This is a genomic window from Microbacterium sp. NPDC060117, assembly GCF_042729315.1.
Taxonomy (GTDB): Bacteria; Actinomycetota; Actinomycetes; order Actinomycetales; family Microbacteriaceae; genus Microbacterium.
On record NZ_JBHWXR010000004.1, the window covers coordinates 625,201 to 737,943 of the forward strand.

Genomic DNA, 112,743 nt, shown 5'->3' on the forward strand with positions numbered 1-112,743 from the left:
GCCCTGCTCGCCGAGGCCGAGCGCCTGCACGGCCTGGTCGACGTCGGCGAAGGTCGTGTAGAGCGCCTCGTTCGAGCCCTCGTGCGCGACGCCGTCCTCCTCGCCGCCGACGACGCCGATCTCGACCTCGAGGATCGCGTTGATCGCCTTCATGCGGGGGAGGAGATCCTTCGCGATCTCGATGTTCTCCGCGAGCGGCACGGCCGAGCCGTCCCACATGTGCGACTGGAAGATCGGGTTGCGCCCGGCGCGCACCTCTTCCTCGGAGGCGGCGATGAGCGGCTCCACGAAGCCGGCGAGCGCGTCCTTCGGGCAGTGGTCGGTGTGCAGCGCGACGGTGACCGGGTAGGACTTGGCGACCTCGGTGGCGAACTTCGCGAAGGCGAGGGCGCCGGTGGCGCGGGCCTTGACGGTCTGGCCGGCGAAGTAGTCGGCGCCGCCGGTGGTGACCTGGATGATGCCGTCGGATCCGGCTTCGGTCAGACCCTGCAGCACGGCGTGGATGGTCTGCGAGCTGGAGACGTTGAACGCCGGGTAGGCGAAGCCGCCCGCCTTCGCGCGGTCGAGCATCTCGGCGTACTGATCCGGGGTGGCAACGGGCATGGCATCTCCTGTGCTGGATGACGGGGGTCGGTGCCACTCTAGCGCCGCAGGATCGGCGATTCAGAGCGCGTGACGGCGGGCTCGGGAGGGCGGATCTTCACCCTGGTAAAGAAGGGCGTATCTTTCGCTTTCCCTGCGCAGAAATCTGCGGATCCGTAACCCGCCCGCCCCTACGCTGGGGGCATGGTGAGCCTCACAGCCGATCTCAGCCCCCTCAGCCCCGACCGCAACCTCGCACTGGAGCTCGTCCGTGCGACGGAGGCCGCGGCGATCCGCGCCGTCCCGTTCATCGGACGCGGTGCGAAGGAGGCGGCTGACGGCGCTGCCGTCGATGCGATGCGCGCCTTCCTCGGAACGGTCGACTTCGATGGTCTTGTGGTGATCGGCGAGGGTGAGAAGGACAACGCCCCGATGCTCTTCAACGGGGAGCACGTCGGCAGCGGCGTCGAATGGGCGCAGCAGTACGACATCGCCGTGGACCCGATCGACGGCACCACGCTCACCGCCGACGGCCGGCAGAACGCGGTCTCCGTCATCGCCGTGTCCGACCGCGGCACGATGCTCGACGCCTCGAGCGTCTTCTACATGGACAAGCTCGTCACGGGGCCGGCCGGTGTCGGCGTCGTCGACATCCGCCTCCCCGTCGCGGAGAACATCAAGCGCCTCGCCGGATCCCTCGGCAAGCCGGTCGAGGAGATCGTGGTCTCGGTGCTGAACCGTCCGCGTCACGCGAAGCTCATCCAGGAGATCCGGGATGCCGGAGCGGGCACCCGCCTGATGAGCGACGGCGACGTCGCCGGCGGCATCAACGCGGCCCGGCACGGCGCGCGCACCGACATGTGCATCGGTGTGGGCGGCAGCCCGGAGGGCATCGTGACGGCGTGCGCGATCAAGGCGCTCGGCGGGCACATCCAGGGCCGGCTGTGGCCGCGCGACGACGACGAGCGCCAGCGCGGCGTCGACGCCGGGCTCGACATGGACAAGGTCTACGAGGCCGACGACCTGGTGAGCGGCAACAACACGATCTTCGTGGCGACCGGTGTGACCGATGGTCAGCTCGTCGCCGGCGTCCGGCGCGAGGGCGACTATCTCTACACGGAGAGCGTCGTGCTGCGCAGCGCCTCCGGCACCCTGCGCCGGATCGCCTCGGAGCACCTCGTCTCCAAGTGGCTCTGAGCGGGATTCGCCGTCGCACCGGGGTCCTGAGCGAGCCCGGTGCGATAACGACCTGATCGCATTCCGCGTCTTCCCGGCCGCACCTGTCACAATGGAGGGGCGCCGACCGGCGTGCACGGCGCATTCAGCGCGGTTCGGAATGCGGAGCAGGGGAGCGTGGACGATGGCTGCGGAGAACATCTACCGCCAGGAGACGGTCACCGACACCGGATCGGTCAAGATCGTCGAGATGGACGCCGCTCGCCGCACCGATGTGCTGTTCCGCGTCCGCCGCGAGGAGGGCCACGAGATCAGCGCCTGGTGGATGGTCGGGGCCTTCGTGCTCTTCTCCGCCACCGTGGTCTTCCTGCTCAGCGCTGTTCCCGGGAGCGCCTGACCTCATCCTCAGCCTCGCGCCGATCGTCGTGCCCGGGGCGACCTCCGTCCTGATCGATCAGCGCGGCGTCGGCGTCTTCGCTCAGACGGCCCCGCAGCTCGCCGAGGTCCGCGCGGATCCCCTCGACCTGATCCTCGTCGGCGGATGACACCAGCTCATCGGCGGTGAACCGTCGCGTGGCGCTGGTCAGCGTCGGAGGCGCCGTGAGCGCGTCAGCATCGACGCCGGGGAAGCGGCGGGCCGTCACGAGCACCCGGCTCTCCAGGGATCCGGCGAAGCGGTTGTAGCTGTCCACGGTGCGCTCGAGTGCACGACGCAGGTCGTCGGCATGGCCGGCGAGCACGCCGAGCCGGTCGTACAGCTGCGTGCCGAGATCGAGGAGCACGGCCGCCTCGGCCGACAGCTCCTGCTGCTTCCAGGTGTACGCGACCGTCTTCAGCACGGCCCACAGGTTCACCGGGGTGGCCAGCGCCACTCGCTTGCCGAATGCGTAGTCGAGCAGGGCCGGGTCCTCGTCGAGCGCGGCCGACAGCAGCGACTCGCTGGGCAGGAAGCAGATGACGAACTCGGGGCTCACGTCGAGCCCCGACCAGTAGGCCTTCTTCGCGAGCGCGTCGACGTGCGCGCGCACGGCCTTGACGTGCTGCTGCATGAGCGAGCGCCGCTGCGGGTCCTCGGAGGAGAGAGCGCCCGCCGCCAGGAATGCGTCGAGCGGCGCCTTGGCGTCCACGGCGATCGACGCGCCGCCGGCGAGACGGATCACCATGTCGGGGCGGCCATGGCCCGCATCGGAGTGGATCGTGGCCTGCAGGTCGAAGTCGACGTGCCGGGTGAGGCCGGCGGCCTCCACCACGCGGCGCAGCTGCGTCTCGCCCCACACGCCGCGTGCGGAGGTCGAGCGCAGCGCGCCGGCCAGGGACTCGGTCGTGGAGCGCAGCGCCTCGCCGTTCTCCTCGGAGCGGCGGAGCTGCTCGCTCAGCTGTCCGAACTGCGTCTGGCGCTCGCGCTCCAGCACGGTTACGGTCTGCTGCATCCGGTGCAGGCTCTCCCGCACCGGGGCGAGCGCGGTGAGCACGGCGTTCTCCTGCCGTACGCGCTCCGCGGCGTCGTGCTGCTCGCGGCGGGCGTGCTCGACGGCATCGCGGTACAGGTCGTGCTGACGGTCGCGGTCCTCGCGCACGACCGAGAGCTCGGCATCGGAGCGCGCGAGGTCGGCCGCGCCGCGGTTGCGGCCGAGGAACCAGCCGACCGCAAGGCCCGCCACGGCGGTGAGTGCGGCGATGAGCAGTGCGAGCGCGTCCATGCGTCCATCATGGGCGGGGCCGCCGACATCGCCGGGGAGCGCGGCCGTAGTGGGCCGGAAGGCAGCCCGGAACGGCGTCAGGCCGCGGCGCGCACCTTGGAGGGCGCCGCCGGAGCGAGGGGGTCGCCGAGACGCACGCCGATCGCCTCGGCGAGCTGCTGCACGGTGCCCGATGCCGTGCGCCGGGCGGCGTCGATCACGATCTGCGCGCACGCCCGTGCATCGGCCAGGGCGTCGTGGTGCGGGAACGCCCCGAAGCCGGCGGCGGCCGCGGCGACCGGGAGCTTGTAGGAGTCGAGGTCGTACACCTTGCGCGCCACGCTCAGACTGCACAGCGACCGGTACGGCGGGCACTCGTCGCCGGTGGCCTCGCAGGCACGACGGATCACGTTCAGGTCGAAGCCCGCGTTGTGCGCGACGAGCACGTCGGCACCGGCGAATGCGCAGAGCCGGTCGAGCTGTTCGCTCCAGCCGTCCGCGTCCACGACCTCGTGCGGCTGGATGCCATGGATCCGAACGTTCCATTCCTGGAAGTCGTCGTGCCCGGCCGGCGGGCGGATCAGCCAGCCGCTCTGTGCGACGACGATGCCGTCGCGCACGCGCACCAGGCCGACTGCGCAAGCGGAAGCAGGGGAGGAGTTCGCCGTCTCGAAGTCGATCGCGGTGAAGTCCAGGGCCACGCATCCACCATCCGCCGCCGAGGAGCCGGGACCGCTCAGGCGCGCCGAGGCGGTGCAGATCGGCGGGCGTAGTCTCGAAGCATGGTGGAACGTGCGACGAGCTTCGGATCCGAGACGGGCAGCTACGAGAAGGGGCGTCCGGAGTACCGGTCGGACGCGGTCGCCTGGCTCTTGGAACCGCTGTCGGGCACCGAGAAGGCGGTTGTCGACATCGGTGCGGGCACCGGCAAGCTCACCCGTGCCGTGCTCGCCCTCGGCGGCACGAGCGTCGTCGCCGTGGATCCGGATCCGCAGATGCTGGAGGCGCTGCGCGAGAAGACGCCCGGCGTCGAGACGGTGGGCGGCACCGCGGAGTCGCTGCCTCTGGCCGACGCGAGCGTCGACGCCGCCACGCTCGGCCAGGCCTGGCACTGGGTGGATCCGGTCGCGGCGTCCGCCGAGATCGGCCGTGTGATGCGCCCGGGTGGTGCGCTCGGGCTGATCTGGAACGTCCGGGACGACCGGACCGAATGGGTGCGCCGGTTGACCGCGATCATGGGCGGCAGCGCGGCGGAGGAGATGATCGGCGAGAACGCCGTGCGCGTTGCCGCGCCGTTCGGCCCCCTCGAGGAGCGGCGCTGGGAGTGGACCCGGGACATGACGCGCGCCGAGCTGCATGCGATGGCCAGCTCGCGCAGCCTCATCATCACGTCGTCCGATGCGGAGAAGGCGCGGATCGCCGCCGCCATGGACGAGCTGTTCGACGAGCTCGGGCTCGTCGAGGGCACGACGCTGTCGATGCCGTACGTCACCGCCGCCTATCGCGCGATCCGCGGATCCTGAGCCGGCGCGAGCCCCGGTAGACTCGTACCCCGTGGCTCTCACCATCGGAATCGTAGGACTGCCCAACGTCGGCAAGTCCACCCTCTTCAACGCCCTCACCAAGAACGACGTGCTCGCGGCGAACTACCCGTTCGCGACGATCGAGCCGAACGTCGGTGTGGTGAACCTGCCCGACGTGCGGCTGAACACGCTCGCCGAGATCTTCGGCAGCGAGCGGATCCTGCCCGCGACGGTGTCGTTCGTCGACATCGCGGGCATCGTGCGCGGCGCGAGCGAGGGGGAGGGGCTGGGTAACCAGTTCCTCGCGAACATCCGCGAGGCCGACGCGATCGCGCAGGTCGTGCGCGGCTTCGCCGACGACGATGTGGTGCACGTCGAGGGCGCGATCGACCCGAAGAACGACCTCGAGACGATCAACGCCGAGCTCATGCTCGCCGACCTGCAGACGCTCGAGAAGGCGATCGTGCGGATCGAGAAGGAGGTGCGCGGCCGCAAGACCGATGCCTCGGTGCTCGAGGCCGCGAACGCCGCCAAGGACGCGCTCGAGCGCGGGCAGCTGCTCTCCACGAGCGGCATCGACCTCGCCCCGATCAAGGAGCTCGGCCTGCTGACCTCCAAGCCCGTGATCTTCGTCTTCAACGTCGACGAGGCCGTGCTGACCGACGACGCCCGCAAGGCTGAGCTCGCCGCCCTCGTCGCCCCGGCGCAGGCGATCTTCCTGGACGCGAAGATCGAGTCGGAGCTCATCGACCTGGATCCGGAGGATGCCGCGGAGCTCCTCGCCTCCACCGGTCAGGACGAGTCGGGTCTCGACCAGCTCGCCCGCATCGGCTTCGACACCCTCGGCCTGCAGACCTACCTCACGGCCGGTCCGAAGGAAGCCCGCGCCTGGACGATCCACAAGGGCGACAAGGCCCCGCAGGCCGCCGGCGTGATCCACACCGACTTCGAGAAGGGCTTCATCAAGGCCGAGGTCATCTCGTTCGAGGACCTCGTCGCGACCGGATCCGTCGTCGAGGCCCGTTCGAAGGGCAAGGCGCGCCTGGAAGGCAAGGACTACGTCATGCAGGACGGCGACGTCGTGGAGTTCCGCTTCAACGTCTGACGCTTCGTCCGGACGGACCCGAGCGGACGCGTCCGGAAGCCGGGGTCGATCGGGGCTCGGGCAGGTCTTGAAGCGAAGCCGTCGAGGACCTCGCTCTGGCGGGAGCGTGTCGTACACGTCCACGAGCGGTGTCATGCGCTGCCAGAGCCGCCGCTTCTGCGCGTCGTCGACGCATCGAACTCGCGGCGCAGGTAATTCGGTGCCTGCACCCGCCATGCCTCGGTCACGAGCTCGGTGAAGTGCTCGGGGTCGATCGCCGCCATGCGGAACGCGATCTTGGGCTCGCCCCAGCGGGTCGTCGCCGGAAGGAAGACGCTGGGCTCCATCTCGCGGAGGGCGAGCGCGTCGTCTGCGTCGGCGATCTTCACTCCGACCACCAGTTCCGATGCGATGATCGCGCGGACCTGGTCAGGGATGCTCGGCCACGGGTGGCACTCCCACGCGTACAGCTTGTTCCGCACGAACCACGCCGCACCGCCCGTCGTCGCCCGCTCCTCACTGCCGGGGAGCCGCGCGGCCACGGCACGCAGATCGTCGAGGGTGGCCATGCATCCGAGGATACGAGGCGCCCCTGACATCGACCGGCCGGTTCACGGGCACGGCCGGCACGCGGCATCCCATCGACCTCTTACACCTGGATCCGCCGCGGATTCAGCGATGCGGATGCGCTCGAAGTGGTCAATACCGTCAGCAACACCGTCCGTGTCGCCGGTACCGGGTCCGGATCAGCGGCCCTGGCGCTTCTTGTAGGGCTTGGGCTGCCCCTTCACCACCGGGGCGCGACCCTTCCCCTTGGACGCCTTGGCCTTGCCGCCAGTGGGCTTGTCCGACGTGCGCTGAACCGGTGGAGCTGCGGCGATCCTGTCGCGCGCCTCCGGCAGCAGGAGAAGCCCGGCACTGGTCAGACGGGTGGCTCCGCCGCGGGTGACGAGCGGGTGCCCGACCTCTTCCTCGAGCTTCTCGATCGATGAGTACAGGGCGGCGAGGGAGATCCCGAGTCCGGCTGCCGCACGTGGGAAATGCAGTTCCTCCGCGACGGCGACGAACCGCCGAAGCTGGGTGATGTTCATGGAATGCCGTTCCTTTCGCGCACGGGTCGCGGCGCTACCCAGCGTACGGGCCCGCGTCGACCTGTCGCATCCGCGCGCGCGCTCGTAGGCTGGCGATGTCGTCGAGAGGAGACGCCGCCATGGCTGACAACGAGGAGCGCTCCACGAGTCCGCATGTCCCGGAGCCCGGTGAGCCGTCGATCCCCGAGCTCGAGGCGGACGAGAACATCGCGCCTCGTCCTGAGGAGGAGATCGCCGATCTGCTCCGCGCCGAGCCCGATGAGGGGGACCAGGTCAGCTGACCTGTCGGACCTCTTGCGGCCAGCCGCAGGCCAAGGCGATCCTGCCGGCCCAGAGCTTCGCAGCATCGTCATCGGCCACGTCGATGATCGTGAGGCCGCCGATGTACTGCTCCTTCGGCGCGAACTGCCCCTGAGCGATCACTGGCGTGCCGCTGGAGGCATCGGCGGTGAAGGCGGCATCCATGTCCTCGTGCACTCCTCCCGCGAACACGAGGACTCCGCTGTCACGCATGTCCGACACGACGGCGTTGCAGAGTGCGCCGCGCTCGGCGAACCATTCGTCGCTGTGCTCGCCGACCCACTGCTGGTTGAAGTAGATGATGTACTGGCTCATCGTCGCTCCTCGTCGGTCCCCGCGCCTTCCGCGATGCTACGCCGCAGGAGGAGCCTCGGGGAGACTCGATACGATGGCTCGGTGACTACCGAGAACAACAGCATCTTCGAACCCGATGGCCGCGCGATCCCCTACGTCGACGAGATGTCGGAGGGCGACGGACCCGTTCTGGTGCTGATCCCGGGGCGTGGCCTGGAGGGCGGCGCGCTCGGTTCGGTGGCGCACATCCTCGCCGGTGAAGGGATCCGGGTGCTCCGGATCGGCAGTCGTGCCGACGACGCCGCGACGCTGGAAGAGCGCGTTCAGGACGCGAGCGACGTGATGGACCACGTCGGCATCGGCGCCACCTGGATCGGCGGCCACGGCGTGGGTGGCACGGTCGCCCGCGCACTCTCCGCGAAGCGCACGGACCGCGCCCTCGGCGTGCTGCTGCTGGGCGTCGAAGACGTCGACGTGCCGATCGCACCGTCCGTGCCGATCCTCATCATCCAGGGATCCGCGGACGACGTCATGCCCCCGGCGAACGGCGAGAAGCTGCGCGCATCCGCGGTCGAGCGCGCTAGCGTCGTGACGATCGAGGGCGGCGGGCATCTGTTCCCCGTGAGCGACCCGGTCGACACCGCGTTCGCGATCGAGGACTACCTGGCCTGGGACTGATGCCCGGCACCGTTGCGCGGACGGAAGCCCGCACCGTCCTGCTCGTGATCGACATGCAGGCCGGTGTCATGCCCGGCTGCTTCGATGAGCGCGGTGTGCTCTCGCGGACGGAGGCGCTCGTGCGCCGGGCTCGCGACGAAGGGATTCCCGTCGTGTGGGTGCACCATGACCCCGTCGGCGTGGGCACGCCGGACTGGGAGCTGGCCGCACCGCTGGTCCGCGCCGACGATGAGCCCGTCGTGCGCAAGAGCTACCGCGATGCGTTCGCGGAGACCGATCTGCGGGCGGTGCTCGACGGTTACGGCGCGACCCGGCTGGTCGTCGCGGGCGCTCAGTCCGACTTCTGCGTGCGCACCACGACGCAGCGTGCGGCCGCGGACGGCTACGACGTCACGCTCGTGCGCGACGCGCACACCACGGTCGACGCGACCGTCGACGGGGTCCCGATCTCCGGCGAGCAGATCATCGCCCACACGAACATGTACTTCGCCGGTCTCCGCTACCCGGGGCAGGAATTCGCGGCGGTGCGGCACGACGAGGTCACGTTCGCCTGACCGCCGCGTCGCGCGGATGTCCGACCCCGGTGCGAGGATGGGCGCATGCCCGAGTCTCCGGAGGTGCAGGCGCTGGTCGAGTTCCTCGACGAGCGGATCCGCGGTCGTGCGATCACCGACCTGGATGTCGGCGAGTTCCGCATCGTCAAGACCCGCAACCGCCCGCCCGGCGCGCTGGTCGGTGCACGGATCCGGCGCCTGGAGCGCTTCGGCAAGCACGTCGGCTTCGACACCGACGCGGGCTGGCTGATGATCGGCTTCGGGCGCAACGGCTGGATCCGCTGGTCGGTGCCCGACGCACCGCGCAACGATGAGCCCGTCCCCGAGGTCGCGCGGATCGCACTCGATGACGGTGCCGTGATGCAGATCGTGGATCTGGGTGACTTCCTGGCGGTGACCGCCAACGTCGTCGACGCACCTGACGACGTCGCAGGCATCGCGGCGCTCGGATCGGACCCGCTCGCCGCGGACTTCGACCGCGTTGCGTTCGAACGCGCCCTCGGCACGCGACGCAAGCAGATCAAGGCGCTGCTGCAGGAGCAGACATCGCTCGCGGGCATCGGCAACGCCTACTCCGACGAGATCCTGCACCGCGCGAAGATCTCACCCGCGGTGCATGCCGCGGTGCTCGACGACGCGGAGCGGGAACGGCTCTTCCACGCCACGGTCGACGTGCTGCGGGGCGCGCTCGCCGATCGGCGGGGACTGCCGCCCGACCGGCTCAAGCAGGCCAAGGTCGCCGCGATGGCCGTGCACGGGCGCGGCGGCGAAGCCTGCCCGGTCTGCGGCACGACCATCGTCGACCACGTCTTCTCCGGCGCGTCCGCACAGCTCTGCCCGCACTGCCAGCCCGAGCGCTCCACGGCGTGAGCTCGCCTGCGGGTTAGCATTCCGAGGTGAGCCCGCTTCCCCTGCGCCATCGCTGGCGCGTGCGCACCTCGGTCGCGATCCTGGTCGGAATCGCGGTCGGGTTCATCGTCACGCCCTTCCTGGGCCTGGCCGCCGGCCTGCTCGCGGCCTGGGGTGCGCTGGCGCTCGTCAGCACCGTGTGGATCCTGCTCGTCGTATGGCCGATGAACGCCGAACAGACGCGCTCGCATGCCACCGAGGAGGACCCCGGTCGACGCATCGCCCGGGTGGTCGCGGTGATCGGGAGCTTCGTCAGCATCGCGGCCGTGCTGGTCGTCGTGCTGCAGGCCCGCCACGCGGAGGGCTGGACCCAGTTCGCCCTTGCGGGGAGCGCCGTCCTCAGCGTCGCCGCCTCGTGGGGGCTGATCCAGACCGATTACATGCTGCGGTACGCGAAGCTCTATTACGACGGATCCGCCGGCATCATCTTCAACCAGAACGAGGATCCCGAATACACCGACTTCGCGTACTTCTCGGTCGGCCTCGGGATGACGTATCAGGTGGCGGACACCAACGTCACCCGCAACGCCATCCGGCGCATCGTCATCGCGCAGACCACGATCGCCTACGTGTTCGGCGCGCTGATCCTCGGCACGATCATCAACCTCGTCACGGGACTGGGGTGACCGCGGAGAGCTCCTCGCGCAGGCGCGGTTCGGTGCGGCGCTCGGGGCGCACACCCGCCTTGTCGGCGTAGAACGCGCGGATCCGGTCCATGTCGGCCGCGACATCGCCGGTGAGCTCGAATGTGGGTCCGAGCCCGGTCGTCATGGTGGTGCGATCGACGAACCCGAGCGTCACCGGCATGCCGGTCTCACGGGCGATGCGATAGAAGCCGCTCTTCCAGTAGGCATTGCCGCCGCGGGTGCCGTCGGGTGTGACGACCAATCCGAACACGGCACCGCCGTTCACCTGCGCCACGACCTCATCGACGACGCGGGAGGGATCCGATCGATCCACTGGAATGCCGCCGAGACGGCGCATGAGCGGGCCGCGCCAGCCATGGAACAGGCTCTTCTTACCGAGCCAGTGCACGTCGATGCCGAGCCGCCAGGCGATGCCGAGCATCAGCACGAAGTCCCAGTTCGAGGTGTGCGGGGCGCCGATCAGCACGGTGGGGCGGGTCGGGGCCGGCTCGGATGCGAGCGTCCATCGGCTGAACATCCAGAACAGGCGGGCGGCGAGGCGTCGGAGCATCCGTCCACCGTAGAGGGGTGCGCATGCCGTGCTCTGCATGAACGCGGCGAGAACGGAATGGGCGCATGGCCGGACGGAGGGTCCGAGCGATGCGCCCATTCGGTTGTCGCGGGTCAGGCGGCCTGCCGGTCAGGCGACCTTCGGCATCAGGGAGAACGACACGGCGCCCTCCTCATTCACGTTCGCGTCGAGGACCTTGTCGTCCAGGACGATGGCGGCCTCCCCTTCCAGGAAGACCGGGGCGCCCGGCAGATCGAGGATCTGATCGTCGGGCTCGGGCGAGACGACCACGTCGGCAGCGAGGCGGGGTTCGCCCGCCTGTCCCGGGGTGTCGGCCGTGTGGATGCGCAGTCCCGCACCCTCCGTGTCGGTGCGACGACGGACGAGTGTGGTGACCAGCGCGGTGGCGTTGTCGGTCAAGGTGAGCACGAGGCACTCCTTCCGGTTGCGGACATGCCGAGGTCACGGCATGTGTCCGGGCCACGATTCCCCTTCGGGCTCGAGCTCTCAACCGCTCTGCGGCGATTCGACCCGATTCGGAGGTTCTTCCCACCTGGGCGCGCATCGCGTGCGACCGGCCTCAGCCTGCCGCGGCGCGCAGAGCTGCGGTCGTCTCGGAATCCAGTCCCGGAACCTCCTCCGTCGGCACGGCGAGGGCGAGCAGCGCGCGGCTGAAGTAGTTGCGCGCCGCCGCGGCCAACGTGATGTCCACGATCTGACGGTCGTCGTAACCGGCGTCTCGCAGAGCGCGCGTGTCGGCATCGGTCATGCCGCGCGGATCGACGGAGAGCCTTGCCGCGTACTGCACCACGGCCTGTTCGGCAACGGAGAAGCCGCTGTCGTCCTGGCGGGCGAACGCCTCGAGGCCGTCGCTCGTGAGGACGTCCGCGCGGAGCGCCTTGCGTCCGTGCGCGAGCAGACAGTGCGGGGATCCGATCGCGCGGGCGGCGCCGAGCGTCGCCGCCTCGTACACGCTCACCCCGATGGACGGCACGATCGCGCGGATGAGCGCCATGAAGGCCTCATGCGCCTCGGGGTTCACCGCCATGACCCGGGTGTGAGCGAAGACGAAGCCCACATCGGCGACGTCTTCCGCGTACATGTCAGCGGCATGGCCTTCGGCGGTTTCGGCCGGGGGAGTGCTGATGATCATGGGAGACTCCTTCGCATCCGCGTCAGGGCGTTCTCGCAGGCGGCGAACCCGGCGCACGTGCGAAGACTACGCCGGGCGCCGGGCCCGGGACATGGGGCGAACGCCTCAACGGCGCCCACCGCCGTGCACGGGCGTAGCATCGAGGGATGACCACCGCAGCCGATTCCGAGCAGCAGACCCCCACGGACGCCGCGCTTCCGGCGCTGAGCGCCGTTCCGGGCGGCCTGTCCCTGCTCCCCGGTCTCAACGCGGACGACACCGGACTGTGCATCGGCGGAGTCTGCCGCCTGCCCGGCGCGAAGGACTGACCCCTCACGTCGTCGTCCCCCCTTGAGCGCGATCTCTCGATCGTGCTCAAGGGGGGACGACTCGGATGCGAGCGTGCGCCGGGTCAGTGCATCGCCGGGGCGGCGCCCTCCGGAGCTCCCGCCTCGTGCGGCTGGTCCTCGGGCTTGCGGATGATGAAGGCGCCCAGGATCGTCACCGTCGCGATGACCGCGCCGATCACGAACGTGCTGCGCGAGCCCGCCGCGACCGCGTCGGGCACCTCGGTACCGCCGTTCGCGTTCACGATGAGTGTGAACACCGCGATCATCACGGCGATGCCGGTGGCGCCGGCGACCTGCTGCACGGTGCCGATGACCGCGCTGCCGTAGGAGTAGAACTTCGGCGTCAGCGAGGCCAACGACGCGGTGAACAGCGGCGTGAACGAGAGCGCGAGCCCGATCGACAGCAGGGTCTGCGCGACCAGCACGATCCACACCGAGGTGTTCGTGGCGAGCGTCGTGTAGAACCACAGCGTGGCCGCGGTGAGGATCGAGCCGGGGATCAGGAGGATCTTCGTGCCGCGGGCGTCGTAGATGCGTCCGATCACCGGTCCGAGCAGTCCCATCGCGAGGGCGCCGGGAAGCAGCACCAGTCCCGCCTCGGTGGTCTCCAGGCCGAGCGCCTTCTGCAGGAACAGCGGGATCACCGTGAGCGTGCCGAAGAACGCCAGCGACAGCAGGAACATCTGCACCATCGACAGGGTGAAGTCGCGCGAGGCGAACACCCGCAGGTCGAGCAGGGCGTCGTCCTTGCGCTGCAGGATGACCTGCCGCCAGAGGAACGCCACCAGGCCCACCACGCCCACCACCAGTGCGATCACCAGCGGAACGGGGGATCCGCCGCCTCCCGCGAGGGCGCCGATCTGGCTGAGACCGAAGACGAGCCCGCCGAAGCCGAAGGCGCTCAGCACGATCGACAGCACGTCGAGCGGCGCGTCGGTGCGTTCGCCGACATTCGTCAGCCACCGCCAGCCGATGAACATCGCGGCCAGGGCGATCGGCAGCACGACCACGAAGATCGCTCGCCAGCTGAAGTGGTCCAGCAGGAAGCCCGACAGCGTGGGGCCGATCGCCGGCGCGAGCGAGATGACGATGCTGACCCGGCCCATCATCCGGCCGCGGCTCTCCGAGGGGACCAGGTTCATGAGCGTGGTCATGAGCAGCGGCATCATGATCGCGGTGCCGGAGGCCTGCACGACACGCGCGATGAGCAGCACGGTGAAGCCGGGCGCGAGTGCGGCGATCAGCGTTCCCGCCGAGAACAGCGCGAGCGCGCCGAGGAACATCTGCCGCGTCGTGAAGCGCTGCAGGAGGAAGCCGGTCGTCGGGATCACCACGGCCATGGTCAGCATGAACGCGCTGGTCACCCACTGCGCGGCGAGCGGGGTGATGCTCAGATCGTCGATGAGGTGCGGGATGGCCATGCTCATCGTCGTCTCGTTGAGGATCGCGACGAAGGCGGCGGCCAGGAGCACCCAGATGACCGCCATGTCTCGGCGGGGGATGAGGGAGGATCCGGTGCTGGTCGGCACGGATCCGGTTTCGATGGCGGACATGTGTTTTCCTCCGGCTCGGCGGGGGCGAAAAAAGGGGGATGAGCTGCGCGGAGCTGCGAGCGACTTTCAGCGTAACCACAGGGTCGGACATTCCATTCCCGTCGGCCGCCCGATACTGCTCTCGGCAGCGTTGCGCCCTGAGCGGACGCGCTCGGCAGCGGCGCCTCGGCGTCGGCGCGGGGATCTACGCTTGCGAGGTGCCGAAGGTGCAGGTGACCGACGGCGGGCAGGGGTGAGCGGATGAGCATGATGGCCAGGATGGGCGGCGCGCGCGGCGGGCGGCCCGTGGACGAGGCGGCTCAGCGCAGGCAGAACGCGGACGCGCCCCGCATCCCGAACCTCGGGCGCCGCGTGGTGGCGCTGTTCCGGCCGTACCGGAACCGGATCCTGATGACGGTTCTGCTGGTCGTCCTCGGAGCCGCGCTCGGGGTCATCCCGCCGCTGCTGGTGCAGAAGGTCTTCGACGACGCGCTGTTCCCGCGCGGCGGCGGCGGGCCGCAGCTCGGACTGCTGGTGGTGCTCGTCGTCTCGATGATCGGGCTGTACCTGCTCTCCTCCGGGCTCGGCGTCGTGCAGACCTGGCTCACCTCGACGGTCGGCAACAGCGTCACGGGCGATCTGCGCGTGCGCCTCTTCGAGCATCTGCAGGCGATGGAGCTGGGCTTCTTCACCCGCACCAAGACGGGTGTCATCCAGTCCCGTCTGCAGAACGACGTCGGCGGGGTGTCCGGAGTGCTCACGAGCACGGTCACGAGCATCCTCGGGAACACCGTCACGGTGATCGCCTCGCTCGTGGCGATGATCCTGCTGGACTGGCGGCTGACCATCATCGCCGTGTGCGTCATGCCGATCCTGGTGCTCGTGCAGCGGCGCGTCGGACAGGTGCGCGCACGGATCGCCGGGGAGACGCAGGAGTCGCTCTCGGAGCTCACCGCCATCACGCAGGAGACGCTGAGCGTGTCGGGGATCCTGCTGTCCAAGTCGTTCAACCGGCAGCGCTCCGAGTCGGCCCGGTATCAGGCGCAGAACCGCACGCAGATCCGCCTGCAGGTGCGCACGGCGATGAGCGGCCAGGGCTTCTTCGCGGTGGTGTCCGTGCTGATGTCCAGCGTGCCGGCGATCATCTACCTGGTCGCCGGATTCCTCGTCGCCGGCGGGACGGGATCCATCACCGCCGGCGCCATCGTGGCCTTCACGACGGTGCAGGCGCGTCTGCTCATGCCGCTGATCGGGCTCATGCGCGTCGCGCTCGACGTGCAGACCTCGCAGGCTCTGTTCGCGCGCATCTTCGAGTACCTCGACCTGGTGCCGCAGATCCAGGACGCGCCGGATGCGACGACGGCATCCGCAGCGCCCGGCCCCCGCGGGCGTCTCGAGTTCCGTGATGTGCGGTTCCGCTATCCGGACGCGTCGCCCGCCGCGCGGGACACCCTGCAGGGGATCTCGTTCACCGCCGACCCGGGGCAGCATGTCGCCTTCGTCGGCCCCTCGGGGGCGGGCAAGACGACGATCCTCTATCTCGCGCCCCGGCTCTACGAGGCCTCGGAGGGAGCGATCCTCTTCGACGGCGCCGACGTGCGCGACCTCACGCAGGAGTCGATCATCGACGAGATCGGGATCGTGTCGCAGGAGACGTATCTGTTCCATGCGACGATCCGCGAGAACCTGATCTACGCCAAGCCCGATGCGACCGACGAGGAGCTCGTGGCCGCCTGCACCGCCGCCAATATCCACCATGTGATCGCCGGCTTCGAGGACGGCTACGACACCGTGGTGGGAGAGCGCGGCTATCGGCTCTCGGGCGGCGAGAAGCAGCGCATCGCGATCGCGCGGGTGCTGCTCAAGGATCCGCCGGTGCTGCTGCTGGACGAGGCCACCTCCGCCCTCGACACCGTGTCGGAGCGCGTCGTGCAGGAGGCGCTGGACGAGGCTGCCAAGGGCCGCACGACCCTCACTATCGCGCACCGGTTGTCCACGGTGATCGGCGCGGACGTCATCCACGTCGTGCAGGAGGGGCGGATCGTCGAATCGGGCACCCACTCCGAGCTGCTCGCGCAGGGCGGGCTGTACGCCGACCTCGCCGCGCAGCAGGTGGCCGCGGCGAGGATCGACGACGACGTCCGCTCGGCCTGACCGCCGCTGGGCGGGTCCGGCCGGCGGTCGCGCGCGCGGCGGTCGCGCTCAGTGCGCGCTCAGCCCGCCGTCCACGAAGAGCGAGTGGCCCGTGACGTACGAGGATCCGGCTCCGGCGAGGAACACGGCCGCGCCGGCGAAGTCGGAGGGCAGCCCGTTGCGGCCGATCATGGTGCGCGCGGCGAGCGCGGCGATCTGCACCGGATCCTCCTGAAGGCGGGCGTTGAGCGGCGTCAGCACGAACCCCGGCACGAGGGTGTTGCTGGTGACGCCGGTCCCGCCCCAGGCCTCCGCCTCCGACCGCATCAGCGACTCGACCGCACCCTTCGAGACGCCGTAGACGCCGCTGCCGACGAACGCACGGTGCGCCTGCTGCGAGCTGATGTGGATGAGGCGGCCGTAGCCGCGCTCGGCCATGCCCACCGCATAGCGCTGACCGAGCAGGAACGGGGCGAGCGCGTTCACGGTCATCGTGGCGTCCCAGTCCGCCTCGGTGATGTCGGCGAAGGCGGGCCGGATGTTGATGCCGGCCGAGTTCACCAGGATGTCCGGCTCGCCGAACGGGCGCGCCGCCGCGTCCGCCGTCGCCAGGATGCCCTCGCGGGTGCCGAGGTCGCCGACGACGCCAGCGACGCGGCAGCCGGCCGCGGCGAGCTCGCGCACCGTCTCGTCGATCCGATCGGCTCCGCGGGCGACGACCACGGTGGCGGCGCCCGCACGGGCGAGCGCGGTCGCGATGCCGCGGCCGATGCCCGAGCTGCCTCCGGTGACGACCGCGGTGCGGCCGTCGAGCGAGAAGAGGTCGGAGAGGTAGGCGTTCATGATGGTCCTGATTCTGGACGGAGCGATGCGCACGGGGGCGCCGGCCGTCCGGGCAGTGCGGGCTGCTACCAGCGCAGCGCGGCGACGAGAGTGGGGTCCACGCGGGCGTCGGCGAACTCGGGGAGTGCCTCGAGGTCTTGCACGAACGCTCGCACCGCCGCGGGATACGCGGAGTCGGCGTGGGTGCCGGCGATCTCCTGGAGCGGCGGCAGATCCATCGCGAGGATGAGGTCGAGCCTAGCGACGACGGCGGCATGCGCGCCCGCCCGTTGCAGCTCATCGATGCCTCCGCGGAGCGCTGCGAGGTAGTCGCGCAGAACGCGGAGCCGGTGCTTGCCCTGCGTGATGGAGGATCCGTTCTCCCGCAGTCGCCAGCGCACCACCACGTCGGGGATGACGTCGAAGGCGCGCGCCGATGTGTACATGCGCTGCGCCACCACCTGATCCTCGTAGGCGACGCCTTCCGGGAAGCGGAGGTCGTGCCAGAACGCGGTGCGGCTCAGTTTCGACCACGCCACGATGTTCGCCGACGCCGCAGGGTGCGCGAAGATCGTGGTGCGCAGACGCTGCGGGTCCGTCGCTGCAGCGACCCAGGGCTGCACACGGCCCGGCGCGTAGGTCTTGCCGTCCCAGCGGGAGCGCACGTAGGCGCCCGCCACGAAGTCGCTCCCGGTCGCGGCGAGCGTGCGGGTCATCCGCTCCAGCGCGGTCGGCGTCAGCTCGTCGTCGCCGTCGAGGAAGCCGAGGTACTCGGTGTCGACGAGCTCGAGCGCGGCATTGCGAGCGCCGCCGAGTCCGCGGGCCTCCGCGTGACGCAGGACCGTGAAGCGCGGATCCGCATCCGCGGCGGCGTCGAAGATCCGGCCGGTGTCATCGCGGGACCCGTCATCGACGAGGATCGCCCGCCAGGACGTCTCCGTCTGCGCGCGCAGCGAGTCGAGGGCGGCAGGAGCGAATTCGGCGATGTCGCGACCGGGCACGATCACGGTCACGAGCGGAGCGGGCACCTCGCCAGTCTAGGAGCGCACGGCGGCCACGGCGTCGGCGACCAGTGCCGCGAGCCGTTCGGGGCCTTCGTCCGGCAACCCCGCGCGGCCGAGCGTGAAGCGCACCGCGGTCTGTGCGATCACGGGGGCGATGCCGCAGGCCAGCAGTACGTGCGAGGGCTCGTCACTGCCCGCGGCGCACGCCGAACCGCTGGACGACACCACGCCGCGCCGCTCCAGCTCGAGCAGCACCGCCTCGCCGGAGACGTCCGCGAAGGCGAAGCTCGCCGTGCCGGGCAGCCGGTGCACCGGATCCCCGGTGAGACGCGCCGACCGCAGCGCCGCGAGGACTCCGGCGATGAACCGGGCGCACTGCGCCCCGACGCGGGCGGCGGCCTCGGCGCGCTCGCCCTCGGCCCGCTCCAGCGCGGCCGCGAGTCCGACGGCGCCCGCGACGTTCTCGGTGCCGGAGCGGCGGCCGCGCTCCTGCCCGCCCCCGTGCAGGAGGGGCTCGAGCGGCACACGTCCGCGCACTGCGAGCGCGCCGATGCCCTTGGGCGCGCCGAGCTTGTGCCCGGCGAGCGCGATCGCATCCGCGCCGAGGTCCGACAGCGCCAGCCATCCCGCGGACTGCACCGCGTCCAGGTGCAGCGGGATGCCGTGGGCGGAGGCGACCGCGGCGATGCCCGCGACGTCCTGGATCGTGCCGATCTCGTTGTTCGCGTGCCCCACCGCGATCAGAGCGGTGTCATCCCGGATCGCAACGGCCACGGCTGCCGGATCCACCCGTCCGGCGTCGTCGACCGGGACCCGGGTCGACGTCACACCGTGGAACCGCTCGAGATACCCGACCGACTCCAGGATCGACTCGTGCTCGATCGGCGTCGTGACCACGTGCCGCCCGCCCCGGGCAAGCGCGGCCAGCGCGATGCCCTTGACCGCGAGGTTGTTGGCCTCGGTGCCCCCTGCGGTGAAGACGACATCGCCGGCGCGCATCCCCAGCACGCGGGCCACTCGCGCGCGGGCGTCCTCGAGCGCAGCGCTCGCCGCCTCGCCCACGGTGTGATGACTGGACGGGTTGCCGAACGTGCGGGTGAGGAACGGCGCCATCGCCTCGAGCACCTCGGGCCGGATCGGCGAGGTCGCCGCATGGTCGAGGTAGAGCGGGACGGACATGCTCAGTCGATCCGCACGTCGAGCCCGAGATCCAGCGCCCGCGCGGAGTGGGTGAGCGCGCCCACCGAGATGACGTCGACCCCGGTGCCTGCGATCGCCCGCACGGTGTCGAGGCTCACGCCGCCCGAGGCCTCCGCCGTCGCGCGTCCGCCGATCAGGGCGACGCCCGTGCGCAGGTCCTCCAGGGAGAAGTTGTCCAGCAGCACCGTGTGGGCGCCGCCGTCGAGCACCGCGGGGATCTGGTCGAGCCGATCCACCTCCACCACGACGTGCGTGGTGTGCGGCAGGGTCGCGATTGCCTCACGCAGGGCCGTCGCGACGTCGCGTCCGCCGCGGGTCAGCACGGCGAGGTGGTTGTCCTTGGCCATCACCGCGTCGGACAGCGAGAACCGGTGGTTGCGTCCGCCGCCCGCGAGGACGGCGTGCCGCTCGAAGGCGCGCAGGCCGGGCGTCGTCTTGCGGGTGTCGGCGATGCGCACCTGCTTGCCGTCGGGACCGGCGCCGTCGACGGCGCCGACGTAGGCGGCGGTGAGGGTCGCGATGCCGCTCAGTCGCTGCGCGAAGTTCAGCGCCACGCGCTCGGCCGTGAGCAGGCTGCGCGCGGAGCCGGTCACTGTCGCCAACACGTCTCCGGCCTCGAAGGCGTCGCCGTCCGCGACATGGAGGTCGACGACCGTGGCCGGATCCGTGAGGGTGAAGGCGGCGGCGAACACCTCGCCGCCGGCGAGCACTCCGGACTCGCGCGCGACGAGGTCGGCGGTCGCCGTCGCGTCGGCGGGCAGCAGGGCGGTGCTCGTGAGGTCGCCCCAGGGGGCGTCCTCTTCGAGAGCTGCTCCGACGACGCGGGTGAGGAGGGCGGGGGTGAGCATCAGACTCCGATCAGGGCGGGCGACGGTTCGAGGTGGTGGGCGCCGATCGAGACCGGGCGGGCGAGCGCGGCGGCGATCATGGCCTCCGCGACCTGGAGCAGGTTGCGATCTTCGACGGCGGTGCGGGTGAGGGCCTCCGGCGCGCTCCAGGAACGGACCGTCGTCAGCGCCTCCTCGAGGCCGTCGAGGGTGCGCAGCGGGCCCACCAGGTCCCACATGAGCTCCTGCAGGGCGGGCCGGGAGAACGGATCCGATGCCACGTCCCGATCGCGGACGTCGACCTGGCCGGCCCATCCGCGGGCGTCGGTGACGGGGCCGGACCACGGGGTGTCCAGCGCCGCCGCAGCCCGCGCGCCGAACACCGCCCCCTCGAGCAGGGAGTTCGAGGCGAGGCGATTCGCACCGTGCACGCCCGTGCGCGCGGTCTCGCCGACGGCGTAGAGGCCGGGCAGGGTGGTGCGGCCGTCGGCGTCGGTGACCACGCCGCCCATCAGATAGTGCGCGGCCGGGGTGACCGGGAGGGGTTCGCTGGTCCAGTCGAAGCCGCGCTCCCGCGTCACCCGATCGATCGTGGGGAAGCGCCGGGCGAGGCGCTCCGCGCTCCAGCCCTCTCGGTCGCAGAGCCCCGTGGCGTCGAGCCGCACGGGGCCGCCCTGTTCCTGCGCGCGGCGGACGACGGCGCGTGTCACGACGTCGCGCGGCGCGAGCTCACCGTCGGGGTGCGCGTCGAAGGCGAAGCGCCGGCCCTCGTCGTCGATGAGCGTCGCGCCTTCTCCGCGCACCGCCTCGGAGATCAGGAACGCGGGCCCGGGGGCGGCCAGGATCGTGGGGTGGAACTGCACGAACTCCAGATCCTCGACCGCGGCGCCGGCCCGCAGCGCCGCGGCGATCCCGTCGCCCGTGCAGACGGCCGGCGCGGTGGTGTGCCGGAACAGCCGCCCGGCGCCACCCGTCGCGAGGACCACGGCGTCCGCGCCGACCTCCGCGATCCGCCCCGCCGTGAGCAGTCGGGCTCCGTGCACCACCCCGTCCGAGACGACCAGATCGATCAGCATCGCATGCTCGCGCACGGCGATCCCCGCCTCCTGCACGGCGCGGACGAGGGCGGCGGAGATGGCCGCTCCCGTGGCGTCGCCGCCGGCGTGTGCGATCCGCGCGGCGGAGTGGGCCGCTTCGAGGCCGCGCAGCAGCCGCCCCTGGGGGTCCCGATCGAAGGGCACCCCGCGGGCGATCAGCTCGGCGATCCGTGCGGGCGCTTCTCCGACGAGCACGTCCACGACCGCGGGGTCCGAGAGTCCGGCCCCGGCGGTGAGCGTGTCCGCGGCGTGCGCGGCGGGGGAGTCGGCCACGCCGTCGGCGTCCGTGCCGTAGACCCCGGCGATCCCGCCCTGGGCCAGCGCGGTCGCACCGTCGCCGAGAGCGTCCTTGACCACGACCTCGACACGATGGCCGGCCTCGTGCGCGTGCAGCGCTGCGGTGAGCCCCGCGATCCCGCCGCCGATCACGAGGATGCGCAGAGCGCCGGGGGCGCGGTGCTCGCCGGGGGTGCGCATCAGGCCACCGCCACCGGAGGGCGTGCGGCCAGCATGCGCTCGAGCGCGACGCGCGCCGGGTCGGCCACGTCCGCCGGCACGGTGATGCGGTTCGGCGTGCGCCCGGCAACGAGCTCCTCGAGCACCCAGGCCAGATAGCCGGGGTGGATCCGGTACATCGTGGAACAGGGGCAGACGACCGGATCCAGGCAGAAGATCTCGTGCTGCGGATACTGCGCCGCGAGCCGGCGGACGAGATTGATCTCGGTGCCGATCGCGAAGGTGGTGGGCTCGGTCGCCGCGTCGATGGCCTTGCGGATGTAGTCGGTGGACCCGGCCTCGTCGGCGGCGTCCACGACCTCCATCGGGCACTCCGGGTGCACGATCACGCGCACGCCCGGATGCTCGGCGCGGGCCTGGTCGATCTGGGCGACGGTGAAACGACGGTGCACTGAGCAGAAGCCGTGCCAGAGGATGACGCGGGAGTCCTGCAGCTCCTCCGCGGAGGATCCGCCGAGCGGGCGGCGCGGATTCCACATCGGCATCTGCTCCAGCGGCACGCCCATCGCCTTCGCCGTGTTGCGGCCCAGGTGCTGGTCCGGGAAGAACAGCACCCGCCGCCCGCGCGCGAACGCCCACTCGAGCACGGTGCGGGCGTTCGACGAGGTGCACACGATGCCGCCGTGGCGCCCTACGAAACCCTTGATCGCCGCGGAGGAGTTCATGTAGGTGACGGGGATCACCGGCACGAGGCCGTCGGCGTCGGGCTGGTCCAGCGGGCCGAGAACATCCGCGAGCTGCTCCCAGCAGTCCTCGACCTGGTCGATGTCGGCCATGTCCGCCATCGAGCACCCGGCGGCGAGGTTCGGCAGGATCACGGCCTGGTCGGGTCCGGAGAGCAGATCGGCGGTCTCGGCCATGAAGTGCACGCCGCAGAAGACGATCGCCTCCGCGTCGGGGTGCTGCTTCGCGAAGCCCGCGAGCTGGAACGAGTCCCCGACGTGGTCGGCGTGCTGCACGACCTCCTCGCGCTGATAGAAGTGCCCGAGCACCACGACGCGCTCGCCGAGGGTCGCCTTGGCGGCTCGGATCCGCTCGTGCAGCTCGTCCTCGCCGGCTTCGCGATACGCGGCGGGCAGTTCGCCCTGTCGCGGCGCGCCGGTTGGGATCACGTCGCCCATCGACGAGCCAGGCCCGTACCCGGGGATCGTGTCGAAGTTCCACGGACCCGCAGCGAGATCGGTGGTGCAGGTCTCCTCAGTGGATGCGCCGGTCACGATCAGCCGGAGCGCGTGATCGACGGAGGGATCGAGGAGGGGGGAGGAGGACATGGCGCGCCGCCTTCTGGTCGAATCGACATTTAGTGTCACTGAGTGCACATTAAGTCGAACTGACCAGAAGTGCAAGCGGGGCGGGGGGAGTGTCGCGGGAGTCCATCGCGCGGGAGGGCTCAGCTCTCGGAGCAGTAGCGGTACAGGCGCGCGGGCCGGTGGTTCCCGGTGCGGAACGACTCGGTCGGGACCAGCTCGCCGGAGCCCTCGAGCAGGCGGCGGAAGTTCGAGGGGTCCAGGCGCCGCCCGAGCACGGTCTCGTAGACCTCGCGCAGCTCCGCGAGGGTGAACTCATCCGGCAGGAGCCCCGCCGCGATCCGGCTGTAGCCGACCTTGTTGCGCAGCCGGTCCAGTGCGTACGCGGCGATGCGGTTGTGATCGAAGGCGAGCGGGGGGATCGCGTCCACGTCCAGCCACTCGACGTTCTCCGGCGCCCCGGCCGCCGAGCGCTGGGCGTCGACGAGATCCGAGCGGAGCAGAGCCCAGTAGACCACTGAGATCGTCCGGTTCGGCGAGCGATCGACGTCGCCGAACGTGTACAGCTGCTCGAGGTAGCTCGGTGTGAGTCCGGTCGTGTCGGCCAGGGTGTGCGCCGCCGCCGCATCCAGGTCTTCGTCGACGCCCAGCCAGCCGCCCGGCAGCGCCCACAGGCCGCGGTACGGCTCCCGGGTGCGCCGGACGAGCGGCAGCATGAGCCGGTCGCCGTCGTCCGAGGCGCGCAGGGAGAAGATGACGGCCGACACGGCGACGCGGATCGCGTCGTCCTCTGTCCTCGCCTCGGTCACACCAAGAGCCTAGGGTGAGGACTCCGGTTCGAGCGACGACAGCCCGTGCCGGCCCCTGCGCCCGCGCAGACCGTGCCGCTATGCTGGGGGCATCAACTGAACACGTGGCCGCATGGTCCGCGCGGGAGAGTCCGGTGATCGCAGCCGGACACCGAAGGAGCAAGCCTCCCCGCCAATCTCTCAGGTAACCGCACCGCGCAGACCCGGCCGCTCTGAAAAGCGATTTCAAGCGAAGCGAGAAATCGGGTTGAGCGAGGACGCCGAAGGCGCCCGAGCCGAAACCCTGGTGAGAGGATCCTCGCGGATCCCCACCACTCGCGTGAGAGATCCGCCGACGGTGAAAGCCCTTGCGCACGCGCGCGGGCGAAGCTCTCAGGCTCATGACAGAGGGGGAGTTCTCGGATCCGCGCGCCGTGCGGATCCTCACCGATCCGCACGGGAGAGCTCCATGACACAATCTCCACCTTCACAGGCCCGCTACACCCCGCTCCGAGAGCGTCACGAGGCGCTCGGAGCCTCCTTCACCGACTTCGGCGGCTGGCAGATGCCGGTCCGCTACACGTCCGACCTCGCTGAGCACCACGCGGTGCGCGAGAGCGCGGGCATCTTCGACATCTCGCACATGGCGGAGTTCACGATCATCGGCACCGGTGCGGCGGCGTATCTCGACTACGCGCTCGCCGGCCGGCTCTCCGCCCTCGCTGTCGGCAAGGCGAAGTACTCGCTGCTGCTGGCCGAGGACGGCGGGATCATCGACGACGTGATCGTCTACCGACTGGGCGACGACGACTTCCTCATCATCAGCAACGCGGGCAACCGCGACGCCGTGCGCGAGGCGCTGCTGGCCCGCACCACGGGTCGCGAGGTCGTCGTGGAGGACGTCTCCGACTCCTACGCGCTCATCGCCGTGCAGGGCCCGAACGCCGAGGCGATCGTCGCCGCGGTCGACGGCATCGCGGACGTCTCGATCCCGTGGTCGGAGCAGAAGTACTACGCCTGGGCCTCCGCCACCTACAACGGCAAGCCGCTGCTGCTGGCGCGCACCGGCTACACCGGCGAGGACGGCTTCGAACTGCTCGTCGCCGCCGAGGACGCCGCCGTGCTGTGGGACGCCGCGCTCGCCGCGGGCGCCGACCACGGCCTCGTCCCCGCCGGTCTCGCCGCGCGCGACACGCTGCGCCTCGAGGCGGGCATGCCGCTGTACGGCCACGAGCTCAACCGCGAGACCAAGCCCGCGCAGTCGGGCCTGGGCCGCGTGGTCGTCGAGGACAAGGACGACTTCGTCGGCAAGGGCGAGGTCACGCCGGCCGAGGGCGCACGCGTGCTGATCGGCCTCGCCGCCGAGGGCCGCCGGGCCGGCCGTGCCGAGTACGCGGTGGTGACGGAGAACGGCGCGGTGATCGGCGAGATCACCAGCGGCGCGCTGAGCCCCACACTCGGCCACCCGATCGCCATGGCCTTCGTCGATCCCGCCGTCGCCGACGGCTCCGTCCCCCTGTTCCTCGACGTCCGCGGGACGAAGATCCCCGCGACCGTCACCGCCCTGCCTTTCTACCGGAGGAAGAAATGACCGATCTCAACACCCTGAGCTACAGCGAAGAGCACGAGTGGGTCGCCGTCGACGGCGATTCCGCGACCATCGGCATCACGGACTTCGCCGCGGACGCCCTCGGTGACATCGTCTTCGTCGAGCTGCCCGCCGTCGGCACCTCCTTCAGCCGCGGCGACGTCTTCGGCGAGGCCGAGTCGACCAAGTCGGTCTCCGAGCTGTACGCGCCGGTCGACGGCACCGTCGTCGAGATCAACGACGCCGTGATCGACGACCCGTCGCTGGTCAACTCCGCACCGTTCGACGGTGGCTGGCTGATCAAGGTCTCCATCGCCGCGGGCGCCGTCGACGGTCTCCTCGACCGCGACGCCTACGTCGCTCACACGGAGGGCTGAGAGTGACCGCGTTCCTCGACCGCCATATCGGCACCACCGCCGACGCCCAGCGGGCGATGCTCGACGCGATCGGCATCTCCTACGGCGCCGACGAGCGCCCCGTCGATGCGCTCATGCGCGAGGCCGTCCCGGCCTCGATCCGCTCGGCCGCCGACCGCGTCAGCGTGCTGCCGGCCGCGGCGAGCGAGGCGGAAGCCCTCGCCGAGCTGCGCGCGTTCGCGAATCGCAACGCCGTGAACCGCCCCATGATCGGTCTGGGCTACTACGGCACCCTCACGCCCAGCGTGATCCAGCGCAACGTCCTGGAGAACCCGTCCTGGTACACGGCGTACACGCCCTATCAGCCGGAGATCTCGCAGGGTCGCCTGGAGGCGCTGATCAACTTCCAGACCATGGTCTCCGACCTCACGGGTCTCGACACGGCGAACGCGTCGATGCTCGACGAGTCCTCCGCGGTCGCCGAGGGCATGCTGCTCGCGCGGCGCGGATCCAAGTCCCCGTCGTCCGTGTTCGTGGTCGACGCCGACGCTCTGCCGCAGACCAAGGCGCTGCTGGCCACGCGTGCGGCGGCGCTCGGGATCGAGCTCGTCGAGCGCGACCTCGGCGGCGGGGAGACCCTGCCCGAGGAGCTGTTCGGGGTGTTCGTGCAGTATCCGGGCGCCTCGGGGCGGATCTGGGATCCGTCCGCGGTGATCGATGCGGCGCACCTCGCCGGCGGCCTCGCCGTCGTCGGGGCCGACCTGCTCGCGCTCACCCTGATCGCCTCGCCGGGCTCGCTCGGCGCGGACGTCGCCGTGGGCACCACGCAGCGCTTCGGCGTGCCGATGGGCTTCGGCGGCCCGCACGCCGGCTACATGGCCGTGCGGTCCGGCCTGGAGCGCCAGCTCCCGGGGCGCCTGGTCGGCGTCTCTCAGGACGCGGACGGCCACCCGGCCTACCGCCTGGCGCTGCAGACCCGCGAGCAGCACATCCGCCGCGAGAAGGCCACCTCGAACATCTGCACCGCCCAGGTGCTGCTGGCCGTCATGGCCGCGATGTACGCGGTGTACCACGGTCCGGAGGGACTGAAGGAGATCGCCTCCGGCGTCGCCTCCAAGGCCCGCTTCCTCGCCACGCAGCTGGAGAAGGCCGGCGCCGAGATCGTGCATGCCGACTACTTCGACACGATCACGGTGAGGGTTCCCGGAAGGGCCGAGGCGATCGTCTCTGCCGCCCACGACGCGGGGATCCTGCTGAACCCCGTCGACGCGGACACGGTGAGCATCGCCACCGACGAGACCACGACCTACGAGGACATCCTCGCCGTGGCCACGGTCTTCGGTGCGGGAGAGGGCTCGTTCGCCTACATCCCCGTCACCAGCGTGCCGGCGGCCCTGGCCCGCCAGGACGAGTACCTCACGCACCCAGTGTTCCACGCGCACCGATCCGAGACCGCCATGATGCGGTATCTGAAGAGCCTCGCCGACCGCGACTACGCGCTCGACCGGGGCATGATCCCGCTCGGATCCTGCACGATGAAGCTCAACGCGGCGACCGAGATGGCGGCCATCACGTGGCCCGAGTTCGCGCAGCTGCACCCGTTCGCCCCCGAGGCGGATGTGCAGGGCTCGCTCGAGCTCATCGACCAGCTCGAGGCATGGCTCGCGGACGTCACCGGTTACGACGCGGTGTCCCTGCAGCCGAACGCCGGCTCCCAGGGCGAGCTCGCGGGCCTGCTCGCGATCCGCGGCTACCACCTCGCCAACGGCGACGACCACCGCACCGTGTGCCTGATCCCGTCCTCCGCGCACGGCACCAACGCTGCGTCCGCGGTGCTCGCAGGCATGAAGGTGGTCGTCGTCGCGACCGATGAGCTGGGCAACGTGGACCTCGACGACCTGCGCGCGAAGATCGCACAGCACGCCGACGAGATCGCGGCGCTCATGATCACCTACCCGTCCACGCACGGCGTGTACGAGCATGACGTGCTCGACATCACGGCTGCGGTGCACGCGGCCGGCGGTCAGGTCTACATCGACGGCGCGAACCTCAACGCGCTGCTCGGCTACTCCCGGTTCGGCGACCTGGGCGGCGACGTCTCGCACCTCAACCTGCACAAGACGTTCGCGATCCCGCACGGCGGCGGCGGCCCCGGCGTGGGCCCCGTGGCGGCGAAGGCGCACCTCGCGCCGTACCTGCCCGGTCACCCGCAGGCGCAGCGTGCCGAGCACGCGGGCGGCTACGTGTTCGAGGGCGGCCCGGTCTCCGCGGCGCCCTACGGATCCGCCGGCGTGCTGCCGATCTCGTGGGCGTACGTGCGGATGATGGGCGCCGACGGCCTGCGCGACGCGACCGCGGCCGCCGTGCTCGCGGCGAACTACGTCGCCGCGCGCCTGGCCGATCACTACCCGGTGCTGTACTCGGGCGAACAGGGCCGGGTGGCGCACGAGTGCATCCTCGACCTGCGTCCGCTCAAGGAGGCGACCGGGATCACGGTCGACGACGTGGCCAAGCGCCTCATCGACTACGGCTTCCACGCCCCGACCATGTCGTTCCCCGTCGCGGGCACGCTCATGGTGGAGCCGACGGAGTCGGAGGATCTCGGCGAGCTCGAGCGCTTCGTGGAGGCGATGATCCAGATCAAGGCGGAGGCCGACGAGGTCGCCGCAGGCGTCTGGCCGCGAGACGACAACCCGCTCGTGCACGCGCCGCACACGGCGGCGGCCCTGCTGATGGGGGAGTGGGATCACGCCTACACCCGTGAGCAGGCCGCGTACCCGACGCACGCGCTCATCGCGGGCAAGTACTGGCCGCCCGTGCGCCGCATCGACAACGCCTACGGAGACCGCAACTTGGTGTGCGCCTGCCCGCCGGTGGAGGCGTTCGCGCTGTAGGGATCCGCGCGATCCGAAGAACGACGAGGCGTCCTGGGAACCGCTCCCAGGACGCCTCGTCGTTCAGGTCACCAGTAAGTAACGGTTAACGGTACGCATTCGTGCGATCGGCGGACGGGCGGTTAGGCTCAGGTATCCCTGAGCGCTCGACGACGAGTGCGCAGATTGCTGTCAACTGTCCACAGGAGGACACAACGTGAAGCGCAACAAGATCGCCCTCGCGGGCATCGGACTGCTTGCGGTGGGCGCACTCGCCCTCGCCGGCTGCTCCAGCAACAGCGGCAGTGGCAACGCCACCGCCTCGGCCGGCGGTGACTCGAAGGCCGTCATCCGGGCCCTCGGCAGTGAGCCCGAGAACCCGCTGATCCCGACGAACACCAACGAGGTGGGCGGCGGCAAGATCCTCGACTCCCTGTTCGCGGGCCTCGCGTACTACGACGCCAAGGGCAAGCTCGTCAACGACATGGCCGAGTCGATCAAGGTCGACGACGACTCCGACCTGACGATCAAGGTGAAGCAGGGCAACACCTTCTCCAACGGCGAGAAGGTCACGGCCGACAGCTTCATCAACGCCTGGCAGTACGGTGCCAAGTTCTCGAACAAGCAGCTGAACAGCTCCTGGTTCTCCGACATCGAGGGCTTCAGCGCCGACGCCGACGCCGACCTGACCGGCCTGAAGAAGGTCGACGACTACACGTTCACCGTGAAGCTGTCCAACCCGGTGGCCGCGGACTGGTCGCAGCGCCTCGGCTACTCGGCCTACTACCCGCTGCCCGCCGCGTCCCTCAAGGACATGGCCACGGCCGGCGAGAACCCGATCGGCAACGGCCCGTACAAGCTGGCCAAGGACGGCGCCTGGCAGCACAATGTCGAGATCGACCTCGTCAAGAGCGACTCCTACAAGGGTGGCCGTCAGGCGAAGAACGGCGGCGTGACGTTCGTCTTCGAGGCGACCCCCGACGCGGCGTACGCCGACCTGCTCAGCAACAAGATCGACGTGATCGACCAGATCCCGTCCTCCGCTCAGCAGACGTTCGAGTCCGACCTCGGTGACCGTGCGGTCAACCAGCCGGCTGCGATCTTCCAGTCGTTCACGATCCCGGGCAACGCCGAGCACTTCACCGGCGACGAGGGTGCGCTGCGCAAGCAGGCCATCTCGATGGCCATCGACCGCGCCGCGATCACCAAGACGATCTTCAACAACACCCGCACCCCGGCCAGCGACTTCACCTCGCCGGTCATCGCGGGCTGGTCCGACTCCATCAAGGGTGCGGACGTGCTGAAGTTCGACGCGAAGAAGGCGAAGGAGCTGTGGGCCGAGGCCGACAAGATCTCGCCGTGGAGCGGCACCTTCCAGATCGCGTACAACTCCGACGGTGGTCACCAGGCCTGGGTCGACGCCGTGTCGAACCAGCTGAAGAACAACCTCGGCATCGACGCCTCCGGCAACCCGTACGTCGACTTCGCCTCGCTCCGCAAGGACGTGAACGCGCGCACCATCAAGACCGCGTTCCGCACCGGCTGGCAGGCCGACTACCCGGCGCAGTACAACTTCCTGCAGCCGATCTACGGCACCAAGGCCTCGTCGAACGACAGCGACTACTCGAACCCCGACTTCGACAAGCTGATCGCCAAGGGCGCCTCGGCCACCGACCAGGCCGCGGCCACGAAGGACTACGCGCAGGCTCAGGAGATCCTCTTCAAGGACCTGCCCGCCGTCCCGCTGTGGTACTCGAACGTCAACGGCGGCTTCGCCAAGGGCGTGAACAACGTCCAGTTCGGGTGGAACTCGGTTCCGCTGTACTACGAGATCACCAAGGGCTGACCGGCCCGAGGGATCACACCCGCGAGGCGGTGACGATCACGTCACCGCCTCGCGCGCTGTCAACTCAGCGCAAATCAAAAGTGTCGTGCACGTCGAACACGTGACACGATGCTCTCAGCGAGGCGTCGCACCGGCACGGATCGTGCGGGTTCCCGAGGCGCCTCCTCATCTGAAAGGAGGGGCGCATGGTCGGGTACATCCTCAAACGCCTCTTGCAGGTGATCCCCGTGTTCCTCGGGGCCACCCTGCTCATCTATTTCCTGGTGTTCTCCATGCCGGGCGATCCGATCGCCGCACTCTTCGGCGACAAGCAGCCGAGCAAGCAGCTGCTCGCCGCGCTGACGGCCCAGTATCACCTTGATCAGCCGTTCATCGTGCAGTACTGGTACTACCTTGTCGGCATCTTCCAGGGCAACATGGGCACCACGTTCTCCGGTCGGTCCGTCAACGACGTCCTGGCGGCGACGCTGCCGGTCACGGGGCGTCTGGCGGTCATGGCGATCGGACTCGAGTTCACGCTCGCGATCATCATCGGCACCTTCTCGGCGCTGCGCAAGGGCAAGATCTTCGACAACTCGATGCTGGTCGTCTCGCTGATCTTCATCTCGCTGCCGATCTTCGTCATCGCGTTCCTCTCCCAGTACTTCCTCGCCGTCAAGCTGCAGTGGTTCAGTCCCACGGTCGGGGCGGAGAATGACTGGGGCGACCTGTGGCTGCCGGCCATCGTGCTCGGTGTCAGCCTGTACGCCACCAGCATGCGACTCATGCGCGGTTCGGTCATCGACACCCTCAACCAGGACTGGGTGCGCACCGCCTACAGCAAGGGTCTGCCGCGACGACGCGTCATCCCCGTGCACGTGCTGCGCAACTCCCTGATCCCGGTGATCACCAACTCCGCGACGAACTTCGGTGTGCTCCTCGTCGGCGCGACCGTCACCGAGGGCATCTTCAACGTCCCCGGCGTCGGCAACACGCTGTTCCACGCGATTCTGCAGCACGAGGGGCCGACGATCGTGTCCTTCGTGACCGTGTTCGTGATCATCTACGTGCTGGTCAACCTGCTCGTGGACCTGCTGTACGGCCTGCTCGACCCGAGGATCCGCTATGTCTGACACCAGTGCGACGCACTACGTCGCTCCCATTCCCGAGGGCACGATCGCGGTCGACGCGATCAAGATCGCGGAGAAGCCGTCCAACCTCTGGCGGGACGCCTGGGCGGACATGCGCCGTCGGCCGATGTTCTGGATCTCGCTCGTCATCGTGTTCATCGTGCTCGTCATGGCCGTCGCCCCGACGCTGTTCACGCAGACCCCGCCGAACAGCAACTGTCAGCTGTCCAACTCCAACGGGGGACCGACCGCTGGGCACCCGCTCGGCTTCACGTTCCAGGGCTGCGACATCTACGCCCGTACCGTGTGGGGCGCTCGCACCTCCCTCTCGGTCGGCCTGCTCGCGACCCTGATCGGATCCTCGATCGGTCTCATCATGGGGGCCCTGGCCGGCTTCTACGGCGGCTGGCTTGACGGCCTGCTGTCGCGCGTCGGCGACATCTTCTTCTCGATCCCCTACATCCTCGCTGCCGTCGTTGTGATGAGCGTGTTCGCGCAGTACCGCAACGTGTTCACGTTGGCGGTGGCGATCGGAGGGTTCGCGTGGGCATCCACGGCACGCGTCGTGCGAGCGGAGGTGCTGCGTGTGCGTCAGGCCGACTTCGTGATGGCCTCGCGTGCGCTCGGCAAGTCGCGGTTCGGCACCCTCATGTCGCACGTCATCCCCAACGCGATCGCACCGCTGCTCGTCGTCACCACTCTGAGCCTCGCCGCCGCCATCGTCGCCGAGGCGACGCTGTCGTTCCTCGGCGTCGGACTCGGCAGCGGCACCATGAGCTGGGGCAACGACATCAGCCAGGCGCAGCAGTCGCTGCGCGTCGCGCCGATGGCCCTCATCTACCCGTCGATCGCGCTGACCGTCACGGTGCTCGCGTTCATCATGCTGGGCGAGCTCGTGCGAGACGCCCTCGACCCGAGAGCGAGGGCTCGCCGATGAGCGCGAACGCTGACACACCGCTGCTGCGGATCCGCGACCTGCGCGTCGCGTTCGACACCCAGAAGAGCTCGCGCGAGGTGCTGCACGGCGTCAACCTCGACCTGTACGCCGGCGAGACGCTGGCCATCGTGGGCGAGTCCGGATCCGGCAAGTCGACGACCGCATCCGCGATCGTCAACCTGCTGCCCGGAACCGGTCATGTGACCGCGGGCAGCATCACGCTGGACGGCCAGGAGCTGACCGGGCTCACCGAGGGGCAGATGGAGAAGATCCGCGGCCGCGAGATCGGCTACGTGCCCCAGGATCCGATGTCCAACCTCAACCCCGTGTGGTCGATCGGCTTCCAGGTCAAGGAGGCGATCCGTGCGAACGGTCTCGCCACCGGGCGCAAGGAGATCGAGGCGCGGGCCGTCGAGGTGCTGCAGCAGGCGGGTCTCGCGGACGCCGCCAAGCGTCTGCACCAGTACCCGCACCAGTTCTCGGGTGGCATGCGCCAGCGCGCGCTGATCGGCATCGGCCTCGCGGCCGACCCGAAGCTGCTCATCGCTGACGAGCCCACCTCGGCGCTGGACGTCACAGTGCAGCGCGTGATCCTGGATCACCTGGCGTCGCTGACGAAGGAGAAGGGGACGGCGGTCCTGCTGATCACGCACGACCTCGGTCTCGCAGCCGAGCGCGCCGAGAAGATCATCGTCATGCAGAACGGCGAGATCGTCGAGGCAGGACCCAGCCGGGAGATCCTGGAGAACCCGCTGCACCCGTACACGAAGAAGCTGGTGGCCGCGGCTCCCAGCATCGCGTCGCAGCGCATCCAGGCCGTCCACGAGCGGCAGGGCATCGAGACCAGCGAGGACATCGCCGGCATCGCGCCGACGGTCTCCGTGCGCGATCTGACCAAGGACTACCGGATCCGTCAGGGCCAGTTCCGCAGCGTGCCGTTCCGCGCGGTGGACGCGGTCTCGTTCGACATCCCCAAGGGCAAGACGCTGGCGCTCGTCGGCGAGTCGGGCTCGGGGAAGTCGACGGTCGCGAAGATGGTGCTGAAGCTGGAGGACGTGACGAGCGGCTCGATCGCGATCGACGGCGTCGACATCTCCAGCCTCTCCGGCCGTGAGACGCTCGCACTGCGCCGACGCATGCAGCCCGTGTTCCAGGATCCGTATGGATCCATGGATCCGCTGCGGAACATCGGCAACACCATCTCGGAGCCCATGGACATCCACGGGGTGGGCGACAAGGCGTCGCGCCGGGAGCGGGTGCTCGAGCTGCTGGATCAGGTCTCGCTGCCGCGGGAGCTGGCGACCAGGTATCCGAACGAGCTGTCCGGCGGTCAGCGTCAGCGCGTCGCGATCGCGCGTGCGCTGGCGCTCAAGCCCGACATCGTCGTCCTCGACGAGGCGGTCTCCGCGCTCGACGTGCTGGTGCAGGATCAGATCCTGAAGCTGCTCGCCGAGCTGCAGAGCGAGCTCGACCTCACGTACCTGTTCATCACGCACGACCTCGCGGTCGTGCGCGTCGCGGCCGACCTGGTCTGCGTGATGGAGAAGGGCAAGCTGGTCGAGCAGGGCACGGTGGACGAGATCTTCGCCAACCCCCAGCAGGAATACACGGAGCGGCTGCTCCAGGCCATCCCCGGCGTCTCGATCGCCCTGGGCGGTCGCAGCGCGTGAGTTCGATGGACCAGATGCCCGTGGGCGCGCGGACGTACCGCGCGTCCACGGGCATCGCCGTGCTCGTGCTGTGCGCGGTGCTCGCCGTCTTCCTGCTCGGCGACGCGGTGGTGCGCGGCAGCTGGGCCCAGATGCTGCTGTACGCGCCGTGGGTGCTGCTGGTGCTGTGGCTCGTCTACGTGATCAGCGTGGTGTCGATGGTGCGGGTGGACGAGGACGGCGCGACCGTGCAGAACTTCCTGCGCCGCACGACGTTCGGCTGGCGCCGGGTCGCCGAGCTCGACCTGCGCTGGCAGCTGGACTTCGCTCTCGACGACGGTCGGAAGCTGGCGTGCTGGGGCGGCCCCGGCCGCATCCAGTCGCCGCGGCTGAGCAGGCGCTCGGGCGAGGTCAAGGTGCCGCAGAGCCTGCAGACGCTCACGGAGGTGCGCACCCGCTGGGAGAACGCCGTCGAGCGCCCGCGGGGAGCCGCGGGAGTGGGCGTGGACGCGCCGATCCGGCGCAGCTGGGACTGGCCGGCGATCGGCGCTCTCGTCGTGATCGCGGTCGGAGCCGTGATCGCGGTCGCGGTCACCCGCTGACCGCCGAGGTGCGTCGGCCTCGAGCCCGGCCGGTGTCTCCGGATCCGTGCTCCCGCTCCCCGAGACTGCATCTTTGTCGCGAGACAGCAGCACAATCTTGCAATCTCGAGACGCAGTTGCAGTCTCGTGTATCCAGGCAGGCGCAGTTCTGCGGGCGCGGATCCGGGCGCGATGCGGCTGCCGTCCCCGCATCCGCATGCATCAGCGCAGAGCCTGGCCCAGAGAGGCGAGCATCACGTGGTCGGGCTGACCGACGCGCGGCACCCGTGCCGTCTGCAGCATGGTCGTCAGCAAGACGGGCTGCTTGATCTCAGGCCAGCCCCACCGCAGATGCGCGCTCGCTTGGCGGCGCAGGCGGGCCTCACGGCGCTTCTCCGCGCGGATCGCATCGAGAGGATCACCGAAGGCACCCGAATACTTCATGTCGCCATCGGATTCGCCGATCAGATCGAGGCTTCGCCAGAAGAAGTCGGCGTGATCCTCCCGTCCTTCGGATCGGAAGACGACCTGCAACTCCGGTAGCTCGAAGCCTCCGAACTCCATGATCGCGAGACTGATTGATTCCAGCACGCTCTCGGGAATCCCCGTCGTACGCTCGAAGACCCACCGGGCCCGTCGACGGTTTCGCGATGAGGTCCTCGCCTCGTTGATCGCCTGCAGCTGCGCAATCGTGAGGCTCGGATCCCGGCGTAGGAGGGCATCGGCATAGGCAAGTCCGATGCCGGGTGTTGTGCCACGCACGACATCGACGATCGTGTCCGCACTCGAAGTGAGCAAGATCCCCTCGACGGTCTCGACCTCGCGTGCGTCCTGCGATGTGACCGTCTTGACGGTTCCGACGATGCGGGCGGTGCCGCGCGGATCCAGGACATGCACCGGGTCATTGCTTCGGGCGAGGCTCACACCGCGCAATGCCGCGGCGGAAGGACCGCAGATGACGAGTGCGGGGTGCTGAACGCTGACCGCGTGCACCTTCGCCAGATAGCGCTCCCACGGGGCGAGCTCGCGCCATGCCGCGGTGTTCGCGTAGATGCCAGGAAGCACGCGCGTCAGCCGACCTCGTCGAACGGCCGCGAAGAGACGCGGCCTGTTCGTCACGAGGGCCGAACGCACCAGTGCGATCGGTGCGGGCGCGAGTGCGGTGTGTTCGAGGGCGGGCATGGCGCCATGCTGTCCTTCGTAGGGGCTACCCGACTGCCGGTTCGCGAAAGCTGCCGAGAACCGGTGCACGTGCCCAATTGTGCGGACCCACTGGATACGGGCGCGCCGCGCGCCGCCCTGAGATCCGCGAGACTGCATCTTTGTCTCGAGCCAGCAGCGCTGTTCTGCAGTCTCGAGACGCAGATTCGGTCTCGCGGATCTGGATCCGAGATTCGGCGCGCGGCCCGGACGGGCGGGGCGGAGAGTCAGTGCGCGGGCAGGCCGAACAGCGTCGGCCACATCGCCGCCGCCCAGGGGTACCCGACGAAGACCGCGGCATCGATGACGAAGTGCGCGACGAGGAACGGCAGCAGCCGGCCGGTGCGCAGGAACAGGAAGCCGAACAGCAGCCCCATCCCGAGGTTGCCGAGGAACGCGCCGGGTCCCTGGTACAGGTGGTAGCTCGCGCGCAGGACCGACGTGGCGACGAGGATCGTCCACGGCCCCCAGCCGAGCTGGCGCAGCCGCGCGAAGAGATAGCCGAGCACCACGAACTCCTCCTGCACGGCGGCGCGCGCCGCGGACAGGAGCAGCACGGGGATCGTCCACCAGTACGCGCTCTGGGCCCCCGGATCCACTGCGACGAACCAGCCGTTCAGCCGCCCCACGACGTAGAGCGCAAGCCCGGGGATCCCGATCGCGAGCACGAGCAGAAGGCCGCCTCCCGTGTCCCGGCCGATGCGGGCGCCGTCCAGGCCCAGCGCTCCGAGGCGAGGGCGCGCCGGACCCCAGAGCAGGAAGCACACCAGCAGCGCCGGCACCACGGAGAAGCCGATCCCGAGCAGTTGATAGACCAGGTCGAACAGCTCGCGGCTGGACTGCGAGGGGTTCAGGGTCGCGGTCTGATCCGCCAGCGGCGTCGACAGCGACAGGCGGTCCAGCAGCTGCACGATCGCGTACACCGCGGACTGACCGAGCCCGAGACCGAGCACGATCGCGATCTCCCACCCGATCCGCGCTCGCGACGGTGCGTCCGGCCGGGGAGGGGGCAGCGCGATCCTCATGGGTCGAGCGTACGGCGAGCCGGTATGCATGAGCCCCGCAGAGGACGTCCAGGAGCGGTGTTGTATCCTGAAGAGTCCGGATTCCCGGGCGAAACCCCATCTGCTTAGGACACCTTCATGGCGCACGCCCTCCGCTCCGATCTCCGCAACGTCGCCATCGTCGCGCACGTCGACCACGGCAAGACCACGCTCGTGGACGCGATGCTCCGCCAGACCGGATCCTTCGGCGAGCACGCGCACGTCGAAGAGCGCGCGATGGACTCGAACGACCTGGAGCGTGAGAAGGGCATCACGATCCTCGCCAAGAACACGGCGATCACCTACAACGGCATCCACACCGACACCCCGATCACGATCAACGTGATCGACACCCCCGGCCACGCCGACTTCGGCGGCGAGGTCGAGCGCGGCCTGTCCATGGTCGACGGCGTGGTGCTGCTGGTCGACGCCTCCGAGGGCCCGCTGCCGCAGACCCGTTTCGTGCTGCGCAAGGCGCTCGAGGCCAAGCTCCCGGTGATCCTGCTGGTGAACAAGACCGACCGCCCCGACGCGCGCATCGCCGAGGTCGAGGAGGAGGCCCACGACCTGCTGCTGGGCCTCGCGTCCGACCTCGTCGACGACGTGCCCGACCTCGACGTCGACGCCCTGCTCGACGTGCCCGTCGTGTACGCCTCCGGTCGTGCCGGCGCCGCGTCCCGCACCCGCCCCGACAACGGATCGCTGCCGGATAACGAGGATCTCGAGCCGCTGTTCGAGGCCATCCTCGAGCACGTGCCCGCCCCGGCGTACGACGACGAGGCGCCGCTGCAGGCGTGGGTCACCAACCTCGACTCCTCGCCGTTCCTCGGGCGCCTCGCGCTCCTGCGCGTCTTCAACGGCACCCTGAAGAAGGGCCAGACCGTCGCCTGGGTGCGCGGCGACGGCTCGAGCAGCAACGCCCGCATCACCGAGCTGCTCAAGACCCGCGCCCTCGAGCGCTACCCCGCGGAGGAGGCCGGCCCCGGCGACATCGTCGCGATCGCCGGCATCGCCGACATCACGATCGGCGAGACGATCGCGGATCCCGAGGACGTGCGTCCGCTGCCGGCCATCACGGTCGACGACCCCGCGATCTCGATGACGATCGGCACCAACACCTCGCCGCTCATGGGCAAGGTCAAGGGGCACAAGCTCACGGCGCGCATGGTGAAGGACCGCCTCGACCGCGAGCTCATCGGCAACGTCTCGCTCAAGGTCGAGGACATCGGCCGGCCGGACGCCTGGGAGGTGCAGGGCCGCGGCGAGCTCGCTCTCGCGATCCTCGTCGAGAACATGCGTCGCGAGGGCTTCGAGCTCACCGTCGGCAAGCCGCAGGTGGTCACGAAGAAGATCGACGGCAAGACTTACGAGCCGTTCGAGCACCTCACGATCGACACGCCGGAGGAGCACCTCGGCGCGATCACCCAGCTCCTCGCGAACCGCAAGGGCCGCATGGACAACATGACCAACCACGGCACCGGCTGGGTGCGCATGGAGTTCATCGTTCCGTCGCGCGGCCTCATCGGCTTCCGCAGCGAGTTCCTCACCACGACCCGCGGCACCGGCATCGCCAACGCGATCTCGCACGGCTACGAGCCGTGGGCCGGCCAGATCACGACCCGTCAGAACGGCTCGATCGTCGCCGACCGCTCGGGCGTCGTCACGCCGTTCGCGATGATCGCCCTGCAGGAGCGCATGTCGTTCTTCGTGCAGCCCACCGAAGAGGTCTACGAGGGCATGGTCATCGGCGAGAACTCGCGCGCCGACGACATGGACGTGAACATCACCAAGGAGAAGAAGCTCACCAACATGCGCTCCTCCACGGCCGACAACTTCGAGTCGATGACGCCGCCGCGCCTGCTGACCCTCGAGGAGAGCCTCGAGTTCGCCCGCGATGACGAATGCGTCGAGGTCACGCCCGAGAAGGTGCGCATCCGCAAGGTGATCCTGGACGCGACCGTCCGCGGCCGCGAGGCCTCGCGCCAGAAGCGCCAGGACGTCAACGCGTAAGTCGTCGCCGGACGGCACATCGAGACCCCCACGTGCTGTCGAGACCCCCACGGATCCACGGATCTGCGTGGGGGTTTCGACTCTGCGTGGGGGTCTCGGCGGTGAGGGGCGGGCCGGCAGGCGGGCCGTTCCGCGTGCAGGCCCCTCAGCGCAGCTCGGAGATGAGCACCGCGGAGGTGCCGGGTTCGAGCGCCTCGAACACATGCGAAGCATCGCCGGGGTAGGAGAGGTAGTCGCCGGGCCGCAGCTCCTCGGCAGCCTCGGCAGGGCCGATCAGAGCGCGACCGCTGATCAGGACGACGTGCTCGGTGGTGCCGACGTGGTGCGGCGTCGAGCGGCGGGGCTCGCCGGGCTCGGCCTGGATGATGTAGAGGTCTCGACGCGCGCCTGGGGGGCAGGCCGCGATGAGCGTGGCCAGGTACGGCGCCGCGGCGGACGGCACCCCGGCGTGGTCGCCGGCCCGGATCAGGGTCGGCGCGTTGGTGCGCTCCTCCACGAAGGCCGCGAAGGGCACGCCCAGTGCGTCGGCGATCGCCCACAGGGTCTCGACACTGGGTCCTGAGGATCCGCTCTCCAGCTGCGACACGGTGGCCTTGGAGACGCCGGCGCGGCGGGCGAGCTCGGAGACGGAGATCCCCACGGCCTCGCGTTCGCGACGCAGGGACCGGGAGATGCGCTCACGGAGATCATCCATCCGGCCAGTATTCCAAACGTTCGTTCATCTTGACAAACGATTTGCGGATGTTCAGAATGATCGTCATGCGTTCAGAGGAGCGAACGATCGACCGTGGCCCGGAGGATGCCGCCGCCGAGGTGCGCGTCGCGCGCCGGGAGGCGATCGGGGTCGCCCTCGCGACCAGCGCCTACGGGATCTCGTTCGGCGCGCTCGCGGTCGCGAGCGGCTTCGACGTGTGGCAGACCTGTGTGCTGAGCCTGCTGATGTTCACCGGCGGATCCCAGTTCGCCTTCGTCGGCGTGATCGGGGCGGGTGGGCTCGCGGCGGCACCCGCGGCGATCGCCTCCGCCCTGCTTCTGGGCGTGCGCAATGTCGCGTACGGCATGCGCATGTCGCCGGTGATCGGACGCGGAACGGCCCGGCGTGCGCTCGCGGCCCCGTTCACGATCGACGAATCCACCGCCGTCTCGCTCGCACAGCGGTCGCCGCGGGCGCGCACGGTCGGCTTCTGGATCACCGGGGTGGGGATCTACGTCGGCTGGAATCTGGCGACCCTGCTCGGCGCGCTGCTCGGGGACGTGCTGGGGGATCCGAAGACCTACGGGCTGGACGCGGCGGCGGCTGCGGCGTTCCTCGCGCTGCTGTGGCCGCGTCTGCGCACACGGCAGGCCATCGCCGTCGGCATCGCGGCTGCCGCGGTCGCGACGGCGCTCACGCCCGTGCTGATCCCGGGGCTGCCGGTGCTCGTGGCGGCGTTCGTGGCGATCGTCGTCGGCTGGTTCAACTGGTTCGGGTCGAAGGCGGCTGTCCGCGCGGCCGCGGAGGAGACGTCATGACCCTGTGGAACGCCGTGCTGCTGGCCGCCATCGGCTGCCTCGCCCTCAAAGGAGCGGGCTATCTGGTGCCGGCTTCCGTCCTGGAGGCGCCCCGGCCCGCCCGGATCACCGACCTGCTCACGGTCGCGCTGCTCGCCGCGCTCGTCTCGGTGCAGGCGCTCGCGGCGGGCCCGCACATCGTCGTGGACGCCCGCGTGCCCGCGGTGCTCGTCGCGGCAGGGCTGCTGGCGCTGCGGCAGTCCTTCCTCGTCGTGGTGATCGCCGCCGCCGTCGTCGCTGCTCTCCTGCGGCTCCTCGGCTGGGCCGCGTAAGCTCGAGCCGTGCGTGGATCATGGCTCAGCAGAGCACTGTCGTGGGTGGCCCTGTTCGCGGTGGGCGCCGTCTTCGGCCTCGCGACGACCGTGACGCATTCGACCTCCGTGTGGGGGCTGCCGTGGGTCGGGCTGGTGCTCGGCGCCGTCGCCTGCGGCGGCATGCTCCTCGCCGTGCGGCTGCTGCTGCACGACCGCTGGGGTGCGCTGGTGACGGGACTCGGCGTGCTCGTCGGCATGGTCGTGATCTCGGGTCGCGGCCCTGGCGGGTCGGTGATCGTGCCGAACGATCTGCTCGGCGTGACCTGGACCTGGACCATCGCCGGCATCGTGCTGCTGATCGTCGCATGGCCGGACTTCTCGCGCATCCGTCGTCTGCAGCAGGAGCAGGCCGCGCGCAGCCGGCTGGCGGGAGAAGCGTCCGTCGACGGGTCGTAGACTGAGTCCGTGACATATGTGATCGCCCTTCCCTGCGTCGACGTGAAGGATCGTGCCTGCGTCGACGAGTGCCCCGTGGACTGCATCTATGAGGGTGAGCGATCGTTGTACATCCACCCGGACGAGTGCGTCGACTGCGGCGCCTGCGAGCCGGTGTGCCCCGTCGAGGCGATCTACTACGAGGACGACCTCCCGGAGGAATGGGCCGACTACTACAAGGCGAACGTCGAGTTCTTCGACGAGATCGGATCCCCGGGCGGGGCCGCCAAGGTCGGCGTGATCCATCACGACCATCCGGTCATCGCCGTCCTCCCGCCGCAGGGCGAGTAGCCCCGTGAGCGTTCGCGATCTCGCCGACTACCCCTGGGACGCGGTCGCCCCGTTCCGCGAGCGCGCGGCTGCGCACCCGGGCGGAATCGTCGACCTCGCGATCGGATCCCCCGTGGACCCGACCCCCGACATCATCCGCCATGCCCTCGCCGAGGCCACCGACGCGCATTCGTATCCGCAGACCGTCGGGACCCCTGCGGTGCGCGAGGCCATTGTGGACTGGTACGCACGGCGCCGCGGCGTGCCGGACCTGCGCGTGGACAACGTGATGCCCACGATCGGCTCCAAGGAGCTGGTCGCACTGCTGCCGACCCTGCTCGGGCTCGGTGCGGGCGACATCGTGGTGCAGCCCCGTGTCGCCTATCCGACCTACGCGGTCGGAGCGCAGGTGGCCGGTGCGACCGTCGTGAGCGAGGACGATCCCGCGCGCTGGCCCGAGGGAGCCAAGCTCATCTGGATCAACACTCCGGGCAACCCGGACGGACGCACCTGGGCCGTCGACGAGCTCGCCGCCGCCGTGCGTCGCGCGCGCGAGCTGGGCGCGATCCTCGCGAGCGACGAGTGCTACGCCGAGCTCGGCTGGGACGGGCCGTGGGCGAGCGAGCCCGTGCCCTCGGTGCTGGATCCGCGGGTCACCGGCGGCACCAGGGCGGGCCTGCTCAGTGTCTACTCGCTCAGCAAGCAGTCCAATCTCGCCGGCTACCGCGCCGCCTTCGTCGCCGGGTGCGCCCGTGTGGTGGGGGAGATCCTCACCGCCCGCAAGCACCTCGGCCTCATGCCGCCCGCTCCGGTGCAGCACGCCATGGCCGTGGCGCTGCGCGACGACGAGCACGTGGCGGTGCAGAAGGAGCGCTACCGGCAGCGCCGTGACGTGCTGCGACCGGCGCTCCTCGACGCGGGATTCCGGATCGACGGTTCCGAGGCGGGGCTGTACCTGTGGGTCACACAGGGCCGCGACGCCTGGGAATCCATGGGGGTGCTCGCCGATCTCGGGATCCTGGCGGGCCCTGGACCCTTCTACGGCGAGCACTCTCCGCAGCACGTGCGGCTCTCGCTGACCGCGCCGCTCGAGCGGATCGAGGCGGCCGCGGCGCGCCTGCGCGGTATGGCTTCGTAGCTTTCCACAGGGCCTCGGGCTTCACTCTTGGCCGTTTTCACAGTAGGTCTGCGCGCGGACTAGGCTGTATGAGCGACGCGATCGCGGGCCCACCGGCGCCGATCGCGCATCCCCCACACGAGACAGACGCATAGGAGGTCTGCGTGAGCGCAGCGGGCGAGCGGCCTACGAAGGCGACGCTGACAGTAGGCGACAAGACCGCGGAGTTCCCGATCCTGCAGGGCACCGACGGGCACGCCAGCATCGACTTCTCCACCCTGACCAGGCAGACCGGCCACACAGGCCTCGACTACGGCTTCGTGAACACGGCCTCCACCAAGTCGGAGATCACGTTCATCGACGGCGACAAGGGGATCCTGCGCTACCGCGGATACCCGATCGAGCAGATCGCGAACACGTGCTCCTATCTCGAGGTCGCGTGGCTGCTCATCTACGGCGAGCTGCCCACCGCCTCCGAGCTCGCGGAGTTCGACGAGAAGATCCGCCGGCACACGCTGCTGCACGAGGATCTCAAGCACTTCTTCTCGGCCCTGCCGCACACCGCGCACCCGATGTCGGTGCTCTCCAGCGCGGTCGCCGCGCTCTCGACCTACTACGAGGGCGAGACCGACGTGCACAATCCCGAGCACGTCGAGCTGAACATGGTGCGCATGCTCGCCAAGCTCCCGGTGATCGCGGCGTACGCGCACAAGAAGAGTGTCGGGCAGGCGTTCCTCTACCCGGACAACTCGCTGAGCTTCGTCGACAACTTCCTCAAGCTCAACTTCGGCGTGCACAGCGAGCCGTACGAGATCAACCCGGTCATGTCACGGGCGCTCGAACTGCTGCTGATCCTGCACGAGGACCACGAGCAGAACGCCTCCACGTCGACCGTGCGCCTGGTGGGATCCACCGGGGCGAACCAGTTCGCCTCGATCTCGGCCGGCATCCAGGCCCTCTCGGGCCCGCTCCACGGCGGTGCGAACGAGGCGGTTCTGACGATGCTCGGCCAGATCCGGGACTCGGGCCAGAGCGTGCAGCGGTTCGTCGAGCGCGTGAAGAACAAGGAAGACGGCGTGAAGCTCATGGGCTTCGGGCACCGCGTGTACAAGAACTACGACCCGCGCGCCAAGCTGGTCAAGGCCGCGGCGGACGAGGTGCTGGCCGAGCTCGGCGTGACGGATCCGCTCCTCGACCTCGCGAGGGAGCTGGAAGAGGTGGCTCTCGCGGACGACTACTTCCAGGAGCGTCGCCTGTACCCGAACGTCGACTTCTACACCGGCGTGATCTACAAGGCGATGGGCTTCCCGACGCGCATGTTCACCGTGCTGTTCGCGATCGGCCGCCTGCCGGGCTGGCTGGCGCAGTGGCGCGAGCTGAACCTCGACCCGCAGACCAAGATCGGCCGCCCGCAGCAGCTGTACACGGGCTCGCCGGAGCGCGAGTTCCGCCGCGGCTGAGACATCGAGGATCGTGCCCGTCTCCCTTGACGGTGCCCGGCGACGGGTGTAGGACTCTCATGACTGGGGGCGGTCGGGAACGGTCGGGATCGACCTGACGACGCCGCGAGACGGTTCAGGACCAGGGCGGTGCCGTGGTCCTGAACGCCGCACACGACGATGAGAGCCAGGCGGAACGGCTGCGCCTGGGCGCAACCGTCGCGGCGTCACGAGCGTCCCGGGTGAGCGCTGCCGACGTCGGTCGCCCGATCACCCGTGGGAGGTTCTCATGTCCGACAAGCACAACATCGAGACGCCGCACGAGCGACGACCTTTTCACGACCACGGCCACATGGACGTCGTCACGCTGGGTGACTTCACGCTGGGACGCGGGGTCTTCGAACCGGGCTGGCGCTGGTCGAACGACGTCAAGCCGATCGCCGGGACCGATTCATGCCAGACCCACCACACCGGGATCTGCCTCGAGGGACAGATGACCGTGCGGTTCGACGACGGCACCGAGCTCGACCTGGGGCCGGGCGACGTGGTCGACCTGAGTCCCGGCCACGATGCCTGGACCGTCGGCGACACCGCCTGCGTCTTCCTCGACACCGGCGTGAAGGGCTACGCGAAGCCCGCGTGATCGTCATCCGCACGGCAACGGCGACGGCCGCGAGACAGGAGGTCTCGCGGCCGTCGCCGTTGCGTGGTGGGTGCGGTCGTCAGCGCGCCGTGGGCGTGCCCTGGGGGCGCGAGGAACGACGACGGCGGCGCCGGGCCGGCGCGATCGCCTCGCCGACGGCGATCGGGCGGCGCTGGCCGTGGGCCTGTCCCTGGCCCTGGCCCTGGCGCGACGTGCCCTGTGCGGCCGGCTTCTTCTTGGGCGTCTGCCGCTGCGGCTGCGGCGCGGGAGCCACCGGCTTGACGTAGGCGGCGGTCTCGCCGATGAGCGCGGCCACAGCGGGCGAGGCGGGGGAGACCTGCTCGATCTCGACGCTGATCTTCGCCTTGCGCAGCAGGTCCTTCACGTCGCGGCGCTGCTCGGGCGTCAGCACGGTGACCACGGTGCCTGCGGCTCCCGCACGCGCGGTGCGGCCGGAGCGGTGCAGGTAGGCCTTGTGCTCGGCGGGCGGGTCGACGTGCACGACGAGGTCGACGTCGTCCACGTGCACACCGCGCGCGGCGACGTCGGTCGCGACGAGCACGCGGACTCCGCCGTCCGCCGGGTCGGCGGAGAAGGCGGCGAGGTTGCGCTCACGTGCACCCTGCGACAGGTTGCCGTGCAGATCCACGGCCGGGATGCCCGCGCTGGTGAGCGCCTTGGCCAGCTTCTTGGCCTGGTGCTTGGTGCGGGTGAACAGGATGCGTCGTCCGGTCCCGGAGGCGAGCGCGTTGACGAGCGTCTTCTTCGCGTCGGCATCGGCCACCTCGAACACGCGGTGCGTCATCTCGCCGACCGGCACGCTGGCCTCGTCGACCTCGTGCTTGACCGGGCGGGAGAGGAAGCGGCGGGCGAGCACGTCGATGCCGTTGTCGAGGGTCGCGCTGAACAGCAGGCGCTGGCCCTCCTTGGGCGTCGCGGTCATGATGCGCGTGACGCCGGGGAGGAAGCCGAGGTCGGCCATGTGGTCGGCCTCGTCCAGCACGGTGATCCGCACCTCGTCCAGGCGCACCAGGCCCTGCTTCATGAGGTCCTCGAGACGGCCGGGGCACGCCACGACGATGTCCACGCCGCGGCGCAGCGCCTCCTCCTGGGGGCGCTGGCTGACGCCGCCGAACACCGTGGTCACGCGCAGGCCGGCGGCCTTGGCCAGCGGGGCGATGGTCGCGGCGATCTGCGAGGCGAGCTCGCGGGTCGGCGCGAGGACGAGGCCGCGCGGGTGCTGCGGCCGGGCCTTGACGCCGGTGAGGCGCGCCACGAGCGGGAGCGCGAAGGCGAGGGTCTTGCCGCTGCCGGTGCGGCCACGGCCGAGCAGGTCGCGGCCGGAGAGGGAGTCGGGCAGGGTGCCCTGCTGGATGGGGAAGGCCTCGGTCTTGCCGTCGGCGGCGAGGACGGAGGCGAGCTCGGCGGGCACGCCGAGTTCGAGGAAGGAAGGCATGGATATCTCCTGGACCGGATCTCCGGTCGCATACGGGCGTCTGATCGACGCGAGAGGTCGCCGCTCGAGAACCGGATCGCGAGGGGGAGCAGGGCTCCACTTCCAGGGATCGAATCCAGGGGATCCGGGATGGCGACGAGATGCCGGAAGATCCGACATCCCGTCCATCCTATCGTGAATCGCCCGATCGTCGGTTCAGGCCTCGACGAGCTCGGGGAGCGCGGTCGCCGACGTCGTGACGCGGGGGCGAGTGCGCACCGCCCAGACGATCGCGCCGGCGAGGATCGTGACGACGGCGACGAGCCCCCATGCGGTGGCGAAGCCGGATCCGGTCCCGTGCGGAGCCGAGCCGAACACGATCGCGCCGGTCGCCGCCGAGCCGATCGCGGATCCGATCGTGCGGAGGTTCGCGTTCACGCCTGTCGCGACGCCGGTGACCGAGGCGGGCACGCTCTGGACGACGATGCCGGCCGACGCCGCGTAGGCCAGCCCGCAGCCGATGCCGAAGCCGGCGCCGGCGAGGGCGAGCTGCCACGGCGACGAATGCGCGAGCGCGGCGCTCGCGCCGGACGCGCCCATGAGCAGTGCGCCGATGACGAGCAGGGTGCGCAGCGAGAGGATCCGGTTCAGCGCGCCGGTGGCGAAGCCGACCCCGCTCATGCCGATGAGCATCGGGACGAGCATGAGTCCGGCGTCGCGCACGGTGAGACCGGAACCGCCGGCGGAGGCCGACAGCTCGAGGAACTGCGGCAGGTAGCCCCAGAAGGCGAAGACGCCGGCCCCGATCAGGAGCGAAGCGGCGTTCACCGGCCAGATCGCGGGGGAGGCCAGCAGCCGCAGATCCACGAGCGGCTCGGCGGAGCGCAGCTCCGAGACGATCCAGGCGGCGAAGGCGAGCACGGCGAGCCCGAACAGCGCGAGGACGGCCGGCGAGGTCCAGCCCCAGCGGGAGCCGGTGCTGAGCGGCACGAGCAGCGCGACGAGCCAGGTCGAGAGCAGCACGGAAGAGCGCGTGTTCACCCGCCCGCGGGCGCGGGCGCCGCTGTCGCGCACGGCGGCGAGCGTGAGGAAGGCGCCGAGCGCCGCGACCAGGAACGGCACGGCGAAGGTGCCGCGCCAGCCGACCAAGTCTGCGAGCGGACCGGCGAGCACGGTACCCGCCGCACCGCCGATGCCGATGACGGCGCTCACCACGCCGATGGCACCGGTCACGCGCTCGCGTGGCACGGCGTCGCGCAGCAGTCCGTAGGCGAGGGGGAACAGCGCCCCGCCGACGCCCTGCAGCACACGGGCGACGATGAGCACCTCGAGAGTCGGGGCGATCGCGGCGAGGACGTCGCCGGCCGCCGTGACGCCCATGGTGATCAGGAACGTGGTGCGCCGGCCACGAAGGTCGCCGATGCGGCCGAGGGTGGGCGTGGCGACGGCGGCGGCGATGAGCCACGCGGTCATGGTCCAGCTGGCCGCATCCGCGGTGACGCCGAACTCGGCCTGGATGAGCGGGACGAGGGGGATGACGAGGTTCTGCAGAAGAGCGATGGAGGAGACCGCGACGGCGATCGCGACCAGGATCGAGGTGGATGAGCGGGACATGAGTTCCCTTCCGGAGCCTGGAGAAGAGGGGTAAAGTGGAGGGAGACCTCCGAACGGAGGATGCCTCCGGATTGAGATTACCGGAGGGTCCCTCCGTTTTGCAAGGGGTCGACCGAGACTTTCTGGAAGGACGGCACGATGGGTGGCCAGAACCGTGCGACGACGACGCTGGAGGAGCGGCGGCCGCGCCGCGCCGATGCCGCTCGCAACTTCGACGCCCTCGTCGCCGCCGGCCGCGAGGCCTTCGCGGAAGACGGCTCCGGCGCCTCGCTGGAGGACATCGCTCGTCGGGCCGGGGTCGGCATCGGCACGCTGTATCGCAACTTCCCGACCAGGGACGACCTGATCGAGACGCTCTACCTCCGCGAGGTCGCCGCGCTCGCCGACGCGGCGGACGAGGTGGCCGATCTGGCGCCGTGGCCGGCGCTCGAGGCCTGGCTGGGGCGGTTCATCGAGTACGTCGGCACCAAGCACGTGCTCCTGGACGGGCTGAACCGGGAGTCGTCGGTGTTCGCGGAGTGCCGCGGCGTGATGCTGGGTGCGGGGGAGCCACTGCTCGCCCGCGCGCAGGAGGACGGCGCCGTCAAGGCGGATCTTGCGATCGCCGACGTGGTCAAGCTCGTCGCCGGAGTGAGCGCGGTGGCCTACGACGACGAGGAGCAGCGCCGTCGCGTGCTCGGCCTCGCGATCGGATCGCTGCGCTCCTGAGCTCTGCCCGAGGGGCGGATCTCCGAGCCGTTCGCTCGGAGAAGTGCACTCATCTCGGACGGATTCGCGAGATCGCTCCGAAGATCGCGTACATCTCGGTGCGCGGCGCACAGGCCGCGTACGGCCGGGGGGCGCACGGCCCCTGCGCTTCTAGGCGTGCAGGGCCTCGTTCAGCGTCACGCCCACGCCGGCGCGGCGCACGGCTTCGACGGCCCCGGAGAGGGAGTTGCGGCGGAAAAGGATCCCGTTCTCGCCGCTCAGATCCGCGCCCTTGACGACGGGTCGTCCGCCGTCGGCCAGCGGGGCGCCGTCGGCGAGCACGATCTTCGTGCCGGCCGTGACGTAGAGCCCCGCCTCGACGATGCAGTCGTCACCGAGGGAGATGCCGATGCCGGCGTTCGCGCCGAGCAGGGTGCGCGCGCCGATCGAGACCCGGTGGGTGCCGCCGCCGGACAGCGTGCCCATGATCGAGGAGCCTCCGCCGATGTCGGATCCGTCGCCGACGACCACACCCTGGGAGATCCGGCCCTCGACCATCGAGGCGCCGAGCGTGCCCGCATTGAAGTTCACGAAGCCCTCGTGCATGACCGTGGTGCCGGGCGCCAGGTGGGCGCCCAGGCGCACCCGCGACGCGTCCGCGATCCGCACGCCCTCCGGAAGCACGTAGTCGGTGAGCCGCGGGAACTTGTCCACGCCCGAGATCTGGATCCCGGAACGCTGCAGCAGCGGACGCAGTCGTGCGGCGTCGGCGGGGAGCATCGGGCCGGCGCTGGTCCAGGCGACGTTCGGGAGGTGCCCGAAGATGCCGTCGAGGTTCAGCTCGTTGGGGCGCACCAGCAGGTGCGAGAGGGCGTGCAGGCGCAGGTAGGCGTCGGCGGTGGAGGCGGGAGCCGCATCCAGGTCGATCGAGAGCTGCACCATCTCGACGGTGACGTTGCGGCGCTCGTCCGCACCGGCGAGGGCCTCGAGGGTCATGGCGGACGCGGCGAGCTCTGCCGCGGACGGCTCGGCCGCGCCGACCTCGGCGAACCAGGCATCCAGGACGGTGCCGTCGCCGGCGATGGTGGTCAGGCCGGAACCGTGGATCATGCGCGCGTCGCTCATGCCTCCACGCTACCGAACGCCCGCCCCCAGCTTCCCCTTCATGACGCGGCGCTAGGGTGGGGACCATGCCGCTCGATCTCACCGCCTCCGCGGCGGACATCACCCGCGCGATCTGCGACATCCCCAGCGTCTCGGGGGAGGAGAAGCCCCTGGCAGACCTGATCGAGGAGGCCGTGCGCGCGCTCGGCCATCTCGAGGTGCTGCGCGAGGGCAACACGATCGTCGCCCGCACGAACCTGGGTCGCGCGCAGCGCGTGGCGATCGCCGGGCACATCGACACGGTCCCGATCAATGCGAACGTGCCGACGCGCGACGTGGTCATCGACGGCGAGGCGCTGATCTGGGGACGCGGCACAGTAGACATGAAGGCCGGGGTCGCCGTGCAGCTCAAGCTCGCCGCCGAGCTCACCGAGCCCGTGGTCGACATCACGTGGATGTGGTACGACAACGAGGAGGTGGAGGCCGCGCGCAACGGCCTCAAGCTCCTCGCCGATCGCCGCCCGGATCTGTTCCAGGCCGACTTCGCGATCCTCGGCGAGCCCTCCAACGGCGAGGTCGAGGGCGGCTGCAACGGCACCCTGCGCGCCGTCGTCCGCACGACCGGCGTGCGGGCGCATTCGGCACGCGCATGGATCGGCGAGAACGCGATCCACCGTGCCGCACCGATCCTCGCGCGTCTCGCCGAGTACCGTCCGCGCGAGATCGCGGTCGACGCTCTGGTGTACCGCGAGGGGCTGAACGCGGTGCGGATCAGCGGCGGCATCGCCGGCAACGTGATCCCCGATGCCTGCGAGGTCGAGGTGAACTACCGATTCGCCCCGAGCAAGTCCGCGGCCGATGCGGAGGCGCACGTGCGCAACGTGTTCGCCGGGTTCGCGGTCGAGATCACGGACGTCGCCGAGGGTGCGCGCCCCGGCCTCGACGCCCCGATCGCACAGGAGTTCCTCGCCGCCGTCGGCGCGACCCCGCAGCCGAAGTACGGGTGGACCGACGTGGCGCGCTTCTCCGCGCTCGGCATCCCCGCCGTCAACTACGGACCGGGGGATCCGCATCTCGCCCATCACGACGAGGAGCGGGTGCCGCTCGCGCAGATCACGGCCACCGAACGGGGCCTGCGTTCCTGGCTCAGCGGTGTCTGAGCTCGCTGCAGCGGCGGTGCGCCGCGCGCGCCCTGCGGCGACCGGGCCGCGCTGGGCAGCCCGGAGCTACTCCCGCACCCCCGCGTGGGCCGGGATCCTCGCGATCTACCTCGGAGCGCGCCTGATCACCACGGGCCTGCTGCTGTGGGCGACCGGTCTCTCCGGCGCTCCGGGTTCACGGTTCGGGCACGGGGCGTCGATCGCCTCATTCGTGACCGGTTGGGATGCGCAGTGGTACTGGTACATCGTCGTGTACGGCTATCCGACCACGCTCCCGCTCGGGGCGGACGGGCACATCACCCAGAACTCCTGGGCCTTCCTGCCGGTGTACCCCTGGGTCTCACAGGTCTTCGCGCTTCCGTTCGGCGATGGCGGCTGGGGAGTGGGAGCGGCTCTCGTGTCCCTGGTCGCGGGATATCTCTGCTGCCTCGTGCTGTTCCGGATGATGCGCGGTCGGATCGGCCGGATGGCGGCCGTGTGGACCGTCGTCTTCTTCGCCTCCGGGCCTCTCGGAGCCCTGTTCCAGGTGGGCTATGCCGAGGTCCTGAACATGCTGTTCCTGCTGCTCGCGCTCGACGGCCTGATCCGCCGCCGCTACGTGCGGCTGTACCCGCTGATCGTGCTGATGGGATTCACTCGCCCCGGCGTGCTGGCGTTCGCGCTGATGCTCGGCCTCATGCTCGTGGTGCGCTGGATCCGACGGAAGTCGGACCCGCTGTCCGGACGCGAGATCGCGCACTACCTCGGACTCGGCGCGCTGGGCGTCGTGGTGGGTTTCGCCTGGCAGGTGATCGCGGGTATCGCGACGGGCGTGCCGAATGCCTACCTGGAGACCGAGCTGAGCTGGCGCGGGTTCTGGATGCCGCAGGACGGGCACACCGTGTTCTCGCCGTTCGAGGGCTGGCTGAGCGCGATGCCCTACTGGGCGCAGTTGCTGGGCCTGCCCGGATGGCTCGGGCTCGTTGCGCTGGCGCTGCTCGTGCTGCTGTTCGCCGCGGCGCTGATCTTCGGCCCCGGGGTGCGGCGACTCGGTCCGGAGATCCGGCTGTTCGCGGCGAGCTACGCACTGTATCTGCTCGCCGTGTTCTTCCCGCAGTCCAGCACGCTGCGGCTCCTGTTCCCGCTCGCACCGCTCTGGGGCGCGGTCGGCTGGCGCCGCTCCTGGTGGCTGCGCATCGCGGTGCTGCTGGCGTGCATCGGCCTGCAGGCGCTGTGGATCGCGAACGTGTACGGCCTCGCGAACACCTTCTGGCGCGTGCCCTGAGCCGGCGCGCGCACCACCCGGCCCGGCCGCGCCGCGGTAAGCGGTGTCCCAGCACCCACTAATATGGGAGCTGTAGACCACCGAGGAAAGGGAGCACCGCGATGGCAGCGATGAAGCCGAGGACTGGCGACGGACCTATGGAGGCCGTGAAGGAGGGCCGGCTGATCATCGTGCGCGTGCCGCTCGAGGGCGGCGGGCGTCTGGTCGTCTCCGTCAACGACGCCGAGGCGAAGGAGCTTCACGACGTGCTCAGCAGCGTCGTGGCAGCCGCCTGACCGCACGATTGCACAGAATCCAGATCTTCTCAGATCTTCGAAAGGCCCGCTTCCCGCGGGCCTTTCGTCATTCTGCGATGCCGGTCAGCTGCAGCAGCCCCTCGCCGACGGTGCTCAGCGCGGCGAGCACGGCCGGGGACTGCTGGGTCTCCTGGATGAGCGAGCGATACGCGACGGTGACGTCGTCGCGCTGCACCGGATCCGCGACCCTTCCGCCGGCCAGCACGCGCGGAACGAGCACGGTCCCGCCGGCACGGACGAGCCGCAGGCCGTGCTCGACGTACTCGATCACGTTCTCGGGATCCGCGTCCACCAGGACGATGTCGTAGGCGGCTTCGTTCATCCGGGGCAGCACATCGGCGGCCCTGCCGGCGATGAAGCGCGCGCGGGTCGGGGCGATCCGTGCCTCCTGGAAGGCGCTCCGCGCGGCGGCGAGGTGCTCCGGCTCGTTGTCGATCGAGGTGAGCACGGCCTTCGGGGCACCGCGCAGCAGCCACAGCCCGGAGACGCCGGCGCCGGTGCCGATCTCGACGATCGAGCGTGCGCCGGTGGCCGCGGCGAGCACGGCGATCTGCGCGCCGACGGCGGCGCTGATCGGCTGCGCACCGAGTTCGACCGCGTGTGCGCGCGCCCTGACGATCTCATCCGGCTCGACGATTGCTTCGCGCACGTACCGTGCGTTGGCGTCCTGCTCGCTCACTTCGACTCCCTGGCGGTCGCTCAATGCTCCGCATGTTCCCCCAGCGTAGGCGTCCCCCGTGTCTCCGGGGGGCAGGCGCGGCGGTACCCTTGTGACATGTTCTTCGGCATCACCTTCGAGAAGCTGATCGTGATCGGCGTGATCGCAGCCCTTCTCGTCGGCCCTGAGCGGCTCCCGCGCTACGCGGAGTCGTTCGCGCGCCTGGTCAAGAGGGCCGGCGACTACCTGCGCGGCGCGAAAGACCGCATGCGCGAGGAGGTCGGGCCGGAGATCGACGAGCTGGACTGGCGCAAGCTGGATCCCCGGCAGTACGACCCGCGTCGCATCATCCGCGACGCGCTGATGGACGACACCCCGGCGCCCCCGCGTCCAGCCGCCCCGGTCGCCGAGGCCGAGCCGGTCGCGGCCCCTGCGGTCGCAGGTTCGGCGGCCGCTCTGCTGGCCACGGCGACCGCGATGAACGCCGCGTCCGCCGGGGGCGAGTCCGCTCCCGTGTCTAAGGCGCCGAAGGTGTTCTCCGCCGAGGAGCTCCCGCCCTACGACAGCGAAGCGACCTGACGTCTAACCCAGGCTGACCGGCAGCCGGCGCCCGGAGAGGCCGCGCCCACCCTGATCGACCGCATCGGCGATCGCCAGGATGGCGCGCGCCGCGGGATCCTGCGGATCCGCCAGCACCACGGGAACTCCCGCGTCCCCGCCCGTGCGCAATGCGGGGCTCAGCGGCACCGAGCCCAGCAGCGGAACTGGGTCCGCGTCCCGCGACAGCACGTCCGCGACGGCCTGCCCGCCACCGGATCCGAATAGATCGAGCATGGTGCCGTCGGGCAGCGTCAGCGCGGCCATGTTCTCCACGACCCCGATCACGCGTTGCCCGGTCTGCCGGGCCACGAGCCCGCTGCGGATCGCCACGTCGGACGCGGCTTCCTGCGGCGTGGTCACGACCAGCACTTCGGCATGGGGGAGCAGCTGGCCGAGCGTGATCGCGATGTCGCCGGTGCCGGGCGGCATGTCGATGAGCAGCACGTCGAGATCGCCGAAGAACACGTCGGTGAGGAACTGCTGCACGGTGCGATGCAGCATGGGCCCGCGCCACGCGACGACGGACTCACCCTCCCGCAGGAACATGCCGATCGAGATCGCCTTCACGTCGTGGGCGACCGGGGGCAGCATGAGGTCGTCGATCCGGGTGGGTTGCGTGCCGGGGGCGATCCCGAGCAGGCCGGGGATCGAGAAGCCGTGCACGTCGGCGTCGATGAGCCCGACCCTGCGACCGCGCGCCGCCAGAGCGACCGCGAGGTTGGCGGTGAGCGAGGACTTGCCGACCCCGCCCTTGCCGCTCGTGACGGCGATCACGCGTGTGAGCGAATCCGGGCCGAACGGCATCTGCCGGGGCGCCCTGCCGTCGCGCAGACGCTCGGTGAGGGCGCGGCGCTCCTCCGGCGTCATGACGCCCACAGCGACCTCGACCGCGTCGATCCCGGGCACGGCGGCCGCGGCGGCGCGCACGTCGGCCTCGATCCGGTTCGCAGCGGGACAGCCCACGATGGTCAGCGCGATGCCGACATGCGCGACCGCGCCGGCGACCGTGATGTCGCGGAGCATGTCGAGATCGGCCAGCGGGCGGCGCAGTTCGGGGTCGGTGACGGCGCCGACCGCGCGGCGGACCGCGTCGGCGAGTTCGCCGGTCACGGAGTCGGCTCCGCCGGATCCTCGTCACGGAGTTCCGAGAGCATCGCCCGGAGCTCGGCGCGCAGGACCTCGCGGGTGACGCCCTGCGCGGAGCGCTCCTCGAGCGCCATGCGCAACGCGACGATCTCCCGCGCCAGGTACTCGGTGTCGGCGAGGTTGCGCTCGGCGCGCTGCCGGTCCTGCTCGATCTGCACGCGGTCGCGGTCGTCCTGGCGGTTCTGCGCGAGCAGGATCAGCGGGGCGGCGTAGGAGGCCTGCAGCGAGAGGATCAGCGTGAGGAGCGTGAAGTTCGTCGCGGCGGGATCGAACTGCCATTCCCGGGGCATGGCGATGTTCCACCACAGCCAGACGATGACGAACACCGACATCCCGATGAGGAAGCCCGAGGTGCCCATCGCCCGCGCGAACGCCTCGGAGAACCGCCCGAACGTGTCGCTCGACGGTGTCGATGTGCCGCGTCCGAGCATGCTGGAGCGGCCGCGGGGCAGGTCAAGCCCGCGACGGCCCGACTTCGCCATCATCCGGCCGCTCCCTGGGTCGACGCGGACGACGCGGATCCGGGGCGGTCATCCGCGTCGTGCGAACGCCAGTCGTCGGGCAGCAGGTAGTCGAGCACGTCGTCGACGCTGATCGCGCCGACCAGGCGGTGCGCCTGGTCCACGACGGGCAGCGACACGAGGTCGTAGCTGGCCAGCATGCGCGCCACCTCGGCCGCCGACGCGGTCGCGGGGACGGGTTCCAGGGTGTCGTCGACGATGGCGCCGAGCCGTTCGTGCGGGGGATAGCGCAGCATCCGCTGGAAGTGCACGACGCCGAGCAGACGTCCGGTGGGCGTCTCGAACGGCGGCAGCGTGATGAAGACCGCAGCGGCCAGGGCAGGATGCAGCTCGTGCCGGCGGATGAGCGCCAGCGCCTCGGCCACGGTGGCGTCGGCGGAGAGGATGATCGGCTCGGGGGTCATCAGACCTCCCGCGGTGTCGGGGCTGTAGCGCAGCAGCATGCGCACGTCCTCCGCCTCCTCCGGCTCCATCAGCTCGAGCAGGTGCTCCAGACGGCCCTGGGGGAGCTGCGCGAGCAGGTCGGCCGCGTCGTCCGGCTCCATCTGGTCGAGGATGTCGGCGGCGCGCTCGTCGCCGAGGCGATCCAGGATGTCCATCTGATCGTCCTCGGGCATCTCCTCGAGGGCGTCGGCGAGCCGCTCGTCCGGCAGCTCCTCGGCGACCTCGATGCGACGCTGCTGGGGCAGGTCGAGCAGGGTGTTCGCGAGGTCGGCGGGGTGCATCTCGGAATAGGTGGCGACCAGCTGCTCGGCGGACTGCGCCTCGCCCGGGCGGTTGTGCTCGTGCACCTGGTTCCAGGTCGCGAACGTGGTGGGGCCCTTCGCGAACGGCGAGGCGCTGGTCTTCGGCTTGCGCAGGAACAGCTGGCTCACGGACCACTCGCCGAGCCGGTTCGGCTCGATCGCGACGTCTTCGATGACCGCGGTGCCCGAGGCGTCGGAGAAGTCGACGCGCCGGCCGATGAGCTCGGCCATGATGCGCACCTCGCCATTGCGCGGCTTGAAGCGGCGCACGTTCATCAGCCCGGACGTGATGACCTGTCCGGTGCTGATGGATCCAACCCGTCCGATCGAGAGGAACACCTGCCGGCGGCCGGGGATCTCGCACACCAGGCCGATCACACGCGGTGCCGCGCTACTTCGGTACACGACGACGACATCACGGACTTTCCCGATCCGGTCGCCGGCGGGGTCGAACACGGCGCACCCGGCCAGGCGTGCGACGAATACCCGCTGTGTGCTCATGGTTCCAGCGTAGTGTCCTGCGCCCCCGGATCCGGGGCGGGTGACGGCATCCGGCGGCCCTGTCGCGGGCGCATGGAACAATGGACCGATGAGCATGATGAACGCTTCAGGCCCCGCGGGCGAGATCGGCGAGACGGTCGCCTCCGTCTCGGAGTACGAGGCGGCGCAGAAGCTCGTCTCGCAGCTGATCGCGGGGGAGATCCCGGCGAGGGCGATCGCCATCGTCGGCGTCGGCGTGCAGACCGTGGAGCGCGTGACCGGCCGGCTCGGCTACGCCAACGCGGCGCGCTCCGGCGCGGTCAACGGCGTGCTCATCGGCCTCTTCCTCTCGGCGATCTTCGTGCTGGGCAATCCCGCCGTGCCGATGCAGGCGTTCGTGGGGATCCTGTTCGTCGGCGTCGCGATCGGCATGATCCTGAGCCTCATCACGTACTCGATCGTGCGTCGTCGCCGCGACTACGCCAGCGTGATGCAGCTCAAGGCCGATCACTACGAGGTGACCGTGCTGTCCGACTCGGTCGGCAAGGCGCGGCAGGTGCTCGGTCGTGCCGTGAGCCCGATCCCGCAGCCCGCTCCTGCCGCCGGAACGACCGCAGCAGCGCCCCCGCAGTACGGCGAGCGGGTCGAGGAGCCGCCGCGCTACGGCGAGCGCATCGCGCCGCCGCGCCCGCCGATGCCGCCGGCGCCGCCGGTCGCGTCGGCGCAGCCCGCCGTGCCCGCGGCGACGGACGATGCCCCTGCACCGGATACGGCCCCGGCCGCGCCCGCGGAGAACCACCCTCTGGAGACGCCGCCCTCGGCGGAAGCCCCCGCCGAGGGCGAGAACCCGGCGGGAGACGGCGCCTCGCGATGACGGGAACGGTCGAGGAGCGGTTCCGGATCGCGGTTCCGCTGCCCGCCGGGCCGATCGAGGTGTCGGCCGCGTTCGGCCCCGCCGCTGAGGATCGCGCCGGTGCCGATGCGCCGATCGTGGCGATCGCGCACGGCGCGGGTGCGGGCATGGATCATCCGTTCCTCCTCGGCTTCGCCGCAGGTCTGCGCGCCGTGGGACTGCATACGCTGCGGTTCAACTTCCCCTACGTCGAGGCGGGCCGGCGCATGCCCGGGCCGGCGGCGCACGCGATGCTCGCTTGGCACGCCGTGGCGGCTGCGGCGCGCGAACGCGGCTCCGGATCCGTCATCGCCTGCGGCAAGTCGTACGGCGGACGGATGGCATCGATGGCCGCCGCTGAGCAGGGCGGTCTTGCCGTGACGGGGCTGGTCTATCTGGGCTACCCGCTGCATCAGCCGGGCAAGCCGGAGAAGCCGCGGATCGAGCACCTGCCCGCGGTGCCGCAGCCGCAGTTGTTCGTCGAGGGCACGAACGACCCGTTCGTGCAGCCGCTGTCGCAGCTCGAGGAGGCGGTCGCCGCCTGCCAGGAGGCGCGGATCGTCTGGATCGACGGCGGCGGGCACTCGTTCGAGGTGAAGGGGCGCAAGCGCCCGGCCGCCGAGGTCGGGGCCGATCTCGCGCCCCTCGTCGCGGAGTTCGCACGGTCGGGGGCCGGCACGGACGCGTCGACGACCGGCGCATCCGGCAGGACCGCAGAGGGAGACGCATGAGCACGGCGCAGGAATGGGACGCGATCGGGATCGACCGGCTGCGTGAGATCGGCAGCCTCAAGTGGTCAGTGTTCCCCGAGGCGATCGGCGCCTTCGTCGCCGAGATGGACTTCCCTCCGGCGCCGGCGATCGCCGCCGCCATGAAGGACGCGATCGACGACGGCCTGACCGGATACCTGCCGGCGGCCGTGCGGACGCGTATGACCGAGGCGACCGCGCGCTGGCAGAAGGAGCGCTACGGCTGGGACGTGCCGGCGGATCGGATCCGCGCCGTGCCCGACGTTCTCACCGCCCTGCGTGCGACGATCGACTTCTTCACCGAGCCCGGCTCGAAGATCGTGCTGCCCACGCCCGCGTACATGCCGTTCCTGACGATCCCCGCGATGCACGATCGCGAGATCATCGAGGTGCCGATGCTGGTCGATTCAGGTCGCCACGTCTACGACCTGGATGGCATCGACCGGGCGTTCGCGGACGGCGGCGGCCTGCTGATCCTGTGCAACCCGTACAACCCCCTGGGGCGGGTGTTCGAGCGGGCAGAGCTCGAGGCTGTCGCGGAGGTCGTCGCACGGCACGGCGCGCGCGTGTTCTCAGACGAGATCCACGCGCCGCTCGTCTTCGCCCCGCATCGGCATGTGCCCTATGCGAGCATCAGCGCGGTGACGGCGGGGCACACGATCACCGCGGCCAGCGCCTCGAAGGCGTTCAATCTGCCGGGCCTCAAGGCGGCGCAGGTGATCCTGACGAACGACGCGGATGCCGAGACGTGGGCACGACCCGAGGTCGCCTGGGCGGAGCACGGCACGGCGAATCTCGGCGTCATCGCGACCACGGCCGCCTTCGACGACAGCCGGGACTGGCTCGACGACACGCTCGACTACCTCGACGGCAACCGACGCCTCCTGGGCGAGCTGCTCGCCGAGCACATCCCTGGCATGGGCTACCGGGCGCCGGAGGGCACCTACATCGCCTGGCTCGACGCACGAGCACTCGGCATCGAGGGCTCGCCCGCCGCATTCTTCCGGGAGCACGCGGGGGTCGCGATGACCGACGGCATCGCCTGCGGCGCCGCAGGGGAGGGCTATCTGCGGTTCATCCTCGCCACGCCCCGCCCGGTCATCGAGCAGGCTGTGCGCCAGATGGCCGCTGCGCTCCGCGAGCACGACGCAGGCTGAGGGCCGCGACCGCTCCGCCGGCGAACGGGGCCTCAGCCCAGATCCGGATCGGCGAGCAGCCGTCGCATGGTGCGCAGGCCGAGGGCGGCCATGACGGGATTGGTGCGCTCGTAGTACCAGCCGAGGCCCATCGCCTGCTGCAGTGCCCACGCGGCGCCACGGCGCCACTCGTCGTCATCGCAGCCCAGCGCGGCCCGGAGCCGGCGCCGGTCGTCGAGTCCGAGCAGGTGCCACGCGACCACGAGATCGAGCGACGGATCCGCGGCTCCGAAGGACCCGCCGTCCAGCACGCCGGCGAGCCGATGATCGTCCGAGACCAGCAGGTTCGGCGGGATCAGATCCTTGTGCGACATGACCTCGGTGCTGGGATGCGGGATCCGCGACAGGCGCTCCCAGAGCGCACACGCGGCCGGAACATCCAGCAGGTGCCCGCTCCTCGCGAAGCACTCCGCCATCCACTCCTCGTGGGCGTGCAGCTCGCCGCCGCGGCCCCGGCCGTCGAACGTCCGCCCCCGTAGGGGTGTGAGACGCAGGGCCCCGATCAGCCGCGCCAGATCGTCGGCGAGCAGCGGGAGTGCACCAGGATCCTCCTCCGACAGCGTCTCGGTGGCGGTACGACCGGGGATCCAGGTCTGGACCGACCACGCGGAGGGGTAGTCCTCATCCCGGTCGACGACGCCGTCCACGACGGGCGCGGGGAACGGCGAGCACGTCGCGAACTCGTCGAGGGCGCGCGCCTCCGCGGAGACGTCGTCGAGGGGCGCCGACTGCAGCGGGAACCGGGCGACATGCGCGTCGCCGATCCGGAACAGCGCGTTCACCGTGCCGGGCGTCGACAGCGCGTGGACGGGCATCTCCGCGAGTGCGGGAAAGGCCGCCGCGATCCTCTCGGTCGCGGCGGCCTCGTTCAACCGGAGCTGATCCGGATGCATGTCCTCGGTCAGGACGCGGTTCCCTGCACACGGGCGATCCACGCCTCGACCTCGACGGAGGTGCGCGGGATGGCGGCCGACAGGTTCAGGGGGCCGTCGGCGGTGATGAGGATGTCGTCCTCGATGCGCACGCCGATGCCGCGGTACTCCTCGGGAACCGTCAGATCGTCGATCTGGAAGTACAGACCGGGCTCGATCGTGAACACCATGCCCGGCTCGATGAGGCCGTCGTAGTACATCTCGCGGCGCGCCTGGGCGCAGTCGTGCACGTCGATGCCGAGGTGGTGACTCGTGCCGTGCACCATGTAGCGGCGGTGCTGGCCGCCCTTGTCGGCGTCGAGCGCCTCCTCGGCGGAGACGGGCAGCAGACCCCACTCGGCGGTGCGGCGGGCGATCACGTCCATCGCGGCCGCGTGCACCTCGCGGAACGGCACGCCGACCTTCGCGGCGGCGAACGCGGCGTCCGCGGCCTCGACGACGGTGTCGTAGATGCGGCGCTGGACGTCGCTGAACGTGCCGTTCACCGGCAGCGTCCGCGTGATGTCGGCGGTGTAGAGGCTGTCGGCCTCGGCCCCGGCGTCGATGAGGATCAGGTCGCCCGGCAGCACCGCGCCGTCGTTCCGGGTCCAGTGCAGGTAGCAGGCGTGCGGCCCGGACGCGGCGATCGTGTCGTAGCCCTCCCAGCTGCCGTCGCTGCGGGCGCGCTGGTGGAACACGCCCTCGACGATGCGCTCGCCGCGCGGGTGCGCGATCGCGCGGGGGAGCTCGCGGATGATGTCGTCGAAGCCGTTGGCGGTGATCTCCACGGCACGACGCATCTCGGCGACCTCGTAGGCGTCCTTGACGAGGCGCAGCTCGGACACGAACTGCGTGAGCTCGTCGTCGTCGTCGACCACGAGATCGTGGTCGCCCGCCGCGAAGTCGTCGAGATGCGCGGTGGCCACGCCCAGGTCGGCGGCGACGCCGGCGAGTGCGGGACGCGGCCCGATCCAGAACTCGCCGATCGTGGCGTCGGAGTAGAACTCGCTCGTGGTGCGGTCGGCGCGCTCGCGGAAGTACAGGGTGACGTCGTGGCCGTCCGCGGTCGGCTCGAAGACCAGCAGCGAGTCGGGCTCGGAGTCGGCGGCCCATCCCGTGAGGTGCGCGAACGCCGAGTGCGCGCGGAACGGGTAGTCGGTGTCGTTGCTGCGCTGCTTGAGGGATCCGGCCGGGATCACCAGGCGCTTGCCGGGGAAGGCCGCGGAGACGGCGGCGCGGCGGGCGGCCGCGTACGGCGCCTGCGCGCGCGGAGCGGGAAGCGACTCGGGGCGCTCGGCCCAGCCCGTCGAGATGGTGTCCAGGAAGCCCTGCGGGAAGGGCTGGCGGCGGTTGGTCGTCGTCGAGGTGGTCGCGGTGGCGGCGTCGCCCTGCTGCTCGATCGTGTCGTGCTCGGAGGTCATGGATCCATCCTCTCACCGGCGGACGGGAGCCGGATCCGCCCGCCGCGGCAGCGGAAGAGGCCCGGACCGCCTCGCAGCGCCCCGGGCCCCTTCGTGCGAACCGCGTCAGATCACTGCACGGCCTTGAGCGCGTTCACGATGCCGTGGCCGTAGTAGCTGTTCAGCTCGGCAGTGCCGACGCAGGCGGCGCCCTCGTCGTACTGCGGGGCGGAGCACTCGGTCGGCGTCGCGTCGTCCTCGAGCTTCTGCACCATCTGGGCCGGGGTCAGGTCGGGGTGCGCGGACTTCATCAGGGCGAGCACGCCCGCGACGTGCGGGGATGCCATGGAGGTGCCGCTCTTGAGGCCGTACTTCGCACCGGGGATCGTGGACAGGATCCGGGATCCGGGCGCCGCCACGTCGATCTCGCCGAGACCGCGGTTGGAGAAGTAGGACAGCTGACCGGTCTGGGTGAGCGACGACACCGTCACGACACCGGGGACCTGCGCCGGGATGTCCTTGCAGCCCTGGTTGATCGTGCGCGGAGTCGGCTGCGCGGCGTCGTCGGGGCTGCCCTCGTCGCGCGTGTTGACGGTGAGGTCGAGCCCGGAGTTGCCGGCCGCGGCCGCGCTCACGACGCCCTTGGAGTTGGACCAGTTCACGGCGCGGGCGACGGACTCGCGGACCGCCGCCTGGTCGGGCTGGTCGTCGCACCAGAACTCGAACGGGTCGATGTAATAGCTGTTGTTCGTGACGTCCATGCCGCGCTGGGCGGCCCACATGAAGCCGCAGACCGCGTACTCCGGGTAGATGAACCCGTCGTCGTTGACGACCTTCACCGACGCGAGGCGCACATTCGGGGCGACCCCGACGATGCCGACGCCGTTGCGGACCGCCGCGATCGTGCCCGCGACGTGCGTGCCGTGGTCGGACGTGGTCGGGTACCAGCCGCCGTCGGTCTGGTCGGGGCGCCCGCCGGTGGTGCAGTTGACCGAATCGGCGACGTCGATGTTCGCCTGCAGGTCCGGGTGGGTCGGGTCGATGCCCGAGTCCAGCACGCCGACGAGGACGTTGCGGCTGCCGTCGGTGACCTGGTGCGCCTGATCCGCCTGGATCATCGTCATGTCCCACTGCTGACCCTCGAGCGAGTCCGAACCGGTCGCGGGCACCGGCTCGGTGGGCTCGTCGCCATTGACGGGCTTGTTCTTGCCCTGCTTCCAGCCCGAGGAACCGGGACCCCAGGGCGCCTGCGGGCCGGTGACCTTGTCCTTGACCTCGACCGTGCGCGTCGCGCCGACCGACGCGACGACGTTGCGGCCCTTGGCCTTCACGTTCTCGCGGAACGCCGCGCGATCGGACTGCGCGATCACGACGCCGATCTCGGGCCAGCTCTGCACGACCACGCCGCCGGCGTCGGTCACCGCCTTCTCCGCCTTGCGCGTCTGGCCCGGGTTCGCCTGGCCGGTGTTGACCACGTAGCTCATGACCGTGCCGTCCGGCGGGGTGATCGGGACGGGCGTCGAAGGCTCGCTCGTCGCCGCGGTGGCGCTGACGGAGCCCGCCAGAACCAGGCCCAGCGCCGCGACGGTGCAGGCGATGGTGCGGAACGAGCGGTGGGGGGTTGGCATCCTCATCGGTGAGGGTCCTCTCGTGGGGGTGGGTGCCGACAGGTCGGCGCGGGCGGATGGCCCTGCATCGTTTCTAGCGGGCGCTCCCAGCCATTTCAATGCTTGCTGATAGCCGGGTATCAGGGTAGGAGGAGGGCAGCGGATCCTCCCAGGACGCGACGCACAGCCCGCCGAGCTAGCGTGGAGGCATGACCGAAGCCGCCTCCGTCCGCCGATCCGTTCCGTCCTGGCCGTGGGCGCTGGGGATCGACGCCGTGCTGGTGATCGTCTTCGCGGTGATCGGCCGGGCGAGCCATGAGCACGCGGTCGACGCGCTGGGCGTGCTGGAGACGGCATGGCCGTTCCTGGTGGGACTCGCGGCGGGCTGGCTGGTGCTCCGCGCGTGGCGGGCACCGGCCGCACCGGTGCGCACCGGAGTGCTGCTCGCCGTGGTCACGGTCGTGCTCGGGATGATCCTGCGGGTCGTGAGCGGCGGTACGACCGCGGTCGCGTTCATCATCGTCGCGACGGTCTCGCTGCTGGTGTTCCTCGGGGGATGGCGCGCGATCGCGGCGCTCGTCGTCCGGTTGCGCGCGCATCGCTGAGCGTCCCGACCGACGAGCCTGCGTCTGCACGCTACGGGGTCACGGGCTCCAGCTGCGTGATGAGGGCGCGGTGATCGCTGCCGCCTGATCCGGCAGGGAGGACGGCGGATCCGGTCGCGCGCCAGTGCGCGCTCGCCATGACGTGGTCGATCGGGGCGCCGAGGAGGGCCGGCACCGACGTCGGCCAGGTGCCGACGCCCCCGGAGGCGGAGCGGGATGCCACGTCGCGGCAGGCGCCGAGGTCGCCGCCGCCGGTGCCGAGCCCGCCCATGTGGTCCAGGGTCGCGTTGAAGTCTCCGGCGAGGATCACGTTCTTCCCGGCAGGGCACTGGTCGGCGACCCACCGCAGATCCTGCGTCCAGTCCGCCATCTCGTCCTGGCGCGGGGCCACGGTGTGCACGGCGACGACGATGGGACCGTCGCCGTCGACGGGCATCACGACCGCACTCGGAACCGAGGACGTGTTGCTGGACCCGTCGGCGGAGGAGGGGATGACCGCGTAGTCGCCGAGCGCGGGCGAGATGAGCACCGTGGTCTGCCACGAATCCGGCCCCTGGGTGACCTCGGGCCGGTACTGCACGTGATGCACCCACATCGGGTGCCCCGCCTCGCGCAGCGTGAGCGCGATCTCCTCGCCCACGGCCTCGGTCGTCTCCGGCAGCGCCACGACATCTGCCTTCTGGGCGACGATCGTGGTCGCGATCTCGTTCGCCGAGACCGCCTCGCCCGCGGTGTTCCAGGCGAGCACGCGCACGCTCGTCGCGGTCTTGGCCGGCAGAGCGTCGGCGGTGTCGACGCCGCGCACCGCGAGGATGGCCGCGGACGCGCCGCCGCCGAGCAGGGCGACGAGCGCGATCGACGCCGCGAACCCGCGCAGCGGCCGTGCCAGCAGGAGCAGCAGCGCCAGCACCAGGATCGCGCCGAACGCGAGCACGAGCACCGCGCGTGAGGCCACGATCTGCGTGATCGGGAACGTCTGCTCGAGGTGGAAGAACTGCGGCCAGGTCACGATCGCTGTGGCGATCGCGAAGAGCACGGTGAGGAGGATCCCGATCAGTCGAAACATCGCCTTCGAGCCTAGGCGAGCGGATCTGTGAGGCATCTGGTGCGCAGCCGGGGATCCGCCCTGCCGTCGAGGCCGCGGAGGTCCGAGCGCCGGGGGATCGCTACGCTCGGAGGATGACCGATGCCGATCCGACGTCACGCCCCGCCCTCTTCGACGGGCCGATCGATCTGCATCTGCATTCGAACCGCTCGGACGGCACCGAGGATCCCGCGACCCTCGTCGCCCGCGCGGCGGACGAGGGGCTGCGCACGATCGCCCTCACGGATCACGACACGACGGCCGGGTGGGTCGATGCCGCCGCTGCCGCGACGGAGCGGGGGATGACGTTCATCCCCGGCATGGAGCTGTCGTCCAAGGACGGCTGGCGCAGCGTCCACGTGCTCGCGTACCTGTTCGACCCGACGGATCCGGATCTCCTCGCCGAGACGGCGCGCATCCGCGACGACCGCATCGGGCGCGCCGAGCGCATCGTGCGCAACATCGGCCGCGACTACGCGCTGCGCTGGGAGGACGTGCTGGAGCAGACCGATCCCGGCGCGACCGTGGGGCGGCCGCATATCGCCGATGCGCTCGTCGCACGCGGGATCGTGCGGGACCGCAGTGAGGCCTTCGACGGGATCCTGCATCCGCGCCAGGGATATTACGAGGCGCACTACGCACCCGATCCGCTCACGGCGATCGAGCTCGTCGTCGGAGCAGGGGGAGTGCCGGTGATCGCGCATCCGGCCGGCCGCGAGCGCATGACCGATGCGACCCTGCGGCGCCTCATCGATGCGGGCCTGGGCGGACTGGAGGTCGACCATCGCGAGAACACGGCCGAGGGGCGCGCATGGCTGCGCGGCATCGCCGTGGAGCACGACCTCATCGTGACCGGTTCGAGCGACTACCACGGCGCGGGCAAGCCCAACGTTCCCGGTGAGAACACGACGGATCCGGCCATGCTGCAGCGCATCATCGATCGCGGATCCGGCTCGGCGCCGGTGTATCCGGTCGGGTAACCCTGCCCGCGTGGGCTGACCCTGCCCGCGTCGATCGTCGCCTGCCCGGGTCGGAGCGTTTCGAGCCTTCACGGCCGAAACCCCCTTTTGGTGTCGAAACCCCCTTGCAGATCCGTCGCTGCGAGGGGGTTTCGACGCTCAGTGGGGGTCTCGGCGCTCGCGCCCCACCTTCTGCGACGGGAGCGTCGGTGAGAGCGGGGGCGGTCAGGCCCCGGGCTGCGGGGCGCTGCCCGCGGCGGCACCGCCGGAGGGGCGGCGGCGACGGCGGCGACGACGCTGTGCGGCGGGCTTGCCGTCGTGGTGCTCGGCGCCCTGGCCGTCGTGGGTTCCGGATCCCTCGGCGGCGCGATCGGAGTCACCGGATCCCGAGGCCTTGGCGGCGGGAGCGTCGGCGCCCTCGGCGAAGGTCGACCCGACCTCGTCCTCCGCGTTGCGGCGGCGGCGGCGACGGCGCGTGGTGCCCTCGCTCGTGCCCTCTGCGGCCGCGTCGGCGGCTCGCTGGGGCTCGCGCTGCTTGCGGGCCGGCTTCTCGGACACCGGGGCGGTGACCAGGCGGCCCTTGGTGCCGGCCGGGATGTCGAGGTCCTCGTAGAGATGCGGGCTCGACGAGTAGGTCTCGATGGGCTCGGGCTGGCCGAACTCGAGCGCGCGGTTGATGAGGGCCCACTTGTGCAGGTCCTCCCAGTCGACGAACGTGACCGCGATGCCGGTCTTGCCGGCGCGACCGGTGCGACCGGCGCGGTGCAGGTACGTCTTGTCCTCGTCCGGGATCGTGTGGTTGATCACGTGGGTGACGTCGTCGACGTCGATGCCGCGAGCGGCGACGTCGGTCGCGACCAGAACGTCCTTCTTGCCGGCCTTGAACGCGGCCATGGAGCGCTCGCGCTGATCCTGGCCCATGTCGCCGTGCACGCCGCCTACGTTGAAGCCGCGGTCGCTCAGCTCGTCGACCAGTCGCTGCGCCGCGCGCTTGGTGCGCGTGAAGATCACCGTCTTGCCGCGACCCTCGGCCTGGAGGATGCGGGCGATGACCTCGTCCTTGTCCAGCGAGTGCGCACGGTAGACCAGGTGCTTGATGTTGGCCTGGGTGAGGCCCTCGTCGGGGTCGTTGGCCCGGATGTGGATCGGGTTCGTCATGAACCGGCGCGCCAGCGCCACGATCGGTCCGGGCATCGTCGCCGAGAACAGCTGCGTGTGACGCACGGCGGGGACCTTGGAGAAGATCTTCTCGATGTCGGCCAGGAAGCCGAGGTCGAGCATCTTGTCGGCCTCATCGAGCACGACCTCGGTCGCGTGCGAGAGATCGAGCAGCCGTTGGCCCGCGAGGTCGATGAGACGGCCGGGGGTGCCGACGACGATCTGGGCACCGGCCTTGAGCTGGTCGATCTGACCCTCGTAGGCCTTGCCTCCGTAGATCGCGACCACGCTGGTCGAGCGATTGCTCGTCAGCAGGTCCATGTCCTCGTACACCTGCACCGCGAGCTCGCGGGTGGGCACGACGATGAGCGCTTTGACGCCCGGCTCGGGGTCGAGCCCGAGGCGCTGCACCACGGGGATGCCGAATCCGAAGGTCTTGCCGGTGCCGGTCTTGGCCTGTCCGATGATGTCCTGGCCGGGCAGGCCCAGGGGGATGGTCTGCTCCTGGATCGGGAAGGCGTCGACGATGCCCTTCGCCGCGAGGGCGTCCACGATGTCCTGATCGATGCCGAGATCGGCGAAAGAAGTCACAGTCTTTGATTGCCTGTCCGGCGGGCCTTGCGATCGCGGGCGCCGCCTCGTTGATGGGGTCCACGCCGAATCCGTATGCACAGGCGCGGGGCTCCGATCCGTCGCCGGAGCGGGATCCAGCCTACCGGAGCGGGCTCTCCTCTCCGGGATCGGAATGATCGGCGTGCGCGGCGCCCCGGTTCGCGGGCGACGGCTCGACTAGGCTGGGCCCGTGGTGAGGTGGTTCTGGCAGCGCGACAAGGCGCCGCGGCGCACGCTGGTGCTCCGCTCCCGGGGCGATGCGGGTGACGCGACCCGGGTCGACTTCGCGGAACTGGCGCCCGAGCTGAACACCTTCCTCGGTCAGGCCGCCTATCTGCAGCTCGGCTACTTCGAGACGCTGACCCGCCTCATCCGCGCGACCGACGATCTCGCGGAGAAGGAGATCCTCTCCCGAGCCGCCGGGGCGGCCCTCGCCAAGCACCATGGCATCGTCGCGATCATCTCGGCGCACGGCGACAGGCCGACCGAGGTGATGCTGCCGTTCCGCGAGCAGCTCGACGCCTTCCGCCGCAAGACGCTCGGCCCGCGCATCGCGGAGACCATGCTCGCGGTGTACCTCACCGCGGGCATGCTCGACGACTTCTATCTCGCTCTCGCGTCGAGCTACGGCGAGACGGGGGCGAAGGTCGCCAGGATCCTCTCCGAGGCTGACGACCGGCACGAGATCATCGGCATCGTGCAGGCCACGATCGCGAGCGACGAGCAGTGGCGCTCCCTGCTGTCGATGTGGGGGCGCCGCCTGGTGGGCGACACGATCCTCGTGGCGCGGGCGGCGCTGCGCCCGCACCTCCCCGGCGCCGAGGACGACAAGCTGGAGCCGGTGTTCACCGAGCTCATGGGCGCGCACGCCCGGCGGATGGACGCGATGGGGCTCGCCTCCTAGGAGCGACGTCGAAGTCGTTCGGCTTCGCGGAGCAGGTGCTCCTGCTCGAGGACGCTGGTCGCGCGCCGCGCGGCCTCGGCGTAGTCGGCTGCCGCAGTCTCGAGGTCTCCGGCGCGCTCGTGCATGTAGGCCAGCGCCGCGCGATGGCGTGGAACGCTCTCGTCCACGGCCCCGAGCGCCACGAGGCCGGCCTGCGGGCCGTCCGCCTCGCCGACCGCGATCGCGCGACCGAGGCGGACCACCGGCGAATCCGAGAACGCCAGCAGTTCGTCGTACCACTCCACGATCTGCACCCAGTCGGTGTCGGCCGCGCTCGCGGCGTCGGCGTGCAGGGCGGCGATCGCGGCCTGCACCTGGTACGGGCCGAGGCGGTCGCGGGCGAGCGCGGCCTGCAGGATCTGCACTCCCTCGGCGATCGCCGCGACGTCCCACCGCCGGCGATCCTGCGCGGCGAGCGGCACCAGGCGGCCCGAGACGACCCGTGCGGGCCGCCGGGCGTGATGCAGCAGCATCAGGGCGAGCAGCCCATGCGCTTCGGGCTCGTCGACGAGCGCGGTGAGCTGGCGGGTGACACGCAGCGCCTCGGCCGCGAGATCGATCTCGCCCGAGTACCCCTCGTTGAAGAGCAGGTACAGCACCCCGAGCACGCGGGACAGATCCCCGGGGCGGTCGAGCGGGATGCCGGCGAGTCGCTGCTTGGCACGGCTGATGCGCTGCGCCATCGTCGCCTCGGGGGTGAGGAACGCCTCGGCGATCTGCCGCGTGGTGAGTCCCGCCACAGCGCGCAGCGTCAAGGCGATCGCCGAGGCGGACGTGAGCACCGGGTGCGCGCAGAGGAAGTACATCCCGAGCGTGTCGTCGTGCTGCGGCACGGCGCCGGCATCCGGCTCGCGGGCGACGCGCTCCTCACGCGCCGCCCGCGCGGAGTCGCTGCGCACCTGATCGATGAACGCGCGCCATGCCGCGGTCACGAGCCACGCCCGCACATCCCGTGGCGGGGCGCCCGACCGCTCGACGGTGCGCACCAGCGCCGTCTGCACGGCATCCTCGGCCGAGGCGAAGTCCGCCCCGCGACGGACGAGGATGCCGACGACCTCGGGGATCGCGCGGCGCAGCGCGGCCGCGTCCTCGGGCGTCATCCCAGCTCGGCGGGCGGCGCGCTCATGACCTCGCGCAGTTCCAGCCACTCGCCGAGCGGCTCGCCGCCGGCCCAGGGCGCCGCCGAGAGCTCCGCGGCGAGTTCCAGAGCGCGGTCGTACGAGTCGACCTCGACGAGCATCCATCCCGCGATGAGATCCTTCGTCTCGGCGAACGGGCCGTCCACGATCGGAGGGCGACCCTCGCCGTCGAATCGCACCCACGCGCCATCCATCGAGAGTCCCTCTGCGGACACCATCTCTCCCGAGGCGATGAGCCGCTGCTCCATGTCCTGCATGTACTGGATGTGCGCGGCCCAGTCCTCAGGGGCGAGCTGATCCATCGGCGTCGTGTTCGCCGACGGACGACCTCCGCGGTAGTGCTTGAGCATCAGATACTTGGCCATGTCGACCTCCCTGTCGGTGCGGCCCATTCTGGCCGCTTCACAGAGGAGACGGAACCGGATCCCTGTTCTCGACATCGTCCGGCGGATCCGTCGAAAACGACCCGACCCCGACTGAGGTGCCTTGGATGCCGGCACCCGTTCGAGCCCGGGATCCCGTCGAGGCGATGAGGCTCAGACGCCGAGCTCGGCGCGGCGCACGGCGTCGCCGTGACGACGCACGCGGGTGAGGACCGCGCCGACGGCGGCCGAGATCACGACCGCTCCGCCGAGGGCGATCAGCCACAGCCACGCGTTCGACTCCTTCAGCCCCGCCCACTGGCCGAGCGCGTAGGCCGCCGCCGCGACGGCGGTGGCGATCGCCGGGACGAGCGCGACCCCGCGGAGCTCCCGGTGGGGGATCGCGAAGTGCACCACGACGCCGAGTGCGCAGGCGGCGATCAGCGCGAGCAGGATGTACATGCGGCCCTGGCCCGCGTCAGGCCACGAAGCCGACGCGGCGGGACTCCTCGGTCCCGAGCTCGACATAGCCGAGGTTCGCGGTCGGCACGATGTAGGAGTTGCCCTTGGTGTCGCTCAGCGTCACGTGGCTCGCACCCTGATCGAGGGCGCCGGCGATCTGCGTGCGCACCTCGTCGGCGGATGCCGAGGTCTCGAAGCTGAGCTCGCGGCCGGTGTTGATGATGCCGATGCGGATCTCCACGGAATGCTCCTTGAAAGGTCGATGTCCCGTCACTCTATCGCGGGGCGAGCGGGCGGGACCGCGTGCCGGGCGGTGTTCGCCGAGGGCGATTGCCCGGTGTCGCGGAGCAGCCCGGGGACGCGATGTCCGCCGCGGCCGATAGCGTGGGAGCATGCCTGCACAGCCTGCTCCGACGCCCGCGCAGGCGGCCGTGATCGGCGCCCCTGCGACGGCGGTCGGCACGGTGATCGGTGCGCCGGGAACGGGCAAGACGCACGCGCTGGTGGAGCGGGTCGCCGCTCTCATCGACGCCGGTCTCGCTCCGGAGCAGGTGCTCGCCCTGACTCCGAACAGGCAGGCGGCCACGGCCCTGCGCGACCGGATCGGCGTGCGCGTGCGCGTCGCGACGCCGGGCCCCCTCGCCCGGTCGCTGGGCTCGTTCGCGTTCCAGCTCGTCCGCGGCACCATGGTGCATGCCGGGCAGGAACCGCCGGCGCTGCTCACGGGTGCCGACCAGGATCGCATCATCGCGGATCTGCTCTCCGGCGATGCGGAGGACGAGGTCGACGGGCTCCGCAGCCGCTGGCCGGACAACCTGGCCGCCACGGTGCGCTCGTCGAGGGCGTTCCGCTCCGAGCTGCGCGCCTTCCTCGCGGAGTGCACGGAGCTCGGCGTCACGCCGGCTGAGCTGGGACGGTCGGAGCGCCCGGCCTGGCGCGCCGTCGGATCCTTCGCGCAGTCCTACCGGAGGGTGCTGGACCGTGCGCGCGCCGCGCACCGCGATGCCGCCGATCTGCTCGCGGAGGCGGCCGCGATCCTGCGCACCGCGCCACCCGAGATGCTGGGCCCGCTCGGCGGGCTGCGCGTCGTGCTCATCGACGATGCGCAGGAGCTCACCGCGGGCGGGGTGGCACTGGTCGAAGCCCTGCGCGAGCGCGGCATCGCGGTGCTCGCATTCGGGGATCCGGACATCTCGTCGGGTGCGTTCCGCGGCGCCGGTCCCGAGTTGTTCGCGCGACTCGCCGCGATGCTCGGCGACGTGCACGTGCTCGACGCGGCGCATCGGCAGGATCCGCCGCTCACCGCGCTCACCCGCACCGTGGTGCAGACGATCGGCGCCTCGGGGCGGGTCGAGCACCGTCGGGCGCCGGGCACGACCGAAGCCGGCGAGGCCGGGGAAGCCGTGCAGGCGTTCGTCGCTCCCTCGCCGCACGAGGAGCACGACCTCATCGCGCGCACGCTGCGGGAATGGCACCTGCTGCGAGGCATCGGGTGGGAGCGCATGGCGGTGATCGCCCACGACACCCGCCAGGTCGCCGCGCTGGAGGCCGAGCTCGCCGCCCGGGAGGTGCCCACGCGCGCGGCCGGCGTTCAGCGCCCGCTGGGCACCGAGACGACGGTGCGCGACATCGTCGGGATCGTGCGGCTCGCGCTCACCGAGCCGACGGAGCGCGACCCGCAGCTGCTCGCCGAGGCGCTGCGCACGCCGTTCGGAGGACTGGACGGCGTGGGGCTGCGTCGGCTGCGCGCGCGACTGCGTCATCTCGAGCTGGAGGCCGGCGGATCCGCCCCGGCCCGGCTGCTGCTGCGCGACGGGCTCGCGGAGCCCGCGCGGTTCGCCCGGATCGACACCGCGGAGGCCCGCACCGCGGATCGGTTCGGCACCGTGCTGCACGAGGTGCGCGAGGCCCGGCTGCGCGGGGAGACGATCCACGAGCTGCTCTGGCGCGTATGGGACTCCTCGCGCGCCGCCGACGGACGCCGCCTCGCGCTCGCCTGGCAGGAGACCGCGGGCTCTCCCTCCGGCGCCGAGACCGCGCGCGCCCTGGACGCGCTGGTCGCGCTGTTCGACGCGGCCAAGCGCTCGGTCGAACGCGCACCGGAGAAGGGACCGGAGGCGTTCATCCACGACATCCTCGACAGCGAAGTGCCCGAGGACTCCCTCTCCGCGCCGGAACGCCCTGCCACGGTCACCCTGATGACGCCGGCCACCGCCCTCGGCACGGAGTTCGACGCTGTCGTGATCGCCGGCCTGCAGGACGGGGTGTGGCCGAACGTCCGGCTGCGCGGCGGACTGCTCGAGACCTGGCGGCTCGGTGAGGCGGTCGCCGCCGCCCGCTCCGGCGAGCCGGAGCACGAGCACTCCACGCTCGACCGACGTCGCGCGGCGCTGCACGACGAGCTGCGTCTCTTCGTACGGGCGCTCTCCCGAGCGCGCCACCGGCTCCTCGTGACCGCGGTCGACGACGACGACCAGAGTCCGAGTGCGTTCTTCGGATTCCTGCCGGATCCGCTCCCCGCGCAGGAGCGGCACGCCCATCCGCTGACGCTGCGGGGCCTCGTCGCCAAGCACCGCCGAGTGCTCACGACCTCGCCGGACCCGGCCGCGCGGTCCGAGGCGGCCGCGCAGCTGCGACTGCTGGCCGAAGCGGAGGTACCCGGGGCGGATCCCGAGGAGTGGTTCGGTGTGCGAGGACCGTCCGACGACCGGCCACTGCGGGATCTCGAGACCGGATCCGTGCCGGTCTCGCCCTCGCGGCTCGAGGCGTTCGAGGAGTGCGGGGTGAACTGGGCGGTGGCAGCGCTCGGCGGTGACACCGTGGCTCCGCCCTCGGCGGGGATCGGCACGATCGTGCACGCCGCGATGGAGCACGTGCCCGATGGCGACCTCGAGGCCATGCGACGCATCCTCGAGGAGCGCTGGGGCGAGCTCGACTTCGAGACGCCGTGGATCGACGCGAAGGAGCGCCGCAGGGCGGATCTGTACCTGCAGCGCCTGCACGACTATCTGGCCGAGGTGCAGCGTGAGGGCGGCCGCGTGGTCGCCTCCGAGGGCGGATTCCGCTTCGCCGTCGATCTCGCCGCCGAGCCGTCCGCGCATCCCGTCGACCCCGAGAAGCCGTCGCAGCAGGCGGTCGTCAGCGGCTACATCGATCGTGTGGAGGCGTATCCGGCGGGTTCCGGCGAGCACGAGGCCGCGCGCGGACGCACATGGAACACGATGGCGGACGGCGCCGGAGGAGAGCGCGTGGTGGTCGTGGATCTGAAGACCGGCAAGTACGAGCCTGGCACCGAGGCGCTCGTGACCGAGCACGCCCAACTGGCCGCGTATCAGCTCGCGGTCGAGCAGGGGCAGGTCGAGGACGCCGACCCCGCGGCGCTCGCCGGTGCGCGCCTCGTGCTCGTCGCCCAGACCATCGGGCAGAGCCCCTATCGCGTCGCGCACCAGCATCGGCTGGGCGACGAGGCGCGCACCGCGTTCCTGGCGCGCGTCGCCGAGGCCGGCCGCGGCATGGCCGCGTCCAGCTTCACGGCGCAGGTCGAGGCGCACTGCGCGGACACGCAGGTGCGGATCAGCCCGTGCCGCATCCACACGATCCCGGCGGTGAGCGCGTGAGCGGCGCGGGCGCGCCGGGCGTGGTGGGCGTGGTGGGCACCCCCCTGCTGGACGGCGCCGTCGAGGGCGGCTGGGGCCCGGGACACGGCATCGCCGCCACCGACATCTCCGCGGCCCTCGGGCTGCCCACGCCCACCCTGGCGCAGCAGCGCGTGATCGAGGCGCCGCCGGCGCCGGCGCTCGTCGTGGCCGGCGCCGGCAGCGGCAAGACCGAGACCATGTCGGGCCGCGTGGTCTGGCTCGTCGCGAACGGTCACGTCGAAAGAGACGAGATCCTCGGGCTCACCTTCACCCGCAAGGCCGCCGGCGAGCTCGCCGAGCGGATCGCGCTGCGCCTCGATCGCATCGACGAGTACGGACGCAGGGGCCTGCTGCCGCATCTTGCGGAGATCGTGCGCACCGGCGCGCTCGACCGGGTGGGGGCGGCGACCGGTCCCGCGCAGCGCGCCGCCGTGCAGCGCGAGGTGCTGGACGAACTCGCCGTGCGGTTCGACACCGGGTGGGATCCGACGGCCCCCCGCGCTGCGGAGGATCTCATCATCCGGCCCCGCGTGTCGACCTACAACGCATTCGCGGACGGCATCGTGCGCGAGCACGCCGCGCACATCGGCCGCGACCCCGATGCGGCGATGCTCAGTCAGTCCGCGTCATGGCTCATCGCCCGCGCGGTCGTGCTGCGCGCGGAGCTGGACGGCCTCGACGAGGTGGACCGCTCGCTGAACGGGGTGATCGATGCCGTGCAGCGTCTCGCGGGCGATGTGCTCGACCATCGGGTCGACCTGGACGCGATGGTCCGCATCGCCGTCTCGTGTGCCTCCGACTTCGAGCCGTTCCGCGGCAACGCCGACGTGGCCAAGGCGGTGGACAACCTCCGCACGATGCCGATCCTCGCGGATCTGGTGCGCGAGTACATCGCGGAGAAGGGGCGACGCGGCGTGCTCGACTTCGCCGACCAGGTCGGCGGCGCGTTCGACATCGTGCAGGCGTCGCCCGAGGTGCGTGCCGAGCTGCGCGCGCAGCACCGCGTCGTGCTGCTGGACGAGTATCAGGACACGTCCGTGATCCAGACCCGGTTCCTCGCCGCGCTGTTCCGGGACGGAGCCGTGATGGCGGTCGGCGACCCGCACCAGTCCATCTACGGGTGGCGCGGCGCGAGCGCCGACAACCTCTACGCCTTCGGGCGGACGTTCGCCGAAGAGCGGAGCGCCGAGACCTACAGCCTGATGACGAGCTGGCGCAATGACGAGCGGATCCTCGATGTCGCCAATCGCCTGCTGCTTCCGCTCCAGCGTCCGGGCCTGGACGTCCCGGCCCTCGAACCGCGTCCCGGATCCGGCGTCGGCCGGGTGCAGGTGCAGTACGGCGAGACCGCGGACGACGAGGCCGAGGCGGTGGCGACGTGGTTCGCGGAGCGCCGCGCCGCGCACGACGAGGCAGCCGGAGCGGGCTCGTCCGACCATCGCCCGCACACGGGAGCGATCCTGTTCCGGTCCAAGCGGCACATGCAGACCTTCGCGGGCGCCCTCGCGGCACAGGGCATCCCGCACCGGATCCTCGGCCTCGGCGGGCTGCTGGCGACGCCCGAGGTGGTCGACGTGGTCTCGGCGCTGCGGGTGGTCCACGACCCGACCGCGGGCTCCGCGCTGATCCGGCTGCTGGTCGGTCCTCGTTTCGCGATCGGCGTCGCGGACATGGCGGCGCTGTACGACCTGGCGCGTGAACTCGCGGTGCGGGACGGCGCGCTCGCCCCGCTGACGGACGAGCTGAAGCAGCGCCTGCGCTCGTCGCGCGGCGCCGACGAGGCGGTGTCGATCGTCGACGCGGTCGATTTCGTGCGCACCGCGCGCGACGACTACCGGCTGCTCGAGCGGATCAGCCCCACGGGGCGTGCGAGGCTGCGCGCGGCGGGGGAGACCCTGGAGCGCCTGCGCCGGGCGGCCGGTCAGCCGATCCTCGAACTCATCCGCACGATCGAGTCGGAGCTGCGCCTGGACATCGAGCTCGCCGTGAACGAGACGCGCGGTCCGGCCAGGGTCGCCGCCACCCAGCTGCGGGCCTTCGGCGACGAGGTGCGCGCGTTCCTCGTCGCCGACGACCGCGGCACGATCTCGAGCCTGCTCGCCTGGCTCGACAAGGCCGAGATGACGGACGAGCTCATGCCGCGCACGGAGCCGCCCGAGCCGGGCGTGGTGCAGCTGCTCACGATCCACGGCTCGAAGGGGCTGGAGTGGGACGCGGTCGCCGTGGTCCGGCTCGTGGAGGACGAGCTGCCAGGACGCATCGCCGATGCGCAGGGCTGGTTCGGCTTCGGCGTCGTGCCGTTCGCGCTGCGCGGGGACAGCGACGCGCTGCCGCGGTTCGCGTGGGATCCGCAGTCCGCCAGGGACGCGGCCGGAGACGACCCCCGCAAGCGGGAGAAGGCCGCACTGGACTCGCTGGCGGCGGGCGTCACCAAGGCCTACCCGCACGGCGGCGCGCTGCGACGGTTCAAGGATGCCTATCGCGACTACCAGCGCGCCGAGGAACGACGGCTGGCGTACGTCGCGGTCACCCGGGCGCGCACCGACCTTCTGATGACCGGTTCGCACTGGTCCGGGCAGAAGAACATGCGCAAGCCCAGCCCGTATCTGCTCGAGGCGATCGAGGAGCTCGGACTCGACCCGCTGCCCGGCCCCCAGTCCGAGGACAACCCGTACGAGGGTGCGGCGCGGACGAGCACCTGGCCGATGGATCCGCTCGGCGGGCGCCGGGAGCGCGTCGCGGGTGCCGCCGAGGAGGTGCGCCGGGCCATGGCGGATCCGAACGCACCGGCGCCGAGCGAGGAGCTCTCCCGGCTGCTCGCCGAGCGGGCGGCGCGGCAGCGCGGCGTGGTCGCGGACGCGCCCACGCGCGTGCCGGCCTCGCGCTTCAAGGACTACGTCACCGACTACGGCGGCACGGTCCGCACGATCGCCCGTCCCATGCCGGAGCGCCCGTACCGGCAGACCCGCCTCGGCACGCTCTTCCATGCCTGGGTCGAGCACCGCTCCGGCGCGGTGGGCGTCGGCACGTCGCTGGACGATGCGCTGTGGGACCTCGACGATGATCAGCTCTCCCTCGCCGGGGACGGCGCAGGCGCGTCCGAGGGCGACGCCGGGGACGAGATCGCCCGCGCCGATGCCGAGGACCTGGCGCGCCTCCGGGAGATCTTCGAGCGCAGCGAGTGGGCGCCCCTCCGCCCGATCGCCGTGGAGACCGAGATCGACTTCGCTCTGCCCGTCGGCGAGGGCGAACCGGCGCGCATCGTGATCTGCAAGCTCGATGCCGTCTACCGGCGCGAGGATCGGGGCGGGCGGATCGAGATCGTCGACTGGAAGACCGGCAGGCCCCCGGCGTCAGCCGCCGAGCGCGAGGAGCGCATGCTGCAGCTCGCGCTGTACCGTCTCGCCTACCACCGCCGATTCGGCGTGCCGCTGGAGGAGATCGACGTGGCGCTGTTCTACGTCGCCGACGACCTCGTGCTGCGGGGGGACACCGTCTACTCGGAGGAGGCGCTGGTCCAGCGCTGGAAGGCGGCCCGCGCCGCGCGGTGAGCCTCCGCGACGTCGGAGTCGGAGCCTGCGATGCCGCCCTCGCTCGGCAGCAGAGTGCCGGGCCGTTCCCGGCGATCGTCGTCGTCCCCGTCCGCGGATTCCCGCGAGGCGGTGCCGGTGGGTGCGAGCGACGCGCGCAGATCCCCGAGATCCTCGGTCGCGTTCGGATCCAGGTCCTCGATCGGGCCCGTCGCGGTCAGATCCTCCCCGGGCGTGCCGTCCGTCGTGGCGTCATCGGGTTCGATGTCCTTCTCGGCCGCCCCGGAGGTGCCGTCGGCCTCGTCCTCCTCGGCTCGTGCGGCTCCGCGCGGACCGAAGGCGGAGGTGTCGTCCATCGAGATCCCGGCGAACGCTCTCGCATCGTAGGTGTCGGTCTGCATGGAGGTGTCGATGCGGGTCGCGCCGGTGGCGGGCACCCGGTCGAGAGCCGACATCGCCTCGTCCACACCGGCGCCGGCGCCCGCGCGCGGGGCGAGGTCGTCATGGATCCCCTCCGCGAGGGCATCCAGGAGCTGTGCGGCGTCGTCGACGATGTCGGTGCGATGCGTGTCATGCCCGTGCAGGAGCCAGCGCGCGAGCTCGAGCTCGGCGAGCAGCCTGGCGCGCGTGGCGAGACCCGCATCGGGAGCGCGCAGCGTCGCGGACGCATAGGCGTCCAGCACGTCGGAGCGTGCGTCGGCGGCGAGGGTCAGCCAGGCGAGATCCACGGCGGGGTCGCCGATGGACAGCGCATGCCACCCGACGATCCCGGTGACCCTGGGACCGCGCTCGTCGTCGTCCGCGAACACGAACGATTCCGCATGTGCGCCGCCCAGGGTCACGGCGGACTCGAATCGCCACAGGTCGTCGGCGTCGACCGCCTCGCGCCAGCGCACGGTCAGACGTGCCGAGACGCGGCCGGTGGCCGCGGCGCGATCGATGAGCAGGCGCACCTCTTCGCGCGCCTCGGCGGCTGTCCGCTCCGCGAGTCCCGCGCTGCGGACGACGGACGCGGGCAGGGCGTGCACGCCCGCGATGGCCTTGCCGATCGCGACAGCGGCGCCGGGTCCGGGGGGCACGTCGGCCGCGTCGATCTGGAAGCCGGGCAGCAGCGTCGTGACCAGTGCACGTGTCTCCCCGACACGCCCGTCGCCGAGGTGCTCGGGGGCGGCGAAGCGCAGCATCGACCGTGCGCCTGCGGTGAGGGCGCGCAGCGCCAGGCTCTCCTTGGCGAGTTCGGAGGCGGTCTCGTCGTCGTTGGAGGCGCGGATCACCACCTCCGTGCCGTCGGCGAGCGTCGCCACGGCCGAATCGAAACGGCCGTCGCCGCCGGAGGACAGGGCGCGCGCGCCGACGACATCGGCTCCGGGCACCGCCGCAGTGACGGCCGCGGCTAGAGTGAAGGGTGAGCGAGCCATGTCACCAGGGTAGGTCGAGCCTCGTCCGCACAGGGCCCGCCACGCCTGTGAGAAGGGGAGTCGAGACCGTGCCGGAGACCGTCCCCGAACCGAACGCCGACGCCGAACCGCACGTCGGAGGAGTAGCCGGGGAGGGCGCAGCGCTCGACAGAGGCGCCCCCGAGGGTGCGGCGCTCGATAGAGCGGCGGAGTGGCGCGACGACCCGCGGACGATCGACCGGCTGCGCGCCGACGCGCGCACCGGGGTCCTGGTCGTGCGCGAGCGCCGCGTTCCCCTGGGGGATGGCCTCATCGTCCTCTCCGCGAATGACCCCGTCCTCGCCCGCACCCGGGACTGGGCGCTCCTGGGACGACGTGCCGACGGATCCGGCCTGCTCCTCGCGGTGCAGGATCCGGAGGACGACACCGATGCGGAGGCATCCTGGGCGCCGCGCTGGAGCGACCTGCGCGAAGCGCTTCCCGAAGTGGACGCCGCCGACGGCGAGCTGATCGTCGCCGCGATCGCCCTGGCCGGGTGGCTGCGCGATGCCGGATTCTGTCCGGCCTGCGGAAGCGCCGCCGAGCTGCGGCAGAGCGGCTGGTCCCGGCACTGCCCCTCGTGCGGGCGCGAGCATTTTCCGCGCACCGACCCCGCGGTGATCGTGGCCGTGCAGAGCGCCGACGGCGAACGGCTTCTGCTCGGCGCCAACGCGCAGTGGAAGGGACGCTTCTACTCCTGCTTCGCGGGCTTCGTCGAGGCGGGGGAGTCGCTCGAGACCACGGTGCACCGCGAGCTGTTCGAGGAGGCGGGCGTGCGCGTGCGCGATGTGGCGTACTTCTCCTCCCAGCCCTGGCCTTTCCCTCGCTCGCTCATGGTCGGCTTCCACGCCACCGCCGTCGACGAGGAGGACGTGCAGGGGGACGGCGAGGAGATCATCGACGTGCGCTGGCTCACCCGCGCCGAGGTCGCATCCGCTCTGGACGGGAACGGTCCCGTGGGGCTGCCCGGCGCGGCCTCGATCGCGCACCGTCTCATCGTCGACTGGCTCCGGCGGTGAGCGCCCTCGACGGCCTCGACGAACGTCAGCGCGAGGCCGCCTCGGTGCTGCGCGGCCCGGTTGCGGTCCTCGCGGGTGCGGGCACCGGCAAGACCCGCGTGATCACGCATCGCATCGCGCACGGTGTCGAGACCGGCGCCTACACGCCGTCGCGCGTCATGGCCGTGACGTTCACCGCGAAAGCGGCGGGGGAGCTGCGCGGTCGGCTGCGGGCGCTCAGCGTGCAGGGCGTCGCCGCGCGCACCTTCCACGCCGCGGCCCTGTCGCAGCTCGGCTTCTTCTGGCCGCAGCTGGCCGGCGTCCCGGCCCCCGCGATCGTGGACAACAAGGTGCGCCTGCTCGCCCAGGCCGCGGACATGCTGCGCCTGCGACCCGACACCGCCACGCTGCGCGATCTTGCATCGGCGATCGAGTGGCGCAAGGTCTCCATGCTGTCCATCGAGGAGGCGGCGCAGCGCGGACGGTCCGTCGGACGGTTCGACGAGAACCAGGTGGCCGAGCTCTCCCGCGCCTACGAGACGCTCAAGGACGACCGGCATCAGCTCGACTTCGAGGACGTGCTGCTCGCATGCGCGGGCATGCTCGAGGCCGAACCCCGGGTCGCCGCCGCGGTGCACGAGCAGTACCGGCACTTCACCGTCGACGAGTTCCAGGACGTCTCGCCGCTGCAGCACCGACTTCTCGAACTGTGGGTCGGCGACCGCGGGGACCTGTGCGTGGTCGGCGACGCGTCGCAGACCATCTACTCGTTCGCGGGCGCCGACCAGCACTACCTGCTCGACTTCGAGCGCCGCCACGTCGATGCCACCGTGGTGCGGCTGGAGACGAACTACCGTTCCGCAGCAGGAGTGCTCGGCGTCGCGAACGCGCTCATGAAGGGGCGTCCCGGGGCGCTCGAGCTCGTGCCGGCCGCAGCCCCGGCGTCTGCCGATCCTCCGGCCATCAGCGTTCCGGATCCGGTCGTGGTCGCGTTCGACGACGATGCCGAGGAGGCCCGCGGCGTCGCCTCGGCGATCGCCGCGCGCATCGCCGACGGCGTCCCGCCCGAGGAGATCGCGGTGCTCTACCGTGCCCACTCGCAGTCCGGGGCGCTGCTGCAAGCGCTCGCCGCGGCCGGGGTCGCCGCCACGGTGCTGGGCGGGAAGCGCTTCTTCGACCTGCCCGAGGTGCGCCAGGCCGTGCAGGCCCTGCGCGCCGCCGCTGTCGCGCCGCAGCAGCACTCGTTCCTCGGGGCCGTGCGCGATGTGCTGCGCGGTCTCGGCTACACCGACGATCCGCCCGAGGCCGGCGGAGCACTGCGCGATGCCTGGGAGGCCCGCCGCGCCGTGCTGCGCCTCGCTGAGGACGCTCCGACCGGCACCACCATGCGGGGCTTCGCCGACGATCTCTTCGCCCGGGCGAAGGATCAGCACGAGCCCGTGCTGCGGACGGTGACCCTGTCGACACTGCACGCCGCGAAGGGCCTGGAATGGCCGCACGTGTATCTCGTGGGCTGCTCGGAGGGACTGCTGCCGATCTCCTACGCGACGGGCTTCGACGCGATCGACGAGGAGCGCAGGCTCGCGTACGTCGGGGTCACGCGGGCCGCGCGAGCGCTGACGATGACCTGGTCGAGGGACGCTGATCGTGCGGGCCGGCGGCCGTCGCGCTTCCTTGCGGAGATCGGCAGAGGCAGTCTGCGTGAAATTCCGCCGTCCGCGATGATCGGCGCCCGTCGCGGGTGATCCGGATCTGCCGACCCGAGCCGTCCCGCACCGCCTCGGCCCTGGTGCGGAGCAGATCCGCGATCGCCTCCGCGGCGGTCGCGATCGCGCCGAGCGCGACCCGGCCCGGATCCCGCTCGAGCAGCTGGACATGCAGTGCCGCCCAGGCCGGATCCCGCTCGCGGTCGTGCGAGTCGCGGCAGGACAGACACGGCGTCCGCCCCGGCAGCACGAGAGGCCCGACCGTCGATCCTCCCGCGTCGAAGGCCAGCGGCAGATGCGGCCGGTCCTCGGCCAGCAGCGCCGCGACGTCCCTTGCGGGCACCGCGCCGTGCCGGACGACCACCGTCACCGACTCCGCGTCATCCACGACATCGACGCCGGCATCTGCGAGCGCCTCCTCGAAGCGCAGCAGAGTGCGGGCGCCGACAACCGGAGAAGGCATCAGTCGCACCGCGGAGCGGGGGACGACCTCCATGAGCACCGGATCCAACTGAGCGCGCAGTCTGCGGGCGGCGGGCAACGGGGCCCCGACCCCGTGGGCGACGACCTCGAAGGCGCGAGCGGGGATCCCGTGTGCGAGCTCCTGCAGCATGCGGGGGATCCAGGGCGCGTCCACGGGCAGCGTCAGCGCCTGGTCGACGCCGAGCTGCACGGTGTCGGCGTCGCGCCACAGCACCGGGTGCGCGGGATCGAGTCGGATCGTGGACATGCCCCGATCATGACCGGATCCGCGCCCCGAGCGGGAGCGCGATGCGGAATCGGTGGAGAACTCGGTCAGACCGGCTTCTCGCCGGACCCGTCGCCGGATCCGCCGGCCTCGCCCGTGCCGCCGTCGTCCGGACCTTCGTCGGCGGAACCTTCCGCAGCAGGACCTTCCTCCGCAGGACCGTCCGCGTCGGCCGGCCCGCCGAAGTCGTCGCCGCTGAGCAGCCGCTCGAGGGCCTCGTCCATCTCGTCGGGCGCAGGCTGCTCACCGCGGGCACGCGCCTGCAGCCGCGCGACGAGCGCGGCCGGGTCGTCGATGTCGGAGGCGTCCGGCATCAGGTCGGCGTAGTCCCACAGGGCATCGCGGGCCTCCACGCCGACCGCCTCGGTGACGGCGCGCCACATCGCGGCGGCCTCGCGCAGCCGGCGCGGGCGGATCTTCAACCCGACCAGGGCACCCAGCGCGTCCTCGGCGGGCCCCCCTGCGGCACGGCGGCGACGCGCCGCCTCGGCGATCCGCACGCTGTCGGGCAGCCGTGAGGTGGCCTGCGTGGTGACCACGTCGACCCATCCGTCGATCGTCGCGATGAGGTTCTCCAGGCGCTCCAGCGCCTCGCGCTGCACGTCCGAGAGCTCGGGCAGGAGGGCGCCGCCCTCGATCGCCTCGCGGAGCTCCTCGGGGTTCGACGGATCCAGCCGGCCCGCGACGTCCTCGAGCTTGTCGACGTCGACCGTCACGCCCTTCGCGAACTCGGTGATCTGGGTCATCACGTGCAGATGCAGCCAGCGCGCGTGCCGGTACAGCCGTGCGTACGCGATCTCCCGGGCTGCCAGGTACAGGGCGATCTGGTCCTCGGGGATCTCGAGCCCTTCGCCGAACGCGGCGAGGTTCTGCGGGATGACGGCCGCGGTGCCGGCCGGCAGCACGGGGATGCCCACATCGCCGCCGGAGACCACCTCGAGCGAGAGGTTGCCGAGCACATGGCCGAACTGCATCGCGAACACCGAGCTGCCGATTCCGCGCATCAGGCGCCCGGCGCCCTGCACCATGCCCTGCATGTCCTCGGGAGTCTGCCCTTCGAGGGCGCTCATCAGTGCGTCGGCGATGCTCGTGGACACAGGGGCGGCGACCTCCTTCCACACCGGCAGGGTCTGCTCGACCCACTCGCCGCGTGTGAGCGCCCGCGGGGCGGAGCCGAGCTCGGAGATCGTCGTCGCCTCGCCCACCCAGAGATCCGCGAGGGCGAAGGCGTCGGCGATGGACGAGCGGGAGCCCGCGTCGATGCCCTGTCCGTCGCGGTTGGCGATGTGCAGGGCCTGGCGCAGCGTGGTCTCCCACGGGTCGCTGCTCATGGCGTTCTGCATCTGCTGCATCATCTGCTGCATCATGGCGGGGTCGAGGTTCAGCCCCTCCATGCCCTGCAGGGCACTCAGATCGAAGCCCTCCGCCGATCCGCCGAGCATGCGGCGCAGCATCTCCATGAAGTCGTCGGGGTTCGGGTCGTTCTCAGCCATCGGAAGCCCTCTCAGCACGTGTATAGCCCGTGCTGACTACGCTAGTTGCACCACCACAGGATGCGCCGGGAACGGACCGCTCCGCTGTACGCCGCTCGCGAACGAGCATCCGATACCCCGGCCTGGAGGCCCTGTGACGATCAGTCCCGCGTCGAGCGGTCCCGAGCAGACCGGACCGGAAGAGTCCGACGCGGTCGCGATCCGCGTGGCGCGGCGCGCATCCCGGGGTACCAGGATCGGGCTGATCGCGTTCATCGCGTCACTCGTCGCGCTGCTCGTGCTGACCTTCCTCCCGCTGCCCTACGTGATCGAGCAGCCGGGACCCGTCTTCAACACGCTCGGCGAGGTCAAGGACGCGAAGGGCAAGGCCGTGCCGCTGATCTCGGTCACGGGCGCCGAGACCCACCCGACCAAGGGCGCGCTGGATCTCACCACGGTGCAGGTCGTGGGCAATCGAGAGAACCCGCCGTCCTGGATGCAGCTCGTGCTCGCCTGGTTCGATCCCTCCAAGGCCGTCGTGCCGGTCGATTCGGTGTTCCCGCAGGGTGTCACCACGACGCAGCGCGACCAGGCGAACCAGCTGATGATGGTCGACTCCCAGCAGGAGGCGACCGCCGCAGCCCTCCGCGAGCTCGGTCATGACGTGCCGGTCACGATCCAGGTGGCGTCCGTCACCGCCGACGGCGCCGCGCACGGGATCCTCGAGGCCGGCGACACCGTGATCGCGGTGAACGGGGCGAACCCCGCGGACACGGACGCGATGCGCGCCGAGATCCAGCAGTCCGGCGGCTCCCCGATCGCGCTGACGATCGAGCGCGACGGCACGCAGCAGGACGTCTCGATCACCCCGAAGAAGCAGACCGACAACGGGACCGCTCGCTGGCTGCTCGGCATCACGCTGCAGCAGAAGTATCACTTCCCGATCGACGTGAAGCTGCAGCTGGACAATGTGGGAGGCCCGAGCGCCGGCATGATGTTCGCGCTGGGGATCATCGACACGCTCACCCCGGGCGCCCTCAACGGCGGCAAGCAGGTCGCCGGCACCGGCACCATCACCGGCGACGGCACGGTCGGCCCGATCGGCGGCATCCGGCAGAAGCTGTACGGCGCCCGCGCGGCGGGCGCGGACTACTTCCTCGCGCCGGGATCCAACTGCGACGAGGTGTACGGACACGTCCCGTCCGGGCTCACGGTGGTCCGCACCGACAACCTGAAGCAGTCGCTGGATGCGCTGAAGGTCATCGCCGATGGGGGAGACGTCGCGGCGCTGCCCACCTGCACCGCCGGGGACGTGAAGAAGTAGCGAGCGCGTTCGCGACGGGCGAAGCCGGTACGCGCACGGCTCGGGGACTCGCCAAAGTGCCCGACCTAGGATGGGACCGTGACCACCTCACCCGCACCGGCCGCGCCCCGTACTGCCCGACGCATCGTCCTCGCGACGGTGGTGATCCTCGCCGTGCTCATCGCCGCGTTCTTCGTGTTCGCGACGATGTACACCGACTTCCTCTGGTATGACCAGCTGAACTTCGCCGGCGTGCTCACCACCCGCTGGATCGCGACCGCCACGATGTTCGTGGTCGGCTTCCTGGGCATGGCGGCGCCGATGTTCATCGCCATCCAGCTCGCGTACCGGATGCGGCCCGTCTACGTGCGGCTGAGCTCGCAGCTGGATCGGTACCAGGAGGTCGTCGAGCCGCTGCGTCGCCTGGCGATGTGGGGGATGCCGGTCTTCTTCGGCCTGTTCGCCGGCTTCGCCGCCGCGGGACAGTGGGAGACCGTCTGGCAGTGGGCCAACGGGACGGCGACGGGCCAGAAGGACGCGCAGTTCCACCTGGACACCGGCTTCTACCTGTTCGACCTGCCGTTCTACGAGGCGCTGCTCGGCTTCATCTCCGCGGTGCTGATCCTCTGCCTGCTGGTGTCGGCGCTCGTGCTCTATCTGTACGGCTCGGTGCGGATCGGCCAGGGCGAGTTGCGCATCTCCAAGGCGGCGCGCGTGCAGTTGGCCGTCATCGCCGGCGTCTATCTGCTGACCCAGGCGGTGAGCCTGTGGATGGACCGGTACAAGACGCTCACGACCACCGAGGACAAGATCACGGGCGCGGCCTTCACGGGCGTGAACGCCGTGATCCCGGGTCTGTCGATCCTGGCGATCATCGCCGCGCTCGTGGCCGTGCTGTTCTTCGTCACCGCGGTGATCGGGCGCTGGCGCTTCCCGCTGGCGGCGACGGCGCTGCTCATCGTGGCGGCCCTCGTGCTCGGCATCGCCTACCCGTGGGCGGTGAACACCTTCCAGGTGAAGCCGAACCAGAACCAGCTGCAGGCGCAGTACTACGAGCGGAACCTGAAGGCGACGAAGGCCGCGTACGGCATCGACGGTGTGGAGACCACTCCGTTCAAGGCGCAGACCACGGCCGAGTCCGGGCAGCTGCGCAGCGACGCCGACACGACGGCATCGATCCGGATCATGGATCCGAACGTGATCGGCCCGACGTTCCAGCAGCTCGAGCAGTACCGCAGCTATTACAAGTTCCCGTCGAAGCTCGACGTCGACCGCTACACGCTCGACGGCAAGACGCAGGATGCCGTCGTCGCGGTCCGTGAGATCGACACCGGCCGGATCCCCAGCCCCACCTGGAACAACAGCACCCTGGTCTACACGCACGGCTACGGGCTCGTGGCCGCGGCGGGCAACAAGCGCACGGATGACGGCGAGCCCGTGTTCCTGGAGCGCGGCATCCCGACGTCCGGGGCGCTCACCAGCACCGAGAAGTTCGAGCCGCGGGTGTACTTCGGCGAGAACTCGCCGGCGTACTCGATCGTGGGGGCTCCGAAGGGCACCTCTCCGGTCGAGATCGACTACCCGCGCGGGCAGGACTCGAGCGAGAACCAGACGAAGACCACCTTCACGGGTGACGGCGGCCCGCGCATCGGCAACTTCTTCGCCAAGCTGCTGTACGCGCTGAAGTTCCAGTCCGAGCAGATCCTCTTCTCGGAGAGCGTGAACGCGGACTCGCAGATCCTGTACGACCGGGATCCGGCGACCCGCGTGCAGAAGGCGGCGCCGTACCTGACGCTGGACAGCGACCCGTACCCGAGCATCGTGGACGGTCGGATCGTCTGGATCGTGGACGGCTACACCACGAGCTCGAGCTACCCGTACTCGACCACGGTCAATCTGCCCAAGGCCATCAGCGACTCGGTGAACACGCAGCCCGGGTTCGTGACGGACGACATCAACTACATCCGCAACTCGGTCAAGGCCACCGTCGACGCCTATGACGGCAAGGTCACGCTGTACGCGTGGGATCCGACCGACCCGGTGCTGAAGACCTGGCAGAAGATCTACCCGCAGACCCTCAAGCCGATCAGCGACATGTCGGCGCAGCTCATGAGCCACGTGCGCTATCCGACCGACCTGTTCAAGGTGCAGCGCGCGATGCTCGGCACCTACCACGTCAACGATGCCGCCTCGTTCGCCCGGCAGGACAACCTCTGGGAGACCCCGAACGACCCGCAGAGCGATTCGGCCAACCCCGAACTGCAGCCGCCGTACTACCTGACCATGAAGATGCCGGGACAGGATCAGTCCCAGTTCTCCATGTACACGAGCTTCATCCCCGCCTCGCAGGGGTCGAACAGCCGCAACGTGCTGATGGGCTATCTGTCGGTCGATGCCGACGCGGGCTCGACCGCGGGGAAGAAGTCGGATTCCTACGGCAAGCTGCGCATGCTGGAGATCGACGCGGACACCACGGTGCCAGGCCCCGGCCAGGTGCAGAACTCGTTCGACTCGGATCCCACCGTGGGCCAGCAGCTCAACCTGCTCAAGCAGGGGCAGTCGAAGGTGACTCACGGTAACCTGCTGACGCTGCCCGTCGGAGGCGGGTTCCTGTACGTGCAGCCGGTGTTCGTGCAGTCGTCGGGTGGCACGCAGGTGCCGCGTCTGCAGAAGATCCTCGTCGCGTTCGGCGACAAGATCGCCTTCGCCGACACGCTCACCGAGGCGTTGGATCAGCTGTTCGGCGGTGACTCGGGCGCCGCAGGCGGCGACAACAACATCACGCCCACGCCCACGCCGACCCCCGGAACGGGAACCGGCACCACGCCACCCACCGGCGACGCGGCGTTCCAGGCGGCCCTGTCGGATGCGAAGGCGGCCATGGTCGCCCGTGACGCCGCGCTGAAGGCGGGGAATCTCTCGGAGTTCGCCGTGCAGGACCAGAAGCTCACCGACGCCGTGAACCGGCTGATTGCGCTCGAGGGGAGCGGCAGCAGCACCACCAAGTAGCGCTCGATTCGCGCACTGCGAGATCCCGTGTTAGGCTATTCCTTGTGCCGCGGGGTGGAGCAGTTCGGTAGCTCGCCGGGCTCATAACCCGGAGGTCGCAGGTTCAAATCCTGTCCCCGCAACAAGAGAAGGCCCCCTGATCAGGGAAATCTGATCAGGGGGCCTTCGTCATGCGACGATCGTGCGTCGCGCCGAGGGCGGGATCCGGCGTTCCGATGATCCGCGTGTCGAATCCGGAATACCGTGCGCACACCGCGCCTTACCCCCCGTTGTGAATCTCTACGAACCCGCCGTCTTCGGCGCCCTGCAGCTGTCCAACCGCGTGGTCATGGCGCCCCTCACCCGCACCCGCGCCCGGGAGGACGGGGTGCCCACGGCGACAATGGAGGAGTACTACCGGCAGCGGTCCGGACAGGGCCTCATCCTCACTGAGGGCACCTGGCCGTCCGCCGAGGGCAAGTCCTACCCGGGACAGCCGGGCATCGTGACCCCCGCGCAGATCGACGGCTGGCGTCGGATCGCCGATGCCGTGCACGCGGCGGGCGGCACGATCGTGATGCAGCTCATGCACGGCGGCCGGATCTCCCACCCTGACATCTCCGGTGAGCCGCGCGTGGTCGGCCCCAGTGCCCTCGCCGCGCCGGGGGAGACGCGCACCCCCCACGGCAAGGCCGAGCTCCCGGTCGCTCACGCGCTGACCGAAGAGGAGATCACGGCGGTGGTGGCGCAGTTCGCGGATTCGGCGCGCAACGCGATCGCCGCCGGCATGGACGGGGTGGAAGTGCATGGCGCGAACGGCTACCTGGTGCATCAGTTCCTCTCTCCCGCCTCCAACACCCGTGAGGACGGGTACGGCGGCTCTCCCGAGAACCGCGCCCGCTTCGCCGTCGAGGTCACGCGTGCCGTGGCCGACGCGGTGGGCGCGGAGCGGACCGGGATCCGGCTGTCGCCCCAGCACAACATCCAGGGCGTTCTCGAGCAGGACGACGCGGACGCCCGGGCCACGTACACGGCGGTCGCCCAGGGGCTGGCCCCGCTGGACCTCGCGTTCATCGACGTCCTCTACGCGCAGCCCACGGCGGAGATCGTTCAGCACCTCCGCCGCACCGCCGGCACGCCGCTCATCGTCAACTCCGGTTTCGCGGACGTGACCGTCAAGGAGGAGGCGGAGACGCTCGTCGCCGAGGGCTGGGCGGACGCGGTCGCCGTCGGTCGGCCCGTGATCGCCAACCCCGACCTGGCGGCCCGCTGGGCGCAGGACGCCTCGCTCAACACGCCGCGACCCGAGCTGTTCTACGGCGATACGGCAGAGGGCTACATCGACTACCCGGCGCTCGAACCCGTCGCATGACGACCCGGGAGGGCGGCGCCAGGGCGCCGCCCTCCCGCCCGCTCAGTGCGCGCGCATCTGCGCGACAGCGGCCTCCCGGTCGATCATGTTCATCACGTCGCCGATCGAGTTCACGAGCGGCGCCGGGGCGATCACCAGCGTGTTCTTGTCCACGCCGATCTCGACCAGCGTCTGCAGCGTGCGCAGCTGCAGGGCGAGCGGGTGCGACATCATCGTGTCGGACGCGGTGCCCAGCTGGGCGGCGGCGAGAGCCTCGCCCTCCGCGGCGATGATCTTCGCCCTCTTCTCGCGCTCGGCCTCGGCCTGCTTCGCCATCGCGCGCTTCATCGTGTCGGGGAGCAGGATGTCCTTCAGCTCGACGAGGGTCACCTCCACGCCCCAGTCCACCGTGGTGACGTCGAGGATCTCGCGGATGTTCGCGTTGAGCGCGGCGGTGTCGGACAGGATCTCGTCGAGGTGGTGCTGGCCCACGACGCGCCGCAGGGTGGTCTGCGCGATCTGGTCGATCGCCGCCCGCACGTTCTCGATCGCGATGACCGACTTCACCGGATCCATGATCCGGTAGTACGCCACCGCGGAGACGCCGACCGTGACGTTGTCCTTGGTGATGATGCCCTGCGACTGGATCGGCATCGTCACGATCCGCAGCGAGACCGGGATGAGCACGTCCACGATCGGGAAGATGAACCGGATCCCCGGCTCGCGCACGTTGTGCAGCCGGCCGAAGCGCAGCACCACGCCGCGCTCGTACTGCCGGACGATCCGAGCCGCCATGAAGAAGACGATGATCGCGAGGATCACGGCGACGGAGATGATGATGAGCGGGGTCATGGGGACCGCCTCCTCCGGCTCCGGTGACGTGCCGCGGGCCAGTGCTTCCATTGTCCTCCCGCCGACGGCGGCGGTCGCGGGTTCCGGCCACTCCGGGCGCGCGGATTCCCGACCGGTCAGGGTGCGGGATGATGGAGCGATGACCGCCGTCTCCGTCGCCGTGTGCCAGTTCGCGCCTGTCGCCGATCGTGCGGCGAACCGGGAGAGGATCGGGGACCTCGTCGCGCAGGCGGCCGGCCGCGGGGCGCGGCTCGTCGTGCTGCCGGAGTACTCCAGCTATTTCGTGGATCCGCTGGACGAGACGCTCGCCGCGAACGCGGAGGAGCTGGACGACGCGTTCACCGGGTGTCTGCGGGAGCTCGCGGGCCGGCACGGGGTCGTGATCGTCGCGGGTCTGGTCGAGCGTGCGAGCGCCGGACGCATCCGCAACGCCCTCGTGGCGGTGGACGGCGCGGGGTTGCTCGCCGTCTATCGCAAGCAGCACCTGTACGACGCCTTCGGGCAGTCCGAGTCGCGCTGGATCGAGGCGGGAGAGGCCGGCGATGCGGCGACCTTCGTCGTCGACGGCCTCACGTTCGGGCTGATGACCTGTTACGACCTGCGCTTCCCCGAGGTCGCGCGCACCCTCGTCGACGCCGGCGCGGAGGCGCTCGTCGTGCCCGCGGAGTGGGTGCGCGGCCCGCTCAAGGAGCACCACTGGACCACGCTGCTGGCGGCGCGCGCGATCGAGAGCACCGCCTACGTCGTCGCCGCGGACCACCCGACGCCGGTCGGCGTGGGGCACTCCGCCGTGATCGACCCGCAGGGCGTCACGGTCGCCGGCGTCGGCACGGGGGAGGGGGTGGCCGTGGCCGAGCTGGACCCGGCGCTCGTCGCCCGCACGCGCGAGATCAACCCGGTGCTGCGGCTGCGCCGCTACCGGGTCGTGCCGCGCTGACGCCCGTCAGACCCCGGCGCGCAGTCCCGCCAGGCGCTCCGCCGCCTCCGCGATCACCTCGGGGCGCTTGCATGCGGCGAAGCGCACCAGGCCGCGGTACGCGTCACGATGCTCGGGGCGCACGAACGCGGTGAGCGGGATCGCGGCGACGCCGATCCGCTCCGGCAGCGTCCGGCAGAACGCGTCCGCGTCCGCCCCGCCGATCGCGGTGGCGTCGGCGACCGTGAAGTAGCCGCCGTCCGGGCGATGCACCTCGAAACCGGCCGCCGCCAAGCCCTCCGCGAGGAGGTCGTGCTTCGCACGCAGCCGTTCCGCCGCGTCGGTGAAGAACGCGTCGGGCAGGCGCAGCCCCGCGGCCACCGCAGGCTGGAACGGCCCGCCGTTGACGTAGGTGAGGAACTGCTTGACGCTGAGCACCGCGGTGATCAGCTCGGCGGGCCCGTGGATCCAGCCGATCTTCCACCCGGTCACCGAGAACGTCTTGCCCGCCGAGGAGATCGTGAGCGTGCGCTCGGCCGCGCCGGGCAGGGTGGCGATCGGGACGTGCGGGGCGGTGAAGGCGAGGTGCTCGTACACCTCGTCCGTGATGATGACGGCATCGTGCTCGTGCGCGAGTCTCACGATCTCGGTACGCACGGCCTCGCTCAGCACGGCGCCGGTGGGATTGTGCGGGTCGTTCACGAGGATCACCCGGCAGCGATCCGTGATCGCCGCCGCGAGCTCGTCGGGATCGGGCTGGAAGTCGGGCAGGTGCAGCGGCACGGTGCGCAGGGTGGCGCCGCTCAACGCCGCGATCGCGGCATAGGAGTCGTAGAACGGCTCGAACACCACGATCTCGTCCTCAGGGCCGTCCACGAGTGCGAGCAGAGCCGCGGCGATGGCCTCTGTGGCACCCGCGCTCACGACGATCTCCCGGTCCGGATCGACGTCCAGGCCGTAGAAGCGCCGCTGATGCTCGGAGATCGCCTGCAGCAGGTCAGGCACGCCGCGTCCGGGCGGGTACTGATTCGCGCCGCCGAGGATCGCGGCGCGGGCGGTCTCGAGCACCTCGGCCGGACCGTCTTCATCGGGGAACCCCTGCCCGAGGTTGATCGCCCCCGTACGGCCCGCGAGTGCGGAGATCTCGGCGAAGATGGTAGGGGCGACCTCGCCGGCTGCGGAGAGCAGTCCGGCGCCGGCCGCCGTGCGGCGCCAGGCGCCAGGCAGGATTCCCATGCCGCCCAGGGTAACGCCATAGCGGAATCTCCCAGCGGGCATAAGAAAAACACAGAAACGGCCGTCAGTCTGTAAGGGCAAGGTTCAAAAGGAGCAGACATGAACGAGCAGACGCCTCACCCCGACGCCGGACACTCCGTGCCCCCGTCGTTCTCGTCCACCCCCGTGCCCACCCCGGGCACCCCCATCCCGGACGGAGTCACGGCGCCCACCGCGCCGATCCCGCCCACCGTCGCCTCTGCGATGCCGCAGCAGGCGCAGCCGACGCAACCCGTGAATCCCGGGCACCCCGGCGCACACGCCGGTGCCGCGTTCGGCACCGCCGCGACGGCGGCCCCGGTCGCGGAGCACAAGGTCAAGAGCGGCGTCGGCGGTGGCAAGATCGCCGCGATCATCATCGCCGCGGCTCTCGTCGGGGGCATCGCCGGCGTCGGTGGAGCCGTCGGGTACGGCTCGCTCACCGCATCGAACTCCTCGTCGACCAAGACGAGCACCGGCCCGAGCACCGTCACGGTGAACAACCCGGAGTCCGTGTCGGAGGCCACCGCGATCGCCGCCAAGGCCGTGCCCTCCGTGGTCACGATCGAGGTCTCCGGATCCAGCGCCGCGGGATCCGGATCGGGCATCGTGCTCGACAAGGAGGGCCACATCCTCACCAACGCGCACGTGGTGACGCTGGACGGCGAGGTCTCCAACCCCACTATCAAGGTGACCACCTCGGACGGTCGGATCCTCGACGCCACCGTCGTCGGAATCGACGCGACCTACGACATGGCGGTCATCCAGGTCAAGGACGGCTCGAGCCTGACCCCGATGGAGTTCGCCGACTCGTCCAAGCTCAACGTCGGATCGATGACGGTCGCCGTGGGTGCGCCGCTGGGTCTGTCCAACTCGGTCACGACAGGTATCGTCAGCGCGCTCAACCGCAGCATCCAGATCCAGTCATCCGCCGCCCCGTCGCAGGGTTCCAACGGAGACCAGCAGCAGACCCCGAACCAGGACGGCTCGCAGCAGCCGTTCCAGTTCGACATCCCCGGCCGCGGATCCGGCTCCCAGAGCGCGGCGGCGACGATCTCGATCTCGGTGATCCAGACCGATGCCGCGATCAACCCCGGAAACTCGGGCGGTGCGCTCGTGGACAGCAACGGCAAGCTCATCGGCGTGAACGTCGCGATCGCGAGCGCAGGATCCTCGTCCTCCTCGTCGGGGCAGTCGGGCAACATCGGCGTCGGCTTCGCGATCCCCTCGAACATCGCCAAGCGCATCGCGAACGACATCATCGCGGACGGCAAGGCCACGCACGGCCTGCTCGGTGCGACGGTGCAGGACGCGAGCGGCCAGAAGGGCGCCACGGTCGTGGGCGCGGCGATCGCCTCGGTCACCAGCGGGGGAGCCGCGGCGAACGCGGGCATCCAGGCCGGCGACGTGGTGACGGGCTTCAACGGAAACCCGATCACCGACGCCAGCGACCTCACGGCGCAGGTCCGCTCGGTCGCCGGCGGCAGCTCCGCGACCCTCACGGTGAACCGCGACGGGAAGTCGCAGGACATCAAGGTCACGCTGGGCACCCTGTCCCAGTGACCCGCCTCCTCTGATCGGGACATCGCTCCCACTCGACCGGGATCTTGCATCCGACGAAGGACGCCACCTCGCAGCACATCGCGGGTGGCGTCCTTCGCGTGTGCGGGGCAACCACGTCTTCGGCTCCGCCGACGCCGCGCTCCTTCTGCTCCTGGCTCCGCCGACGCCGCGCCGGCTTTCCTCGTCTGCCCCGCCGACAGGTAGGCTCGCGGGGTGGCGTCCTTCTCCTTCCGTGCGGGCAACGCCGGCAAGCTGCTGAGGATCCCGCTCTATCTGCTCGGCCGCGTGGGGACGCTGCTGGTCCCGCGCGGGCAGGGCTGGGTGATCGGCTGCGGCGCGGGGATCGGCGACGGAGCCCTCGCTCTCTGGCGGGCCGCGACCGAAGCGGGTCTGCAGCCGCTCTGGCTCACCGGATCCGAGCGCGAGCAGCGCGACGCCGCAGCCTTCGGCATCCGCGCGATCCCGAAGAACGGACTTCGCGGCTGGTGGGCCACGGCTCGTGCCGGCGTGGTCGTCGTCACCCACGGATTCGGCGACGTCAACCGCTATGCGACATCGGGCGCCTACCTCGTCCAGCTCTGGCACGGGATCCCGCTCAAGCGCATCGGGCTCGATTCCCCGGCGACCGTGCAGAGCGCGTTCCTGCCCGGCTTCGTGCCGCTGCAGAAGCTGCTCGGGCTGCTCTACCGTGCCCAGAGTCGCCGCATCCGCGTGCTGCCCGCGGCGTCCGACCGCTCCCGAGGGCGCCTGGAGTCGGCTTTCGGGCTGGGCGTGCAGCAGGTGCTCGTCACCGGCGAACCGCGCGTCGACGTGCTCTCCACCGGGGACGCAGCCCGACGTCGCGCCGATGCGGTCGCGCGCCGCGATGCCGCGGTCGGCGCGATCGCCGACGGCGCCCGTGTGGTGCTGTACGCGCCGACGTGGCGCGACGGCGCCCCCGACCCCGCCGTGCCGAGCGAGGCGGAGTGGGAGCGGATCCTCGAGGTCCTCGAACGCACCGACAGCGTGCTGCTGGTGCGTTCGCATCCGCTGGGCGAGGGCGAGTACCGCCCTCCCGTGCCCTCGGAGCGCGTTCGGGCGATCGGCTCGGCTCTCGTGCCCGACATCACGCCGGTGCTGCCGGCGATCGATGTGCTCGTGACCGACTACTCGTCGATGGCCTATGACGTCGGCTTGCTCGCCATGCCGGTGATCTACCTCGCCCCCGATCCGGTCGCGTATGCGACCTCGCGCGGCTTCTACGGCGACTACGCCGAGGTCGCCGGCCCCGACCCCGCCGCGGACTGGACCGCCGCCGCGGCGCAGCTGCAGGCGACCCTGGAGGACGGCGCGGAGTTCGAGCGCCGGTCCGGCCTCTCCCGAGATCTCAGCGCGCACATGCACGCGCACCGCGACGGCGGCAACACCGCACGGGTGCTCGCCGCGATCCTCGCGCGCACCGGCGCGGCCACCGGCCGGGCCGTGCTGGTCCCCGCCGCGACGACCCGCGCATCTCCTACCCCCGCCCCGAAGGGAACCGCATGACGACCCCCCGCGTCACGTCCATCCGCGTCGATGAGGAGCGGCAGGCGCTGCTTGTCACGGGGGAGGGCTCCGCGCCGGGCGAGGTCGAGCTCGCCGGCCGCCGTGCCGTCGTGACCGCGCGCATCGCCGAGGACGGTCCGGACACCTGGAACGCCACGCTCCCGTTGCGGGCCTCGCGATGGGGCGGGGCCGAGCTTCCGCTGCCGAGCGGGGACTACGCCGTCACCGTGGACGGAGTTCCGGTCGACGACCTCGAGATCGAGAGCACGCTGCTGGCCGGACTCCGTGTGGCCGCTGCGGGCGGGGCGGTGCGCATCGCGCCGCCGATCGATCCCGCCTACGAGACCGCCGAGGGCCGCCTCGCGCTGGAGGGTCGCTATGCGGCACTGCCCGGCGCCCGCGAGAACGCGGTGTTCTTCGAGGCCTTCTACGGGCAGTCCAGTGGTTGCAATCCCGGTGCGATCGACCGCGAGCTCGCGCGACGCGCACCCGGTGTGGTCCGGTACTGGAGCGTCGTGGACCTGTCCGTCCCGGTGCCCGAGGGAGCGATCGCGGTCGTCGAAGGGTCGCCGGAGTGGTGGCGGGCGCGCGCGGACGCGCGGCTGCTCGTCGTGAACGACTGGCTGCGCCGGCGCTTCGACCGCAAGCCCGGCCAGCGCGTGCTGCAGACCTGGCACGGCACCCCGCTCAAGCGCCTGGCTCTGCACCGCCCTGGGCTGCACCCCCGGCGCTGGCTCGCGGTCATCCGCGAGTCGCGGCGCTGGGACGTGCTGCTCGCGCAGAACCCCTATGCGGAGCGCGTGCTGCGCAAGGCCTACGCGTTCCTGCGCAAGCCGATCTGGGTCGACGGCTATCCGCGCAACGACGTGCTCCTGACGGGCGATGCCGCACGCATCCGCACGGCGCTCGGGATCGGGGAGGACGAGCGGGTGCTGCTGTATGCGCCGACCTGGCGCGACGACCGCTCCGAGATGGTGGACTTCCTGGATCCGAACGCGCTCGCGGCGGCCGCCGATGCGGTGGTGCTCGTGCGCGGGCACTCCCGCACGATCCGCCCGGGGCGCGACCAGGCCGGATCCCGCGTGATCGACGTCACCGGCTACCCCGACACGGCCGAGCTGCTGCTCGTCGCCGATGCCCTGGTCACCGACTACTCCTCCGTCATGTTCGACTTCAGCGCTACGGGCAAGCCGATGTACTTCCTGGTGCCGGATCTCGAGCACTACCGCGGCAAACTGCGCGGCTTCTACTTCGACCTGGCCGCACGTGCGCCCGGGCCGCTCCTGCGGACGCAGGAGGAGCTGGTCGCGGCGCTCTCCGATGTGTCGGCGGTGGCGGCGCACGCGGCCGCGTACGTCGCCTGGCAGGCGCAGTTCAACGGGCGCGACGACGGGTCCGCCTCGGTGCGCGTGGTCGACCGGATCCTGGACCTGGGCTGGCTGGAGGCCTGACAGCCGCCGCGCCCTCGACGGAGCGCATCCGCCCGCCGGTCAGGGCAGCGGTGTGTTGCGCGAGCCGAGCCGCGAGGTGTCGACGGTGTCGTGCGCGCCGCGCAGCACCCCCATGAGGAAGCCCAGCCCCCAGGAGAGGTGCATGGTCGGCAGCACGGCGAGCGTCCAGAGGCGCTCTCGTGGGCTGCGCGGCGGGTCCGTGGGGCGCGCGGGAGTGAGCGCCATCGCGATGACGAGCAGCGCATAGGCGATGAGCGGCAGATACACGGCGGAGGCGGCGATCGAGCCGACGCCGGTGAGCACCCCGGTCAGCTGCAGCACTGCGACGACGACCGCGAGCGCCAGGATCACGAGCAGAGCGGGCGGCGCGAAGAAGCGCACCCCGTTGCTGCGGCCGTAGCGCCGCACCAGCTCGCCACGCCAGGCGCCCGTGGAGCGGAACTGGCGGGCGAGTCGGATCCAGCTCTCCCGCGGCCAGTACGTCACCGCGAGCTGCGGATCGAACCACACCGTGTGCCCGGCCTGACGGATCCGGAGGTTCAGCTCCCAGTCCTCACCGCGTCGGATGGACTCGTCGAAGAGCCCGACCTCGTCGAGGACGGCACGGCGCATGACGCCCAGGTACGCGGACTCCGCCCTGCCTTCCCGGGTGCCGCCATGGTAGCTGCCGCCGCCGAGACCGACCGGGGAGTTGTAGGCGCGGGCGACGGCGGCCTGGAACGGTGTGCGACCGTCGGCGCGCATCACGCCGCCGACGTTCCCCGCTCCGGTGCGCTCGAGGGTGGCCAGCGCGCGTGCGGCGTATCCGGACGAGAGCTCGGAGTGCGCGTCCACACGGATGACGGTGGGATACCTGCTGGCGCGGATCGCGGCGTTCAGCCCGACCGGGATGTCGGCGGCGGGGTTGTGCACGATCCGGAGTCGTGGCTCGCGCGCGGCCATGCGCTCGGCCAGTTCCGTGGTGCCGTCGGAGGACGGGCCCAGCGCCAGCACGAGCTCGGTCGGTCCCTCCACGTCCTGCGCGAGGACCGACGCCACGGCATGCTCGAGGTAGGCGCGTTCATTGAGGACCGGCATCACGAACGACACGCCCGCGCCGGACAGCGGGGCGCCCGCGTCGGGGGAGGACGGATCGCGATGGCTCACGCGTCGATCCTTTCATGCCGGACCTGCGTGGCCCCAGGGCGCAGGCTCCGGGCGCGCCGGATTACCAGCGCCCGCCGTTCTCCCAATACCGACCGATGTCCTCGAGAGGACGGCCTTTGGTCTCGGGCGCCAGCCACACCACGAAGAAGAAGGCGATGATCGCGATCACCCCGAACACGGCGAAGGCGCCGGCGCCTCCCAGAGCGTTCAGCATCGTGAGGAAGAACGCGCCCACGATGACGTTGGCGACGAGATCGCTCGTGAGCATCACGCTCGCACCGAGGGAGCGCAGGTGTGCGGGCATGGCCTCACCGGCGTAGACCCAGACCAGGGATCCGAAGCCGAAGGTGAAGCCCGCGGTGAACAGCACGAGACCGATGAAGCCGGCGATCGTGAGCGCACCGTCGAAGTGGCCACCGCCGATCGCGAAGACGATGACCAGCAGCAGATTGGCCAGGATCATGGTGCCGATGCCGATGAGCAGCACGGGCCGGCGACCCATCCGGTCGATCACGAGCAGCGCGATGAACACCGCGACCAGGCCCGCCACCTGCACCAGGGCGGAGAGGCCGAGCTTGACGATGTCGTCGGTGAAGCCCATCGCCTCGAAGATGCGCGGGCTGTAGTAGACGATCGCGTTGATGCCGGTCAACTGCACGAAGAAGCCCAGCCCTACGACGAACAGCGTCGCGCGCAGGAAGGGCTTGCGCAGCAGGTCGAGCCAGGACGTGGTGTGCGCGGCCGCGAAACCGGCGGTGATCGTCTCGATCTCGGCGTCGACGTCGACCTCCGGGCCCTCGATCCGGGCGAGGGTCGTCCGTGCCTCGGCCGTGCGGCCCTTCATCACGTACCAGCGGGCCGTGTCGGGCAGCCGCAGCAGCACGAGGGTGATGATCACGCCGGGGATCGCCGCGAGTCCCAGCATCCACCGCCAGCTCTCGGTCGGAGCCAGCGCCATCGCCACGAGATAACCGAGGATGATGCCGGACACGGTGGCGACCTGGTAGAGCACGAGGAACGCGCCGCGGGAGCGGGTGGGCGCCGACTCGGCCACGAAGACCGGGACCACGACGACCGAGATGCCGATCGTCAGTCCGAGCAGGAACCGGGCGACCACGAGCACCCACAGGAACGGGGCGACACCCGACAGCAGGGAGAACAGCGCGAAGCACAGGGCGACCGCGACCATGGTGGGTTTGCGGCCGATCCGGTTGGCGAGCGCGCCACCGCACAGAGCCCCGAGGATCTCGCCGATCACGACCGTGGTCGTGACCCACGACTGCCCGGCGGCGTCGAGGTGGAAGTCCTTGGCGAGGTACAGCATGGCCCCGCCGATGTTCGACGAGTCGTAGCCGTAGATGATGCCGACGGTCGCGGCGGCGACGCCCACGAGGAGCGCCAGGCGGGTCGTGCGGCTGTTGCCGGTCAGTGCTGAGCTCATGATCCCGTCCTTCGTGCTCAGGGGTCTCCCAGGGAGGGATTCGAGAGTACACCAGGCCGTCGGACCCGATGGGGGCGTCCACGCCGGAGTCGCACTCCGGCCTCCGAGCAGCACCGAACAGGCTCGGCACGGTGCAGTCGTCCTTCGTCGATCCGACCCGTGCCTCGGTTCACACGACGAATCGCCAGATGTACTCACGCCCGTCCTCGGGGCGGAACCAGGCGAGCGTGACGACGACGTCGTCGACGTCCGTGTCGCACAGGCACACCTCCAGCTGGTCGCCGTGCTCGACATGTCCCCACAGGAGGGTGCGCCCCGGATCGCGCGAGGTGCGGGCGAAGACACGGGCGAACTGCACCGCCGCGCCCCGGTTCGTCAGCATCGGGTGCGTGCGGTCGCGGCGGTCGACGTCCCACGGGACGGGGTACGACGGAGGGGGGATGAGCGGCTGCGGAGGGCCGGGGGAGCGGTTCATGGCGTCACGCTAGGGGCGGGCGCCGACGCGGGGACGACGTCTTGCCCCGCAGCCACGGGCATGGTGCAGAACCCGCGTGTGCGTGCGACTGTGCGGACCGATCAGAGGTCGCGGTCGGGCTCCATCGGGTGCAGCTCGGGTCCCGGAGCCTCCGGGGCGGAGGTCGGCGCGGGCTTGCGGTGCAGCGATTCCACGGCCTTGCGGCCGACGAAGCCGACGCCCCGGGCGGCGCTGCCGGCCGCTCCGGCCACGGCCGATCCTGCCAGCTGCGCACCGCGGGCGATTCGGTGCTCGATGCGTCGCGCGCCCGGCACGGGTTCGAGTTCCGCGGGCAGCGCCTGGGGCGGAAGGCCGAACGCCCGATGCGAACTGGCGAGCACCCTGCGGCCGAGCACATGGTTCCCCGCGCCGCCGATCACCGCACCGACGCCGAAAGGCAGCGCCTTCCCGAGGAACGATGCGCCGCCCACGCCGGCGAACTGCTTGATCAGCATGCTCTTCAGCCGATCCGCGAGCGGCCCCACGGCGGCGCGCGGCAGCGACTTCGTCACGAGCTCGCCCCAGTAGGCGGGCCGGCCCACACCCTTGCCCCCGGCCTGCCCGGCGAGCTGACGGATCAGATCCACCCCCTCCTTGCCGAGCATGAGGGTCATCACAAGGGCTCTCGCGCGATCGGGGTTCGTCACCGTGATGCCGTGCACCTCGGCGATCGACTGGGCGAACAGGGCCGTGGTCTCGACGAACCCTGCTGTCTCGACGCCGGAGAGGGCGAGGGTCACGCCCGTGCCGATCCCCGGGATCACCGCGGTCGCTCCGACGGCCGCACCGCCGGTCGTGACGGCGGCGAGGTAGCGCCGCTCCAGCAGTGTGACGATCTGCGCCGGAGTCGCGTCGGGGTGGCGCAGCCGGATGCTGCGGATGTGCGCCAGCACGAGCGGCCGCTGCACGGCCAGGACGCGGTCGAGGCCGCGGATGTGGGCGGGGTGCTCCGAGGATCCCGCGGGCGGAAGGCCGCCCGCCCAGGGCGCGTCATCCGGCAGGGAGTGGATCCGATGGATCGTGCTGTCGTCCCTGTCCTTGCCTTCTTTTCGCCCCATGGAGCAGAGCCTATGTCGACGGCCCTGCGAGAACGCTCGCAATGCGGAAAGAGCCCGTGCGCGGCAGTCGCGGCACGGGCTCTTTCTGCGTGAGGAGCGTCAGACGAAGAGGTTCGCGCGCTCCAGGTCCTCGGCGAAGTCCACCTCGACCGCGTACAGGTCGGAGATGTCCATCGGCTCGAGCAGCAGGCCGTTCTCGACGATCGCGAGCTCGAGCCCGCGCTCGAAGTAGTCCTGATCGTCCACGCGCTGCAGCTGGCGCATGAACGCCTGCTTGTCGCGGGACGAGATGTAGTTGATTCCGACGGCTTCGCCGATGCCGCCCTTGACGGTCTTGGAGAGCTCCTTGATGAAGCCCTCGGTGTCGACCGTGTACTTGACCTCTTCATCGCTGACCTTGGCGGTGTTGACCGTGACGAAGGACTGGTCGCGCTCGATGTAGGCGATCGCGCGTCCCAGGATGCGCGGGTCGAACACGACGTCACCGTTCATCCAGAGCACACCCTTGCGGCCCGTGGCGGCGAGGCCGCGCAGGAGGCTCTTGGAGGTGTTGGTCTGGTCGTAGCGCTCGTTGTGCACGTAGTTCACATCGGGGAACGCCTCGATGATCGTCTCCGCGCGATAGCCCACGATGGTCGTGATGCGCACGTCGTCGCCGAAAGCGGCGTGGATGTTGTCGTGCTGCTGCCGCATGATCGAACGCCCGTCGTTGAGCTCGGTCAGCGGCTTCGGGAGGGAGCGCCCGAGGCGCGAGCCCATCCCGGCAGCGAGAATGATGGTCTGAAGAGTCACAGAAATGCTCCTGTTACGTGTGTTCACGGTTACGTCACCGATGGGACACTTCCTCGTGCCGGAGATCATGGTATCGATCCGCCCTGAGTCCTTCATGCGCAGAGAGGGTGCGATGCCATTCCGTTACCTACTGCTCGGTTCATTCCCAGGTTGGTCATGGGCGACATCCTGTGCGTCGGATCCCGTCACTTCGGGTCGTCGGCCCCGTGCACCTCACCGCCGGTTGCTACCGTGAAGGGCATGACCGGAGCTCCCAATGACCCTCGCGCGCCCAAGGATTCCTCTCCTCCGACAAAGCCTCGGCGCTCGCCGTCCGGCGCCGCCAGAGCGACGACCGCGCAGACGGCGCGGGTGAAGGCAGAGAGCCAGGCGGCGGCGGCGCGTTCCGCGGCTGCGAAGCGCACGGCGGCACGGACGAGCGCGGCACGCACTGCGGCCGCGAAGTCGGCGGCGGAGAAGGCGGGCGCGGCCAAGGCGGAGGCCGCGGCCGAGGAGGCGAAGGAGTCCGCAGCCAAGGTCGCCGCGGTGAAAGCGGTGACGCCGCGCGCCGCGCGCGCTCCGCGGGCCACGGCCAAGGGTGCGACGACCGCCGGCCGCACGGCCGGCGCCGCGAAGAGCGCGGCTCCGACTGCCGGCACCGAGGCGCCGGGGGACGTCACGGGCCCGGCGGCGACTGCCACGACGGTCCAGCGCACCACGGCCAAACGCACGGCCGCGGCGAAGACGACGGCGGCGAAGACGACGGCGGCGAAGACGACGGCGGCGAGGAGTACGGCTGCGAAGAGCGCCGCGGCGAAGACGAGCGCGACGAAGACGACGGCGGCCACGACGACCGCGGCGAAGCGCGCCCCGCGTACGAAGGCGGCAGGCGGCGCTCGTTCGACCGCGCCCGCTGCCATCGCCGCTCAGGCCGCGGCCGCGGTTGCGGAGGTCGTGAATCCGCCCGCTGCAGCGGACTCCGCGTTCGAAACCGAGCCGGACCTGCGCACGCCCTCCCCACAGGAGGCCGCGACGGGGCATGATGCTCCTGTGGACACCGACTCGGGGGCGGCCGCGACGACCGCGGCTTCGGTGCAGGGTGCGCCGGAGTCCGACGCGCCGGCGGCGACTGACGCCGCGACGGAGTCCGATGCGCCGGCGGCGACTGACGCCGCGACGGCGGAGACCGTCGACTCCGGATCCGTGCCGACGGATTCGACGACGGACGAACCCGTCGAGCCCGCATCCGCGGGAACGCCGGTCGAGCCCGTGCAGGCGGGGTCGATCGAGGAACCCTCGACGGCGCCCGAGGTCGACGCGCCCGTGCCGCAGGACGTCGTGGAGGACGCCGCGGCAGTGTCCCAGAGCCCTGTCGAGGACGCCGACCGACAGGCGCTCGTCGTACGTGGGCTCGTCAAGCGCTTCGGCGACTCGATCGCGGTGGGCGGAATCGATCTGACGGTCCCCGCCGGATCCTTCTACGGCATCGTCGGCCCGAACGGCGCCGGCAAGACCACCACCCTGTCGATCATCGCCGGGCTGCTGCGCCCCGACGAGGGCACGGTGCGGATCAGCGGGATCGACCAGACCGCCGACCCGGCTGCCGCGAAGCGGGCGCTCGGCGTGCTGCCCGACCGACTGCGGACCTTCGACCGGCTCACCGGGCGCCAGCTGTTGCACTACTACGGCCTGCTGCGGGGACTCCCCTCAGACGTCGTGGAGAAGCGCGTCGCGGACCTCGCCCGGGCGTTCGATCTCACCGGCGCGCTGAGTCGCGTCGTTTCGGACTACTCCGCCGGCATGACGAAGAAGATCATGCTCGCCGGCGCGATGATCCACTCGCCGCGCGTGCTGGTGCTGGACGAGCCGTTCGAGTCGGTGGATCCGGTGTCGTCGGGTGTGATTCTGGACATCCTGCGGGCCTATGTCGCCCACGGCGGCACGGTCATCCTCTCCAGCCACGGCATGGATCTGGTCGAGCAGGTGTGCGCCCGGATCGCGATCATCGTCGGCGGCGACGTGCTCGCCGAGGGCACGGTCGACGAGGTGCGCGCGGGGCAGACCCTCGAGCAGCGCTTCGTGGAGCTCTCCGGTGCGGCCTCCGAGGTGGAGGGGCTGGAGTGGTTGCACACGTTCTCCGACTGAGGCTGATGCTGGCGCTCGGAGCGCTGCGAGGCGACCGCAGCCGGGTGGTCCGCACCGTCGTGGCGCTGCTGCTCACCGCCGCGGCGACAACGGTGTCGGTCGTCGCGATCCGCAGTCTCGCACACACCTCCGAGGCGGCTGCGCACACGGTGATCGTGCTGGGCAGTTCTGCGGTGGTGCTGGGATTCTTCGTCGCGCCGATCCTGGCGGGGTCCGTGGACCAGCTGGATCCGCGACGGTTCGCGGTCTTCGGCGTGGACGAGCGTCGCCTTCCACCGGTGCTCGCCCTCGCCGCCTTCGTGAGCGTGCCGAGCCTGGCGCTGCTCGTGATCCAAGTGGCCGTGGTGATCGTCGCGATCTCGTTCGGAGCACCGTGGCTCATCGCCGCGCTCTCGGCGCTGCTGACCCTCGTCACGGCGGTGCTCGCGGCGCGGGTCGGGATGGCGCTGAGCGCGCGGCTGCTTCCGGAGCGGCGCTCCCGCGAGCTCACCGCGCTGTTCGCGCTCGCGGTGATCGTGATCGCCGTGCCGGTGTGCGTGTTCGTGGCCTCGCTCGGCTGGGCCGGGGCCGTCCCCCCGGTCCTGCACGGCGTCGCCGACGTGCTCGGTATGACGCCGCTCGGCGCCTCTGCGGCGCTCCCCATCCTCGTGGCCTCCGAGCGGACGGGCGCCGCCTGGGTCGCGGCCGTCGTCGCCGTGCTGACGGCCGCGGTCGTCGCCGCGGGCTGGCTGATGCTCGCACGGCGGGCCCTGAGCACCACCGAGCGACCGACGACGGTGCGCGAGCGGCCGGGACTCGGCTGGTTCGGACTGCTGCCGTCGAATGCGTTCGGCGCCGTGGCCGCGCGCAGCCTCGTCTACTGGCTGCGGGATCGCCGCTACATCATGAACTTCGTGATCGTGCCGATCGCCGGAGCCCTCACCGTCATCCCGCTGCTGGTCGCCGGCGTGCCGCTCGAGATCGCCGCAGCACTGCCGGTGGCAGTGATGGCGCTGTTCTTCGGCTGGCTCCCGCACAACGACGTCGCCTATGACTCGACCGCGTTCTGGATCCATGTCGCCAGCGGCGTGAAGGGCGTGCCCGACCGGCTGGGCCGGCTCGTGCCGGTCCTGCTGATCGCGATCCCGACCCTGGCAGTGGCGATCTCCGTCACACTCGCCGTGATCGGGCGCTGGTCCCTGCTGCCGATGTTCGTGGGCGTGGTCGCGAGCCTCCTGCTGACCGGTCTCGGGCTGTCGAGCATCCTGTCGGCGGTCGCTCCGTACGCCGTTTCGCGTCCGGGCGACAGCCCGTTCCAGCAGCCGCAGCGCGCGCGCGGCGGCGCGCTGGGTCAGGCCGGCACTCTGATCGGCGCCGTCGTGCTCAGCCTCCCCGCCCTGCTTCTGGCGTGGCCGGCGCTGGTCTCGGATGAAGTCTCCGCCGCCCCCGCGCTGTGGACCGGGGTGCTGATGGGCGCCGCCGTGCTGTTCCTGGGCGTGCAGACCGGCGGGCGCGCGTTCGATCGTCGTGGCGCTCAGCTGATGGAGTTCGTCGAGACCGTGTGATCGGTCGACGCCGGTGGCGAGGCGATCGGATGCGTGCGATCGCGGCGCCGACCCGGCCCTGCGCGATTAGACTCGCGGTCATGAGTACCCCGCTGGATGCCCCGGATCAGGGTGGCGTAGCCACCCTCGATCGCGAACTCGAGCAGCTCCTCAACGAGGAGCTCCAGGAGCCGGGAGACCACGAGCGGTTCTCCCACTATGTGAAGAAGGAGAAGATCCTCGAGTCCGCCCTGACCGGCAAGCCCGTGCGGGCGCTGTGCGGGAAGAAGTGGACGCCTGGTCGGGATCCGGAGAAGTTCCCGGTGTGCCCGACGTGCAAGGAGATCTACGAGTCGATGGTCGGCTGAGCCTTCGACAGGCCCGGTCCTAGCGGACGTCTTCGAAGACGGTCGGGATCGCCGGGTCCGACTTGCTGAGCGCAAGGGCGCGCACCGGCAGCTCTTCGCGGACCCGGAGGTGGTGCTCGCGTGCTGCGACGGTGCCCGCAGGGTCCTCGAACGCGGTGTCGATCTCGCCGCCCTCGACCAGGGTGACCTGCAGCGGACGCCCGTCGGGGTGGTCCTGCGCGCCGAGCTCCTCGAAGCCGTCCGCGACGAGCACGGTCTCGGACTGCGCGACCCCGTCGGCCAGCACCCGGAACGCAGCCTTGCGCCCGCCCTTGGACGCCTTGTCCGCCGACGCCTTCGCGACGGCGACCCAGCCTCCGTCCGAGCCCTGGCGGGCGACGAGCTTGTAGACCATGCTCGCGGTGGGGTAGCCGGATCCGGTGACGACCGAGGTACCGACGCCGTAGGAGTCCACGGGGGAGGCGGCAAGAGCGGCGATCGCGTACTCGTCGAGGTCGCTGGTCACGGTGATCCTCGTGCCCGTCGCACCGAGCTCGTCGAGCTGCGCGCGCACCTCGGCGGCCATGATCGGCAGGTCTCCGGAATCGATGCGCACACCGCCCAGCCCGGTGCCGGCCACGCGGATGGCGGTCTCGACGCCCCGTCGGATGTCGTAGGTGTCCACGAGCAGGGTGGTGCCGGTGCCGAGGGCGGCGATCTGGGCGCGGAAGGCGTCCTCCTCGCTGTCGTGCAGCAGCGTCCAGGAGTGCGCGGCGGTGCCCATGGTGGGGATGCCCCAGGTGCGCCCCGCCTCGAGGTTGCTCGTCGCGCCGAACCCGGCGATGAACGCGGCGCGGGCGGCGGCGACCGCGGAGTCCTCCGCGGCGCGGCGCGACCCCATCTCGGCGAGCGGGCGCTCGCCTGCGGCGATGCTCATCCGGCTGGCGGCGGTGGCGACGGCGGAGTCGTGGTTCAGCACGCTGAGCGCCAGGGTCTCCAGGATCACGGCGTCGGCGAAGGTTCCCTCGACGGTGAGGATCGGGGAACCCGGGAAGTACAGCTCGCCCTCGCGGTAGCCGCGGATCGTGCCGGAGAAGCGGTAGCCCTCGAGATAGCGGAGCGCGTCGGCGTCGACGACCTTCGCGTCGCGCAGGTAGCGCAGCTCGTCATCGCCGAAGCGGAAGTCGCGCAGCAGCGAGAGCAGGCGCCCGGTACCCGCGACCACGCCGAACCGGCGTCCGCCGGACAGGCGCCGGGAGAACAGCTCGAACACGCTCTGCCGCGCCGCGGTGCCGTCCCGCAGAGCGGCCTCCAGCATCGTGAGCTCGTAGCGGTCGGTCTTGAGGGCGCTGGACGCGGTCATGATCGACAGCATAGGACGCACGCCGGGTGGGGACCGCGCGGATCCGGCGACTAGGCTGGAGCATCATGAACGACGCGCCGATCGGGATCTTCGACTCCGGGGTCGGCGGGCTCACCGTCGCGCGGGCCATCAGGGCGCAGCTGCCCCGGGAATCCTTCGTCTACATCGGCGACACCGCGCATTCGCCCTATGGGCCGAAGCCCATCGCCGATGTGCGCCGCTATGCGCTCGAGGTGCTCGACACGCTCGTCGACCAGGGCGTGAAGATGCTCGTCATCGCGTGCAACACCGCGTCCTCGGCGATGCTGCGCGATGCGCGCGAGCGCTACGACGTGCCCGTCGTCGAGGTGATCGGCCCGGCGGTCCGCCGGGCGATCTCGACCACCCGCAACCGCCGGATCGGCGTGATCGGCACGGTCGGCACGATCGGATCCCGGGCCTATCAGGACATGCTCGAGGTGAACGAGAACCTCGAGGTGTTCACCGCCGCCTGCCCGCGATTCGTGGAGTTCGTGGAGGCCGGCATCACGGACACCCCGGAGGTGCTCCGGGTCGCCGAGGAGTACCTGGCGCCGCTGCGCGACGCGGACGTCGACACCCTCGTGCTCGGCTGCACCCACTACCCGTTCCTGCGGGGTGCGATCGGCTACGTCATGGGCGAGGGCGTGTCCCTCGTCTCCAGCGATGACGAGACCGCCGGAGACGTGTACCGCCAGCTCGTGCGGGGCGACCTGCTCGCACCGGCCGACTCCCGCCCCCGCTATGTGTACGAGGCGACCGGCGCCTCCGCCGACGACTTCACCGCCCTCGCCAACCGCCTGATGGGCCAGGAGGTGCGGGGCGTCCGGCTCGTGCAGACCGGCGTCATCGACCTTCCCCACCTCAAGGAGATCCCATGACCGAGTCCACCATCCGCACCGATGGCCGCACCGTCGACCAGCTCCGCCCGATCACGATCGAACGGGGCTGGAGCGCCCAGGCCGAGGGATCCGCCCTGATCAGCTTCGGGAACACGAAGGTGTTGTGCACGGCGTCGTTCACGAACGGCGTGCCGCGCTGGCTCACCGGCAAGGGCAAGGGCTGGGTCACCGCGGAGTACGCGATGCTGCCGCGGGCCACGAACGAGCGCAACGACCGTGAGAGCGTGAAGGGTCGGATCGGCGGCCGTACCCACGAGATCTCGCGTCTGATCGGTCGCGCCCTCCGCGCGGTCGTCGACACCAAGGCGCTCGGCGAGAACACGATCGTGATCGACTGCGACGTGCTGCAGGCCGACGGCGGCACCCGCACAGCGGCGATCACCGGGGCCTATGTCGCGCTGGCGGATGCGATCGAGTGGGGGCGCAAGAAGAAGTTCATCGGGCAGAAGGCCCAGGTGCTGCACGACTCCGTCGCCGCGGTCTCGGTCGGCATCATCGACGGCGAGCCCATGCTCGACCTGGCCTACGTCGAGGACGTGCGCGCCGAGACCGACATGAACGTCGTCGTGACCGGCCGCGGGCTCTTCGTCGAGGTGCAGGGCACGGCCGAGGGCGCGCCGTTCGACAAGCGCGAGCTCGACGCGCTGCTCGAGCTCGGTGTGAACGGCTGCGCCGACCTCCGCGACCGGCAGGCGGCCGCGCTCGTCGAGGAGCAGGCGTGAGGATCGTCCTCGCCACGCACAATCCGCACAAGGTCGCCGAGTTCGGCGGGATCGTCGCGGCGACCCGCCCCGATCTCGACGTGGTCGGGTACGACGGCCCCGAGCCGGTCGAAGACGGCGTCACCTTCGAGCAGAATGCACTCATCAAGGCGCGTGCGGCGGCTGCGCACACCGGGTTGCCTGCGCTCGCCGACGACTCCGGCATCGCCGTGGACGTGCTGGGCGGATCGCCCGGCGTGTTCTCCGCGTACTGGGCCGGGCAGCGGAAGGACGCGATCGCGAACCGCGACCTCCTGCTGGACCAGCTGCGCGACATCGCGGATCCGCACCGCGCCGCGCAGTTCGTCAGCGTGATCGCCCTGGTGCTTCCGGACGGACGCGAGTGGACGGTCCGAGGCGAGTGGCCCGGCCGCCTCGCGCACGCGGCCGTCGGCGACGGAGGCTTCGGGTACGACCCGGTGTTCGTCCCCGACGGGCAGAGCGGCGCCGAGCGCACGGTCGGCGAGTTCAGCGCCGAGGAGAAGCAGGCTGAGTCGCACCGCGCCCGCGCGTTCGTCGCGCTGGTGCCGCTGCTCGCGGGACTCTGACCCCGGCGGCCGCGGGCCGCCCCCGGAGCGTCGATCGCTAGTGAGAATCATCCCCATTCCCGACTAGGCGAAAACGCCTCCGACCGGGGGATCCCGGCTCTACCCTGGATGCATGCACGATCATGCCCCCGCCTCCGGGATCCGCTCCGCAGGCCACCGTCGCCTGCTGGCGATCTCCCTCACGCTGACCAGCACGATCATGCTGGTGCAGGTGGTCGGCGCGATCCTCAGCGGGTCGCTGGCTCTGCTCGCCGATGCGGCGCACATGTTCACCGATGCGTCCGCCCTGGTCATCGCGCTCATCGCGAGCGCGGTCGCGGCCCGTCCCGCCGACGATCGACGCACGTTCGGCTACCAGCGTGCCGAGGTGTTCGGAGCGCTCATCAACGCGATCATCCTGATCCTGCTCTCCGCCTGGGTGGCGTTCGAGGGGGTCTCCCGGCTGCTGCATCCGACCGAGGTCGAGGTCGCCGGAACGCTCATGCTCGTCGTGGCCGCCGTCGGTCTCGTGGCGAACGCGATCTCGATGTGGCTGCTCAGCGCAGCGCAGCGGGAGAGCATCAACGTGCGCGGCGCGTACCTGGAGGTGATGGGGGATCTGATCGGATCCGCGATGGTGATCGTCGCCGCGATCGTCATCATCACGACGGGCTGGATGCCGGCCGATGCGATCGCCTCGCTCGTGATCGCCGCCATGATCATCCCGCGGGCGGTCTCGCTGCTGCGCGAGGTGTTCTCGGTGCTCGCTGAGTCGGCGCCGAAGGGAACCGCGGTGAGCGAGATCCGCCAGCATCTGCTCGACTACCCGGGCGTCACCGGCGTGCACGACGTGCACGTCTGGCAGCTCACCCGCGGTGCGCCCGTCTTCACGGCGCACGTGTCGGTGCAGCCCGCGCTGCTCGCCGACGGGGGAGCATCGGCGCTCCTCGTCCAGATGCAGGCCTGCCTCGCGGAGCATTTCGACGTGGAGCACTCCACCTTCCAGATCGAGCCCGACGCCTCGGGATCCGGCAACGCCGGCGACTGCGAGGCCGTGCACGCCTGACGGGCAGGCTTCGGGCGGATCAGGACTCGACGACGACCTCTGCCGGGGACTTGTCCGGGCGCAGCCCGCGCCACCGGGAGTGGCGCAGCACGCCGTCATCGGTCCAGTTCGCGAACTCGACCTCTCCGACGAGCTCCGGCTGCACCCACAGCGCGTCGGATGCATCGGCGACGGGGACGCCGTCGACTGCGGGATTCGACGCGCGCAACGCCTCCAGCCGCGCGCCCAGGTCCTGCAGCATGCGATCGGTGAATCCGGTGCCCACTCGCCCCACATAACGCAGCCCCGAGGGCGCCGCGGGTTCCGGGATCGCGAGCAGCAGCGACCCGATGCGCCCGGCGCGGTCGCCCTTGCCCGGGCGGATGCCGACGATCACGACCTCCTGCGCACGCGTGAGCTTGATCTTCAGCCAGCGCGGCGATCGCGCGCCCGGCGCGTACGCCGACGCGGGGTCTTTCACGACGACGCCCTCCAGGTCGAGCGCCGCACTCGTCGCCAGCGCCGCATCGACGTCGTCGAACACCGGCGGCACGAGCACGGGCGCGGGCAGATCCGCCGCGATCTGCTCCAGGAGCTCACGACGGTCGCGAAGGGGGAGGCCGGTGAGGTCGTGGCCCTCCAGATGCAGCAGGTCGAACAGGTGATAGCGCACGGGGGTGCGGACCACCTCGCGCTCGATCTCGCGCGCCCGGGTGAGATGCATCCGATCCTGAAGGCGGTGGAAGCTGGGCCGGCCCGCGGAGTCGAGCGCGACGATCTCGCCGTCCACCACCGCTTCGCCGACGGGGAATCCGGGGGCACCGTCCGCGGTGAGCTCGGGGTAGCGGTCGGTGATGTCGGTGCCGCTGCGCGCGCGCAACCGGAACCGGCCGTCCTTCCATGTGCCGATCGCACGGATCCCGTCCCACTTGATCTCAGCCCAGCCCAGTACACGGGCGGTGCCGGGGGTGCCGTGGTCCGCGAGCATGGGGGAGTACGCGGGGAGATCCGCTCCTGGCTCCGCTTCGTGGGCCACTCCGCGCTCGGACCCTCGACCGCGCAATCCCCCGACGGTGATCCGCTCGCGAGCTCGCGAGTCACCGTCTCCCGCCAGACCCGATGCCTGCGCGGCCGAGGGACCGATCGCTGCGCTCCGGTCTGCTCGGACGCCCGTGCCGGTGGGGGGCGTGGCGTCGGGATCCGCGCGGGAGATCGTCGCGAACGGATCCATGCCGCTCTGCGCCCGCTCGAGAACCTCGTCGAACCGCAGCTGCCGGAGGTCCGGAGCGTGCAGCTCCTCCCACGTGCGAGGGGCCGCGACCCATGGCTCTGGGCGGCCGCGCAGGGAGTAGGGCGCGATCGTCGTCTTCTTGCCGTTGTTCTGGCTCCAGTCGAGGAAGACCTTCCCGGCACGCAGGGTCTTCGTCATCACGCTCGTCACGAGATCCGGGCGATCCGCCTCGATCGCCCGGGCGAGGGCGTGCGCGAAGGCCGAGATCTCCTCGCTGGTCCGATCGCCGGGCAGGTGGGCATAGAGGTGGATCCCCTTGCTGCCGCTCGTGACCGGGACCGGATCCATGCCCATGCCGTCGAGGATGCCTCGCGCCATGAACGCCACCTCGGCGCACTGCGCGAGCGTGACGCCCGGTCCCGGATCGAGGTCGAGGACGAGGCGATCCGGGTTGCCGCGACCGCCGTCGGGGGCGAAGCGCCATTGCGGGATGTGCAGCTCGATCGCGGCGACCTGCGCCATCCAGACGAGGGTCGCGACCTCGTCGACGAGGGGATAGTCCTTCGCCCCTCCGGAGTGGGGGATCTCCTGCCGCGGGATCCACGCCGGCGCCCCCGGTTCGAGCTGCTTGGCGAAGAAGGAGCCCTGCGGATCCTCCGCGGTGCCGACGCCCTCCACCCAGCGCTTGCGCGTGACCGGACGTCCGGCGAGGACAGGCAGCAGCTGCGGGGCGATCCGCGCGTAGTAGTCGATCA

At 70.9% G+C, this 112,743-nt stretch carries 104 protein-coding genes, 1 tRNA gene and 2 riboswitches (2 of these 107 cut by a window edge); of the genes, 57 read left to right on the plus strand and 48 right to left on the minus strand.

All coding sequences use genetic code 11. The annotated features are described in order from the left end of the window. A protein-coding gene (gene fbaA / locus ACFWCK_RS18540; protein WP_233312062.1) for a class II fructose-bisphosphate aldolase crosses the window boundary here: on the minus strand, positions 1-603 show its 5' portion. Its footprint begins 426 nt before the window's first position; 603 of the gene's 1,029 nt are visible here — the first part of the coding sequence; the start codon lies at positions 601-603; its stop codon lies off the left edge, out of view. A gap of 183 nt (positions 604-786) precedes the next feature. Here fbaA and glpX point away from each other — a divergent pair, with 183 nt between their 5' ends. Together glpX and ACFWCK_RS18550 are read left to right on the plus strand one after the other, a co-directional pair. Continuing rightward, entirely contained in the window at positions 787-1,779 is a 993-nt protein-coding gene (gene glpX / locus ACFWCK_RS18545; RefSeq protein ID WP_378807267.1) for a class II fructose-bisphosphatase, read from the plus strand. Positions 1,780-1,942: 163 nt separating this feature from the next. Then, positions 1,943-2,155, plus strand: coding sequence for a UDP-N-acetylmuramyl pentapeptide phosphotransferase (locus ACFWCK_RS18550; RefSeq protein ID WP_233312059.1), 213 nt, complete (start codon positions 1,943-1,945; stop codon positions 2,153-2,155). On the opposite strand, the gene ACFWCK_RS18555 is transcribed toward ACFWCK_RS18550, so the two are convergent. After that, positions 2,130-3,458, minus strand: a complete 1,329-nt coding sequence (locus ACFWCK_RS18555) for a DNA recombination protein RmuC (protein ID WP_378807268.1) — start codon at positions 3,456-3,458, stop codon at positions 2,130-2,132. The two genes, ACFWCK_RS18550 and ACFWCK_RS18555, sit on opposite strands and share 26 nt — an antisense overlap. A gap of 77 nt (positions 3,459-3,535) precedes the next feature. After that, on the minus strand, positions 3,536-4,138 hold the full coding sequence (locus ACFWCK_RS18560; RefSeq protein WP_378807269.1) for a 3'-5' exonuclease: 603 nt from the start codon (positions 4,136-4,138) through the stop codon (positions 3,536-3,538). An 81-nt stretch (positions 4,139-4,219) separates the two neighbouring features. On the opposite strand from ACFWCK_RS18560, the gene ACFWCK_RS18565 reads away from it, so the two are divergent. Further along, a complete protein-coding gene (locus tag ACFWCK_RS18565; RefSeq protein ID WP_378807270.1) occupies positions 4,220-4,960 on the plus strand; it encodes a class I SAM-dependent methyltransferase in 741 nt (246 codons plus the stop codon). 31 nt (positions 4,961-4,991) lie between these two features. Next, positions 4,992-6,065: a redox-regulated ATPase YchF gene (ychF, locus tag ACFWCK_RS18570; RefSeq protein WP_233312053.1), complete on the plus strand. Its 1,074-nt coding sequence runs from the start codon at positions 4,992-4,994 to the stop codon at positions 6,063-6,065. A 131-nt stretch (positions 6,066-6,196) separates the two neighbouring features. On the opposite strand, the gene ACFWCK_RS18575 is transcribed toward ychF, so the two are convergent. Beyond that, positions 6,197-6,613, minus strand: a complete 417-nt coding sequence (locus tag ACFWCK_RS18575; protein WP_378807271.1) for an MmcQ/YjbR family DNA-binding protein — start codon at positions 6,611-6,613, stop codon at positions 6,197-6,199. A gap of 177 nt (positions 6,614-6,790) precedes the next feature. Beyond that, positions 6,791-7,135: a LysR family transcriptional regulator gene (locus ACFWCK_RS18580; RefSeq protein WP_378807272.1), complete on the minus strand. Its 345-nt coding sequence runs from the start codon at positions 7,133-7,135 to the stop codon at positions 6,791-6,793. 119 nt (positions 7,136-7,254) lie between these two features. Here ACFWCK_RS18580 and ACFWCK_RS18585 point away from each other — a divergent pair, with 119 nt between their 5' ends. Continuing rightward, the gene (locus tag ACFWCK_RS18585) at positions 7,255-7,416 is read left to right on the plus strand and encodes a hypothetical protein (RefSeq protein WP_233312044.1); all 162 of its coding nucleotides are present in this window, start codon (positions 7,255-7,257) and stop codon (positions 7,414-7,416) included. Here the strand turns inward: ACFWCK_RS18585 and ACFWCK_RS18590 are convergent. Next, complete coding sequence (locus ACFWCK_RS18590) at positions 7,409-7,750, minus strand: YciI family protein (protein WP_378807273.1); 342 nt, start codon at positions 7,748-7,750, stop codon at positions 7,409-7,411. The two genes, ACFWCK_RS18585 and ACFWCK_RS18590, sit on opposite strands and share 8 nt — an antisense overlap. A gap of 81 nt (positions 7,751-7,831) precedes the next feature. Between ACFWCK_RS18590 and ACFWCK_RS18595 the strand changes: the two genes are divergently transcribed. Genes ACFWCK_RS18595 through ACFWCK_RS18610 form a run of 4 tightly spaced genes read left to right on the plus strand, consistent with a single transcriptional unit; the run spans position 7,832 to position 10,496 of the window. Continuing rightward, the gene (locus tag ACFWCK_RS18595) at positions 7,832-8,407 is read left to right on the plus strand and encodes an alpha/beta fold hydrolase (RefSeq protein WP_233312040.1); all 576 of its coding nucleotides are present in this window, start codon (positions 7,832-7,834) and stop codon (positions 8,405-8,407) included. After that, on the plus strand, positions 8,407-8,961 hold the full coding sequence (locus ACFWCK_RS18600) for a cysteine hydrolase family protein (protein WP_378807274.1): 555 nt from the start codon (positions 8,407-8,409) through the stop codon (positions 8,959-8,961). Before ACFWCK_RS18595 ends, ACFWCK_RS18600 begins: the two co-directional genes overlap by 1 nt. Positions 8,962-9,006: 45 nt before the next feature. Further along, on the plus strand, positions 9,007-9,831 hold the full coding sequence (locus tag ACFWCK_RS18605; protein WP_378807275.1) for a DNA-formamidopyrimidine glycosylase family protein: 825 nt from the start codon (positions 9,007-9,009) through the stop codon (positions 9,829-9,831). Positions 9,832-9,857: 26 nt separating this feature from the next. Then, positions 9,858-10,496 carry a DUF1345 domain-containing protein gene (locus tag ACFWCK_RS18610; protein ID WP_378807277.1) on the plus strand — a complete coding sequence of 213 codons (639 nt, stop codon included), beginning with the start codon at positions 9,858-9,860 and terminating at the stop codon, positions 10,494-10,496. Here ACFWCK_RS18610 and ACFWCK_RS18615 read toward each other — a convergent pair. The 3 genes from ACFWCK_RS18615 to ACFWCK_RS18625 all read right to left on the minus strand — a co-directional run bounded on the left by ACFWCK_RS18615 (position 10,480) and on the right by ACFWCK_RS18625 (position 12,220). Next, complete coding sequence (locus tag ACFWCK_RS18615) at positions 10,480-11,067, minus strand: 1-acyl-sn-glycerol-3-phosphate acyltransferase (protein WP_378807278.1); 588 nt, start codon at positions 11,065-11,067, stop codon at positions 10,480-10,482. The genes ACFWCK_RS18610 and ACFWCK_RS18615 overlap by 17 nt on opposite strands. A 129-nt stretch (positions 11,068-11,196) precedes the next feature. Beyond that, positions 11,197-11,496, minus strand: a complete 300-nt coding sequence (locus tag ACFWCK_RS18620; protein WP_378807279.1) for a Fe-S cluster assembly protein HesB — start codon at positions 11,494-11,496, stop codon at positions 11,197-11,199. 151 nt (positions 11,497-11,647) lie between these two features. Beyond that, positions 11,648-12,220 (minus strand): carboxymuconolactone decarboxylase family protein, encoded by a 573-nt coding sequence (locus tag ACFWCK_RS18625; RefSeq protein ID WP_378807280.1) that lies wholly within the window; start codon positions 12,218-12,220, stop codon positions 11,648-11,650. 146 nt (positions 12,221-12,366) lie between these two features. Between ACFWCK_RS18625 and ACFWCK_RS18630 the strand changes: the two genes are divergently transcribed. After that, positions 12,367-12,528, plus strand: a complete 162-nt coding sequence (locus ACFWCK_RS18630) for a hypothetical protein (RefSeq protein WP_233312028.1) — start codon at positions 12,367-12,369, stop codon at positions 12,526-12,528. A gap of 83 nt (positions 12,529-12,611) precedes the next feature. Here the strand turns inward: ACFWCK_RS18630 and ACFWCK_RS18635 are convergent, their stop codons facing one another. Next, positions 12,612-14,102, minus strand: coding sequence for an MDR family MFS transporter (locus ACFWCK_RS18635; RefSeq protein WP_233312027.1), 1,491 nt, complete (start codon positions 14,100-14,102; stop codon positions 12,612-12,614). A gap of 249 nt (positions 14,103-14,351) precedes the next feature. Here ACFWCK_RS18635 and ACFWCK_RS18640 point away from each other — a divergent pair, with 249 nt between their 5' ends. Further along, positions 14,352-16,235 (plus strand): ABC transporter ATP-binding protein, encoded by a 1,884-nt coding sequence (locus ACFWCK_RS18640; RefSeq protein WP_378807397.1) that lies wholly within the window; start codon positions 14,352-14,354, stop codon positions 16,233-16,235. Positions 16,236-16,283: 48 nt separating this feature from the next. On the opposite strand, the gene ACFWCK_RS18645 is transcribed toward ACFWCK_RS18640, so the two are convergent. The 7 genes from ACFWCK_RS18645 to ACFWCK_RS18675 all read right to left on the minus strand — a co-directional run bounded on the left by ACFWCK_RS18645 (position 16,284) and on the right by ACFWCK_RS18675 (position 23,736). Further along, positions 16,284-17,057 (minus strand): SDR family NAD(P)-dependent oxidoreductase, encoded by a 774-nt coding sequence (locus ACFWCK_RS18645; RefSeq protein WP_378807281.1) that lies wholly within the window; start codon positions 17,055-17,057, stop codon positions 16,284-16,286. A 65-nt stretch (positions 17,058-17,122) separates the two neighbouring features. Then, positions 17,123-18,064, minus strand: coding sequence for a glycosyltransferase family 2 protein (locus tag ACFWCK_RS18650; RefSeq protein ID WP_378807282.1), 942 nt, complete (start codon positions 18,062-18,064; stop codon positions 17,123-17,125). Between the two features lie 9 nt (positions 18,065-18,073). Then, positions 18,074-19,219, minus strand: coding sequence for a cysteine desulfurase family protein (locus ACFWCK_RS18655; protein WP_378807283.1), 1,146 nt, complete (start codon positions 19,217-19,219; stop codon positions 18,074-18,076). A 2-nt stretch (positions 19,220-19,221) separates the two neighbouring features. After that, positions 19,222-20,088: a carboxylating nicotinate-nucleotide diphosphorylase gene (nadC, locus tag ACFWCK_RS18660; RefSeq protein ID WP_233312019.1), complete on the minus strand. Its 867-nt coding sequence runs from the start codon at positions 20,086-20,088 to the stop codon at positions 19,222-19,224. Further along, positions 20,088-21,641 carry an L-aspartate oxidase gene (gene nadB, locus ACFWCK_RS18665; protein WP_378807284.1) on the minus strand — a complete coding sequence of 518 codons (1,554 nt, stop codon included), beginning with the start codon at positions 21,639-21,641 and terminating at the stop codon, positions 20,088-20,090. Before nadB ends, nadC begins: the two co-directional genes overlap by 1 nt. Next, positions 21,641-22,951 carry a quinolinate synthase NadA gene (gene nadA / locus ACFWCK_RS18670; protein ID WP_378807285.1) on the minus strand — a complete coding sequence of 437 codons (1,311 nt, stop codon included), beginning with the start codon at positions 22,949-22,951 and terminating at the stop codon, positions 21,641-21,643. The genes nadB and nadA overlap by 1 nt, the downstream gene beginning before the upstream one ends. A 119-nt stretch (positions 22,952-23,070) precedes the next feature. Next, the gene (locus tag ACFWCK_RS18675; protein WP_378807286.1) at positions 23,071-23,736 is read right to left on the minus strand and encodes an NUDIX domain-containing protein; all 666 of its coding nucleotides are present in this window, start codon (positions 23,734-23,736) and stop codon (positions 23,071-23,073) included. 112 nt (positions 23,737-23,848) lie between these two features. Then, positions 23,849-23,942, plus strand: a riboswitch (glycine riboswitch). Between the two features lie 67 nt (positions 23,943-24,009). Beyond that, positions 24,010-24,133, plus strand: a riboswitch (glycine riboswitch). A gap of 51 nt (positions 24,134-24,184) precedes the next feature. Between ACFWCK_RS18675 and gcvT the strand changes: the two genes are divergently transcribed. The 8 genes from gcvT (at position 24,185) to ACFWCK_RS18715 (ending at position 34,675) form a co-directional block, all read left to right on the plus strand. Continuing rightward, positions 24,185-25,306 (plus strand): glycine cleavage system aminomethyltransferase GcvT, encoded by a 1,122-nt coding sequence (gene gcvT, locus ACFWCK_RS18680; RefSeq protein ID WP_378807287.1) that lies wholly within the window; start codon positions 24,185-24,187, stop codon positions 25,304-25,306. Further along, positions 25,303-25,680 (plus strand): glycine cleavage system protein GcvH, encoded by a 378-nt coding sequence (gene gcvH / locus ACFWCK_RS18685; protein ID WP_233312012.1) that lies wholly within the window; start codon positions 25,303-25,305, stop codon positions 25,678-25,680. The genes gcvT and gcvH overlap by 4 nt, the downstream gene beginning before the upstream one ends. Before the next feature lie 56 nt (positions 25,681-25,736). Beyond that, complete coding sequence (gene gcvP, locus ACFWCK_RS18690) at positions 25,737-28,553, plus strand: aminomethyl-transferring glycine dehydrogenase (protein ID WP_378807398.1); 2,817 nt, start codon at positions 25,737-25,739, stop codon at positions 28,551-28,553. A gap of 196 nt (positions 28,554-28,749) precedes the next feature. Next, entirely contained in the window at positions 28,750-30,378 is a 1,629-nt protein-coding gene (locus ACFWCK_RS18695) for an ABC transporter substrate-binding protein (RefSeq protein WP_233312009.1), read from the plus strand. Positions 30,379-30,563: 185 nt separating this feature from the next. Further along, positions 30,564-31,490: an ABC transporter permease gene (locus tag ACFWCK_RS18700; protein ID WP_233312008.1), complete on the plus strand. Its 927-nt coding sequence runs from the start codon at positions 30,564-30,566 to the stop codon at positions 31,488-31,490. After that, positions 31,483-32,424: an ABC transporter permease gene (locus ACFWCK_RS18705; RefSeq protein ID WP_233312006.1), complete on the plus strand. Its 942-nt coding sequence runs from the start codon at positions 31,483-31,485 to the stop codon at positions 32,422-32,424. The genes ACFWCK_RS18700 and ACFWCK_RS18705 overlap by 8 nt, the downstream gene beginning before the upstream one ends. Further along, a complete protein-coding gene (locus ACFWCK_RS18710) occupies positions 32,421-34,094 on the plus strand; it encodes an ABC transporter ATP-binding protein (protein WP_233312005.1) in 1,674 nt (557 codons plus the stop codon). Before ACFWCK_RS18705 ends, ACFWCK_RS18710 begins: the two co-directional genes overlap by 4 nt. Before the next feature lie 5 nt (positions 34,095-34,099). Further along, the gene (locus ACFWCK_RS18715) at positions 34,100-34,675 is read left to right on the plus strand and encodes a PH domain-containing protein (RefSeq protein WP_233312003.1); all 576 of its coding nucleotides are present in this window, start codon (positions 34,100-34,102) and stop codon (positions 34,673-34,675) included. A 201-nt stretch (positions 34,676-34,876) separates the two neighbouring features. Here ACFWCK_RS18715 and ACFWCK_RS18720 read toward each other — a convergent pair whose 3' ends face one another. Together ACFWCK_RS18720 and ACFWCK_RS18725 are read right to left on the minus strand one after the other, a co-directional pair. Further along, entirely contained in the window at positions 34,877-35,578 is a 702-nt protein-coding gene (locus ACFWCK_RS18720) for a hypothetical protein (RefSeq protein WP_378807288.1), read from the minus strand. A gap of 503 nt (positions 35,579-36,081) precedes the next feature. Further along, positions 36,082-36,879, minus strand: coding sequence for a CPBP family intramembrane glutamic endopeptidase (locus tag ACFWCK_RS18725; RefSeq protein ID WP_378807289.1), 798 nt, complete (start codon positions 36,877-36,879; stop codon positions 36,082-36,084). A gap of 117 nt (positions 36,880-36,996) precedes the next feature. On the opposite strand from ACFWCK_RS18725, the gene typA reads away from it, so the two are divergent. Further along, positions 36,997-38,907, plus strand: a complete 1,911-nt coding sequence (gene typA, locus ACFWCK_RS18730; RefSeq protein ID WP_233312000.1) for a translational GTPase TypA — start codon at positions 36,997-36,999, stop codon at positions 38,905-38,907. Positions 38,908-39,052: 145 nt separating this feature from the next. Here typA and ACFWCK_RS18735 read toward each other — a convergent pair whose 3' ends face one another. Further along, positions 39,053-39,601, minus strand: a complete 549-nt coding sequence (locus ACFWCK_RS18735) for a helix-turn-helix domain-containing protein (protein ID WP_378807290.1) — start codon at positions 39,599-39,601, stop codon at positions 39,053-39,055. 65 nt (positions 39,602-39,666) lie between these two features. Between ACFWCK_RS18735 and ACFWCK_RS18740 the strand changes: the two genes are divergently transcribed. The 7 genes from ACFWCK_RS18740 to ACFWCK_RS18770 all read left to right on the plus strand — a co-directional run bounded on the left by ACFWCK_RS18740 (position 39,667) and on the right by ACFWCK_RS18770 (position 44,676). Then, positions 39,667-40,419, plus strand: a complete 753-nt coding sequence (locus tag ACFWCK_RS18740; protein ID WP_233311998.1) for an AzlC family ABC transporter permease — start codon at positions 39,667-39,669, stop codon at positions 40,417-40,419. Then, on the plus strand, positions 40,416-40,730 hold the full coding sequence (locus ACFWCK_RS18745; protein ID WP_378807291.1) for an AzlD domain-containing protein: 315 nt from the start codon (positions 40,416-40,418) through the stop codon (positions 40,728-40,730). Before ACFWCK_RS18740 ends, ACFWCK_RS18745 begins: the two co-directional genes overlap by 4 nt. 9 nt (positions 40,731-40,739) lie before the next feature. Beyond that, positions 40,740-41,168 carry a histidinol dehydrogenase gene (locus ACFWCK_RS18750; protein ID WP_233311990.1) on the plus strand — a complete coding sequence of 143 codons (429 nt, stop codon included), beginning with the start codon at positions 40,740-40,742 and terminating at the stop codon, positions 41,166-41,168. A 9-nt stretch (positions 41,169-41,177) separates the two neighbouring features. Further along, positions 41,178-41,498: a ferredoxin gene (gene fdxA / locus ACFWCK_RS18755; protein ID WP_045272231.1), complete on the plus strand. Its 321-nt coding sequence runs from the start codon at positions 41,178-41,180 to the stop codon at positions 41,496-41,498. A gap of 4 nt (positions 41,499-41,502) precedes the next feature. Then, positions 41,503-42,615 carry a succinyldiaminopimelate transaminase gene (dapC, locus tag ACFWCK_RS18760; protein WP_233311989.1) on the plus strand — a complete coding sequence of 371 codons (1,113 nt, stop codon included), beginning with the start codon at positions 41,503-41,505 and terminating at the stop codon, positions 42,613-42,615. Between the two features lie 143 nt (positions 42,616-42,758). Continuing rightward, positions 42,759-44,054, plus strand: coding sequence for a citrate synthase (locus ACFWCK_RS18765; protein WP_233311988.1), 1,296 nt, complete (start codon positions 42,759-42,761; stop codon positions 44,052-44,054). A 268-nt stretch (positions 44,055-44,322) separates the two neighbouring features. After that, positions 44,323-44,676, plus strand: coding sequence for a cupin domain-containing protein (locus ACFWCK_RS18770; protein WP_233311984.1), 354 nt, complete (start codon positions 44,323-44,325; stop codon positions 44,674-44,676). Between the two features lie 79 nt (positions 44,677-44,755). Here the strand turns inward: ACFWCK_RS18770 and ACFWCK_RS18775 are convergent, their stop codons facing one another. Next, on the minus strand, positions 44,756-46,132 hold the full coding sequence (locus tag ACFWCK_RS18775; protein WP_378807292.1) for a DEAD/DEAH box helicase: 1,377 nt from the start codon (positions 46,130-46,132) through the stop codon (positions 44,756-44,758). Between the two features lie 195 nt (positions 46,133-46,327). Beyond that, complete coding sequence (locus ACFWCK_RS18780) at positions 46,328-47,725, minus strand: MFS transporter (RefSeq protein WP_378807293.1); 1,398 nt, start codon at positions 47,723-47,725, stop codon at positions 46,328-46,330. A gap of 138 nt (positions 47,726-47,863) precedes the next feature. Here ACFWCK_RS18780 and ACFWCK_RS18785 point away from each other — a divergent pair, with 138 nt between their 5' ends. Next, positions 47,864-48,433, plus strand: a complete 570-nt coding sequence (locus tag ACFWCK_RS18785; protein ID WP_233311981.1) for a TetR/AcrR family transcriptional regulator — start codon at positions 47,864-47,866, stop codon at positions 48,431-48,433. A gap of 150 nt (positions 48,434-48,583) precedes the next feature. On the opposite strand, the gene dapD is transcribed toward ACFWCK_RS18785, so the two are convergent. Beyond that, positions 48,584-49,537, minus strand: a complete 954-nt coding sequence (gene dapD, locus ACFWCK_RS18790; RefSeq protein WP_378807294.1) for a 2,3,4,5-tetrahydropyridine-2,6-dicarboxylate N-succinyltransferase — start codon at positions 49,535-49,537, stop codon at positions 48,584-48,586. Positions 49,538-49,602: 65 nt separating this feature from the next. Here dapD and dapE point away from each other — a divergent pair, with 65 nt between their 5' ends. The 3 genes from dapE to ACFWCK_RS18805 all read left to right on the plus strand — a co-directional run bounded on the left by dapE (position 49,603) and on the right by ACFWCK_RS18805 (position 52,215). After that, positions 49,603-50,676 (plus strand): succinyl-diaminopimelate desuccinylase, encoded by a 1,074-nt coding sequence (gene dapE / locus ACFWCK_RS18795; protein WP_378807295.1) that lies wholly within the window; start codon positions 49,603-49,605, stop codon positions 50,674-50,676. Next, positions 50,669-51,940 carry a hypothetical protein gene (locus tag ACFWCK_RS18800; RefSeq protein WP_378807296.1) on the plus strand — a complete coding sequence of 424 codons (1,272 nt, stop codon included), beginning with the start codon at positions 50,669-50,671 and terminating at the stop codon, positions 51,938-51,940. The genes dapE and ACFWCK_RS18800 overlap by 8 nt, the downstream gene beginning before the upstream one ends. Positions 51,941-52,041: 101 nt before the next feature. Next, positions 52,042-52,215: a DUF3117 domain-containing protein gene (locus ACFWCK_RS18805; protein WP_082072398.1), complete on the plus strand. Its 174-nt coding sequence runs from the start codon at positions 52,042-52,044 to the stop codon at positions 52,213-52,215. Between the two features lie 67 nt (positions 52,216-52,282). Here the strand turns inward: ACFWCK_RS18805 and ACFWCK_RS18810 are convergent, their stop codons facing one another. Then, positions 52,283-52,915: an O-methyltransferase gene (locus tag ACFWCK_RS18810; RefSeq protein WP_378807297.1), complete on the minus strand. Its 633-nt coding sequence runs from the start codon at positions 52,913-52,915 to the stop codon at positions 52,283-52,285. Positions 52,916-53,011: 96 nt separating this feature from the next. Here ACFWCK_RS18810 and ACFWCK_RS18815 point away from each other — a divergent pair, with 96 nt between their 5' ends. Beyond that, on the plus strand, positions 53,012-53,473 hold the full coding sequence (locus ACFWCK_RS18815) for a Sec-independent protein translocase TatB (RefSeq protein WP_378807298.1): 462 nt from the start codon (positions 53,012-53,014) through the stop codon (positions 53,471-53,473). A 3-nt stretch (positions 53,474-53,476) separates the two neighbouring features. Here ACFWCK_RS18815 and ACFWCK_RS18820 read toward each other — a convergent pair whose 3' ends face one another. Genes ACFWCK_RS18820 through ACFWCK_RS18830 form a run of 3 tightly spaced genes read right to left on the minus strand, consistent with a single transcriptional unit; the run spans position 53,477 to position 56,408 of the window. Further along, positions 53,477-54,604 (minus strand): Mrp/NBP35 family ATP-binding protein, encoded by a 1,128-nt coding sequence (locus tag ACFWCK_RS18820; RefSeq protein ID WP_378807299.1) that lies wholly within the window; start codon positions 54,602-54,604, stop codon positions 53,477-53,479. Further along, positions 54,601-55,122: a DUF1003 domain-containing protein gene (locus ACFWCK_RS18825; protein WP_378807400.1), complete on the minus strand. Its 522-nt coding sequence runs from the start codon at positions 55,120-55,122 to the stop codon at positions 54,601-54,603. Before ACFWCK_RS18825 ends, ACFWCK_RS18820 begins: the two co-directional genes overlap by 4 nt. Next, positions 55,122-56,408 carry a magnesium transporter gene (locus ACFWCK_RS18830; protein WP_378807300.1) on the minus strand — a complete coding sequence of 429 codons (1,287 nt, stop codon included), beginning with the start codon at positions 56,406-56,408 and terminating at the stop codon, positions 55,122-55,124. The genes ACFWCK_RS18825 and ACFWCK_RS18830 overlap by 1 nt, the downstream gene beginning before the upstream one ends. Before the next feature lie 88 nt (positions 56,409-56,496). On the opposite strand from ACFWCK_RS18830, the gene ACFWCK_RS18835 reads away from it, so the two are divergent. Genes ACFWCK_RS18835 through ACFWCK_RS18845 form a run of 3 tightly spaced genes read left to right on the plus strand, consistent with a single transcriptional unit; the run spans position 56,497 to position 59,185 of the window. Beyond that, entirely contained in the window at positions 56,497-57,261 is a 765-nt protein-coding gene (locus ACFWCK_RS18835; protein WP_378807301.1) for a general stress protein, read from the plus strand. After that, a complete protein-coding gene (locus ACFWCK_RS18840) occupies positions 57,258-58,010 on the plus strand; it encodes an alpha/beta family hydrolase (protein WP_378807302.1) in 753 nt (250 codons plus the stop codon). Before ACFWCK_RS18835 ends, ACFWCK_RS18840 begins: the two co-directional genes overlap by 4 nt. Beyond that, a complete protein-coding gene (locus ACFWCK_RS18845; protein WP_378807303.1) occupies positions 58,007-59,185 on the plus strand; it encodes a MalY/PatB family protein in 1,179 nt (392 codons plus the stop codon). Before ACFWCK_RS18840 ends, ACFWCK_RS18845 begins: the two co-directional genes overlap by 4 nt. Positions 59,186-59,217: 32 nt before the next feature. Here the strand turns inward: ACFWCK_RS18845 and ACFWCK_RS18850 are convergent, their stop codons facing one another. The 3 genes from ACFWCK_RS18850 to ACFWCK_RS18860 form a co-directional block, all read right to left on the minus strand. Next, a complete protein-coding gene (locus ACFWCK_RS18850; protein ID WP_378807304.1) occupies positions 59,218-60,117 on the minus strand; it encodes a phosphotransferase in 900 nt (299 codons plus the stop codon). Positions 60,118-60,125: 8 nt separating this feature from the next. Then, positions 60,126-61,556 carry an aminopeptidase P family protein gene (locus tag ACFWCK_RS18855; RefSeq protein WP_378807305.1) on the minus strand — a complete coding sequence of 477 codons (1,431 nt, stop codon included), beginning with the start codon at positions 61,554-61,556 and terminating at the stop codon, positions 60,126-60,128. 110 nt (positions 61,557-61,666) lie between these two features. After that, a complete protein-coding gene (locus tag ACFWCK_RS18860; RefSeq protein ID WP_378807306.1) occupies positions 61,667-63,169 on the minus strand; it encodes a S8 family serine peptidase in 1,503 nt (500 codons plus the stop codon). Positions 63,170-63,351: 182 nt separating this feature from the next. Here ACFWCK_RS18860 and ACFWCK_RS18865 point away from each other — a divergent pair, with 182 nt between their 5' ends. Further along, positions 63,352-63,747: a DUF3054 domain-containing protein gene (locus ACFWCK_RS18865; RefSeq protein WP_378807307.1), complete on the plus strand. Its 396-nt coding sequence runs from the start codon at positions 63,352-63,354 to the stop codon at positions 63,745-63,747. Between the two features lie 31 nt (positions 63,748-63,778). Here the strand turns inward: ACFWCK_RS18865 and ACFWCK_RS18870 are convergent, their stop codons facing one another. Beyond that, positions 63,779-64,813, minus strand: coding sequence for an endonuclease/exonuclease/phosphatase family protein (locus ACFWCK_RS18870; RefSeq protein WP_378807308.1), 1,035 nt, complete (start codon positions 64,811-64,813; stop codon positions 63,779-63,781). Positions 64,814-64,926: 113 nt separating this feature from the next. Here ACFWCK_RS18870 and ACFWCK_RS18875 point away from each other — a divergent pair, with 113 nt between their 5' ends. Further along, positions 64,927-65,811, plus strand: coding sequence for a PHP domain-containing protein (locus tag ACFWCK_RS18875; RefSeq protein ID WP_378807309.1), 885 nt, complete (start codon positions 64,927-64,929; stop codon positions 65,809-65,811). Between the two features lie 204 nt (positions 65,812-66,015). Here the strand turns inward: ACFWCK_RS18875 and ACFWCK_RS18880 are convergent, their stop codons facing one another. After that, a complete protein-coding gene (locus ACFWCK_RS18880) occupies positions 66,016-67,539 on the minus strand; it encodes a DEAD/DEAH box helicase (RefSeq protein WP_233311965.1) in 1,524 nt (507 codons plus the stop codon). 211 nt (positions 67,540-67,750) lie between these two features. On the opposite strand from ACFWCK_RS18880, the gene ACFWCK_RS18885 reads away from it, so the two are divergent. Next, positions 67,751-68,464: a ferritin-like fold-containing protein gene (locus tag ACFWCK_RS18885; RefSeq protein WP_233311964.1), complete on the plus strand. Its 714-nt coding sequence runs from the start codon at positions 67,751-67,753 to the stop codon at positions 68,462-68,464. Here the strand turns inward: ACFWCK_RS18885 and ACFWCK_RS18890 are convergent. The 4 genes from ACFWCK_RS18890 to ACFWCK_RS18905 form a co-directional block, all read right to left on the minus strand. Then, the gene (locus ACFWCK_RS18890; RefSeq protein WP_378807310.1) at positions 68,461-69,603 is read right to left on the minus strand and encodes an RNA polymerase sigma factor; all 1,143 of its coding nucleotides are present in this window, start codon (positions 69,601-69,603) and stop codon (positions 68,461-68,463) included. The two genes, ACFWCK_RS18885 and ACFWCK_RS18890, sit on opposite strands and share 4 nt — an antisense overlap. Then, complete coding sequence (locus ACFWCK_RS18895; RefSeq protein ID WP_378807311.1) at positions 69,600-70,007, minus strand: YciI family protein; 408 nt, start codon at positions 70,005-70,007, stop codon at positions 69,600-69,602. Before ACFWCK_RS18895 ends, ACFWCK_RS18890 begins: the two co-directional genes overlap by 4 nt. Before the next feature lie 171 nt (positions 70,008-70,178). Beyond that, positions 70,179-70,466 (minus strand): hypothetical protein, encoded by a 288-nt coding sequence (locus ACFWCK_RS18900; protein WP_233311958.1) that lies wholly within the window; start codon positions 70,464-70,466, stop codon positions 70,179-70,181. Between the two features lie 16 nt (positions 70,467-70,482). After that, positions 70,483-70,707, minus strand: a complete 225-nt coding sequence (locus tag ACFWCK_RS18905) for a DUF3107 domain-containing protein (protein ID WP_233311956.1) — start codon at positions 70,705-70,707, stop codon at positions 70,483-70,485. A gap of 151 nt (positions 70,708-70,858) precedes the next feature. On the opposite strand from ACFWCK_RS18905, the gene ACFWCK_RS18910 reads away from it, so the two are divergent. Both ACFWCK_RS18910 and ACFWCK_RS18915 read left to right on the plus strand, forming a co-directional pair. Beyond that, positions 70,859-74,083, plus strand: a complete 3,225-nt coding sequence (locus ACFWCK_RS18910) for an ATP-dependent helicase (protein WP_378807312.1) — start codon at positions 70,859-70,861, stop codon at positions 74,081-74,083. Continuing rightward, positions 74,047-77,655: a UvrD-helicase domain-containing protein gene (locus ACFWCK_RS18915; RefSeq protein WP_378807313.1), complete on the plus strand. Its 3,609-nt coding sequence runs from the start codon at positions 74,047-74,049 to the stop codon at positions 77,653-77,655. Before ACFWCK_RS18910 ends, ACFWCK_RS18915 begins: the two co-directional genes overlap by 37 nt. Here the strand turns inward: ACFWCK_RS18915 and ACFWCK_RS18920 are convergent. Then, complete coding sequence (locus ACFWCK_RS18920) at positions 77,601-79,052, minus strand: phosphotransferase (RefSeq protein WP_378807314.1); 1,452 nt, start codon at positions 79,050-79,052, stop codon at positions 77,601-77,603. The two genes, ACFWCK_RS18915 and ACFWCK_RS18920, sit on opposite strands and share 55 nt — an antisense overlap. A 68-nt stretch (positions 79,053-79,120) precedes the next feature. Between ACFWCK_RS18920 and nudC the strand changes: the two genes are divergently transcribed. Together nudC and ACFWCK_RS18930 are read left to right on the plus strand one after the other, a co-directional pair. Then, positions 79,121-80,089, plus strand: a complete 969-nt coding sequence (nudC, locus tag ACFWCK_RS18925) for an NAD(+) diphosphatase (protein ID WP_378807315.1) — start codon at positions 79,121-79,123, stop codon at positions 80,087-80,089. Continuing rightward, a complete protein-coding gene (locus ACFWCK_RS18930; RefSeq protein WP_233311948.1) occupies positions 80,086-81,813 on the plus strand; it encodes an ATP-dependent helicase in 1,728 nt (575 codons plus the stop codon). Before nudC ends, ACFWCK_RS18930 begins: the two co-directional genes overlap by 4 nt. A 756-nt stretch (positions 81,814-82,569) precedes the next feature. Here ACFWCK_RS18930 and ACFWCK_RS18935 read toward each other — a convergent pair. Then, positions 82,570-84,015, minus strand: coding sequence for a zinc-dependent metalloprotease (locus ACFWCK_RS18935; protein ID WP_378807316.1), 1,446 nt, complete (start codon positions 84,013-84,015; stop codon positions 82,570-82,572). A 205-nt stretch (positions 84,016-84,220) separates the two neighbouring features. On the opposite strand from ACFWCK_RS18935, the gene ACFWCK_RS18940 reads away from it, so the two are divergent. The 4 genes from ACFWCK_RS18940 (at position 84,221) to ACFWCK_RS18955 (ending at position 89,657) form a co-directional block, all read left to right on the plus strand. Further along, positions 84,221-85,318 carry a PDZ domain-containing protein gene (locus ACFWCK_RS18940; RefSeq protein ID WP_374107835.1) on the plus strand — a complete coding sequence of 366 codons (1,098 nt, stop codon included), beginning with the start codon at positions 84,221-84,223 and terminating at the stop codon, positions 85,316-85,318. Between the two features lie 78 nt (positions 85,319-85,396). Further along, the gene (locus ACFWCK_RS18945) at positions 85,397-88,306 is read left to right on the plus strand and encodes a UPF0182 family protein (protein ID WP_378807317.1); all 2,910 of its coding nucleotides are present in this window, start codon (positions 85,397-85,399) and stop codon (positions 88,304-88,306) included. Positions 88,307-88,354: 48 nt separating this feature from the next. Further along, positions 88,355-88,428, plus strand: a tRNA-Met gene (locus ACFWCK_RS18950). Positions 88,429-88,577: 149 nt separating this feature from the next. Continuing rightward, complete coding sequence (locus ACFWCK_RS18955) at positions 88,578-89,657, plus strand: alkene reductase (protein ID WP_378807318.1); 1,080 nt, start codon at positions 88,578-88,580, stop codon at positions 89,655-89,657. 42 nt (positions 89,658-89,699) lie between these two features. On the opposite strand, the gene ACFWCK_RS18960 is transcribed toward ACFWCK_RS18955, so the two are convergent. After that, on the minus strand, positions 89,700-90,488 hold the full coding sequence (locus ACFWCK_RS18960) for a slipin family protein (RefSeq protein WP_233311939.1): 789 nt from the start codon (positions 90,486-90,488) through the stop codon (positions 89,700-89,702). 139 nt (positions 90,489-90,627) lie between these two features. Here ACFWCK_RS18960 and ACFWCK_RS18965 point away from each other — a divergent pair, with 139 nt between their 5' ends. Then, a complete protein-coding gene (locus ACFWCK_RS18965; protein WP_378807319.1) occupies positions 90,628-91,425 on the plus strand; it encodes a carbon-nitrogen hydrolase family protein in 798 nt (265 codons plus the stop codon). Between the two features lie 6 nt (positions 91,426-91,431). Here the strand turns inward: ACFWCK_RS18965 and ACFWCK_RS18970 are convergent, their stop codons facing one another. Further along, positions 91,432-92,640 carry an aminotransferase class I/II-fold pyridoxal phosphate-dependent enzyme gene (locus tag ACFWCK_RS18970; RefSeq protein WP_378807320.1) on the minus strand — a complete coding sequence of 403 codons (1,209 nt, stop codon included), beginning with the start codon at positions 92,638-92,640 and terminating at the stop codon, positions 91,432-91,434. Between the two features lie 99 nt (positions 92,641-92,739). On the opposite strand from ACFWCK_RS18970, the gene ACFWCK_RS18975 reads away from it, so the two are divergent. From ACFWCK_RS18975 to ACFWCK_RS18985, 3 genes are all read left to right on the plus strand, one after another. Further along, a complete protein-coding gene (locus ACFWCK_RS18975; protein WP_378807321.1) occupies positions 92,740-94,221 on the plus strand; it encodes a S1C family serine protease in 1,482 nt (493 codons plus the stop codon). Between the two features lie 213 nt (positions 94,222-94,434). After that, the gene (locus tag ACFWCK_RS18980) at positions 94,435-95,745 is read left to right on the plus strand and encodes a CDP-glycerol glycerophosphotransferase family protein (RefSeq protein ID WP_378807322.1); all 1,311 of its coding nucleotides are present in this window, start codon (positions 94,435-94,437) and stop codon (positions 95,743-95,745) included. Next, the gene (locus ACFWCK_RS18985; RefSeq protein ID WP_378807324.1) at positions 95,742-97,196 is read left to right on the plus strand and encodes a CDP-glycerol glycerophosphotransferase family protein; all 1,455 of its coding nucleotides are present in this window, start codon (positions 95,742-95,744) and stop codon (positions 97,194-97,196) included. The genes ACFWCK_RS18980 and ACFWCK_RS18985 overlap by 4 nt, the downstream gene beginning before the upstream one ends. A gap of 39 nt (positions 97,197-97,235) precedes the next feature. Here ACFWCK_RS18985 and ACFWCK_RS18990 read toward each other — a convergent pair whose 3' ends face one another. The 6 genes from ACFWCK_RS18990 to ACFWCK_RS19015 form a co-directional block, all read right to left on the minus strand. Beyond that, entirely contained in the window at positions 97,236-98,273 is a 1,038-nt protein-coding gene (locus ACFWCK_RS18990) for a glycosyltransferase family 2 protein (protein ID WP_378807402.1), read from the minus strand. 130 nt (positions 98,274-98,403) lie between these two features. Then, positions 98,404-99,783, minus strand: a complete 1,380-nt coding sequence (locus tag ACFWCK_RS18995) for a sugar porter family MFS transporter (RefSeq protein WP_233311928.1) — start codon at positions 99,781-99,783, stop codon at positions 98,404-98,406. 169 nt (positions 99,784-99,952) lie between these two features. After that, positions 99,953-100,258, minus strand: a complete 306-nt coding sequence (locus ACFWCK_RS19000) for a hypothetical protein (protein WP_378807325.1) — start codon at positions 100,256-100,258, stop codon at positions 99,953-99,955. 101 nt (positions 100,259-100,359) lie between these two features. Further along, positions 100,360-101,355, minus strand: a complete 996-nt coding sequence (locus ACFWCK_RS19005) for a hypothetical protein (protein ID WP_378807326.1) — start codon at positions 101,353-101,355, stop codon at positions 100,360-100,362. A 99-nt stretch (positions 101,356-101,454) separates the two neighbouring features. Continuing rightward, positions 101,455-102,147, minus strand: a complete 693-nt coding sequence (locus ACFWCK_RS19010) for an NTP transferase domain-containing protein (protein ID WP_233311916.1) — start codon at positions 102,145-102,147, stop codon at positions 101,455-101,457. A gap of 185 nt (positions 102,148-102,332) precedes the next feature. After that, positions 102,333-103,046, minus strand: coding sequence for a hypothetical protein (locus ACFWCK_RS19015; protein WP_378807327.1), 714 nt, complete (start codon positions 103,044-103,046; stop codon positions 102,333-102,335). 130 nt (positions 103,047-103,176) lie between these two features. Here ACFWCK_RS19015 and ACFWCK_RS19020 point away from each other — a divergent pair, with 130 nt between their 5' ends. The 3 genes from ACFWCK_RS19020 to ACFWCK_RS19030 all read left to right on the plus strand — a co-directional run bounded on the left by ACFWCK_RS19020 (position 103,177) and on the right by ACFWCK_RS19030 (position 106,162). Then, a complete protein-coding gene (locus tag ACFWCK_RS19020; protein ID WP_378807328.1) occupies positions 103,177-104,271 on the plus strand; it encodes an ABC transporter ATP-binding protein in 1,095 nt (364 codons plus the stop codon). Between the two features lie 5 nt (positions 104,272-104,276). After that, the gene (locus ACFWCK_RS19025; RefSeq protein WP_378807329.1) at positions 104,277-105,815 is read left to right on the plus strand and encodes a hypothetical protein; all 1,539 of its coding nucleotides are present in this window, start codon (positions 104,277-104,279) and stop codon (positions 105,813-105,815) included. Between the two features lie 80 nt (positions 105,816-105,895). Next, on the plus strand, positions 105,896-106,162 hold the full coding sequence (locus ACFWCK_RS19030; RefSeq protein WP_045272272.1) for a DUF3039 domain-containing protein: 267 nt from the start codon (positions 105,896-105,898) through the stop codon (positions 106,160-106,162). A gap of 19 nt (positions 106,163-106,181) precedes the next feature. Here ACFWCK_RS19030 and ACFWCK_RS19035 read toward each other — a convergent pair whose 3' ends face one another. After that, the gene (locus ACFWCK_RS19035; RefSeq protein ID WP_378807330.1) at positions 106,182-107,504 is read right to left on the minus strand and encodes a nicotinate phosphoribosyltransferase; all 1,323 of its coding nucleotides are present in this window, start codon (positions 107,502-107,504) and stop codon (positions 106,182-106,184) included. A gap of 65 nt (positions 107,505-107,569) precedes the next feature. On the opposite strand from ACFWCK_RS19035, the gene murI reads away from it, so the two are divergent. The 4 genes from murI to ACFWCK_RS19055 all read left to right on the plus strand — a co-directional run bounded on the left by murI (position 107,570) and on the right by ACFWCK_RS19055 (position 110,778). Then, positions 107,570-108,403 (plus strand): glutamate racemase, encoded by an 834-nt coding sequence (gene murI / locus ACFWCK_RS19040; RefSeq protein WP_378807331.1) that lies wholly within the window; start codon positions 107,570-107,572, stop codon positions 108,401-108,403. Continuing rightward, the gene (gene rph, locus ACFWCK_RS19045; RefSeq protein ID WP_233312821.1) at positions 108,400-109,146 is read left to right on the plus strand and encodes a ribonuclease PH; all 747 of its coding nucleotides are present in this window, start codon (positions 108,400-108,402) and stop codon (positions 109,144-109,146) included. Before murI ends, rph begins: the two co-directional genes overlap by 4 nt. Beyond that, positions 109,143-109,733 (plus strand): RdgB/HAM1 family non-canonical purine NTP pyrophosphatase, encoded by a 591-nt coding sequence (gene rdgB / locus ACFWCK_RS19050; RefSeq protein WP_233312822.1) that lies wholly within the window; start codon positions 109,143-109,145, stop codon positions 109,731-109,733. The genes rph and rdgB overlap by 4 nt, the downstream gene beginning before the upstream one ends. Positions 109,734-109,845: 112 nt before the next feature. Further along, positions 109,846-110,778, plus strand: coding sequence for a cation diffusion facilitator family transporter (locus ACFWCK_RS19055; protein WP_378807332.1), 933 nt, complete (start codon positions 109,846-109,848; stop codon positions 110,776-110,778). Positions 110,779-110,797: 19 nt separating this feature from the next. On the opposite strand, the gene ligD is transcribed toward ACFWCK_RS19055, so the two are convergent. Next, positions 110,798-112,743, minus strand: the 3' portion of a protein-coding gene (ligD, locus tag ACFWCK_RS19060; RefSeq protein ID WP_378807333.1) for a non-homologous end-joining DNA ligase. The gene runs 103 nt beyond the window's last position; the window shows 1,946 of its 2,049 coding nt (coding positions 104-2,049); the start codon falls outside the window, past its right edge — the gene reads right to left on this strand; its stop codon occupies positions 110,798-110,800.

Excerpts from the sequence above, each read along its gene's own strand:
- glpX (WP_378807267.1), top strand. The coding sequence starts at position 787 with ATGGTGAGCCTCACAGCCGATCTCAGCCCCCTCAGCCCCGACCGCAAC.
- ACFWCK_RS18550 (WP_233312059.1), top strand. The coding sequence starts at position 1,943 with ATGGCTGCGGAGAACATCTACCGCCAGGAGACGGTCACCGACACCGGA.
- ACFWCK_RS18555 (WP_378807268.1), bottom strand. The coding sequence starts at position 3,458 with ATGGACGCGCTCGCACTGCTCATCGCCGCACTCACCGCCGTGGCGGGC.
- ACFWCK_RS18565 (WP_378807270.1), top strand. The coding sequence starts at position 4,220 with ATGGTGGAACGTGCGACGAGCTTCGGATCCGAGACGGGCAGCTACGAG.
- ACFWCK_RS18575 (WP_378807271.1), bottom strand. The coding sequence starts at position 6,613 with ATGGCCACCCTCGACGATCTGCGTGCCGTGGCCGCGCGGCTCCCCGGC.
- ACFWCK_RS18580 (WP_378807272.1), bottom strand. The coding sequence starts at position 7,135 with ATGAACATCACCCAGCTTCGGCGGTTCGTCGCCGTCGCGGAGGAACTG.
- ACFWCK_RS18585 (WP_233312044.1), top strand. The coding sequence starts at position 7,255 with ATGGCTGACAACGAGGAGCGCTCCACGAGTCCGCATGTCCCGGAGCCC.
- ACFWCK_RS18590 (WP_378807273.1), bottom strand. The coding sequence starts at position 7,750 with ATGAGCCAGTACATCATCTACTTCAACCAGCAGTGGGTCGGCGAGCAC.
- ACFWCK_RS18600 (WP_378807274.1), top strand. The coding sequence starts at position 8,407 with ATGCCCGGCACCGTTGCGCGGACGGAAGCCCGCACCGTCCTGCTCGTG.
- ACFWCK_RS18605 (WP_378807275.1), top strand. The coding sequence starts at position 9,007 with ATGCCCGAGTCTCCGGAGGTGCAGGCGCTGGTCGAGTTCCTCGACGAG.
- ACFWCK_RS18615 (WP_378807278.1), bottom strand. The coding sequence starts at position 11,067 with ATGCTCCGACGCCTCGCCGCCCGCCTGTTCTGGATGTTCAGCCGATGG.
- ACFWCK_RS18625 (WP_378807280.1), bottom strand. The coding sequence starts at position 12,220 with ATGATCATCAGCACTCCCCCGGCCGAAACCGCCGAAGGCCATGCCGCT.
- ACFWCK_RS18630 (WP_233312028.1), top strand. The coding sequence starts at position 12,367 with ATGACCACCGCAGCCGATTCCGAGCAGCAGACCCCCACGGACGCCGCG.
- ACFWCK_RS18635 (WP_233312027.1), bottom strand. The coding sequence starts at position 14,102 with ATGTCCGCCATCGAAACCGGATCCGTGCCGACCAGCACCGGATCCTCC.
- ACFWCK_RS18640 (WP_378807397.1), top strand. The coding sequence starts at position 14,352 with ATGGCCAGGATGGGCGGCGCGCGCGGCGGGCGGCCCGTGGACGAGGCG.
- ACFWCK_RS18645 (WP_378807281.1), bottom strand. The coding sequence starts at position 17,057 with ATGAACGCCTACCTCTCCGACCTCTTCTCGCTCGACGGCCGCACCGCG.
- ACFWCK_RS18655 (WP_378807283.1), bottom strand. The coding sequence starts at position 19,219 with ATGTCCGTCCCGCTCTACCTCGACCATGCGGCGACCTCGCCGATCCGG.
- nadC (WP_233312019.1), bottom strand. The coding sequence starts at position 20,088 with ATGCTCACCCCCGCCCTCCTCACCCGCGTCGTCGGAGCAGCTCTCGAA.
- nadB (WP_378807284.1), bottom strand. The coding sequence starts at position 21,641 with ATGCGCACCCCCGGCGAGCACCGCGCCCCCGGCGCTCTGCGCATCCTC.
- nadA (WP_378807285.1), bottom strand. The coding sequence starts at position 22,951 with ATGTCCTCCTCCCCCCTCCTCGATCCCTCCGTCGATCACGCGCTCCGG.
- gcvT (WP_378807287.1), top strand. The coding sequence starts at position 24,185 with ATGACACAATCTCCACCTTCACAGGCCCGCTACACCCCGCTCCGAGAG.
- gcvH (WP_233312012.1), top strand. The coding sequence starts at position 25,303 with ATGACCGATCTCAACACCCTGAGCTACAGCGAAGAGCACGAGTGGGTC.
- gcvP (WP_378807398.1), top strand. The coding sequence starts at position 25,737 with ATGCTCGACGCGATCGGCATCTCCTACGGCGCCGACGAGCGCCCCGTC.
- ACFWCK_RS18700 (WP_233312008.1), top strand. The coding sequence starts at position 30,564 with ATGGTCGGGTACATCCTCAAACGCCTCTTGCAGGTGATCCCCGTGTTC.
- ACFWCK_RS18705 (WP_233312006.1), top strand. The coding sequence starts at position 31,483 with ATGTCTGACACCAGTGCGACGCACTACGTCGCTCCCATTCCCGAGGGC.
- ACFWCK_RS18710 (WP_233312005.1), top strand. The coding sequence starts at position 32,421 with ATGAGCGCGAACGCTGACACACCGCTGCTGCGGATCCGCGACCTGCGC.
- ACFWCK_RS18715 (WP_233312003.1), top strand. The coding sequence starts at position 34,100 with ATGGACCAGATGCCCGTGGGCGCGCGGACGTACCGCGCGTCCACGGGC.
- ACFWCK_RS18725 (WP_378807289.1), bottom strand. The coding sequence starts at position 36,879 with ATGAGGATCGCGCTGCCCCCTCCCCGGCCGGACGCACCGTCGCGAGCG.
- typA (WP_233312000.1), top strand. The coding sequence starts at position 36,997 with ATGGCGCACGCCCTCCGCTCCGATCTCCGCAACGTCGCCATCGTCGCG.
- ACFWCK_RS18735 (WP_378807290.1), bottom strand. The coding sequence starts at position 39,601 with ATGGATGATCTCCGTGAGCGCATCTCCCGGTCCCTGCGTCGCGAACGC.
- ACFWCK_RS18740 (WP_233311998.1), top strand. The coding sequence starts at position 39,667 with ATGCGTTCAGAGGAGCGAACGATCGACCGTGGCCCGGAGGATGCCGCC.
- ACFWCK_RS18745 (WP_378807291.1), top strand. The coding sequence starts at position 40,416 with ATGACCCTGTGGAACGCCGTGCTGCTGGCCGCCATCGGCTGCCTCGCC.
- ACFWCK_RS18770 (WP_233311984.1), top strand. The coding sequence starts at position 44,323 with ATGTCCGACAAGCACAACATCGAGACGCCGCACGAGCGACGACCTTTT.
- ACFWCK_RS18775 (WP_378807292.1), bottom strand. The coding sequence starts at position 46,132 with ATGCCTTCCTTCCTCGAACTCGGCGTGCCCGCCGAGCTCGCCTCCGTC.
- ACFWCK_RS18780 (WP_378807293.1), bottom strand. The coding sequence starts at position 47,725 with ATGTCCCGCTCATCCACCTCGATCCTGGTCGCGATCGCCGTCGCGGTC.
- ACFWCK_RS18785 (WP_233311981.1), top strand. The coding sequence starts at position 47,864 with ATGGGTGGCCAGAACCGTGCGACGACGACGCTGGAGGAGCGGCGGCCG.
- dapD (WP_378807294.1), bottom strand. The coding sequence starts at position 49,537 with ATGAGCGACGCGCGCATGATCCACGGTTCCGGCCTGACCACCATCGCC.
- dapE (WP_378807295.1), top strand. The coding sequence starts at position 49,603 with ATGCCGCTCGATCTCACCGCCTCCGCGGCGGACATCACCCGCGCGATC.
- ACFWCK_RS18805 (WP_082072398.1), top strand. The coding sequence starts at position 52,042 with ATGGCAGCGATGAAGCCGAGGACTGGCGACGGACCTATGGAGGCCGTG.
- ACFWCK_RS18815 (WP_378807298.1), top strand. The coding sequence starts at position 53,012 with ATGTTCTTCGGCATCACCTTCGAGAAGCTGATCGTGATCGGCGTGATC.
- ACFWCK_RS18825 (WP_378807400.1), bottom strand. The coding sequence starts at position 55,122 with ATGGCGAAGTCGGGCCGTCGCGGGCTTGACCTGCCCCGCGGCCGCTCC.
- ACFWCK_RS18830 (WP_378807300.1), bottom strand. The coding sequence starts at position 56,408 with ATGAGCACACAGCGGGTATTCGTCGCACGCCTGGCCGGGTGCGCCGTG.
- ACFWCK_RS18835 (WP_378807301.1), top strand. The coding sequence starts at position 56,497 with ATGAGCATGATGAACGCTTCAGGCCCCGCGGGCGAGATCGGCGAGACG.
- ACFWCK_RS18840 (WP_378807302.1), top strand. The coding sequence starts at position 57,258 with ATGACGGGAACGGTCGAGGAGCGGTTCCGGATCGCGGTTCCGCTGCCC.
- ACFWCK_RS18845 (WP_378807303.1), top strand. The coding sequence starts at position 58,007 with ATGAGCACGGCGCAGGAATGGGACGCGATCGGGATCGACCGGCTGCGT.
- ACFWCK_RS18850 (WP_378807304.1), bottom strand. The coding sequence starts at position 60,117 with ATGCATCCGGATCAGCTCCGGTTGAACGAGGCCGCCGCGACCGAGAGG.
- ACFWCK_RS18855 (WP_378807305.1), bottom strand. The coding sequence starts at position 61,556 with ATGACCTCCGAGCACGACACGATCGAGCAGCAGGGCGACGCCGCCACC.
- ACFWCK_RS18860 (WP_378807306.1), bottom strand. The coding sequence starts at position 63,169 with ATGAGGATGCCAACCCCCCACCGCTCGTTCCGCACCATCGCCTGCACC.
- ACFWCK_RS18865 (WP_378807307.1), top strand. The coding sequence starts at position 63,352 with ATGACCGAAGCCGCCTCCGTCCGCCGATCCGTTCCGTCCTGGCCGTGG.
- ACFWCK_RS18870 (WP_378807308.1), bottom strand. The coding sequence starts at position 64,813 with ATGTTTCGACTGATCGGGATCCTCCTCACCGTGCTCTTCGCGATCGCC.
- ACFWCK_RS18875 (WP_378807309.1), top strand. The coding sequence starts at position 64,927 with ATGACCGATGCCGATCCGACGTCACGCCCCGCCCTCTTCGACGGGCCG.
- ACFWCK_RS18890 (WP_378807310.1), bottom strand. The coding sequence starts at position 69,603 with ATGACGCCCGAGGACGCGGCCGCGCTGCGCCGCGCGATCCCCGAGGTC.
- ACFWCK_RS18895 (WP_378807311.1), bottom strand. The coding sequence starts at position 70,007 with ATGGCCAAGTATCTGATGCTCAAGCACTACCGCGGAGGTCGTCCGTCG.
- ACFWCK_RS18900 (WP_233311958.1), bottom strand. The coding sequence starts at position 70,466 with ATGTACATCCTGCTCGCGCTGATCGCCGCCTGCGCACTCGGCGTCGTG.
- ACFWCK_RS18910 (WP_378807312.1), top strand. The coding sequence starts at position 70,859 with ATGCCTGCACAGCCTGCTCCGACGCCCGCGCAGGCGGCCGTGATCGGC.
- ACFWCK_RS18920 (WP_378807314.1), bottom strand. The coding sequence starts at position 79,052 with ATGGCTCGCTCACCCTTCACTCTAGCCGCGGCCGTCACTGCGGCGGTG.
- ACFWCK_RS18935 (WP_378807316.1), bottom strand. The coding sequence starts at position 84,015 with ATGGCTGAGAACGACCCGAACCCCGACGACTTCATGGAGATGCTGCGC.
- ACFWCK_RS18960 (WP_233311939.1), bottom strand. The coding sequence starts at position 90,488 with ATGACCCCGCTCATCATCATCTCCGTCGCCGTGATCCTCGCGATCATC.
- ACFWCK_RS18965 (WP_378807319.1), top strand. The coding sequence starts at position 90,628 with ATGACCGCCGTCTCCGTCGCCGTGTGCCAGTTCGCGCCTGTCGCCGAT.
- ACFWCK_RS18970 (WP_378807320.1), bottom strand. The coding sequence starts at position 92,640 with ATGGGAATCCTGCCTGGCGCCTGGCGCCGCACGGCGGCCGGCGCCGGA.
- ACFWCK_RS18975 (WP_378807321.1), top strand. The coding sequence starts at position 92,740 with ATGAACGAGCAGACGCCTCACCCCGACGCCGGACACTCCGTGCCCCCG.
- ACFWCK_RS18985 (WP_378807324.1), top strand. The coding sequence starts at position 95,742 with ATGACGACCCCCCGCGTCACGTCCATCCGCGTCGATGAGGAGCGGCAG.
- ACFWCK_RS18990 (WP_378807402.1), bottom strand. The coding sequence starts at position 98,273 with ATGCCGGTCCTCAATGAACGCGCCTACCTCGAGCATGCCGTGGCGTCG.
- ACFWCK_RS18995 (WP_233311928.1), bottom strand. The coding sequence starts at position 99,783 with ATGAGCTCAGCACTGACCGGCAACAGCCGCACGACCCGCCTGGCGCTC.
- ACFWCK_RS19000 (WP_378807325.1), bottom strand. The coding sequence starts at position 100,258 with ATGAACCGCTCCCCCGGCCCTCCGCAGCCGCTCATCCCCCCTCCGTCG.
- ACFWCK_RS19005 (WP_378807326.1), bottom strand. The coding sequence starts at position 101,355 with ATGGGGCGAAAAGAAGGCAAGGACAGGGACGACAGCACGATCCATCGG.
- ACFWCK_RS19015 (WP_378807327.1), bottom strand. The coding sequence starts at position 103,046 with ATGGCAGCGGGCGCGGTCGAACGAGCGCCGCCTGCCGCCTTCGTACGC.
- ACFWCK_RS19025 (WP_378807329.1), top strand. The coding sequence starts at position 104,277 with ATGCTGGCGCTCGGAGCGCTGCGAGGCGACCGCAGCCGGGTGGTCCGC.
- ACFWCK_RS19030 (WP_045272272.1), top strand. The coding sequence starts at position 105,896 with ATGAGTACCCCGCTGGATGCCCCGGATCAGGGTGGCGTAGCCACCCTC.
- ACFWCK_RS19035 (WP_378807330.1), bottom strand. The coding sequence starts at position 107,504 with ATGACCGCGTCCAGCGCCCTCAAGACCGACCGCTACGAGCTCACGATG.
- murI (WP_378807331.1), top strand. The coding sequence starts at position 107,570 with ATGAACGACGCGCCGATCGGGATCTTCGACTCCGGGGTCGGCGGGCTC.
- rph (WP_233312821.1), top strand. The coding sequence starts at position 108,400 with ATGACCGAGTCCACCATCCGCACCGATGGCCGCACCGTCGACCAGCTC.
- ACFWCK_RS19055 (WP_378807332.1), top strand. The coding sequence starts at position 109,846 with ATGCACGATCATGCCCCCGCCTCCGGGATCCGCTCCGCAGGCCACCGT.